Annotated in this window: 116 protein-coding genes and 1 pseudogene (1 of these 117 running past the window's edge); 65 read left to right on the forward strand and 52 right to left on the reverse strand. The window is 70.8% G+C overall.

From position 1 onward, the window contains the following. The 4 genes from AC1DPN_RS10020 to AC1DPN_RS10035 all read left to right on the forward strand — a co-directional run. Positions 1–701, forward strand: a 701-nt coding sequence (locus AC1DPN_RS10020) for a hypothetical protein (RefSeq protein ID WP_477084604.1), incomplete at its 5' end; no start/stop codon positions are given. Between the two features lie 201 nt (positions 702–902). Beyond that, a complete protein-coding gene (locus AC1DPN_RS10025) occupies positions 903–1466 on the forward strand; it encodes a hypothetical protein (RefSeq protein ID WP_477084605.1) in 564 nt (187 codons plus the stop codon). Between the two features lie 56 nt (positions 1467–1522). Next, a complete protein-coding gene (locus AC1DPN_RS10030; protein WP_477084606.1) occupies positions 1523–2659 on the forward strand; it encodes a serine hydrolase domain-containing protein in 1137 nt (378 codons plus the stop codon). 79 nt (positions 2660–2738) lie between these two features. Then, positions 2739–3755: an alpha/beta hydrolase gene (locus tag AC1DPN_RS10035; protein WP_477084607.1), complete on the forward strand. Its 1017-nt coding sequence runs from the start codon at positions 2739–2741 to the stop codon at positions 3753–3755. A 483-nt stretch (positions 3756–4238) separates the two neighbouring features. On the opposite strand, the gene AC1DPN_RS10040 is transcribed toward AC1DPN_RS10035, so the two are convergent. Then, positions 4239–4727, reverse strand: coding sequence for a hypothetical protein (locus tag AC1DPN_RS10040; RefSeq protein WP_477084608.1), 489 nt, complete (start codon positions 4725–4727; stop codon positions 4239–4241). A gap of 386 nt (positions 4728–5113) precedes the next feature. Between AC1DPN_RS10040 and chvE the strand changes: the two genes are divergently transcribed. From chvE to AC1DPN_RS10070, 6 genes are all read left to right on the forward strand, one after another. After that, positions 5114–6262: a multiple monosaccharide ABC transporter substrate-binding protein gene (chvE, locus tag AC1DPN_RS10045; protein ID WP_477084609.1), complete on the forward strand. Its 1149-nt coding sequence runs from the start codon at positions 5114–5116 to the stop codon at positions 6260–6262. Positions 6263–6358: 96 nt separating this feature from the next. After that, positions 6359–7897: a multiple monosaccharide ABC transporter ATP-binding protein gene (mmsA, locus tag AC1DPN_RS10050; RefSeq protein ID WP_477084610.1), complete on the forward strand. Its 1539-nt coding sequence runs from the start codon at positions 6359–6361 to the stop codon at positions 7895–7897. Further along, positions 7894–9075: a multiple monosaccharide ABC transporter permease gene (mmsB, locus tag AC1DPN_RS10055; protein ID WP_477084611.1), complete on the forward strand. Its 1182-nt coding sequence runs from the start codon at positions 7894–7896 to the stop codon at positions 9073–9075. Before mmsA ends, mmsB begins: the two co-directional genes overlap by 4 nt. A gap of 82 nt (positions 9076–9157) precedes the next feature. Further along, positions 9158–10354, forward strand: a complete 1197-nt coding sequence (locus AC1DPN_RS10060; RefSeq protein ID WP_477085187.1) for an ROK family transcriptional regulator — start codon at positions 9158–9160, stop codon at positions 10352–10354. Positions 10355–10418: 64 nt separating this feature from the next. After that, positions 10419–11198: an ATP-binding cassette domain-containing protein gene (locus tag AC1DPN_RS10065; protein WP_477084612.1), complete on the forward strand. Its 780-nt coding sequence runs from the start codon at positions 10419–10421 to the stop codon at positions 11196–11198. A gap of 55 nt (positions 11199–11253) precedes the next feature. Next, the gene (locus tag AC1DPN_RS10070; RefSeq protein ID WP_477084613.1) at positions 11254–12582 is read left to right on the forward strand and encodes a glycoside hydrolase family 32 protein; all 1329 of its coding nucleotides are present in this window, start codon (positions 11254–11256) and stop codon (positions 12580–12582) included. Positions 12583–12656: 74 nt separating this feature from the next. Here AC1DPN_RS10070 and AC1DPN_RS10075 read toward each other — a convergent pair whose 3' ends face one another. Further along, the gene (locus tag AC1DPN_RS10075; RefSeq protein WP_477084614.1) at positions 12657–13796 is read right to left on the reverse strand and encodes a LacI family DNA-binding transcriptional regulator; all 1140 of its coding nucleotides are present in this window, start codon (positions 13794–13796) and stop codon (positions 12657–12659) included. A gap of 166 nt (positions 13797–13962) precedes the next feature. Between AC1DPN_RS10075 and AC1DPN_RS10080 the strand changes: the two genes are divergently transcribed. From AC1DPN_RS10080 to AC1DPN_RS10130, 11 genes are all read left to right on the forward strand, one after another. After that, positions 13963–15333 carry an ABC transporter substrate-binding protein gene (locus tag AC1DPN_RS10080; protein WP_477084615.1) on the forward strand — a complete coding sequence of 457 codons (1371 nt, stop codon included), beginning with the start codon at positions 13963–13965 and terminating at the stop codon, positions 15331–15333. Between the two features lies 1 nt (position 15334). Beyond that, positions 15335–16300, forward strand: coding sequence for a carbohydrate ABC transporter permease (locus AC1DPN_RS10085; RefSeq protein ID WP_477084616.1), 966 nt, complete (start codon positions 15335–15337; stop codon positions 16298–16300). 3 nt (positions 16301–16303) lie between these two features. Further along, positions 16304–17128, forward strand: a complete 825-nt coding sequence (locus AC1DPN_RS10090) for a carbohydrate ABC transporter permease (RefSeq protein ID WP_477084617.1) — start codon at positions 16304–16306, stop codon at positions 17126–17128. Beyond that, positions 17125–18090: an alpha/beta hydrolase fold domain-containing protein gene (locus AC1DPN_RS10095; protein WP_477084618.1), complete on the forward strand. Its 966-nt coding sequence runs from the start codon at positions 17125–17127 to the stop codon at positions 18088–18090. Before AC1DPN_RS10090 ends, AC1DPN_RS10095 begins: the two co-directional genes overlap by 4 nt. Before the next feature lie 66 nt (positions 18091–18156). After that, the gene (gene gtfA, locus AC1DPN_RS10100; protein WP_477084619.1) at positions 18157–19647 is read left to right on the forward strand and encodes a sucrose phosphorylase; all 1491 of its coding nucleotides are present in this window, start codon (positions 18157–18159) and stop codon (positions 19645–19647) included. A gap of 46 nt (positions 19648–19693) precedes the next feature. Continuing rightward, complete coding sequence (locus AC1DPN_RS10105; RefSeq protein WP_477084620.1) at positions 19694–20677, forward strand: acetylxylan esterase; 984 nt, start codon at positions 19694–19696, stop codon at positions 20675–20677. A 58-nt stretch (positions 20678–20735) separates the two neighbouring features. Further along, positions 20736–22451 carry a SulP family inorganic anion transporter gene (locus AC1DPN_RS10110; protein WP_477084621.1) on the forward strand — a complete coding sequence of 572 codons (1716 nt, stop codon included), beginning with the start codon at positions 20736–20738 and terminating at the stop codon, positions 22449–22451. Between the two features lie 67 nt (positions 22452–22518). Beyond that, positions 22519–22917, forward strand: coding sequence for a hypothetical protein (locus AC1DPN_RS10115; protein ID WP_477084622.1), 399 nt, complete (start codon positions 22519–22521; stop codon positions 22915–22917). A gap of 138 nt (positions 22918–23055) precedes the next feature. Next, positions 23056–23931 (forward strand): universal stress protein, encoded by an 876-nt coding sequence (locus AC1DPN_RS10120; protein WP_477084623.1) that lies wholly within the window; start codon positions 23056–23058, stop codon positions 23929–23931. 89 nt (positions 23932–24020) lie between these two features. After that, the gene (locus AC1DPN_RS10125; protein WP_477084624.1) at positions 24021–24614 is read left to right on the forward strand and encodes a flavodoxin family protein; all 594 of its coding nucleotides are present in this window, start codon (positions 24021–24023) and stop codon (positions 24612–24614) included. Positions 24615–24766: 152 nt separating this feature from the next. Further along, complete coding sequence (locus AC1DPN_RS10130) at positions 24767–25726, forward strand: universal stress protein (protein WP_477084625.1); 960 nt, start codon at positions 24767–24769, stop codon at positions 25724–25726. Positions 25727–25728: 2 nt separating this feature from the next. Here AC1DPN_RS10130 and AC1DPN_RS10135 read toward each other — a convergent pair whose 3' ends face one another. From AC1DPN_RS10135 to AC1DPN_RS10145, 3 genes and pseudogenes are all read right to left on the reverse strand, one after another. Beyond that, entirely contained in the window at positions 25729–26457 is a 729-nt protein-coding gene (locus AC1DPN_RS10135; RefSeq protein WP_477085188.1) for a universal stress protein, read from the reverse strand. A 51-nt stretch (positions 26458–26508) separates the two neighbouring features. After that, positions 26509–26610 (reverse strand): annotated as a pseudogene (locus tag AC1DPN_RS10140) (universal stress protein); the annotation flags it as partial. Positions 26611–26770: 160 nt separating this feature from the next. Continuing rightward, complete coding sequence (locus AC1DPN_RS10145) at positions 26771–28399, reverse strand: SulP family inorganic anion transporter (protein ID WP_477084626.1); 1629 nt, start codon at positions 28397–28399, stop codon at positions 26771–26773. Between the two features lie 316 nt (positions 28400–28715). On the opposite strand from AC1DPN_RS10145, the gene AC1DPN_RS10150 reads away from it, so the two are divergent. Both AC1DPN_RS10150 and AC1DPN_RS10155 read left to right on the forward strand, forming a co-directional pair. Further along, entirely contained in the window at positions 28716–29627 is a 912-nt protein-coding gene (locus tag AC1DPN_RS10150; RefSeq protein ID WP_477084627.1) for an ABC transporter ATP-binding protein, read from the forward strand. Continuing rightward, complete coding sequence (locus tag AC1DPN_RS10155; RefSeq protein WP_477084628.1) at positions 29624–31225, forward strand: ABC transporter permease; 1602 nt, start codon at positions 29624–29626, stop codon at positions 31223–31225. The genes AC1DPN_RS10150 and AC1DPN_RS10155 overlap by 4 nt, the downstream gene beginning before the upstream one ends. Positions 31226–31301: 76 nt before the next feature. On the opposite strand, the gene AC1DPN_RS10160 is transcribed toward AC1DPN_RS10155, so the two are convergent. Genes AC1DPN_RS10160 through AC1DPN_RS10170 form a run of 3 tightly spaced genes read right to left on the reverse strand, consistent with a single transcriptional unit; the run spans position 31302 to position 33036 of the window. Next, a complete protein-coding gene (locus AC1DPN_RS10160) occupies positions 31302–31940 on the reverse strand; it encodes a DUF3618 domain-containing protein (protein ID WP_477084629.1) in 639 nt (212 codons plus the stop codon). Continuing rightward, the gene (locus AC1DPN_RS10165) at positions 31937–32347 is read right to left on the reverse strand and encodes a phage holin family protein (RefSeq protein ID WP_477084630.1); all 411 of its coding nucleotides are present in this window, start codon (positions 32345–32347) and stop codon (positions 31937–31939) included. Before AC1DPN_RS10165 ends, AC1DPN_RS10160 begins: the two co-directional genes overlap by 4 nt. Further along, entirely contained in the window at positions 32344–33036 is a 693-nt protein-coding gene (locus AC1DPN_RS10170; RefSeq protein WP_477084631.1) for a hypothetical protein, read from the reverse strand. The genes AC1DPN_RS10165 and AC1DPN_RS10170 overlap by 4 nt, the downstream gene beginning before the upstream one ends. 961 nt (positions 33037–33997) lie before the next feature. Between AC1DPN_RS10170 and AC1DPN_RS10175 the strand changes: the two genes are divergently transcribed. Continuing rightward, positions 33998–34438 (forward strand): Hsp20/alpha crystallin family protein, encoded by a 441-nt coding sequence (locus AC1DPN_RS10175; protein ID WP_477084632.1) that lies wholly within the window; start codon positions 33998–34000, stop codon positions 34436–34438. Positions 34439–34579: 141 nt separating this feature from the next. Here the strand turns inward: AC1DPN_RS10175 and AC1DPN_RS10180 are convergent, their stop codons facing one another. Further along, complete coding sequence (locus tag AC1DPN_RS10180; protein WP_477084633.1) at positions 34580–35665, reverse strand: YihY/virulence factor BrkB family protein; 1086 nt, start codon at positions 35663–35665, stop codon at positions 34580–34582. A 318-nt stretch (positions 35666–35983) separates the two neighbouring features. On the opposite strand from AC1DPN_RS10180, the gene AC1DPN_RS10185 reads away from it, so the two are divergent. After that, entirely contained in the window at positions 35984–36490 is a 507-nt protein-coding gene (locus tag AC1DPN_RS10185) for a metallophosphoesterase family protein (protein ID WP_477084634.1), read from the forward strand. A 121-nt stretch (positions 36491–36611) separates the two neighbouring features. Here the strand turns inward: AC1DPN_RS10185 and AC1DPN_RS10190 are convergent, their stop codons facing one another. Beyond that, positions 36612–36776, reverse strand: a complete 165-nt coding sequence (locus tag AC1DPN_RS10190) for a hypothetical protein (protein WP_477084635.1) — start codon at positions 36774–36776, stop codon at positions 36612–36614. Beyond that, on the reverse strand, positions 36773–36958 hold the full coding sequence (locus AC1DPN_RS10195) for a hypothetical protein (protein ID WP_477084636.1): 186 nt from the start codon (positions 36956–36958) through the stop codon (positions 36773–36775). Before AC1DPN_RS10195 ends, AC1DPN_RS10190 begins: the two co-directional genes overlap by 4 nt. Positions 36959–37537: 579 nt before the next feature. Here AC1DPN_RS10195 and AC1DPN_RS10200 point away from each other — a divergent pair. The 4 genes from AC1DPN_RS10200 (at position 37538) to AC1DPN_RS10215 (ending at position 42721) form a co-directional block, all read left to right on the forward strand. Then, entirely contained in the window at positions 37538–40723 is a 3186-nt protein-coding gene (locus tag AC1DPN_RS10200; protein WP_477084637.1) for a hypothetical protein, read from the forward strand. A 118-nt stretch (positions 40724–40841) separates the two neighbouring features. Then, positions 40842–41207, forward strand: coding sequence for a nuclear transport factor 2 family protein (locus tag AC1DPN_RS10205; protein WP_477084638.1), 366 nt, complete (start codon positions 40842–40844; stop codon positions 41205–41207). Between the two features lie 327 nt (positions 41208–41534). After that, a complete protein-coding gene (locus AC1DPN_RS10210) occupies positions 41535–42509 on the forward strand; it encodes an iron-containing redox enzyme family protein (RefSeq protein WP_477084639.1) in 975 nt (324 codons plus the stop codon). Beyond that, positions 42506–42721, forward strand: a complete 216-nt coding sequence (locus AC1DPN_RS10215) for a CDGSH iron-sulfur domain-containing protein (protein ID WP_477084640.1) — start codon at positions 42506–42508, stop codon at positions 42719–42721. Before AC1DPN_RS10210 ends, AC1DPN_RS10215 begins: the two co-directional genes overlap by 4 nt. 96 nt (positions 42722–42817) lie before the next feature. On the opposite strand, the gene pdxH is transcribed toward AC1DPN_RS10215, so the two are convergent. Continuing rightward, complete coding sequence (gene pdxH / locus AC1DPN_RS10220) at positions 42818–43498, reverse strand: pyridoxamine 5'-phosphate oxidase (RefSeq protein WP_477084641.1); 681 nt, start codon at positions 43496–43498, stop codon at positions 42818–42820. Between the two features lie 5 nt (positions 43499–43503). Continuing rightward, positions 43504–44046, reverse strand: a complete 543-nt coding sequence (locus AC1DPN_RS10225) for an NUDIX domain-containing protein (RefSeq protein ID WP_477084642.1) — start codon at positions 44044–44046, stop codon at positions 43504–43506. Between the two features lie 118 nt (positions 44047–44164). Between AC1DPN_RS10225 and AC1DPN_RS10230 the strand changes: the two genes are divergently transcribed. The 3 genes from AC1DPN_RS10230 (at position 44165) to AC1DPN_RS10240 (ending at position 48319) form a co-directional block, all read left to right on the forward strand. Further along, on the forward strand, positions 44165–44542 hold the full coding sequence (locus AC1DPN_RS10230) for a nitroreductase family deazaflavin-dependent oxidoreductase (protein WP_477084643.1): 378 nt from the start codon (positions 44165–44167) through the stop codon (positions 44540–44542). Between the two features lie 287 nt (positions 44543–44829). Next, positions 44830–47151, forward strand: coding sequence for a hybrid sensor histidine kinase/response regulator (locus AC1DPN_RS10235; protein WP_477084644.1), 2322 nt, complete (start codon positions 44830–44832; stop codon positions 47149–47151). Further along, positions 47141–48319, forward strand: coding sequence for an EAL domain-containing response regulator (locus tag AC1DPN_RS10240; RefSeq protein WP_477084645.1), 1179 nt, complete (start codon positions 47141–47143; stop codon positions 48317–48319). The genes AC1DPN_RS10235 and AC1DPN_RS10240 overlap by 11 nt, the downstream gene beginning before the upstream one ends. 13 nt (positions 48320–48332) lie before the next feature. Here the strand turns inward: AC1DPN_RS10240 and AC1DPN_RS10245 are convergent, their stop codons facing one another. Then, positions 48333–48731 carry a nuclear transport factor 2 family protein gene (locus AC1DPN_RS10245; protein ID WP_477084646.1) on the reverse strand — a complete coding sequence of 133 codons (399 nt, stop codon included), beginning with the start codon at positions 48729–48731 and terminating at the stop codon, positions 48333–48335. Between the two features lie 79 nt (positions 48732–48810). Further along, positions 48811–49626, reverse strand: coding sequence for a class I SAM-dependent methyltransferase (locus AC1DPN_RS10250; protein WP_477084647.1), 816 nt, complete (start codon positions 49624–49626; stop codon positions 48811–48813). Between the two features lie 120 nt (positions 49627–49746). Between AC1DPN_RS10250 and AC1DPN_RS10255 the strand changes: the two genes are divergently transcribed. Genes AC1DPN_RS10255 through AC1DPN_RS10265 form a run of 3 tightly spaced genes read left to right on the forward strand, consistent with a single transcriptional unit; the run spans position 49747 to position 52451 of the window. Then, positions 49747–51114: a ferredoxin reductase family protein gene (locus AC1DPN_RS10255; RefSeq protein ID WP_477084648.1), complete on the forward strand. Its 1368-nt coding sequence runs from the start codon at positions 49747–49749 to the stop codon at positions 51112–51114. Between the two features lies 1 nt (position 51115). After that, positions 51116–51694 carry an FMN-binding protein gene (locus AC1DPN_RS10260; RefSeq protein WP_477084649.1) on the forward strand — a complete coding sequence of 193 codons (579 nt, stop codon included), beginning with the start codon at positions 51116–51118 and terminating at the stop codon, positions 51692–51694. Between the two features lie 4 nt (positions 51695–51698). Next, on the forward strand, positions 51699–52451 hold the full coding sequence (locus tag AC1DPN_RS10265; protein WP_477084650.1) for an FAD:protein FMN transferase: 753 nt from the start codon (positions 51699–51701) through the stop codon (positions 52449–52451). Positions 52452–52485: 34 nt separating this feature from the next. On the opposite strand, the gene AC1DPN_RS10270 is transcribed toward AC1DPN_RS10265, so the two are convergent. Further along, a complete protein-coding gene (locus AC1DPN_RS10270) occupies positions 52486–52914 on the reverse strand; it encodes a MarR family winged helix-turn-helix transcriptional regulator (protein WP_477084651.1) in 429 nt (142 codons plus the stop codon). Between the two features lie 95 nt (positions 52915–53009). Between AC1DPN_RS10270 and AC1DPN_RS10275 the strand changes: the two genes are divergently transcribed. Beyond that, entirely contained in the window at positions 53010–53432 is a 423-nt protein-coding gene (locus tag AC1DPN_RS10275) for a hypothetical protein (protein ID WP_477084652.1), read from the forward strand. 74 nt (positions 53433–53506) lie between these two features. On the opposite strand, the gene AC1DPN_RS10280 is transcribed toward AC1DPN_RS10275, so the two are convergent. The 10 genes from AC1DPN_RS10280 to AC1DPN_RS10325 are packed head-to-tail and all read right to left on the reverse strand — an operon-like array spanning position 53507 to position 65330. Further along, positions 53507–54199: an FHA domain-containing protein gene (locus AC1DPN_RS10280; RefSeq protein WP_477084653.1), complete on the reverse strand. Its 693-nt coding sequence runs from the start codon at positions 54197–54199 to the stop codon at positions 53507–53509. Continuing rightward, the gene (locus AC1DPN_RS10285; RefSeq protein ID WP_477084654.1) at positions 54196–55479 is read right to left on the reverse strand and encodes a VWA domain-containing protein; all 1284 of its coding nucleotides are present in this window, start codon (positions 55477–55479) and stop codon (positions 54196–54198) included. Before AC1DPN_RS10285 ends, AC1DPN_RS10280 begins: the two co-directional genes overlap by 4 nt. A 45-nt stretch (positions 55480–55524) precedes the next feature. After that, a complete protein-coding gene (locus tag AC1DPN_RS10290) occupies positions 55525–56574 on the reverse strand; it encodes a PP2C family protein-serine/threonine phosphatase (protein ID WP_477084655.1) in 1050 nt (349 codons plus the stop codon). Continuing rightward, entirely contained in the window at positions 56559–58838 is a 2280-nt protein-coding gene (locus AC1DPN_RS10295) for a serine/threonine-protein kinase (RefSeq protein ID WP_477084656.1), read from the reverse strand. The genes AC1DPN_RS10290 and AC1DPN_RS10295 overlap by 16 nt, the downstream gene beginning before the upstream one ends. After that, positions 58835–59944 (reverse strand): hypothetical protein, encoded by a 1110-nt coding sequence (locus tag AC1DPN_RS10300; protein WP_477084657.1) that lies wholly within the window; start codon positions 59942–59944, stop codon positions 58835–58837. The genes AC1DPN_RS10295 and AC1DPN_RS10300 overlap by 4 nt, the downstream gene beginning before the upstream one ends. After that, positions 59941–60894: a glutamate ABC transporter substrate-binding protein gene (locus AC1DPN_RS10305; protein ID WP_477084658.1), complete on the reverse strand. Its 954-nt coding sequence runs from the start codon at positions 60892–60894 to the stop codon at positions 59941–59943. Before AC1DPN_RS10305 ends, AC1DPN_RS10300 begins: the two co-directional genes overlap by 4 nt. Then, positions 60891–62159 (reverse strand): hypothetical protein, encoded by a 1269-nt coding sequence (locus AC1DPN_RS10310; RefSeq protein WP_477084659.1) that lies wholly within the window; start codon positions 62157–62159, stop codon positions 60891–60893. Before AC1DPN_RS10310 ends, AC1DPN_RS10305 begins: the two co-directional genes overlap by 4 nt. Beyond that, a complete protein-coding gene (locus AC1DPN_RS10315; RefSeq protein ID WP_477084660.1) occupies positions 62156–63532 on the reverse strand; it encodes an AAA family ATPase in 1377 nt (458 codons plus the stop codon). Before AC1DPN_RS10315 ends, AC1DPN_RS10310 begins: the two co-directional genes overlap by 4 nt. Continuing rightward, positions 63529–64080 (reverse strand): hypothetical protein, encoded by a 552-nt coding sequence (locus AC1DPN_RS10320; RefSeq protein WP_477084661.1) that lies wholly within the window; start codon positions 64078–64080, stop codon positions 63529–63531. The genes AC1DPN_RS10315 and AC1DPN_RS10320 overlap by 4 nt, the downstream gene beginning before the upstream one ends. Positions 64081–64112: 32 nt before the next feature. Further along, positions 64113–65330: a toxic anion resistance protein gene (locus AC1DPN_RS10325; RefSeq protein ID WP_477084662.1), complete on the reverse strand. Its 1218-nt coding sequence runs from the start codon at positions 65328–65330 to the stop codon at positions 64113–64115. A 265-nt stretch (positions 65331–65595) separates the two neighbouring features. Between AC1DPN_RS10325 and AC1DPN_RS10330 the strand changes: the two genes are divergently transcribed. After that, positions 65596–65850: a PspC domain-containing protein gene (locus tag AC1DPN_RS10330; protein ID WP_477084663.1), complete on the forward strand. Its 255-nt coding sequence runs from the start codon at positions 65596–65598 to the stop codon at positions 65848–65850. Positions 65851–65857: 7 nt separating this feature from the next. Here AC1DPN_RS10330 and AC1DPN_RS10335 read toward each other — a convergent pair whose 3' ends face one another. Next, positions 65858–66724 carry a sigma-70 family RNA polymerase sigma factor gene (locus tag AC1DPN_RS10335; protein WP_477084664.1) on the reverse strand — a complete coding sequence of 289 codons (867 nt, stop codon included), beginning with the start codon at positions 66722–66724 and terminating at the stop codon, positions 65858–65860. 107 nt (positions 66725–66831) lie between these two features. On the opposite strand from AC1DPN_RS10335, the gene AC1DPN_RS10340 reads away from it, so the two are divergent. Then, the gene (locus AC1DPN_RS10340) at positions 66832–67242 is read left to right on the forward strand and encodes a VOC family protein (protein WP_477084665.1); all 411 of its coding nucleotides are present in this window, start codon (positions 66832–66834) and stop codon (positions 67240–67242) included. Between the two features lie 2 nt (positions 67243–67244). On the opposite strand, the gene AC1DPN_RS10345 is transcribed toward AC1DPN_RS10340, so the two are convergent. Continuing rightward, positions 67245–67754: a COG4315 family predicted lipoprotein gene (locus tag AC1DPN_RS10345; protein ID WP_477084666.1), complete on the reverse strand. Its 510-nt coding sequence runs from the start codon at positions 67752–67754 to the stop codon at positions 67245–67247. A 139-nt stretch (positions 67755–67893) separates the two neighbouring features. Between AC1DPN_RS10345 and AC1DPN_RS10350 the strand changes: the two genes are divergently transcribed. Together AC1DPN_RS10350 and AC1DPN_RS10355 are read left to right on the forward strand one after the other, a co-directional pair. Next, complete coding sequence (locus AC1DPN_RS10350) at positions 67894–68400, forward strand: sigma-70 family RNA polymerase sigma factor (protein ID WP_477084667.1); 507 nt, start codon at positions 67894–67896, stop codon at positions 68398–68400. Further along, positions 68397–69104 carry an anti-sigma factor gene (locus tag AC1DPN_RS10355; RefSeq protein ID WP_477084668.1) on the forward strand — a complete coding sequence of 236 codons (708 nt, stop codon included), beginning with the start codon at positions 68397–68399 and terminating at the stop codon, positions 69102–69104. Before AC1DPN_RS10350 ends, AC1DPN_RS10355 begins: the two co-directional genes overlap by 4 nt. Here AC1DPN_RS10355 and AC1DPN_RS10360 read toward each other — a convergent pair. From AC1DPN_RS10360 to AC1DPN_RS10385, 6 genes are all read right to left on the reverse strand, one after another. After that, positions 69101–70675 carry an esterase/lipase family protein gene (locus AC1DPN_RS10360; RefSeq protein ID WP_477084669.1) on the reverse strand — a complete coding sequence of 525 codons (1575 nt, stop codon included), beginning with the start codon at positions 70673–70675 and terminating at the stop codon, positions 69101–69103. The two genes, AC1DPN_RS10355 and AC1DPN_RS10360, sit on opposite strands and share 4 nt — an antisense overlap. Positions 70676–70720: 45 nt before the next feature. Beyond that, positions 70721–71071, reverse strand: a complete 351-nt coding sequence (locus AC1DPN_RS10365) for a UBP-type zinc finger domain-containing protein (RefSeq protein ID WP_477084670.1) — start codon at positions 71069–71071, stop codon at positions 70721–70723. Further along, entirely contained in the window at positions 71068–72540 is a 1473-nt protein-coding gene (locus AC1DPN_RS10370) for an ATP-binding protein (RefSeq protein ID WP_477084671.1), read from the reverse strand. The genes AC1DPN_RS10365 and AC1DPN_RS10370 overlap by 4 nt, the downstream gene beginning before the upstream one ends. Beyond that, positions 72537–74171, reverse strand: coding sequence for an NAD(P)/FAD-dependent oxidoreductase (locus tag AC1DPN_RS10375; protein WP_477084672.1), 1635 nt, complete (start codon positions 74169–74171; stop codon positions 72537–72539). The genes AC1DPN_RS10370 and AC1DPN_RS10375 overlap by 4 nt, the downstream gene beginning before the upstream one ends. Positions 74172–74297: 126 nt before the next feature. Beyond that, positions 74298–74774 carry a YbaK/EbsC family protein gene (locus AC1DPN_RS10380; protein ID WP_477085189.1) on the reverse strand — a complete coding sequence of 159 codons (477 nt, stop codon included), beginning with the start codon at positions 74772–74774 and terminating at the stop codon, positions 74298–74300. 2 nt (positions 74775–74776) lie between these two features. Next, on the reverse strand, positions 74777–75748 hold the full coding sequence (locus AC1DPN_RS10385) for a pirin family protein (RefSeq protein ID WP_477084673.1): 972 nt from the start codon (positions 75746–75748) through the stop codon (positions 74777–74779). Between the two features lie 63 nt (positions 75749–75811). Here AC1DPN_RS10385 and AC1DPN_RS10390 point away from each other — a divergent pair, with 63 nt between their 5' ends. From AC1DPN_RS10390 to AC1DPN_RS10400, 3 genes are read left to right on the forward strand one after another with little or no spacing between them, the layout of a single operon-like run. Continuing rightward, positions 75812–76291 carry an RNA polymerase sigma factor gene (locus tag AC1DPN_RS10390; protein ID WP_477084674.1) on the forward strand — a complete coding sequence of 160 codons (480 nt, stop codon included), beginning with the start codon at positions 75812–75814 and terminating at the stop codon, positions 76289–76291. Next, complete coding sequence (locus tag AC1DPN_RS10395) at positions 76288–76896, forward strand: methylated-DNA--[protein]-cysteine S-methyltransferase (RefSeq protein ID WP_477084675.1); 609 nt, start codon at positions 76288–76290, stop codon at positions 76894–76896. The genes AC1DPN_RS10390 and AC1DPN_RS10395 overlap by 4 nt, the downstream gene beginning before the upstream one ends. 10 nt (positions 76897–76906) lie before the next feature. Then, positions 76907–77251, forward strand: coding sequence for a DUF2277 domain-containing protein (locus AC1DPN_RS10400; RefSeq protein WP_477084676.1), 345 nt, complete (start codon positions 76907–76909; stop codon positions 77249–77251). Here the strand turns inward: AC1DPN_RS10400 and AC1DPN_RS10405 are convergent, their stop codons facing one another. Together AC1DPN_RS10405 and mqo are read right to left on the reverse strand one after the other, a co-directional pair. Beyond that, positions 77252–77533 (reverse strand): hypothetical protein, encoded by a 282-nt coding sequence (locus tag AC1DPN_RS10405; RefSeq protein ID WP_477084677.1) that lies wholly within the window; start codon positions 77531–77533, stop codon positions 77252–77254. A gap of 25 nt (positions 77534–77558) precedes the next feature. Next, the gene (gene mqo / locus AC1DPN_RS10410) at positions 77559–79073 is read right to left on the reverse strand and encodes a malate dehydrogenase (quinone) (protein ID WP_477084678.1); all 1515 of its coding nucleotides are present in this window, start codon (positions 79071–79073) and stop codon (positions 77559–77561) included. 109 nt (positions 79074–79182) lie between these two features. Between mqo and AC1DPN_RS10415 the strand changes: the two genes are divergently transcribed. Beyond that, positions 79183–79389 (forward strand): hypothetical protein, encoded by a 207-nt coding sequence (locus tag AC1DPN_RS10415; protein ID WP_477084679.1) that lies wholly within the window; start codon positions 79183–79185, stop codon positions 79387–79389. 3 nt (positions 79390–79392) lie between these two features. Here the strand turns inward: AC1DPN_RS10415 and AC1DPN_RS10420 are convergent, their stop codons facing one another. The 4 genes from AC1DPN_RS10420 to ligD (AC1DPN_RS10435) all read right to left on the reverse strand — a co-directional run bounded on the left by AC1DPN_RS10420 (position 79393) and on the right by ligD (AC1DPN_RS10435) (position 82914). Continuing rightward, on the reverse strand, positions 79393–80481 hold the full coding sequence (locus tag AC1DPN_RS10420; protein ID WP_477084680.1) for an App1 family protein: 1089 nt from the start codon (positions 80479–80481) through the stop codon (positions 79393–79395). Beyond that, positions 80478–81038, reverse strand: coding sequence for a Dps family protein (locus tag AC1DPN_RS10425; protein WP_477084681.1), 561 nt, complete (start codon positions 81036–81038; stop codon positions 80478–80480). Before AC1DPN_RS10425 ends, AC1DPN_RS10420 begins: the two co-directional genes overlap by 4 nt. A 74-nt stretch (positions 81039–81112) precedes the next feature. After that, entirely contained in the window at positions 81113–81991 is an 879-nt protein-coding gene (gene ligD, locus AC1DPN_RS10430) for a non-homologous end-joining DNA ligase (protein WP_477084682.1), read from the reverse strand. Next, positions 81988–82914 (reverse strand): non-homologous end-joining DNA ligase, encoded by a 927-nt coding sequence (ligD, locus tag AC1DPN_RS10435; RefSeq protein ID WP_477085190.1) that lies wholly within the window; start codon positions 82912–82914, stop codon positions 81988–81990. The genes ligD (AC1DPN_RS10430) and ligD (AC1DPN_RS10435) overlap by 4 nt, the downstream gene beginning before the upstream one ends. 113 nt (positions 82915–83027) lie before the next feature. Here ligD (AC1DPN_RS10435) and ku point away from each other — a divergent pair, with 113 nt between their 5' ends. The 4 genes from ku to AC1DPN_RS10455 all read left to right on the forward strand — a co-directional run bounded on the left by ku (position 83028) and on the right by AC1DPN_RS10455 (position 85885). Beyond that, positions 83028–83891 (forward strand): non-homologous end joining protein Ku, encoded by an 864-nt coding sequence (gene ku / locus AC1DPN_RS10440; protein ID WP_477084683.1) that lies wholly within the window; start codon positions 83028–83030, stop codon positions 83889–83891. Beyond that, entirely contained in the window at positions 83888–84934 is a 1047-nt protein-coding gene (locus AC1DPN_RS10445) for a PHP domain-containing protein (protein ID WP_477084684.1), read from the forward strand. The genes ku and AC1DPN_RS10445 overlap by 4 nt, the downstream gene beginning before the upstream one ends. Positions 84935–85080: 146 nt before the next feature. Then, complete coding sequence (locus AC1DPN_RS10450; RefSeq protein ID WP_426595776.1) at positions 85081–85362, forward strand: HU family DNA-binding protein; 282 nt, start codon at positions 85081–85083, stop codon at positions 85360–85362. 118 nt (positions 85363–85480) lie between these two features. Then, positions 85481–85885: a Fur family transcriptional regulator gene (locus AC1DPN_RS10455; protein WP_477085191.1), complete on the forward strand. Its 405-nt coding sequence runs from the start codon at positions 85481–85483 to the stop codon at positions 85883–85885. Positions 85886–85888: 3 nt separating this feature from the next. Here the strand turns inward: AC1DPN_RS10455 and AC1DPN_RS10460 are convergent, their stop codons facing one another. Continuing rightward, a complete protein-coding gene (locus tag AC1DPN_RS10460; RefSeq protein WP_477084685.1) occupies positions 85889–86407 on the reverse strand; it encodes a DUF6328 family protein in 519 nt (172 codons plus the stop codon). On the opposite strand from AC1DPN_RS10460, the gene AC1DPN_RS10465 reads away from it, so the two are divergent. Further along, a complete protein-coding gene (locus AC1DPN_RS10465) occupies positions 86406–87488 on the forward strand; it encodes a threonine aldolase family protein (RefSeq protein WP_477084686.1) in 1083 nt (360 codons plus the stop codon). The genes AC1DPN_RS10460 and AC1DPN_RS10465 overlap by 2 nt on opposite strands. 52 nt (positions 87489–87540) lie before the next feature. Here the strand turns inward: AC1DPN_RS10465 and AC1DPN_RS10470 are convergent, their stop codons facing one another. Both AC1DPN_RS10470 and AC1DPN_RS10475 read right to left on the reverse strand, forming a co-directional pair. Further along, positions 87541–89292, reverse strand: a complete 1752-nt coding sequence (locus AC1DPN_RS10470) for a DEAD/DEAH box helicase (RefSeq protein ID WP_477084687.1) — start codon at positions 89290–89292, stop codon at positions 87541–87543. A 282-nt stretch (positions 89293–89574) separates the two neighbouring features. Beyond that, positions 89575–89991: a CoA-binding protein gene (locus AC1DPN_RS10475; RefSeq protein WP_477084688.1), complete on the reverse strand. Its 417-nt coding sequence runs from the start codon at positions 89989–89991 to the stop codon at positions 89575–89577. Between the two features lie 123 nt (positions 89992–90114). Between AC1DPN_RS10475 and clsA the strand changes: the two genes are divergently transcribed. The 8 genes from clsA to AC1DPN_RS10515 all read left to right on the forward strand — a co-directional run bounded on the left by clsA (position 90115) and on the right by AC1DPN_RS10515 (position 95892). Further along, positions 90115–90699: a cardiolipin synthase ClsA gene (gene clsA / locus AC1DPN_RS10480; protein ID WP_477084689.1), complete on the forward strand. Its 585-nt coding sequence runs from the start codon at positions 90115–90117 to the stop codon at positions 90697–90699. After that, positions 90696–91688, forward strand: a complete 993-nt coding sequence (locus AC1DPN_RS10485) for a DUF881 domain-containing protein (protein ID WP_477084690.1) — start codon at positions 90696–90698, stop codon at positions 91686–91688. Before clsA ends, AC1DPN_RS10485 begins: the two co-directional genes overlap by 4 nt. After that, positions 91685–92017, forward strand: coding sequence for a small basic family protein (locus tag AC1DPN_RS10490; RefSeq protein WP_477084691.1), 333 nt, complete (start codon positions 91685–91687; stop codon positions 92015–92017). Before AC1DPN_RS10485 ends, AC1DPN_RS10490 begins: the two co-directional genes overlap by 4 nt. Beyond that, complete coding sequence (locus AC1DPN_RS10495) at positions 92014–93153, forward strand: DUF881 domain-containing protein (RefSeq protein ID WP_477084692.1); 1140 nt, start codon at positions 92014–92016, stop codon at positions 93151–93153. Before AC1DPN_RS10490 ends, AC1DPN_RS10495 begins: the two co-directional genes overlap by 4 nt. A 131-nt stretch (positions 93154–93284) precedes the next feature. Next, positions 93285–93749 carry an FHA domain-containing protein gene (locus tag AC1DPN_RS10500; RefSeq protein ID WP_477084693.1) on the forward strand — a complete coding sequence of 155 codons (465 nt, stop codon included), beginning with the start codon at positions 93285–93287 and terminating at the stop codon, positions 93747–93749. A 34-nt stretch (positions 93750–93783) separates the two neighbouring features. Beyond that, positions 93784–94566, forward strand: a complete 783-nt coding sequence (gene ftsR / locus AC1DPN_RS10505; protein WP_477084694.1) for a transcriptional regulator FtsR — start codon at positions 93784–93786, stop codon at positions 94564–94566. Between the two features lie 68 nt (positions 94567–94634). Further along, on the forward strand, positions 94635–95147 hold the full coding sequence (locus tag AC1DPN_RS10510; RefSeq protein ID WP_477084695.1) for a bifunctional nuclease family protein: 513 nt from the start codon (positions 94635–94637) through the stop codon (positions 95145–95147). A gap of 208 nt (positions 95148–95355) precedes the next feature. Then, complete coding sequence (locus tag AC1DPN_RS10515) at positions 95356–95892, forward strand: MerR family transcriptional regulator (RefSeq protein ID WP_477085192.1); 537 nt, start codon at positions 95356–95358, stop codon at positions 95890–95892. A gap of 33 nt (positions 95893–95925) precedes the next feature. On the opposite strand, the gene AC1DPN_RS10520 is transcribed toward AC1DPN_RS10515, so the two are convergent. Then, entirely contained in the window at positions 95926–96690 is a 765-nt protein-coding gene (locus tag AC1DPN_RS10520; RefSeq protein ID WP_477084696.1) for a ParA family protein, read from the reverse strand. A 114-nt stretch (positions 96691–96804) separates the two neighbouring features. On the opposite strand from AC1DPN_RS10520, the gene AC1DPN_RS10525 reads away from it, so the two are divergent. The 3 genes from AC1DPN_RS10525 to AC1DPN_RS10535 all read left to right on the forward strand — a co-directional run bounded on the left by AC1DPN_RS10525 (position 96805) and on the right by AC1DPN_RS10535 (position 98201). Beyond that, the gene (locus AC1DPN_RS10525; RefSeq protein ID WP_477084697.1) at positions 96805–97440 is read left to right on the forward strand and encodes an MBL fold metallo-hydrolase; all 636 of its coding nucleotides are present in this window, start codon (positions 96805–96807) and stop codon (positions 97438–97440) included. A gap of 56 nt (positions 97441–97496) precedes the next feature. Further along, entirely contained in the window at positions 97497–97637 is a 141-nt protein-coding gene (locus AC1DPN_RS10530) for a hypothetical protein (protein ID WP_477084698.1), read from the forward strand. A 69-nt stretch (positions 97638–97706) separates the two neighbouring features. Then, positions 97707–98201 (forward strand): GNAT family N-acetyltransferase, encoded by a 495-nt coding sequence (locus tag AC1DPN_RS10535; RefSeq protein ID WP_477084699.1) that lies wholly within the window; start codon positions 97707–97709, stop codon positions 98199–98201. A gap of 8 nt (positions 98202–98209) precedes the next feature. Here the strand turns inward: AC1DPN_RS10535 and AC1DPN_RS10540 are convergent, their stop codons facing one another. The 3 genes from AC1DPN_RS10540 to AC1DPN_RS10550 all read right to left on the reverse strand — a co-directional run bounded on the left by AC1DPN_RS10540 (position 98210) and on the right by AC1DPN_RS10550 (position 101565). Then, positions 98210–99415, reverse strand: coding sequence for an RNA polymerase sigma factor (locus AC1DPN_RS10540; protein ID WP_477084700.1), 1206 nt, complete (start codon positions 99413–99415; stop codon positions 98210–98212). A gap of 8 nt (positions 99416–99423) precedes the next feature. Continuing rightward, positions 99424–99831, reverse strand: coding sequence for a YciI family protein (locus tag AC1DPN_RS10545; protein WP_477084701.1), 408 nt, complete (start codon positions 99829–99831; stop codon positions 99424–99426). Positions 99832–99966: 135 nt separating this feature from the next. Beyond that, positions 99967–101565 (reverse strand): MFS transporter, encoded by a 1599-nt coding sequence (locus AC1DPN_RS10550; protein ID WP_477084702.1) that lies wholly within the window; start codon positions 101563–101565, stop codon positions 99967–99969. Positions 101566–101829: 264 nt separating this feature from the next. Between AC1DPN_RS10550 and AC1DPN_RS10555 the strand changes: the two genes are divergently transcribed. Beyond that, on the forward strand, positions 101830–102108 hold the full coding sequence (locus AC1DPN_RS10555) for an SHOCT domain-containing protein (protein ID WP_477084703.1): 279 nt from the start codon (positions 101830–101832) through the stop codon (positions 102106–102108). Positions 102109–102173: 65 nt separating this feature from the next. Continuing rightward, positions 102174–102683 (forward strand): hypothetical protein, encoded by a 510-nt coding sequence (locus AC1DPN_RS10560; protein WP_477084704.1) that lies wholly within the window; start codon positions 102174–102176, stop codon positions 102681–102683. A 133-nt stretch (positions 102684–102816) separates the two neighbouring features. Here AC1DPN_RS10560 and AC1DPN_RS10565 read toward each other — a convergent pair whose 3' ends face one another. The 4 genes from AC1DPN_RS10565 to AC1DPN_RS10580 form a co-directional block, all read right to left on the reverse strand. Then, complete coding sequence (locus AC1DPN_RS10565; protein ID WP_477084705.1) at positions 102817–104184, reverse strand: transaminase; 1368 nt, start codon at positions 104182–104184, stop codon at positions 102817–102819. A 56-nt stretch (positions 104185–104240) separates the two neighbouring features. Next, positions 104241–104669: an iron chaperone gene (locus tag AC1DPN_RS10570; RefSeq protein WP_477084706.1), complete on the reverse strand. Its 429-nt coding sequence runs from the start codon at positions 104667–104669 to the stop codon at positions 104241–104243. A gap of 116 nt (positions 104670–104785) precedes the next feature. Next, a complete protein-coding gene (locus AC1DPN_RS10575; RefSeq protein WP_477084707.1) occupies positions 104786–105223 on the reverse strand; it encodes an iron chaperone in 438 nt (145 codons plus the stop codon). A 70-nt stretch (positions 105224–105293) separates the two neighbouring features. After that, on the reverse strand, positions 105294–107672 hold the full coding sequence (locus AC1DPN_RS10580; RefSeq protein ID WP_477084708.1) for an ATP-binding cassette domain-containing protein: 2379 nt from the start codon (positions 107670–107672) through the stop codon (positions 105294–105296). A 130-nt stretch (positions 107673–107802) separates the two neighbouring features. Between AC1DPN_RS10580 and AC1DPN_RS10585 the strand changes: the two genes are divergently transcribed. From AC1DPN_RS10585 to AC1DPN_RS10595, 3 genes are all read left to right on the forward strand, one after another. Further along, complete coding sequence (locus AC1DPN_RS10585) at positions 107803–110097, forward strand: LLM class flavin-dependent oxidoreductase (protein WP_477084709.1); 2295 nt, start codon at positions 107803–107805, stop codon at positions 110095–110097. Beyond that, entirely contained in the window at positions 110094–110576 is a 483-nt protein-coding gene (locus tag AC1DPN_RS10590) for a heme-degrading domain-containing protein (RefSeq protein ID WP_477084710.1), read from the forward strand. Before AC1DPN_RS10585 ends, AC1DPN_RS10590 begins: the two co-directional genes overlap by 4 nt. A gap of 78 nt (positions 110577–110654) precedes the next feature. Beyond that, positions 110655–111176 carry a hypothetical protein gene (locus AC1DPN_RS10595; RefSeq protein WP_477084711.1) on the forward strand — a complete coding sequence of 174 codons (522 nt, stop codon included), beginning with the start codon at positions 110655–110657 and terminating at the stop codon, positions 111174–111176. A 12-nt stretch (positions 111177–111188) separates the two neighbouring features. On the opposite strand, the gene AC1DPN_RS10600 is transcribed toward AC1DPN_RS10595, so the two are convergent. Next, positions 111189–111203: the end of an aldo/keto reductase gene (locus tag AC1DPN_RS10600; protein WP_477085193.1), read on the reverse strand. Its footprint extends 921 nt past the window's final position; only the last 15 of its 936 coding nucleotides appear in the window; its start codon lies off the right edge, out of view — the gene reads right to left on this strand; the stop codon is at positions 111189–111191.

Consider the following 111203-nt stretch of genomic DNA (forward strand, 5'->3'; position numbering starts at 1 on the left):
GCTCGCGGCGGGTGGGTGTTGCCGCCGCTCTACTGGCGTGCGTCGGCCTCGCCGCGTGCACCGCGACCGAACCGCCGGCCCCCGCACCGACCGCGGAGGCTGACACGATCGCACCGTTCCCGCAGAGCGGCTCCATCGACGCTGGCACCTACCTCGTGACCGGCTACCCGGTGCCCTTCGAGATCACCATCTCAGACGGCTGGGAGACCTTCGACGGCGCGAGCCTGGGCAAGGACGACCCGGATCTCCAACCGAATACATGGGATGTCTACCTGTGGTTCTACCCCGTCGACTATGTCCCGACGGACGCATGCGCCTGGAAGGGCGCGCTCGTCCAGATCGATCCGACGGCTGAAGTGTTCGTCGAGGCGATGGCGGCGCAGGCGTCAACGGTGAGCACCCCTGCCGTCGAGGTCATGGTCGGCGACTACGCCGGCTTCGAGTTCGACAACGCCGCCGAAAGTGACGTCGACTTCACCGCCTGCGACGAGGGCACGTTGTGCAGCTACTCGGATTTCGCGCAGAGCTGCAACGGAAGACGGTACGCAACTGTGGGCGTGCACGATACCTACCGAGCGGTCGACCTGAACGGCGAGCGCGCCGTGATCATGGTGGGATCCGACCCTTCGACCAATCCGGCGCTGACCGAAGAGGCACGCGCCATCTTCGACTCGATCGAGTTCGTCAGACCCGACGAGTGACGGTCGGCCCAGTCCTCGCCCTCAGCGGTGAGAAATCTTGAGCCTGCCGTCGACGTGATGCTGACCCCGTGCGAGCGAGGGTCGAACAGGTGTTCGATGCACCGCGCTGTGAGGGGTCACACGGAGTGCTGAGTGCGGTACGGCCGCGGAGGAAGTCCGATGGTGGCGAAGCGATCCGCAAGGCGGAACCGGGTGGTCAGGATGACCGACGTCGAGCTCGTCGAACCCCCCGACGCGTCGGCCGCGCCTCTCGAGCAGCGTCGCCGGCGTCGCGGGACGGCGTGGCGCTGGTCGGCAGCACTCGTCGGTGCGGCGGCCGTCGTGATCGTCACCTCGGGCCGGCTGGGCCTCACCACGCCGCCCGACGTGCCCGACGGCGCGACCGACACGGCGAGCATCCTGCCGGTCGTGCTCGCACTGGAGTCGGTCGGTGCGGACGCCGATGAGCCGAAGGACATGCACGGCACTCTCGACGCGCTGGGTCTCAGTGCCGATGGGATGCGGCGCTATGAGGACGTGGGGGGCCTCAGTGTCTGGAGCGGAGAGTCTCGAAACGGCACGACCTGCGTGCTCGTGGCCCACCCCGGCCAGGGGCTCAGGGAGGGGATTGGTGCCGAGGCGTGTTCGCCGAAGGGCTCCGACCCGATCGCTGACCTGGGGCCGTTGTACGGCTCCGTCCCCCAGGGAGTCTTCGCCGACCTGAAGGGCAGTGTCATCCGGTTCGCGCTCGAGGGCGACCACGTCAACGTCTACGTGCGCCATTGATCCGGTCCAGGGCTCGAGCAGTCAGCCCGGCCGATCCGAACCGAAAGGACACGCAGATGGACGAGTCGACAAGCCCGATGAACGGCGGTGAGTGGCTTCATGTGAAGCGATCCGCCATCTGCATCGTGGCCTTGATCGTCGTCGCGGGCTGTGCGAGCGGCCCGTCACCGAGTGTGCCCACGTCAGCACTGCCAAACCCGACGGTCGCCTCCGCGGTCGCGGTGCCGACCCTCGAGGCGAGGCTTGATCAGTTGCTGGGCGCCGACCTGAACGGCGCTGCCCTGGTGGCCAAGGACGGCGAGATCCTGTATGCCAAGGGATTCGGCATGGCCGATGCCGCCTCGAACCGCGCCAACACCCCGGGGACTCGGTTCCGGCTTGGTTCGATCACCAAGCAGTTCACCGCGATGGCGATTCTCATCCTTGAGTCTCGTGGGCTCCTCGAGCGCAGCGACTCGATCTGCGACTACATCGACGACTGCCCCGAGGCCTGGAAGGTCGTGACCATCGAGCACCTGCTCGGCCATACGTCGGGGATCGCTGACTTCACTGACCAACCGGACTTCGACATCCTTAAGGCACTCACGCCCGCCCAGACCGTGGCGCGCGTTTCCGACATCCCGCTCACGGGGGAGCCCGGCGAGTCGTTCAGCTACACGAACACGGGCTACGTGCTGCTCGGAATGGCGATCGAGAAGGTGTCCGGGAATCCCTACGCGACGTACCTGCAGGACGAGATCTTTGGCCCGCTGAGGATGCAGGACTCCGGATACGAGGACGCCGATACCCCGGGGCTGGCCACCGGCTACTCGTCCGACTTCAATGTCGCAGATCCGCTTGACATGTCGGTGCCCTATGCGGCCGGCGGTCTGTACTCGACGGTCCTGGATCTCAACCGCTGGCAGGAGGCGTTGTACACGGAGCGGCTGGCGCCCGCGATGGACATTGCCCGCTACTTCACGCCGCTCGTCGAGGTCGCCGACGGAGTCGGCTATGCCTACGGCCAGGTCGTCGGCGATGACGATGGCTCGACGGTCGTCCAGCACGCCGGCGGGATCAACGGCTTCTCGACCTACCTCGCGCGGTACCCCGACGACCACATCACGGTGGCGCTGCTCACCAACCGTCAGGCGTCGCCAGACCTCGAGCCGCTCGCCATGACCGCGGCGCAGCTTGCACGTGAGAACCCCTGAGGAGCGGCCAGGCCCCTGAGGCCAGGCCTGGCGCGGCGGCGCGACGGGCCGGCAGGACGACCTGAGCGAGGAGATCGACATGACCACCAGATCCATCCACACCGTGACACCGACCCGGCGTGGTCGCCGAGGGCTCCTGGCAGTACCCATCTGCACAGCCGCGCTGCTCGCCGGCTGTACCACCGGGAGCCCACCCGACCCATCGCCGTCGTCGTCCGGATCGAACGGCGCGGAGATCCCGGTCGACGCTGTCACCGCCCTGCTGCCCGACGACCCCGAGGCTGAGTTCCCCGACATGGACCAGGCTGTCTGGCAGCAGCTGCGGCGGGACGTCGCCTCGGTGCCCTGGACGATGGTGTCGGTCGCCGGGGTGGAGCAGGCGGCGGCGTGCATCGGGCAGGGCGCGCCCACGGTGGTGTACCTGGACGGTTGGGGTGGCCCGGCAGCCGTGAGCTGGTCGCAGGCCGCCGTCGCGCAGTCCGAGTCCAACCGGGTCTGCCTGTTCGACCGTCCCGGGAATGGCCTGTCGCCCGGCCTAGCAGCCTCGGCCCCCGAGCAGCACGCCCAGGAGATGCTGGCCATGCTGCAAGTCCTCGGCGAGCCCGGCCCCTACCTGCTCACTGGCTGGTCGTACGGCGGGCTGGTTGCCCGGACCGCCGCGGCACAGCATCCCGAGCACGTCGCCGGCCTGGTCCTCGTCGACGCCAGCTCACCGCTCCAAACCGCGGGGGACGTCGCCGGCGCCCCGATCTGGTTGCCCTCCGTCGGCGAAGGTCCCGACATGGGCAACCGGCCCGTCATCGTCCTTGAGGCCGAGCGCCTCGGGTGGTGGCCGGGCATCGGCCAGCCATTCGTGGATGCTCCTGAGGAGGGCCACAAGGTGTGGCACGACCTGCAGCTCCAGGCGGCCACCATCTCGGACAACTCGCTGCACGCGATCGTCGACGACTCCTTCCACGACATCCCGATCCGCCACCCGGCTGCCGTGGTCGCCGCCACGACAGCGGTCTCGGAATCCATCCGCGCCGCAAACGCCACCCTTCCACCCTGCCCCGACGACCTCATCGCCGCCGGAGCCACGTGCACCGGAGGCTGACCATGAATCGACAGGCCAACGTCGCCGAGTCGGTGGCCCGGCGGCGCCGGCCGGCGCGCTGCCACCTCGGCCGCTCATCTACCCCTGACGAGGGCCCCGTTTGCGGTCGGTGGGTCAAAGAACGCGCGAAGGTTGAGCGGGCTGCGCGGTTCGATATCGGGCTGTGATGCGCCGCCCCGCACCCGGACTGATCACCCGCGTCTCAGTCGAGTTCTCCCCGATCTGCGTGGCAAGACGGGTGTTCGAGTGATGCCTAGGTGAGTAGATGCGCAGATCACACACGGTTGCACCGGATGGTGCGAGCTGTCGGGGGAGAGGCTGTCGGCCCCGGGTTGTTCATGGAGTCGCAGGTTCAAATCCAGTCAGCCCGACAGTGAAAGCGCAGTTCAGGGGCTTCTAGGGACACCTAGCAAGCCCCTGACCTTCTGTTTTGCCCGACCGGCAACGACTCGCCGGGTACCTGAGCGGACGGACTGCCCAGCGTCACGCTCCGCCGTCGGGGTCGGCGAGCGGCTTGTCCGTCGGCCAGACCGGGACTGCTGTGCCGCGTCGGCGAAGCGGGATTCCGAGGAGGGTGAGTTCCGGACCGGGCAGGGTGTCGTGGTGGGTGGTCAACTCCTGGAGCTCCTCGTCGGGCGGGCTCCCGACCCACACGCGCCAGAGCTCGCCGTCGTGGCGCACGACGCCCCGGACGGTGACCACGGCTCGGGGGTCGGCCGCCAGCACCTCCTGGAACTGCATCGCGCAGTCGGGAGGGACGAACCCGACGATCAGGTTGCGCCAGATCACGACGAGGGCTTCGCCTGAGCCGCGTCCGATCTCGAGCAGGGTCGGCAGGTCGTGGCGGGCGGTGCGCTCGTGTGCCAGGAGCGCGGCCGTCAGCGACCGCTGCAGTGCGCGGCCTTCAGCGGCTTCGAACCCGTCGACGATGTCGAGCGGAACGACCGGTCGGCGGCGACGGAACAGGCTCACGCTCCCAGCCTGCCACGTCTGGTCGCTGTGACTACCTCGACAGGTTGGTGTCTACGGCTCGAGTCCCTGGGGTGGAGACGTTCTCCAGCGCAGCCGCGCTCACCCGTCCGGGTGTGTTCGTGTGTCGAACTCACGGGGCAACATCCTAGCGAAACCGGCACCAAACCTCCCCGTTATCAAACAGATACAAACCAAAACCGCCGTTTTCCATTGACTTCGCGAACCGAACGTATCAATCTAGGCCCGCTGCATCGCCGCAGCCACGCACTGCGGCGGCGTAGTCGGACACCGGATCGCAGCGAATCGTCAGGTCGCTCGCGATCACCCGGGGTCCGGCCGGCAGGTCCCACCTCGGACCTCCCTCAACGACGAGTAGGAGCACAGCAATGCGACGGATCACCTTTGCCGCGGTGGGTGCGATCTTCGCGCTCTCCCTGGCCGCATGCTCGGGCAGCGGCGCAGGCAGCACCGACGACGAGAGCACCGGGGCTCCGGCCGACACGGGCGAGCTCACCATCGGTGTCGCCATGCCGACCCAGGAGTCCGAGCGATGGATCGCGGACGGCGACGCCGTCAAGAAGGGCCTCGAGGACGCCGGCTACAAGGTCGACCTCCAGTACGCGAACAACGACATCCCCACGCAGCAGCAGCAGATCGACCAGATGATCACTAAGGGCGCCGACCTGCTGATCCTCGCCTCGATCGACGGCACCGCACTGGCCACCCAGCTGCAGGCCGCCGCGGACAAGGACATCCCGGTGATCGCGTACGACCGCCTCATCCGGGACAGCGAGAACGTTGACTTCTACGTCACGTTCGACAACTACAAGGTCGGCATCCAGCAGGCGACCTCGCTGCTCGTCGGTCTGGGCATCCTCAACGCCGACGGCTCGGAGGGCGACGCGACGGGTCCGTTCAACATCGAGCTGTTCGCCGGCTCCCTGGACGACAACAACGCGCACTTCTTCTACCAGGGCGCGATGGACACGCTGCAGCCGTACATCGACGACAAGACGCTCGTCGTGAAGTCCGGTCAGACGAAGATCGAGCAGGTCGCCACCCTGCGCTGGCTGCAGGAGACGGCGCAGAAGCGTATGGAAGACCTCCTCACGTCGACCTACTCGGACGGCTCCAAGGTCCAGGGTGTCCTCTCTCCGTACGACGGCCTGTCCCGCGGCATCATCACCGCCCTGCAGAACGCCGGGTACGGTCCGGGCCTCGACGCGGGTCTCCCGATCGTGACGGGCCAGGACGCCGAGATCGCGTCCGTCAAGCTCATCAACGACGGCGTGCAGTACGCCTCGATCTTCAAGGACACCCGCAAGCTCGCCGACCAGGCCGTCACCTCGGCTGAGGACTTCCTTGCCGGCAAGGAGCCCGAGGCGAACGACACCGAGACGTACGACAACGGCGTGAAGGTCGTCCCGTCCTTCCTGCTCGACTCCGACATCGTCTACAAGGACAACATCCAGAGCCTGCTGATCGACTCGGGCTACTGGACCGAGGACGAGGTCGCCAGCGGCCAGGCTTCCTGACCCACCCTGCAGGGATCGTGCTCCCCACGCCGGCCGGCAGCGTCCGGTCGGCGTGGGGGCGCGCCCACGACCACACGAAGGATGGTGGAGGCCGCCATGGCGACATCCATTCTGGAGATGCAGTCCATCACCAAGACGTTCCCCGGCGTCAAGGCCCTGCAGGACGTGTCGATCAGCGTCCAGAGGGGCGAGATCCACGCGATCTGCGGGGAGAACGGCGCCGGCAAGTCGACGCTGATGAAGGTCCTGTCCGGCGTGTACGGACACGGCACCTACGAGGGTTCGATCATCTTCGACGGCGAAGAGGTGCAGTTCGGGTCGATCAACGACTCCGAGGCACGCGGGATCGTGATCATCCACCAGGAGCTCGCGCTCGTCCCGTACCTGTCCGTCGCCGAGAACATCTTCCTCGGCAACGAGCGCGTCCGCCGCGGTCTGATCGACTGGAACCTGGCGAACTCCCAGGCCGCCGACCTGCTCGCCCGGGTGGGGCTCGACGAGCTTCCCGTCACCCCGGTCGGCCAGCTCGGCGTCGGCAAGCAGCAGCTCGTCGAGATCGCCAAGGCGCTGTCCAAGGAGGTCAAGCTCCTCATCCTGGACGAGCCGACGGCCGCGTTGAACGACAACGACTCCGAGCACCTGCTGGACCTCCTGCGCCAGCTGAAGGCGCAGGGGATCACCTCGATCATGATCTCCCACAAGCTCAACGAGATCGCCGAGATCGCGGACACGACGACGATCATCCGCGACGGTCGGACGGTCGAGACCCTCGACATGGTGGCCGACGAGGTCACGCAGGAGCGGATCATCCGCGGGATGGTCGGCCGGGACCTGGGTCACCGGTTCCCCCCGCACGAGCCCGCCATCGGCGACGAGGTGCTCCGGATCGAGAACTGGACCGTCCGTCACCCGACGCAGGCGGAACGCATCGTCGTGGACGGCGCCTCGCTGTCGGTGCGTGCCGGAGAGATCGTCGGCATCGCCGGACTCATGGGCGCCGGGCGCACCGAGCTGGCCATGTCTCTGTTCGGGCGCTCCTACGGCCGCGACATCACGGGCCAGGTCTTCCTGCACGGCAAGGAGATCCAGACGCGCACCGTCGACGAGGCCATCCGGCACGGCATCGCCTACGCCACCGAGGACCGCAAGAAGTTCGGCCTCAACCTCATCGAGGACATCCGCACCAACATCTCGTCGGCCAACCTGGACCAGATCTCGCGCGCAGGCTTCGTGAACGCCAACGAGGAGATCAAGGTCGCCGAGCAGTACCGCCAGAGCATGAACATCAAGGCCCCCACCGTGATGTCGGTGACGGGCAAGCTCTCAGGCGGCAACCAGCAGAAGGTCGTGCTCAGCAAGTGGCTGTTCACCGATCCCCAGGTGCTCATCCTCGATGAGCCCACACGCGGGATCGACGTCGGCGCCAAGTACGAGATCTACACCCTCATCAACAAGCTGGCCGAGTCCGGCCGGGCCGTGGTCCTCATCTCGTCCGAGCTGCCTGAGCTCCTCGGCATGTGCGACCGGATCTACACGCTCTCGGCCGGCCGGGTCACCGGCGTGATGGACAAGGAACACGCGACACAGGAAAACCTGATGGAGCTCATGACGAAGGAAAGGGGCCCGGTCCGATGACCGCAGTAGTAGGCCTGAAGGACCTCTTCACGAGGAATCTGCGGCAGAGCGGCATCTTCGTCGCGTTCATCCTGATCGTGGGCCTGTTCACGATCCTCACGGGGGGGACGCTGCTGAGCCCCGGCAACGTCACCAACATCGTGCTGCAGTACTCCTACATCCTGATCCTGGCGATCGGCATGATGATCGTCATCATCGCCGGCCACATCGACCTCTCGGTCGGCTCGCTGGTCGCTCTGACGGGATCGGTGTCAGCCGTCATCGTCATCCGGCACGGCCAGCCCTGGTGGGTCGGCGTCCTTGCCGGGCTCGCGGTCGGGCTCCTGTGCGGCATGTGGCAGGGGCTCTGGGTGGCGTACGTCGGGATCCCGGCGTTCATCGTCACGCTCGCGGGGATGCTCATCTTCCGCGGCCTGACCCTCAAGGTCCTCGACAACGTCTCCCTGTCTCCGTTCCCGGCCGAGTACCAGCGCATCGCCGGTGGGTTCCTGAACGGCTTCCTCGGCGGCAACGGCTTCGACGTGTTCACCATCCTCATCGGTGCAGTCGCCGTGGTGGGGTACGCCGTCAGCCAGGTCCGCAGCCGCCAGGGCCGGATTCGTTACCAGCAGGCGGTCGAGACGATGCCGATCTTCGTCGCCAAGATCGCCGTCGTCGGGATCGTCATCATGGCGTTCGCCTACCAGCTCTCCCGGAGCCGCGGTCTCCCGATCGTCCTGATCATCCTGGGCGCGCTGGTCATCATCTACTCGATCCTCACGACGAAGACGAAGTTCGGGCGACACGTGTACGCCATCGGAGGCAACCTGTCGGCGGCTCAGCTCTCCGGCGTGAAGGTGCCGCGGGTCAACTTCCTCATCTTCGTGAACATGGGCCTGCTCGCCGCCGTCGCCGGCGTCGTCTACTCGTCCCGATCGAACGGTGCTCAGCCGGGAGCCGGGAACATGTTCGAGCTCGACGCGATCGCCGCCTGCTTCATCGGTGGAGCATCGACGACCGGCGGCGTCGGGCGGATCTCCGGCGCGATCGTGGGTGGCCTGCTCGTCGGCGTCATGAGCAACGGCATGCAGCTGATGGGGATCGACCAGGCGGTGCAGCAGGTGGTCAAGGGCCTCGTCCTGCTGCTGGCCGTGGCGTTCGACATCTTCAACAAGCGGCGGGCGAACGCAGCCCGCTGACCTGGGGATCAACACCGCCCGGATAGCCCGGAAACGGTAAGGCCGTGAGTCTATGCTCGCGAGCGTGGAAGGGCGGGTAGCGATGGCGGGCTCGCAGTCCGCGCTGCGCGAGGCCAACCGCGCACTCATCGTCGAGACGGTCCAACGCCACGGCGGGCTCACCCAGGTCGAGCTCGCCGGGGCGACCGGTCTCTCGACCGCGACGATCTCCACGATCGTCAAGGAGCTGCTCTCGGCAGGGGTCGTCGACACCCGCAACACGACCCGTAGCGGTCGTCGGGCACAGATGGTCACCATCGCGCACCGGGTCGGCCTCGCGATCGGCATCCACATCGGGGTTCGGCAGCTCCGGGTCGCGCTCGGCGACGTCACGCACGAGGTCGTCGCCGAGCAGACCCTGCCGCTTCCCCACGAGCACCGGATGGACACCAGTCTCGACCGGGCCGCACTGCTCATCTCGGACCTGCTGGAGCGGGTGGGGTCGTCGCTCGACGAGGTGGTGGGCATCGGCGTCGCACTGCCGGCGCCGGTGGACGGCGCGACCGGGATGGTGTCGGTGCGCGGGGTCCTGCGCGGCTGGGACGAGGTGCACATCGGTCATGTCCTGGCCAAGCGGCTGGGGTGCTCGGTGTTCGTGGACAACGACGCCAACCTCGGCGCACTTGCGGAGAGCGTGCAAGGCGCCTCCCGGCTCTACCGCGACTCCGTCTACGTGCGTGCGTCGTACACGATCGGCGCGGGCATCGTCCTCGGCGGGCAGGTGCATCAGGGCTTTGCCGGCACGGCAGGCGAGATCGGTCATGTACAGGTGGACCCGGCGGGAAGCATCTGCCGGTGCGGCAGCCGGGGCTGCCTCGACACCGTCGTGGGAGCGGCCGCACTCATCGAACCCCTGCGCGTGAGTCACGGCCCGATGACGCTGCGGGACGTCGTCCAGGGTGCGATCGAGGGCGACCTCGGGTGCGCACGAGTCATCGCCGACGCGGGGTCGACGATCGGAGTCGTCGTCGCCGGGCTCGCCATCGCCCTGAACCCCCAGGCCGTCGTCGTCGGCGGAGAGCTCGCGGAGACGGGTGAGCTCCTGCTCGGCCCGTTGCGGGAAGCGATCCGGCAACGGGTCCTTCTCAACCAGATCGCCCCGCTCGAGGTGGTGCCTGCCCAGCTGGGAGAACGCGCCGAGGTGATCGGTGCGCTGGAGATGGTGTTCCGGTCCACGGACTTCGTGGCGCGGTCGGCCGAGCCTTCACCCACGACGAGCGAGTCGGGTGCAGACGATTGACGCGAACACGTTGCGCGACTTCACTACCCGTACCACGTGCCCAACGGAGAGCAGGTGACCGAGCATGATCGCAAGTCGCGTGCCGCTGCTCTCGCTCCGGCAGATCACCAAGCGGTTCGGTGCCGTCGAGGCGCTCATCGGCGTCGACCTCGACGTCTATGCCCACCAGGTCGTCGCGCTGGTCGGTGACAACGGAGCCGGCAAGTCGACTCTCGCCAAGGTGATCTCGGGTGTCATCCAGCCCGACTCGGGCCTGGTGGAGATCGACGGCGAGGAACAGACGATCCCGTCGCCGTCGGCGGCGCACGCCCTGGGCATCGCGACCGTGTTCCAGGACCTGGCCCTGTGCGGCAACCTCGACGTGACGTCGAACATCTTCCTCGGCCGCGAGCTGACCGACGGCATGCTGCTCGACGACGGCCAGATGGAGCAGGTCGCCCGACGGCTCCTTCGCGACCTCACCAGCCGCATCCCTTCGGTGCGCACCCCGCTGTCCGAGCTGTCGGCCGGGCAGCGGCAGGCCGTCGCGATCGCCCGCACCCTCATCGGTTCGCCGCGCCTCGTGGTGCTCGACGAACCCACGGCCGCCCTCTCGGTCGCCCAGACCGCGGAGGTGCTGACCTACATCGAGCGGCTCCGCGAGCTGGGCCACGGCGTCATCCTCATCAGCCACAACATGAACGACGTCCGCGCGGTCTCCGACCGCATCGTGGTGCTCCGTCACGGGCGCAACAACGGGTCCTTCGACGCCGCTGATGCCAGCTACGAGTCGATTCTCGCGGCGATCACGGGAGCCACGTCCGCCGACGACGAGGTCATCAAGCGGATCGCCGCGTACCGCTGACGCGGGGATCCGACGCAGGACCGGTCGAGAGGTCGTGGCCTGGCACACTGCTCGCATGCCGGACGACGCGACGAGGCCGACACCGCTGTGGCGTCCCCGGGCGCACTTCACCGCCGCAGACACATGGCTCAACGACCCGAACGGCCTCGTCTTCCACGACGGCATCTACCACCTGTACTTCCAGAACAACCCGTACGGCGACCAGTGGGGTGACATCGCCTGGGGGCACGCGACGTCGCCCGACCTGGTGACCTGGACGGAACAGCCGGTGGCGATCCCCGCCACGGACGACGAGATGGTCTACTCCGGCAGCGCGGTCGTCGACGTGCGCAACACCGCCGGTTTCGGCCCGGGCGCGATCGTCGCCGTCTACACGAGCGCCTACAGGCCCGGGTCGGCGCGCGAGGGAGTCCAGGCGCAGTCGCTCGCCGTCAGCCTCGACGGGGGCTACACGTTCGAGCGGAGCGCTCACAACCCGGTGCTCGACGAGGGTCTCGCGAACTTCCGGGACCCCAAGGTGTTCTGGTTCGGCGGCGACGACGGGCACTGGGTGATGGCGATCGCCGAGCCGCACGACCACCGGGTCCACATCTACACGTCGCCGGACCTCACGACGTGGAGCCGGGCGTCGACCTTCGGGCCGGCCGGAAACGTCGGAGGCATCTGGGAGTGCCCCGACCTGGTTCACGTGCCGGTACGCGACGAAGCCGTGCACGCGTGGGCGCTGATCGTCAGCCTGAGCCCGGGCGGCGCGACCGGTGGGTCCGGTACCCAGTTCTTCGTCGGTGACTTCGACGGCTACCGCTTCATCCCGACCCGACCCGAGCCGGACTGGCTCGATCACGGACACGACTACTACGCGGCCGTGTCCTTCAACGACGCGCCGGACGGTGCTGCGATCACGATCGGCTGGGCGAGCTCCTGGGCGTACGCCGAACGCGTGCCGACGCACCCGTGGCGGTCGGCCATGAGCCTTGCCCGCACTCTGACGTTCGTCCGCCGCGACGACGGTCAGCTCGTTCTGCATCAGGCGCCCGTCGTTCCCACCCGGTCCGGTGTCGTCACCGTGCACGACGTGACGCTCGGCGCCAGCGGGCGCGTCCGTCTGCACACCGCTGGCGATGCAGGCTCGTCCGAGGTAGCGGTCATGGTCGACCGCGAGGTGGGCACCGTCACGGTCGATCGATCGCGGTGTGCGCCGGTCGATCTCCGGGTCGACTTCATGTCCGTAGCCGTCGCGGCGCTGCTCCCGCACGACGAGAACCGGCTGCGGATCGTGGTGGACGCCAGCATCTTCGAGGTCTACGTCGACGGAGTCACCACGTTCACGGAACAGGTCTTCCCTGATGCGCCGCTCACCGAGCTCACGGTGGAGCGGGCGTAGCGAGTCGTGGTGTCAGGCGAGGCAGTGCCTAGGAGTGCCGGAGACGCCTACGGCCGAGGCCGACACGGCGTGAGCTACTCGGCGAGCCGGGACACCACGTCCGGTCGTCTCGACGTGTGCGATGCCGACGCCACCGACTCCCGCGCATGCAAGGGCAACGGATACCGGTGGACCCGCCCGGGCTCGGAGCCGATCCCGTCCTGGACCGCCTCGATCAGCAGCTCGACGGCACGGCGTCCGAGCTGCTCGTGCGGGATCGCGAACGACGAGAGACCCGGCCGGAGCCACTCGGCCATCGGGTAGTCGTCGAACGAGACGACGGAGACGTCGTCGGGGATCCGCAGGCCGGCCTCCTGAAGGGCTTGGTAGGTGCCGAAGGCGAGCCGGTCGTTGAAGCAGATGATCGCGCCCGGTGTCGGATGCCTCACGAGAAGATCGCGCGTCGCCCTCCAGCCGATGGGCGGCAACCAGTCGTCGCACAGGTGCCCGGAGGCCGGCCTCAGCCCGGAGGCAGCGAGAACCTCACGGATCCCGGCGAGTCGCTCGACCCCGGCGACGCCGCCGGGCGGCACGTCCTCCGGCTCCGGGCCGGCACCGATCAGGTGGATCTCACGGTGTCCGGCTGCGAGCAGGAGTCGCGCGGCGGCCCGACCCGCCTCGATCTCGTCCGGCACGACTGCGGGTGCGACCGTCGGCTTGGTCGAGAGCGTGTTGAGCAGGACCGTCGGCACACGGTCGAGAAGGGCAGGTACCGATCGCGTACGCGTGTACATCGAGGTCAGGATGATCCCGTCGACCTGCCGGTCGTGCATCGCTTCGAGCAGAGAGGCCTCGATCTCGGCGTCGCCCTCGGTCTCACCGATGAACAGCATGAAGCCGTGGTCCCGCGCAGCTTCGATCGCTCCCTTGATCATGTCTCCGGCGAGCTGCGAGGTGGCGACGGTGTCGGAGACAAGACCCAACGTGCGCGTCTTTCCCTTGCGCAGCCCGATGGACACGATGTTGGGCCGGTAGGAGAGCTCCGCGGCGGCGTCGCGAACCTTGTCCTGGACCGTTCGGGAGATGCGCAGCTCGTCGCCCCGCCCCGACAGCACCAGAGAAGCGGTCGTCGAAGACACGCCGGCCGCGCGCGCAACGTCCGCCAGTGTCACTCGACCTCGAGCCACGTCACTCCTTCTGTCAGCTCGGATCCTAGACGGGTCGCGAGCGTGCACCGCGCGAGCCGAGCGCCGGTCGGCAATCCGGGCGCGTGACCGATCTGTGACCGTGCCTTGCTTGACATCGAGCGCTCCACCTAGCGAGTATCGGAGGTGCTAAGCCGATTTAGCAACCGATCCGGCCAGCCCCGCCGGGACGCGCTTCAATGAGAGGGAGACACCGTTGTCTCGAACCAAGAAGAGGACCCGTCGCGCCACGACCGCGGCGGCTCTGTGTCTCGCGAGCGTCATGGTCGCCGCCGCATGCAGTGCGCCCGGCGCCGACGACGCAGACTCGAACCCCACCTCCGGCAGCACCAGCACCAGTGGCGCTGAGCCGACCTGCGGCACCGACCCCGTCGAGCTCAAGGCGTACATCGAGACCGGGTTCCCCCTGCCGAAGGCGCTGTTCGACGAGTTCACCAAGCAGTACCCGAACGTCACCTTCGACATCCGCGAGGACCAGTTCGCGGTGATCACCCAGAACGCACCCAGGGTCCTGGTGGACGACCCGCCCGACCTGATGCGGCTCCCGCAGATGTCCGAGCTGGCGAAGGACGGGCTGCTGCTGAACCTGGATCCGTACGCCTCGGCGTTCGGCTGGGACCAGTGGCCCGCGACCCAGCTGGTGCAGATGCGCGTCGACGACGAAGGCCGCCGAGGCGAGGGGCCGCTCTACGCGATGGGTCTCAACTCGTCGGTCACCGGCATCTTCTACAACAAGGCTCTGGCGGCGCAGATCGGTATGACGGCTGCCCCGACGAGCCTGGAGGAGCTCGACTCCTCCCTGGAGAAGGCCAAGGCTGCGGGCATCGTGCCGATCGCCCAGTTCAACGGCGGCGCGACCGGGGGTCTGGCGTTCCCCCTCCAGAACCTCATGGCCGCCTACGGTGAGCCGACTCCGATCAACGACTGGATCTTCCAGAAGGCCGACGCCACCATCGACACCGACACGAACACCGAAGCGGCGGTGCACCTCGACGAGTGGATCAAGGCCGGCTACTTCGCCGAGGACGCCAACTCGCTCGACTACGCGACGATGATGAGCCGCTTCATCGGTGGCCAGAGCCTGTTCATCTTCGACGGCGACTGGGAGTCGGGGAACCTCGACAAGCAGATGGCGGGCAACGTCGGGTTCTTCCTGATGCCGTCCGCGACCGAGGGTGGAGCGCAGGCTGCGATGTCGGCGCCGCTCACCTACGGAGTCTCCGCGAAGGCAGAGAACCCCGACTGTGCGGCGTTCTTCCTGAACTGGACGGCGACCGACGAGCAGGCGCGCACGATCGGCGTCGAGGTCGGAGGGTCGCGCCCGATGGGTGCACCCGACGCGTTCATGCCCGACGTCGACCCGAACACCGTGACCGCGCAGACGCTCGAGGCCGGCGCGAAGGTGAGCGAGGACAACGGCGCGATGGACTTCATCGCGAACGCGACCGGTTCGATCTATGCCAAGAGCTGGACTCCCAACCTGCAGAAGCTGGTGGCCGGCGAGATCACACCGCAGGAGCTCCTCCCGGCAGTCCAGAAGGACTACGAGAGCGAGATCGGTAGCTGACATGACCGACCAGCGGCTCGTCCGGCCCAAGCCGGGCGGCCGCGGGATCTCGCACGAGGACCCCTCATCCTCCGAGAGCAGGCGCCGCGCTCTGCGAGCGCGGCGCCTGCGTCGCGGATGGCTTGCTCTCCTCCTCGTCGTGCCCGCGGCCGCGTTCTACGCGACGTTCGTCCTTCGGTCGATCGTCCTGACGTTCCAGTACTCGTTCTACGACTGGAACGGCGTCACGGCTGCCACGTGGGTGGGGCTCGACAACTACTCGAAGGTCTTTCGAGACCCTGAGCTCTTCGGCTCGATCGTCAACGCGTTCGAGCTGATCGTGTTCTTCAGCTTCATCCCCGTCGCGCTCGGGCTGGCGACCGCGGCGACGATCCGCAAGTTCGCCACCAGCCGCTTGGCGGTGGCATCGCGCACCGTGCTGTTCCTGCCGCAGATCATCCCGCTCGTCGCCGCCGGCATCATGTGGAGCTGGCTGCTGTCGACCGACGGTCTGGTCAACCAGTTCCTGCGGGCGATCGGGCTCGGGTCACTCACCCGGGCCTGGTTGGGCGACTTCGACACCGCCCTTCCCGCGGTCGGTGTCATCGGTGCATGGGTCCTCTTCGGGCTCTGCATGCTCCTCCTGCTCGCAGGTATGACGAAGATCGACCCGTCGCTCTACGAGGCTGCCCGGATCGACGGGGCGGGTCCCTTCAGGGAGTTCTTCTCGATCACGCTGCCGAGCCTGCGGCAGGAGGTCGGCGTCTGCCTCACCGTGACGATCATCGCGGCGCTCGCCAGCTTCGACATCATCTACATCTCGACGCAGGGAGGCCCCGGCAACAGCACGCTCGTGCCGGGCCTGGAGATCTACTACCTGGCGTTCTTCCAGCGAGAGATCGGGACTGCCTCCGCGCTCGCCGTGGTGCTCATGGTCCTGGTCCTCATCGTCGTGCTGCCGCTGCAGCGCATCACCAGGGAGCGGTGACCCATGATCGTGTCAGCACGCGAGCAGTGGATCGGCCGGATCCTTCTCGTCCTCTTGATGATCGTCACGATCATGCCCTTCGTGAGCCTGTTCTTCACCGCCCTGCACGAGGCAGGCACCTATCCGCTCGGGCTCTCGTGGCCGGAGACGCCGCACTGGTCGAACTTCGCCACCGCGTTCCAGTCGGCGCAGATGGGCAAGCTCCTGGTCTCGAGCTTCCTCATCGAGCTCGGGGTCGTTCCCGTCGCGTTGCTCATCGGCACCCTCGCGGGCTTCGCGCTGGGTCACCTGCGCCCGCCCGGCGGCCGCTGGATCTTCCTCGCGTTCATCCTCGGCCTGACTCTGCCGTTCGAGGGCATCATCGTGCCGCTCTACGAGGAAGTCCGCGCCATGGGACTCCTCAACACGCGGTGGGCGATCATCCTGCCGCTCATCGCCCTGTACATGCCGTTCGCCGTCTTCTGGATGCGCGCACACTTCATCAACATGCCCGAAGAGCTGTCCGAGGCGGCCGCCATCGACGGCGCCTCCACCTGGAAGCTCTTCTGGAAGATCCACGTACCGCTGTCGATGCCTGCCCTGTCCTCTCTCGGCATCCTCATGTTCCTATGGACCTGGAACCAGTTCCTGCTGGCGGTCGTCCTCGTCGACGACCCGTTGAAACGCACGATGGCCGGTGCACTCGGTGCATTCCAGGGCCAGTACGGGACGGACATCCCGCTGCTGTGCGCTGGTTCGCTCCTGATCCTCACGCCGACGCTGATCATCTTTCTCGTCTTCCAGCGGCAGTTCGTCGCCGCGCTCCTGCAAGGTTCGGTGAAGGGTTGACGGGCTTCGCACACCATCGGCCACCGCTCGATCCCGAGATCGCGGCAGCGCTGGTCGACCAGGCGGACCTTGTCGTCGTCTCGCTCGCGCCCGACGAGGTCGGCGCGCTGCGTGCACGCGCTGCGCCGCCCGACATCCGAGCGGTCGCAGCGGACGCGGGGTGCACGGTGAGCGAGCACCGTGCACCCGGTCCGGCGGGAGGCGTTCGTGTCGTGCTCGTGCGACCGGTCGGCGTCACCGGGTCGGTTCCGGTGCTTCTTCACCTGCACGGCGGCGGTCTGGTCGTCGGTGACGTCGCTGACAACATCGACGCGGCGTTGTCCGTCGCTCCCGGCTGGGCCGTCGCCTCGGTCGCGTATCGACTTGCTCCCGAGCACCCGTACCCCGCGGCCGTCGAGGACGCCTACGCCGCGCTGGTCTGGCTCGCGACCGAAGCGGCGAGCCTCGGTCTCGACCCGGCTCGTGTCGTCGTCGCCGGAGTCAGCGCCGGCGGTGGCCTCGCTGCAGCCGTCGCACTTCTGGCGAGAGACCGCAGCGGCCCGCACCTCCTCGGCCAGCTGCTCGTCTGCCCGATGCTCGACGACCGCAACGACAGCGCCTCCGGGCACCAGATGGTGGGTGCCGGGTCCTGGGACCGCGCCGCGAACGCCACAGCATGGGGGGCGTACCTGGGGTCTGCTGCAGGAGGCCCGGACACTCCCGCGTACGCATCGGCGGCACGAGCCATGAGCCTGCGCGGCCTTCCACCCGCCTTCATCGACGTCGGCTCGGCGGAGACCTTCCGGGACGAGTGCGTCGACTACGCCGCGCGCATCTGGGCCCATGGCGGAGACGCCGAGCTGCACGTCTGGCCGGGTGCGGTCCACGGTTTCGACGGCCTCGCGCCGCGTGCGCGGCTGTCTCGCGCGGCTCGAGCCGCGCGAGCAAACTGGCTCGAACGGCTCCTCCTCCTCCCAGCCTGAGGCTGGGCACGCTGTGCAGCACTGCTGGACCGACCGATGCCGTCCTTCCCTCTACGGAGTCTTCCCGTGAACAGCCACAGTCCTCAGCTCATCACCTATGCCGACCGTCTCGGCGGCACTCTCAGCGGCCTGTCCGACCTGCTGGACGGGCCCCTCGCCGGAGCCTTCGGGGGAGTGCACGTGCTGCCGTTCTTCACGCCGTACGACGGCGTCGACGCGGGCTTCGACCCGCGCGACCACACCGTCGTCGACCCGCGCTTGGGCACGTGGGACGACGTCCGCCGCCTCGCCGACGGTCGGACGGTCATGGCTGACGTCATCGTCAACCACGTGTCGGCGCAGTCCCGTGAGTTCCTCGACGTGCGTGAACGCGGGCGGTCGTCGCCGTGGGCACCCATGTTCCTGACGCTCTCGTCGGTGTTCCCGGACGGTGCCACCGAGGCCGACCTTGCGCGCATCTATCGTCCTCGCCCGGGCTTGCCGTTCACGGCGATGCAGCTCGGGGACGAGCGGCGCCTGGTGTGGACCACGTTCACGGCGGATCAGGTCGACATCGATCTTCGCACCGCGGAGGCCTGGGACTACCTGGAGTCGGTCGTCGACACACTCACTGCGGGTGGCGTCAGCCAGCTTCGGCTCGACGCGGTCGGGTACACGGGAAAGGAAGCCGGCACCGACTGCTTCATGACGCCCAGCACGGACGAGTACACCGCGCGGATCGTGCAGCAAGCTCACGCTCGAGGGGCCTCGGTCCTGGTGGAGGTCCACGGTCACCACACGCAGCAGATCGAGATCGCACGCAAGGTCGACCTCGTCTACGACTTCGCCCTGCCGCCACTCGTGCTCCACGCGCTGACCGCCCGGGACCTGGCGCCTCTGGACCGCTGGCTGCACATCCGGCCGGTCAACGCGGTGACGGTGCTCGACACGCACGACGGCATCGGCATCGTCGACGTCGGCCCCTCCGACCTGCGGTCCGGTGAACCGGGCCTGCTCACGCCGGACCAGATCGACTCACTCGTCGAGGCGATCCACACCAACAGCGGCGGGACCTCGAGGCACGCCACGGGCGCGGCGGCATCGAACCTCGATCTGTACCAGGTCAACTGCACGTTCTACGACGCGTTGGGCAGAGACGACAGGCGCTACGTCCTGGCTCGCCTCATCCAGCTGTTCGTCCCCGGCATCCCGCAGGTGTACTACGTCGGCCTGCTCGCCGGGGCGAACGACATGGAGCTTCTCGAACGGACCGGCGTGGGCCGAGACGTGAACCGGCACCACTACACGGCCGGCGAGGTGCAGCTCGACCTGACGCGACCGGCGGTGCGCGCCCAGCTCGACGCCCTGCGGGTGCGCACCGCGCATGGCGCCTTCGGGGGCTCGTTCGGCTGGGAGATCCAGGAGACCCGTGGGCGAATGACGTGGACGGCTGGCGATCACCGCGCCGAGCTGACGTTCGATGTGGCCGGCGCGTCGTTCTCGATGACGGTCAGCAGCGAGGACGGTCCGCTCGAGGTCCTCGCGGGTCGCGGTCTCGCAACGAGCACCGCCGGATAGCGTCCTAGCCCTCAGCCCGAACCCTGGAACCCATCGAAAGGACATCGTGTACACGGACCTGCCCATCGAGGAGCTGCACTCCTACGCCGCCGACATCGAGGAGCCAGCCGACTGGGACCAGTTCTGGTCGCTCACTCTCGACGAGGCTCGGGGGCACGACATCGACGTGGTTCGGACGCGCGTCGACACGCCGTACGTCGGGGTCGAGACGTACGACGTGACGTTCCGTGGCTTCGGTGGCGACCCGATCCGCGCCTGGCTGCGGTTGCCCACCGCCAGGTCGGGCCCTCTGCCGGCCGTCATCCAGTACCACGGCTACCAGGGCGGACGCGGTCACGTGCTGGACCCGATCCCGTGGACGCTCGCCGGCTTCGCCCACCTGTCCGTCGACAACCGAGGTCAGGGCGCCACGTGGCAGGTCGGCGCCACCCCCGATCCCCAACCGGGCACCGGGCCCGAGCACGCCGGGTTCATGACCCGCGGGATCCTTGACCCTTCGACGTACTACTTCCGCCGGCTGTTCACCGACGCCGTCCGCGCGGTCGACGCTGCGGGTGCGATCCCGGAGATCGACTCGACGCGGATCCTCGCGACCGGCGGTAGTCAGGGTGGAGCCATCACGATGGCCGTCGCTGCGCACGTGCCGCACCTGCGGGGCGTGATGATCGACGTGCCGTTCCTGTGCGACATCGCCCGAGCGATGACCATCACGGATGCCGACCCGTACGCGGAGCTCGTCCGCTACCTCCGGGTGCGACGCGGCGACTCGGACGCGGTGCTGCGGACCCTGGCCTACATCGACGGCGTGGCGATGGCTCGTCGGGCACAGGCGCCGGCACTGTTCTCGGTCGCTCTCATGGACCCGGTGTGCCCGCCGTCGACCGTCTACGGGGCGTTCAATGCGTACGCGCACGTGGACAAGGAGATGGTCGTCTACCCGTGGAACGAGCACGAGGGTGGCCAGCTCGACCACGACATGCGCAAGTTCGCGTGGGCGCTGGAGCGTTCCGGACCCGTCGAGCCCTCCTGACGGCACGCTGGGACGTCCGCCCGGGTGTCCGTGAGGGGGCCGGTCCTACGCTCGAGAGATGGACCGCGGGCGGGTCGGAGGGGTGTTCCCCGGTGTCGGTGTGGCCCGGGGCTACGAGCGCGCGTGGCTGAGGCCCGACCTGATCGCCGGCGCGACGCTCGTCGCGGTCGCGATCCCCGCGGGCATGGCCTATGCCGCGGCCGCGGGACTGCCGCCGGTCACGGGCCTCTACGCGACGATCGTCCCGCTGCTGGTCTACGCGTTCGTGGGCCCGTCGCGGGTGCTCGTGCTCGGCCCCGACTCGTCGCTCGCGCCGATGATCGGCGCCGCGGTGCTGCCGCTCGCGCTGGGCGACACCGACCGTGCCGTCGCACTGGCGGGCATGCTCGCCGTGCTCATGGGCGTCATGCTGATCGTCGGTCGGGTGCTGCGGCTCGGGTTCCTCACCGGACTCCTCTCGATGCCGATCCGTGTCGGGTACATGAACGGGATTGCCCTGGTCGTCATCGCCGGGCAGCTGCCCAAGCTGCTCGGCATCTCGGTGCCGCCCGGCTCGGTCTGGGAGCACCTCGGACAGACGGTCACCGCCGTCGCCGACGGCCAGGTCAACGGCGCGGCGGCGGCGATCGGCGTCGCCTCGCTGGCGGTGATCGTCACAGCGCGGGTGCTGGGTGCCACGGGGCGGGGCATCGTGCTCGCGGTCGTCGGGGCGACCGTCCTGACGGCCGTCCTCGGTCTCGCCGACCAGATCCCCGTGGTGGGCGCCCTGCCCACCGGCCTGCCCGCACCAGCCCTCGCGGGCATCGAACCCGCAGACGTGCTCGCGCTGGTGGGTCCGGCGGCCGGCATCGCGCTCATCACGTTCGCGGACACCACCGTGCTCTCCCGCGCGCTCAACAGCAGCAGGGGAGCGACCGTCGACGGCAGCCAGGAGATGGGTGCGCTGGGCGCGTCGAACCTCGCGACCGGGTTGCTCGGTGGCTTCCCGGTGTCCGGCAGCGCGTCGCGCACCCCGGTCGCGGTCCAGGCCGGTGCTCGCACGCAGCTGACCGGGGTGGTCGCCGCTCTGCTGCTCGTGGTCTTCATGCTGGTCGCGCCCGGCCTGCCTGCGTACCTGCCGTCGGCCACGCTCGCTGCCGTCGTCATCGCCGCTGCGTCGTCGTTCGTCGACGTGCGCACGCTCGTCCGCCTGGTGCGGGTGAGCCGGAGCGACGCCGCCCTCCTCGTCGCGGCATTCCTCGGGGTCGCGTTCGTCGGCGTGCTGCAGGGCATCCTCGTCGCCGTCGCCCTGTCCCTCGCGGTGTTCGTGCGCCGGGCGTGGGAGCCGTACCGGGCGGAGCTGGTGAGCGTCGAAGGCGTTCCGGGGTTCCACGACCTGAGCCGGCATCCGGAGGGCGAGCGGATCCCGGGCCTCGTGATCGCACGCTTCGACGCCCCGCTGTTCTTCGCCAACGGCGACGTGTTCGACACCTGGGTGCGGGGCCTGGTCGCGCAGGCCCCGGCGCCCGTGCGTCGCGTGATCATCGCGGCCGAGCCGATCACCGGCCTCGACACCACGGCTCTCGACGAGCTCGTCGAGCTGGACGACCACCTCGCCGGGCTCGGTGTCGACCTGGTGTTCGCGGAGATGAAGGGACCGGTCAAGGACCGCCTGGTGCGCTTCGGAGTCGGCAGCAGGTTCGGGCCCGATCACTTCTACCCGACCGTGCACAGCGCGGTGCGGGCCTACCGCGAGACTCGGGCCGGGTCGGCGGAGAGGCCTGAGCTCGGCTGACGGCTCGGGCGGATCCTCGGGACCTTCTGCCCTGGAGCGACACCGCGGTCGGGCGGAGTCTCGAGACATGCGCGTGCTCCGGACCGCTGCCGCCCGGCGCTGGACCCTGGCCCTGGAGGGGCTGACCACCGTCGGTGCGATCGCGGGCGTGCAGGGGTTCCTGGCGGGGCAGTTCGGGCCGCTCGTCGACCAGCTGCCGCTCGTCGAGGGGCCAGTGCTGCCGGCGACAGCACTCGCGTCGTGCGTCGCCGTACCGCAGGGTGCCGCTCTCGTGCTCGGCATGCGGCGGGCGACGCGCGCTCCGCACGCCGCGCTCGGGGCCGGGGTCCTCCTGACCGGCTGGGTCCTCGTGCAGCTGCCCCTGATCGGCTGGACGTCCCCGGTGCAGGTGGTCTTCTTCGCTGTCGGTGTCGCGGAGGTGGCCGCGGCGACCGGCTGGCTGCGCTCGGCGACGGCACGCACCTAGCGAGCACGTGAAGGCCCCTGAATTGAGGACCGAGGTCCCGGGACGCTGGACCGTCTGCCGGACCAGGCTGGAAGCACGGGGCCTCTGCCGGCGTCTACCGGCGCAGGCGGGTGTGTCTCTGGAGCCAGGAGGTGTCCTATGCAGACCGACGGACCGGTGGTCGTCGCGCTAGACGGCTCACCGAACAGCGCACACACGGTCGAGTGGGCCGTGGCGGAGGCTGTGCGCCGCCGGGCGAACCTGGTGCTGGTCCGCGTGGTCGACGACGCCTGGCAGGAGACCGCCTGGAGCTGGTACCCGATCCTCGACGTCAGCGACCTCGCGGGCGGGGCCGAGCAGTACCTCGAGGACCAGCGCAGCCGGCTCGAGGACCGTCACCCCGGTGTGGCGGTCGAGGTCCGGATGGTGCGTGGCAAGGTCGTCCCGAGCCTGCGCCGCTTGAGCGAGGGCGCCCAGCTCCTGGTCGTGGGTGCGACTCCCCGCAGGGGTCGGGCCCGGACCGGATCGACCGGCACGCACGTGGCTGCCCATGCCCGCTGCCCGGTCGCGGTGGTGCGTGCGTACCCGGCCGGCCCACTGCAGCCGAACGCGGCGGTCGTGGTGGGTGTCGACGGTTCCTCGTCGTCCCTCGCTGCGGCGCACGTCGCTGCCCACGAGGCGTGGATGCGGGGGAGGTCGCTCACGGTCGTCCACGCGCGGCCCACCATCCCCGACCCGTTCGGGCGGGGGAGCGTTCCACCGCTCGCGACCGACGACGAGGACGATCCGACGCACAAGGTCGCCCGCACGGTCGCAGACTCGCTGCGTGCGCAGAACGAGGGCCTGACGGTCGACCTGGCGCTGGTCGACGACGATCCTGCCGACGCCCTCGTCGGCATGGCGCGCGGCGCGGCGATGCTGGTGGTCGGTTCGCGGGGACTGGGCAGCTTCCGCGGCATGCTGCTCGGCTCGGTCAGCGCGGCAGTGGTGCGCGAGGCTTCCTGCCCGGTGCTCGTCGTCCATGACGCCGGGTGACGGTCCGCTGTCCGGGTCTTTCGGCCCTGTGCTGTCGTCCACGACGGGCGAATGGTGGAGCCAGGTCCACGCGGCGGGAGGTGCCTGAGATGCGGGCCCTGGTGGTGTACGAGTCGTCCTTCGGGAACACGGCTGCGGTCGCCCGCGCGGTGTGGGAGGGCATGTTCAGCCGCATGCAGGACGTCGCGCTGTTCGACGTCAGCGGGGCGCCCCGCCAGCTGCCTGCCCAGCTCGACCTCCTTGTGGTCGGGGGACCCACGCAGGCGTTCGGCATGAGCCGGCCGTCGACCCGCGCGGACGCGCAGGCGCAGGCGGGGGTGGCCCGCGCGGTGCCGACGACCGGGGTCCGCGAGTGGGTCGAGTCGCTCGAGCTGCCCGAACGTCCGGTGTACGTAGCGACGTTCGACACCCGCATCCTCTCGCCGCACGTCCCGGGCTCCGCGGCCGCCGGCGCCATGCGGGCTCTGCGCAAGGCCGGGTTCCAGCTGACGGCCGAGTCGGAGAGCTTCTGGGTGACGGGGACCAAGGGCCCGCTGCGAGAGGGCGAGCTCGACCGCGCCCATGCCTGGGGCGTCGGGCTCACCGGCCTTCTCTCGGGCCTCCGGCCGACGGACCCTGGGTCCCGTCCCGATCCCACGCACCGACCTCGGCCTGTTCCGGGTGCAGATGGTGCTGCTCGTTGATGAACAGGCAAGCCATCCGACGGCCGAGACAACGGCGAGGTCGCACCGTCCCGCACGTTCCCTGACGTCACTCGGAAGGGCCCTCGTCAGCCGCGACGTCTGGTTGGCGGGTCACCCTTCACGGCGGGCGCCCGATCTGGATCGGGGTAGTCATGCGCGAGATCGACAGTGCGGCTGCGGTGGTGGTCGTGGGCGTGGACGGCTCGGATGCGGCACTCCGGGCGGTCGAGACCGCCGCCAGCTATGCACGACTGCTGGGGTGCCGGCTCGACGTCGTCCACGCATTCATCTGGCCCGAGCTTCGCGCTCCCGACGTCCCGGTACCCACGACCATCTCGGGAGCCGGGCTCCGGAACGCGGCTGAGCGGATCGTGGAGGAAGGCGTCGCCCTGGGCCGCCGGGAGGCACCGGACGTCCTGGTCACCGGGCACGTCGTGACCGGCGCGCCGGAACCGGTGCTCCTGCGTGCGAGCAAGGACGCGGCTCTCCTCGTCGTCGGTCACCGGGGCCTCGGAGGATTCACGGGCCTTCTGCTGGGTTCCGTCGCCGTCGAGCTGGTCACCTACGGTCAGTGTCCCGTCCTTGTCGTGCGCGGTCGGCCGGAGCCGGACGGACGGGTCGTGGTGGGGGTGGACGGCAGCGACGCAGCCGTGGCGGCCGTCGAGCTGGCGCTCGAGCTCGCCTCGGCCCAGAGGGTCGCGCTGCGTGCGGTCTACGCGACTGCCGACAGCCACGTCACGCGTGATGGTCTCGTCGAGCAGTCACCCCACGGCGACCTGGCGGACGACACCGAGCGGCACGCTGTCTTCCAGCACCTCGACGCTCGACGAGGCGCGTTCCCCGAGGTGCTCGTCGAGTACGTCGTGACGCAGGTGGACGCACGGGAGGCCCTGATCGGCGAGAGCTCACGAGCGTGTCTCGTCGTCGTCGGCTCCCGCGGGCGCGGTGGCTTCGTCGGTCTCCTGCTCGGATCGGTCAGCCATGCGACGCTCCACCATGCGGCCTGCCCGGTGGCGGTGGTCCCACACCGGGCACAACGACCGCGGCTGGAGTCCCCACCGCCGGCGGAAGCCGTGGCGGCCCGTCCGCCCGACTCAGACGTCGGGCGGTGAGCTCATCGGCCGTCCGCCGGCGCCGGATGGACGACCACGACCGGGCATCGCGCACGGTGCAAGACCGACTGACTCACCGATCCGAGCAGCAGGCCACGGAAGCCGCCCCGCCCTCGCGACCCGACGACGAGGAGCTGGGCATCCCGAGCGGCGGCCAGCACGACCTCTGCGGGAGCGCCGAGCCGGACGGACGCGCGAACCTCGACGTCCGGATATCGGTCTGCGTGCCCCGCCAGGCTCTCTGCCAGCAGCGCCTTCTCGACGGTTCGCTGCTCCTCGACCTGCTCGGGCATCGCCTCGGGCACCAGCCCTACCGCGCCCGGTAGCTCCCAGGCATGGACGGTCGGGATCGACCCGACCACTGCAGGTGCCTTCCACGCGTGGATCGCCACCAGGGGAACCTCCAGGCGTGAGGCCTGGTCGAAAGCGAGGTCGACCGCTCGGAGGCTGACGGCCGAGCCGTCGACCCCCACCACCACGGGCCGGGCAGCTTCTGACGAGACGGCGACCGGGCCCTGAGGAACGACGACGACCGGGCAGTGCCCGTGGGCCGCGACAGCCGTGCTCACGGATCCCAGCAGCAGACCCGCGAATCCGCCCGAACCGCGGGACCCGACGACCATCATGTGCGCGGTCCGGCTCTCCTCGACGAGCGTGCCCGGAACGCTCTCTCGAAGCTCGAGCGAGTACGTGACGTCGATGTCGGGCGCTATGGCCCGCGCCCGTCCCACACCGTCCGTGAGCGAACGTCCGCCTCCTTGGCCGAGCCCGACATGCACGATCCGAAGCGGTCTGCGCTCTCGCCGAGCCGTGTGCACCGCCCAGCTGAGCGCCGCTTCCGCCCAGCGCGAACCGTCGTACCCCACAACGATCGGGCCATTCATGGTGTGCCTCCGCTGCTCTCCTTCGAGCCGTCCTGCCCACTTCTCACTCTGCGACGGGGTCGATGACGCACCCAGGGCCGGAGGTCCCCATCAGGCGATCACCGACGCGACTGGCCGCCCGAACATGGCCGCGGCCGCGCCGGCCGTCGGTGTCCTGGTGCTAGGCGTCGGACGTCCCGCTGCGGGACCGCTCGGCGATCTCGTACGCGGTCGTGAGGGACTCCATGAGGTGCGGGGTCTCGAGCACCACGGAGTCCGTGCCCAGCGTGTCCAGAGCCCCGGTGCGCCGGAGCACCTCGTGCAGGTCGGCGGGTACTCCGCACAGGATGAGTCGAACGCCGTGCTCGCGCAGCTGTTGCGCGGCCCGCTCGAAGGCTTTGAGGAAGGTTGCGGACGGGATGCCCGCGGAACCGCGCATGGACAGCACGACCGCGGCGTCCCGCGCACCACGGACGTCGGGCCACTCGTCCTCGAGCCGGTTGACCTCGGCGAAGAAGCCCCCGCCGACGTAATGGAGCACGGTGGTCCGCCCCGAGGGGATCTGCTTCGGCGCGTCGTCGATGAGCCAGCCACCTTCGCCGTCCGGCGACAGCTGCACGATGCGTCCCCGCCGGGACTCCGAGACGCCGTACAGCAGGATCGAGAGTCCTGCGCCGATGAAGATCGCGTCCTGCAGGGGGAGCTGGGTCGTCGCGAGGAAGGTGATGATCATCGCCGCCGACGACAGCACCGAGGTGCGGAGCACGAGGACGATGTCGCGGGCGCGGCCCGCGATCAGCTCGCCGCCGATGACGAGCAGCAGGCCGCCGATGACCGCCATCGGGATCTGGCCGGCGAGTGGACCCACGAGGAGCACGAGCACGGCGAGCCAGACGCCCGCGAAGATGCCGGACCACCGGGTGCGGGCGCCGGCGCTCGTCCCGACGCCTGTGCGGGACAGCGACCCGCCCGTCGGCAGCGCCGAGAAGACGCCACCAGCGATGTTGGCGAGCCCCTGGGCGGTGAAGTCCTTCGACGTGTCGGTCCGGGACCCGTCCGGGTTGGCGACCGCCGCGCCGATCCCCGCCGCCTGTGCCAGCCCGACGAGCGCGATGGCGATGGCGCCGGCGGCCAGCTCGGGTATGGCCCCCAGGTCAGGAACCGAGAACGGTGGGAACGAGCGGGGGATGGCCGCGATGTCCTGAACGAGCTCGACATCGGGTTGGACGACCGCGCACACGACGCTCACCACGAGCAGCGCGAGCAGCGTCGCGTAGGACTCGAGCCGTTTCACGGTCTTGACGGCAGCCCACACCGCCACGGTCGCGACGGCGACGACGACTGTCGGGCCCTGCCAGTCGCCGACGTGGATGAGTGCGTCCCACACCTTCGCGAGGGTGTTGTGCGGCTGGGGCGTGTAGCCGGTGGCGTCCTTGAGGACGCCGGTGACGATCTGCAGGGCGATGCCGGTGGTGAAGCCGGTCATGACGGCGGTGGACACGAAAGACATGACCGAGCCCAGCTTGAGCAGACCCATCACGAGCATGACGACGCCGACCAGCACGGTCAGAGTCGCCAACGCACCGACGTCGCCCGGATCGAGCCCCGCCGCGGCGAGCACGCTCTGCGACGACAGGGCGATGGCACTCGTGAGCGTGGTGACCATCAGGACCGTGCGGGCGAAGAACGAGCCGACGATCGTCGGGACCACGCCGGACCACAGACCGAGGGGCGCCGCGAACCCGCCGATGCTCGCGTAGGCCATGCCCTCGGGGATGGAGAACAGCCCGGTGACGAAGCCAGAGCTCACGTCACGCGTCGTAGGTCGCCCGAACTTCGGCTTCTCGTCGACCGGTGCTGGAGCCGGGATGGGCTCGCTCCTCACTTCTACGTGTCGGAGTACCGGCCCTGCACCACAGGTGGTCGAGCAGAAGCGCCTCGGCCAGAGACGTAACGCCAGGTAACTCCACAATCGTCGGCCGCCGCAACCGGACGAGCGATCTCGACCGACCCGTCGCACGTGGTCGGCGACGGTCGCACCGGACCTGCGCAGCCAGGAGTTCCTCAGGTGTAGAACTACTTGCACGGCCCCCCGGGCGCGGTGCCTCGTCACGAAGGAAGAGCTCATGAGCGGGTCCGACGCGGTCATCGAGGTCCAGGGGCTGACCAAGTCCTTCGGCACGTTCCAGGCGCTGCGGGGCCTGGACCTGCGGGTCGAGCGCGGTGAGGTGCACGGGTTCCTCGGGCCGAACGGCTCCGGCAAGTCGACCACGATCCGCGTGCTGCTCGGTCTGCTCAGGGCCGACGGCGGCACCGTGACGCTGCTCGGTGGGAACCCGTGGACGGACGTCGTCCAGCTCCACAAGCGACTCGCCTACGTGCCGGGTGACGTGTCGCTGTGGCCCGGGATGACCGGGGGAGAGGCGATCGACCTGCTCGGCGCGCTGCGCGGCGGGATCGACGAGCCGCGTCGGGCCGAGCTGTTGGAGCGGTTCGAGCTGGACCCGACCAAGCGCGGGCGGCAGTACTCGAAGGGGAACCGGCAGAAGGTGGCGATCGTGGCCGCGTTGGCCTCGAACGTGGAGCTGCTGATCCTGGACGAGCCGACCAGCGGTCTGGATCCGCTCATGGAGAAGGTGTTCCAGGAGGTCATCGGCGAGGCCAAGCAGCGTGGTGCGACCGTGCTGCTCTCCAGCCACATCCTGGCCGAGCTCGAGTCGCTGGCCGACCAGCTGAGCATCATCCGCGACGGCAGGATCGTGCAGAACGGCACCCTGACCGAGCTGCGCGGCCAGACCCACACCACGATCCACGCGATCCTCGAGCGCATCCCTGACCAGGGCGACCTGGCCGTGTTCCACGATGTGCACGTGGACGGGCAGCGCTTCTCCGCCACCGTCGAGTCCAACCGGATCGGCGAGGCGATGGACCTGCTGACGCCGTCCGGGTTCACGTCCCTGACGGTGGAGCCGCCGTCGCTCGAGAGCCTCTTCCTGCGCCTCTACGACGACGACGCGGCTTCCGGGACGACCCGATGAGCACGGCCACCGTCTCCCTGACCGGCACGCGACCGCTGCTCCGGGCGTCGCTGCACCACGACGGACGCCTGCTCGCCCCGTGGATCGTGCTGGCCACGGCGTTGTCCGCCAGCTCCGTTCTCTTCTACCCGCTGATCTTCCCCACCGAGCAGGACCGCGCCGCGCTCGCCCTCGCGATCGGCGCGAACCCGGCACTCGGGCTGATCTTCGGCCCTGCCTACAACCTGAGCACCGCGGACGGGTTCAACTCCTGGCGCACCCTGGCCCTGGGCGGGTTCCTGTCGGCGCTCGGCGCGATCTTCGCCGTCACGCGTGCCACCCGGGCTCAGGAGGACTCCGGGCAGGCCGAGCTGCTGGCCTCCGGTGTGATGGGACGCAACAGCCGTCTCCTGACCGGCCTGGGCATGGCCTTCATCGGATCGTTCATGCTCGGCCTGGTCGCGGGTCTGGTGACCGTGCTGTGCGGCGGCGGCTGGGGCGACACGATGCTGCTCGCCGCCACCTACACGGCGACGGGGTGGATGTTCGCCGCCGTCGCGGCGGTCACCGCGCAGATCGGGTCGGACGCGCGCGCCTCCAACTCCATGGCTGTCGGTGCGCTGGGGACGCTGTTCCTCCTCGTGGGGTTCTGCTACTCGGTCGAAGCGCCCATGTGGACGATCTGGGTCAACCCGCTGGGCTGGATGCACGAGACCCGCCCAGCCGCCGGCAACAACTGGGCGCCGCTGCTGCTGGCCGTGGCCTTCACGATCGTGGCCGCCGCGGTCGCGTTCGTCATGCAGGGCAGGCGCGACTACGGACAGGGCACCCTCGCCCCGAGGCCCGGACCGGACCGCGGTGCGACGCGCAGCACGTGGCGGCTCGCACTGCGCCTGAACAAGGGACCGTTCCTCACGTGGACGATCGCGTTCGTCGCGCTCGGGTTCGTGTTCGGGTACTTCGCGACCTCCGTCACCGACATCGTCGGCTCCGACTCGGGCGTCCAGCAGATCCTGGCCTCGGGTGCCGTCACGCCCGACCAGATCGCTGCGGCGTTCGTGACCACCATCTTGAGCCTGGTCGGGATCCTGTCGGCCATCCCCGGGGTCCAGGTCATGCTCAAGGTCCGCTCCGAGGAGCTGGAGGACCGCGTCGAGCCCGTGATGGCCGGTTCCGTCTCGCGGCCCCGCTACTACGCCAGCAACGTGCTCACCGCGCTGGGCCGCTCGATGATCTTCGTCCTGATCGCGGGGAGCCTGATCGCGCTGCTCGCCTCCCGGGCCGACATCGGTGTCGAGCTCGGCGACGCCTTCTTCCAGGCGGTCGTCACGATCCCCGCCGTCTGGACGGTCATCGCTGTCTCGGTCGCGGTCGTCGGAGCCCGCCCGCTCGTCAGCCTCGCGGCGTGGCTCGGAGTCCTGGTCTCGTTCGTCCTGACCATCCTCGGTCCGACGTTCGGGCTGGACGACTGGGTCCTGGGCATCAGCCCGTTCTGGCACGTGCCGAACGTCTCGGTCGCGAGCCCCGACTACAGCGGTCTGCTGTGGATCTCGCTGTTCACCGTGGGGTTCGTGCTCGTCGGCTTCGCCGGCTTCCGACGCCGGGACCTCGCACGCTGACCTCGAAGATGTGCCGGACGGCCGCCTCCCGCGGGCTCGGTAGGGCGGGAGGCGGCCGTCGGCTGGACACGGAGGCCTAGTAGGCCTGCCCGCCGTCGTCGGCGGAGTGCGCACCCTTGACGTTGTCGGCCGCGTCGCCCGCTTCCGCACGCAGCGCCGACGCGGCGTCGCGCCCCTCGTCACGCAGCGTCGACCCTGCCTCGGCGGCCCGGTCCTTGACCGCGGCCGCAGCGTCCTGGGCGGGTTCCCGGAGGTTCTCGGCGACGCTCTGGGCAGCGTCCTTCGCCTCTTCGACGAGGGGCGCTGCCTGGTCCTTGGCCGACCGGGCGAGCTGCTGTTCCGTCCGCGTGCTCGGCACGACGGACGAGGCGAGCCAGCCCACGCCGAAGGCGATCAGACCGGCTGCCAGGGGGTTTCCCCGGGTCTTGGACGCGGTGGCTCGCGGCAGGTCGGTCGCTTTGTCTCCGATCGACGACGCGGTCGACCCGATCGCGTCGGCGCCGCTCGTCGCGGTGCCGCGGGCGGCGTCGGCGCCGTCGGCGACGGCGCCCATGAAGCGGTCCTTGAGCCCCGTCGCCGCCGAGCGCACCCGCTCGGCCTGCCGCTGAGCGGCCTGCGTCGGGCTGACCTTGTCAGTCAGGGCGTCGACGTCCGAGCTGAGCTCGGCGCGCGTTCGTTCGATGTCTTCGCGGATCTGGTCCGGATCGGTGCTCATGAGTTCTTCTCCTCGTGTCCTTGCAGGGCGTTGGGGATCTTCTTGACGGTGTCGGTCGTCCGCGGAAGCCCCGCGACGCGCCTGGACTCGGCGCGGCCGCGAGCCGCGAGGACGGCGGCGACGATGCCCCAGAGGACGGCGACGACGACTGCGGACCACACCAAGGAGTCCATGGCGTCGCCGAGCGCCCACCACAGGGCGACCGACAGGAACAGCAGGACGAAGTGAGCCGCCACGGCAGCGCCGGCGAACATCGACCCACCCTTGGCGGCCTGTTTCGCCGACTGCGTCACCTCGGCCTTGGCCAGCTCGACCTCCTGGCGAAGAAGCGTCGAGATGTCGCGGGTGACGTCCGCGAGCAGGTCCCCGACCGATTGCCGCGGTGGGGCCTCCCACGGCTCGGTCATCGCTCGTCCCACCCGACGCTGCTGGGCACCGGCGAGGCAAGGTCGTCGGTGAACCGGGGTCGCTCTTCAGCCGGATCCATGAAGGTGGCGACCGGGGTGCGGACAGGTGACTGCGCAGGCTGCGGGGTAGTGCGAGACACCTCGGCCGGTGCGTCCTTGAGCCCGCGGGTCAAGCGGCCGAGCACGACGCCCGCGCCCGCGGCCAGCGCCAGGAAGGTGACAGGACGACGGCGGGCGAAGCCGCGGACCTCCTCGACCAGATCGTCCGGGCCATGGCTCTCGAACCAGCGGCCGAGACTGTCGACGCGCTGGCCGACCTCGTGCACGAGGTCCGTGGCGATGCTCTGCTCCGACTGGCTCGAGGCCATCTGCGCGAGCTGGCCACCGATCGAGGTCAGCCCGCCCGCGAGCCGGTTCTGCTGGGTGCTGGCCTCGCTGGACACCTGGGTGCGAGCCTGGCTCCACAGCTCGCCGAGCTGGAGGCGAGCCTCCTGCGTGACCGCCGAGGCCTCGCTCTTGGCGTCCTCGAGCAGCTGGCCGCCGGTCTTCGACGCCGCTTCCCGGAGGCGGTCCGCCTCATCCTTCGCGGTGCCGGTCGTGCCGGTCGTGCCGGTCGTGCCCGTGCCCATGCCCGTCGTGCCGGACGTGGTGCCCGTCGGTTCCGCGTAGCTGCTGGTGTAGTCAGTCATGGTCTTCCTCGTCTCGAATCGCCCGTACGGAGACCCGGGCGCTCGTGCCGCGAGAGGCATGCACGAGCTCGCCCGAGGGTGACGCGGTCCAGCAGCCTTCTGCTGCGGGACCGTCCGCTCGGGGGTGGGGCGCCGGGGCGCCCTCGAATCACTTCGTCCTCGGTGTGCGGGCCGTAGCACCACGCACCTGCCCATGCCCGGCGACGTGTCCTGTCCCGGTCGGCGGTGACCGGCCCTGGTTCCGGACCGGTATCCCGGGACGCTAAGCCTGAGAGGCCGAGGCCGCCACCGGAGCGCCCCTCTGCCAGGAGGGCCCGGCGCGGCCGGGTGGTCGGCGAGACAGGTCGGTGTGGGAAGCCGGACGCCTGACTGCCGGTCGAGATGGCCGAGGCGGTTCTCTTTGCCCGTGAGATGCCGACGTGCGTCGATCGCTCGGCGGGCTCACGATGGAGGCTGACGTCGGGCAGGGTGCGTCGGTGGTTCACCGGAACTCCGGAGGCACCTGTGTGGGCTCTGATCTCTCGGCGGCTACGTCTGCTGGTCGTCGCCCTGGTCCTTCTTCCCCTCGTCGCGACGATCGCCCGTCGGCTCGCGACCCGTGTCGAGCGGCGTCAGGCGGGTCCGACGCTGGGGTCGCGCGGCCTGCGTGTGGTCGAGACGTCAGCGACGAGGGCTCGGTCCCTGCTGCGGTGAGCCCAACGGTCGGGACGGTCGCGCCCGAGCGCCGTACCGGTCGGCGGTGAGTCTTCGTCTGGGCCTCTCCCTGGGTGCCCCAGGCGGGGAGACGCCACGTCGGACAGCGAGATCGGTGACCTGAAGCAGCCGAGAAGACGTCGATCGGTGGACTGGCACTCATGGGGTGAGAGTGCTAACTATGTGTCCTGTAGCCAGTCCGAGAAGGGTTCGGACAGCACCCGGGGCCCGGATGGTCCGGCGCCCTGAATGCGAGGAGGTGAGGGTCATGGCTACCCGATTCGACCCGTTCCAGGAGATCGACCGTCTGTTCGGTCAGCTGCTGACGGCCGAGCGGTCGTCGGCGACGATGCCGATGGACCTGTATCGCGCCGGCGACCACTACGTCCTGCACATGGACCTGCCGGGAGTGGACCCCGGATCGATCGACGTGAACGTCGAGGACCGCACCCTGACGATCCGGGCCGAGCGGACGTCGCACGCGGAAGGTGACGTCCAGTGGCTAGCCAAGGAGCGCCCGTCCGGGACGTATGCCCGACAGCTGAGCGTGAGCCGCGGCCTGGCGCTGGACGCGATCTCCGCCACGTACGCCGACGGTGTCCTGACGTTGAGCATCCCGGTCGCTGACGAGGCCAAGCCCCGACGTGTCCAGGTGCAGCACGCGGGTGACTCGACGCAGATCGCGTCGGGGTCCGAGGCAAGCACCTGATCTGCCACTGATCGACACAGGCAGGGGCGCGTGCGGTGAGCGAGAGCGCTGCGGAGAGCTGGGGGACGGCCTGTGCGGGCGAGCCGAGGCTCCGCGCCCCTGCCACGTCCCTCGGACGAGCCGCATCGGCGTCGTGTGCTCTCAGTCGTCGTCGTCGCTGTCGGTGGCCGTGCCGCGCGACTGCCGCAAGGCACGGCCCCGGCGCTCGTCCTCCTTCTGCTGGGCCCGCCGCTTGTCGCTCGCCCTCGTGTCCCGGGGCGGAAGCTGGATCGTTCTCTCAGCCGCGATGCCGCCCTGCAGCTCGCGGCCTCGCTCGAGCTCGGCGTCCAGCTCGGCGCCGAACAGCAGGGCCAGGTTCGTGATCCAGAGCCAGAGCAGCAGCACGATCACGCCCGCCAGCGAACCGTAGGTCTTGTTGTAGCTGCCGAAGTTCGACGCGTAGTACCCGAAGCCGACCGACGCGACGACCCAGACCACGATCGCGACCAGGGCGCCGACGCTGATCCAGCGGAACTTCGGCTGCCGGACGTTGGGGGTCGAGTGATAGAGGATCGCGATGGCGACGACGACCAGCGCCACGATCACGGGCCACTTCACGATGTTCCAGACGGTTACTGTCTGGTCGCTCAGGCCGACCGTTGCGCCGATGGAGCGGGCCACGTCGCCCGAGAGCACCACGGCCGCGACGATGACGACCGCGATGACGAGGAGCGCGATCGTGACCAGCAGCAGGACCGGCCGGAGCTTCCAGATCGGGCGTCCCTCGTCGATCTCGTAGACACGGTTCATGCCGCGGCTGAACGCCGCGACGTACCCGGACGCCGACCACAGCGCGAGGAGCAGTCCGAAGACCATCGCGAACCCGGCAGCGGGCGCCTTGGTGAGCTGGTCGAGGATCGGTTCGAGACTGTCCACGGCGGACGACGAGCCGAGGTCGCCGACGATGTCCAGAACCTTGTCCAGCGTCGTCGCCGGATCGCCGACAAGTCCCAGGAGCGACACGAGGGCGAGCAGGGCGGGGGCGATCGCCAGGACGGCGTAGTAGGTCAGCGCCGCCGCCAGGTCGGTGCACTGGTCCTGGTTGAACTCACGCAGCGTCTTGTGCAGGACGTACCTCCAGGACCGCTTCGTGAGGTCGTCCGGGGAGTCCGGCTTGCGGGGGTCCTCCGGTGCGGGCGCCGAGTCCTTCGCGGTGCTGCGGCTGTTCTCCGTGTCATGCGTCGTCACAGGGCTCTCGACCTCGTACTGGTTGCTGGGAGCGGACCCCGGTCCCGGACCGGAGAACGGCCGGGCGCTCGCGAGCGCGACCGTCCGCACGGGGGACGAGCGCTTCGGCGCTCGACTGGTGTGTCTGCGGCGTGCGCGCGAAGCGGCACACCTGCCCATGTCCGGCGACGCGTCCTGTCCCGGGCGACGGTCTACCGACGGTGACCTCCCGTCGAGTTCTCGGACGCTAGGCCGGATGCGGACCGTCCGCCACTCGGGAGCGACCGACGCAGGTGACGAGCGCTCGTGGGGCTCGCCGATCGGCGCCATGATCTCCACGTGCACCTCGTCCTGCTCGCCGACACCCACGTGCCACGCCGTGCGCGCGACCTCCCCGCAGCCGTCTGGGATGCCGTGGAGGCGGCGGACGTCGTCGTGCACGCGGGGGACTGGGTCTCCGACGAGTTCTTCGAGACCCTGCTGGCGCGGTCCCGGCGACTGGTCGGGTGCCACGGCAACAACGACGGACCCGGGCTCCACCAGATGCTCCCGCGAGTCGCGCAGGTCGACCTGGCCGGGATCCGGCTGGCCGTCGTGCACGAGACAGGACCTGCGACCGGCCGGGAGAGCCGCTGCGACGCCGAGCACCCGGACGTTGACGTGCTGGTCTTCGGGCACAGCCACATCCCGTGGGACACGGTGACTCCGGCCGGCATGCGGTTGCTGAATCCCGGCTCACCCACGGACCGGCGCCGGCAGCCGTTCGCGACGTTCATGACGGCGTCCGTCCACGACGGCGCGATCGGCGACGTCGGGCTGCACCGGGTCGAGCGCGTCAACCGATGACACGCTGGAGATCGGGCAGAGCTTCCCGCTCCGCCTGAGCAGCCGCGACCTGGCCGACGCACTCGCCGTGGCGGACGGGCATCTGCTCCCGAACGTGACCGTGATGCCCCGGGGGACACCGTCAGGCGGAGTTCACAGGTCCGTCGTCCGCAGGCGGGTCGGTCGGGTCGTCCGGCGCGTCCGGGATCCGCGGCTCCTCAGGAATCTGTGGTGGCTCGTTGCCGGGGATCGGGGTGATGTCGGGGTTGCCGGGTCCCGGCAGCGGGTCGGGCATCGTCTGGCTCACGGGGTTCTCCTCCGTTCGTCGGGGGTGGTCGGTGCGACCGGCACGGTGCGCTCCTGGTCGCGGAGGACTGTCCTCGCCACGTCGTCAGCAGCCTGGGCGATCGTGGGCGACTCACCGCCGCCCCGGTCCTCGACCACGGGTTCGCGCGGGGCGGCATCGTCGTCCTTCGGTCCTGCACTCATGAGTGCTCCTTCCCTGAGGACGTCGAGGGGCGGCGGCAGGCCCCCGTCGCCCCGGTTCGCTCACTCTGCCGATGGGACGTCCTGCAGCCCGCCGCCGCGCTGGGCCCCTTCACGCGGTGACCTGGCGGAGGTCCCGTACGTGGCGAGGTCCGACAGGAACTCGTGGCAACGCTGCGGGTGCTGCGAGTCCTGGCCTGCCGCCATGAGTGGTCTCCTCGACGTGTGAACGCCGATCGCACGTGCGGCGCCCTCGTTCGTGCCAGCCGCTGCTTGACCGGATTTCACGGTATCCGGCGGCAGCGCAACCGCAACCTGTCACTGGACGGCTCGGCGTGCTCGCACGCAGCTGCCTCGGCGACGCCACCGGGCGGCCGGTCTCCGTGCGGTCGCTGCCCTGTGGGGAGGTCGAGGTCTCGCATCGACCCGGTCGAGCTGGTTCCGCCGATCTGGGTTCATCGACGAGCGGGATCGGCTCGCTGCCCGCACGGGCAACGACGCCTGCACGGCCGACTGCGCGCACGGCCTGGAGGCACCGGGCACGACGCGCGGTGATGGAGGCACGGGAACTCAGGAGGGGGAGTGCCGATCCACGAGCGAGGCGACCGGGGCGGGAAGCGCGCGGGCCGTGCGACGGCCGGAAAGGGCAACGCGCGACGTGCGCGTGCGCCCTCCCGGCCCCTGTCCTTGCTGCGGCCCGACGACGTCATCGAACTGCAGCGCGACGCCGGCAACCGGGCCGTCGCGTCGCTCGTCCAGCGGGAGCTCGCCCCGGACTCGCTCGCGGGCGTCCACGCGCGTGAGCCGATCCCGAAGGGCGGCCCGGACATCCGGCCCGCGTTGCAGGCGCGCTATCCGGCGCTGCTCGGCGCCCTGACCGCGGAGCAGCTCCAGCACTGGCAGCGGGTCGTCAACCACTTCACGATCGCGTGGGACGTCGACGCACGGGTGCGGCGCCTCTGGGACGACTTCAGCTACTACGGCACGGTCCGCGAGCAGCACCCCGACTACCTGAAGGAGCGGCGTCGGCTGCTGCGTGCCGTGCCGCCGAGGCCCGACGAGAACCTTGCCGTAGACGTACGGCTGCTCCTTGCCGACGACGTGCGACAGCCGCCCGAGTGGGACGTCAAGGCCGAGACCGAGTTCCGGCAGTGGGCCGTCGAGCAGATCACGAAGCGGCCGCTGGACCTCAGCCTGCGGCCGACGCCCGGCGAAGCGCTGGGGCAGCACCCGATGCCCGGGATCGTCCACAAGACCAAGGGCTTCGTGACCGCCGACGACCTGCGCAACGACTACCCCGAGGAGTACGCGCGGCGCGTCTCGAACCGCGAGGAGCTCGCGAAGCTGCGCCAGGCGCTCAAGGAGACGACCGAGGTGTGGCACGAGCTGCAGCAGATGCACGTCGAGCGCAGCGCCATCAACGCGAGACGCATCGGGTTCGGGGCGGTCCGGCACGTCTCCGAGGCGCTCGGCGAGGGCAGCACGGCGTACCCGTCGATCCACATCTGGGACTCGCCGCGAGAGCTCATCGTCCGTGCATGGCCGCTGCTGCGCGATCGCCAGTACGAGCTGGCCGTCCCGATCATCGCCATGGCCGAGCAGTCGACCGCCGAGGCAGCCAAACGCTTCTCGGCGTACGAGAACCGCGTCATGACGGGCGCGGGCACCGCGGTCAAGTGGCTCGAGAGACTGAAGACCACGGGCACGATCGCGGCGGGCATCGCGTCGGGCGGGCTCGGCCTGACGGGTTCGGCGCTGGTCGCCGGTGGCTACACCCTCACGCAGGAGGGGCTCGGCCGGGCCGCGGAGATGCACTACAACCAGCGCACGAGCCTGGGCCTCGCGAGCCTCGTGCAGGCTGCCGGGGTGAGCGCCCTCATGACATACCTCGGCGGCGCACTGCAGGCGCGGTTCCAGGTCGCGATCAAGGCGCGGATCGACAGGATCCCCAACCTTGCGGGCACGAAGCTCGCCGAGCTCACCGCGAGCGCGATGGCCGCGGGAACCTCCTCCGTCTACATGACGGCGACCGAGACCGCCCTGAAGTTCGTCGTCGAGGGCAAGGCACTGCCGAAGAACGCGAACGAGCTCGCCGACCTCATCGTCGACGGCGTCGTCCAGAACGTCGCGATGGACCTCGGCCTCGCGCGCATCAACAGCCGTGTCGCGAAGGAGTACGAGGCATGGCGTGGTGGCTCGCGGAGTCCCGCGGTCACCGTGCCGGAAGCCTCAGGCAAGGCAGAGCGCGGAGCCGGGCGGGCTGTCCCCACCAGCGACGGACCCGGCACGGTCCCGGCCGGGAGGCTCTCCGAGGTCGCGGTTCGATCCTTGCTCACCGAGGCCGGCGGATGGCAGCGGCTCCACGCCGAGCTGCACGGTGGGACGGGCCTCGGTGCGAACCTGCCGGTCCCCGAGCGGCAGGCGCTCATCGCGCGGTTCGAGGCGCACCGTGAGGGGCTGGCGCGCAACGCTGGCACGGTGTTCGACGGAACGGTCGTGATCATCGACTCGGGCCACGGGCGTCAGGTGGAGGTGCACTTCACGGGCGACGGGGCGACGGAGCATGTGCAGCAGGCGACCGAGTACCTCGACGCGAAGTCGCCCGGGTGGGAGCGGCAGACCGACGTGCGGCTCGTGGCAGAACCTGCGTCGACGAAGTCGCCGCGAGCGACGACCGGCGGCCCGGGTGGCAGGGATGCCGCACTCGTCGTCGAGCATCTCGGTCCGGAGGCGCGGGCGCTCGCCGCCGAGCTGGTCCCGCTCTACGACCGCTACCGCACCATGACCCCCGAGGCCCGGTTCGACGCCATCCTCGAGATCACGAACCGGCGGCTCGTCGCGTCGGGTGCGCCACCACTCATCCCCAACCACCTGCACAACCCGAGGCCCGACCAGTTCGGCCGTCAGCCCGCCTCGGTGTGGGAGCTGCACATCAACCGCGATCTCGTCGCGCACAGGGATCCGACACCCGAGCAGTTCGCGGACGCCTGCGACACCATTGCGCACGAGGCGCAGCACGCGCTCCAGTGGTTCCGCATGGCAAGGCTGCATCTCGAGCGCACCATGCCCGGAGCGACACATGCGCAGGTACAAGACGCCCGCGCTGCCGGTGACAGGGTGCTCCGGAACTTCGACCCGCAGACGGTGAAGGCGGCATGGGAGGCGCAGACAGGGGCCCGTGCCGCGGAGCCGTTCGTCGCGGGGGACCTTCACCACGACGCGGCGGCGGCGTTCTACGACAGCGTGTTCACGAACGGAGCTCGCCGGGAACGTGTCTACGAGATGGCCGACGTACGCGTGAACGAGCTGGGCGTCGCGATGCGGCGCCTACGTGCCTTCGAAGCAGCGGGCCTACCCGAGAACAACCGGCACCTGGTCCTGGCGCGAGAACGCTACGCCGAGGCCCTCGCTGCACACGATCGAGCCCACACCGACTACGAGCTGCTCATCGAGGAGATCGACGCCCGCGTGCACGGACAGGATGTCGCCGCCGCCGTGCGCCACGAGCTCCGACCGCTGATGCAAGCGCGCGAGGGGTCCCGAGAGGCCTACCGCGCCTTCACGGAAGCCGACCGTGGCACCCGCAATCCGTCCCGAGTGGGCCGGGAGACCCGTGCGACCGCGCGAGCCGACGCCTTCCGGCGTTACGAAGAGGCTATGGAGGCCCTGCACCGGGTCGAGCAGCGCATCGACGCGGCGGCTGCTGCGGCGAGAGCCACGGGTGCTCCTGTCGGCGGTGCTGGAGGGACACCCGGCGGGGGTGCGTGACCACCTGAGCGGCGAGCGCGGGGCGGACCCGTGCGTGACGTGGCCAGTCCGTAGGTCAGCCTCGGTGAGGAAGCGCATCGCCGTGCCGACACGGCGCCAGTTCGGCACACTTGGGGGTGTGGACATCGCAGGGTGGGTCGATGCGTACGAGCGCGCCTGGCGCGACCAGGACGTCGGTGCCGTGGAGCGGCTCTTCACCCCGGACGCGCAGTACCTGCGATCGGCCTACGACGAAGGCTTACGAGGGCTCGACGAGATCCGCGAGTTCTGGCCCGACGACACCCCCTTCCGCATGACGTGGGACGTCGTGGCAGTCGACGGCGCGACCGCCGTCGTGCGTGCCGAGGTGCAGTACCTCGGCGCCGAGCCGCACGAGTACCGCGACCTGTGGATCCTGCGATTCGCGCCGGACGGACGCGCCGAGCACTTCGAGGAGTGGGCGCACTGGCCCGGGATGCCGGGCTGGGACCCGTCGGAGTCCTGACGCCCTTCCGTGCACGCGGTCACGACGTCTTCGGCGGGCAGCCGCCCGGTCCTTGGACGGAGGCAGGACGCGACCCGCCCACCACCGGACCGCTCGAGTCACAGCGGGCAGTAGAGCGCGTGTACAGAGTCCCCGCGATCCGCTGGCAGGCGGCCCACGCAGTGCTGCACGAGGCGCAGGCTCGGTAGCCGGTCCAGTTGCGGTGGCGTCGGCACGTGTGACCCTGTTCGGAAGCACTCCGTCCTCCAGAGCAGGGGAGCGAACGCCGGCGCCGTAGGAGGACCGCCCGTGAAGCTTCCCGCCCCCAGGGGCCCACTCAGTCTCGCGGTGACCGATCTGCTGCATTCGCCGGTCACGAGCAGCGGGACTGTCGAGCTGACCTCGCTCGCGCGAAGAGTTGTCGAACGCTCGACCGACCTCCTCGAGGATGACGACCTCCAGCTCGCGCTGTACGTGATGTACCAGCTGTCCTACCGGGGTTTCGAGGGTGTCGACGACGAGTGGGAGTGGGAGCCGTCGCTGCTGGAGGCCCGCCGTGTCCTCGAGCGGGCGTACGAGGCGGACCTTGCGCACCGGGTGGACGTGCCCGACGGCGTCGAGCCGGCCCGCCGTGCTGTCGCCGACGCGCTGTTCGCGCTGACCGCACCCTCGCCCGGGCCGAGTGTCGCGCGGTACGTCGCGCGGCAGGCGAGCGTGCGGGAGGTGTCCGAGCTTCTCCAGCATCGCTCGGTGTACCAGCTCATGGAGGCCGACCCTCACACCTGGGCGATCCCTCGCCTCACCGGACGCCCGAAGGCGGCGCTGGTGGAGATCCAGGCCGACGAGTATGGCGGTGGCGATCCCGATCGGATGCACTGCCAGCTGTTCGCCCGCACGATGCAGGGCGCGGGCCTGGACGCCCAGTACGGCGCGTACGTCGAACAGCTCCCGGCCGTCACGCTCGCGTCCGTCAACGTCATGTCGCTGTTCGGGCTGCACCGACGGTGGCGCGGTGCGATCGCCGGTCATCTCGCCGCGTTCGAGATGACGTCGTCGCTGCCGAGCCGTCTCTACGGCGACGGGTTCCGTCGACTGGGCTTCGACGCCGAGACCACGTGGTACTTCGACGAGCACGTCGAGGCCGACGCGGTGCACGAGCAGATCGCCGGCCGTGACCTCGCCGGGGCGCTCGCCGAGGACGAGCCGGAGCTCGTCCACGACATCCTGTTCGGGGCGGCCACCTGTCTGTACCTGGACGACCTCGTCGGTGAGCACCTGCTGTCCAGCTGGCGCTCAGGCACCACGTCGCTGCGGGTCCCGTGAACCCGGCAGAGCGTTCGACCCCCCGCAGGGCAACGATCGTCGCCTGCCCCGACGGCCCCATCCTCGTGCGCGGCGACGTCGAGATCACCGACGAACGTGGCACGCCCGTCCCTCGGCGTCGGGCGACGGTGGCGCTGTGCCGCTGTGGGGCGTCCGCGATCAAGCCGTACTGCGACGGGTCCCACAAGGTGACCGGCTTCACGGCGCCCTGAGCACAGCTGCCCTGCCCGCGAACGGGCGCGAGGGTACGACGGCGGCTTTCGCTCAGGCGAGCACCGCGGCGGTCGAGGGTCGGACGAGCGCGCCCGTCAGGGCTGGCGTCGCTCGACGCTCCACGCGGTCGTCGAGGCGAGATCGCCCGGTCCCGTGCGCATGAACACGAGTCGGTCGTGGAGCCGGTCCCGGCGACCGGCCCAGAGCTCGATCTCGTCGCAGTCGATCCGCCAGCCTCCCCAGTCGTCCGGCACGGGCACGTCGAGCGGCGAACCGGTGTCGGGGAACCGCTGCGCCCAGGTGTCGTAGGCGGCCACGAGCGTCGCACGGTCGGCGAGCGGGCGTGACTGCTCCGAGGCCCAGCCGCTGATCCGCGACCCCCAGGGCCGCGCTCGGAAGTACGCCGTGACCTCGTCGCGCGAGAGAGGGACCGCGCGGCCGCGGAACCGCACGGCCCGGTACATCGCCGGCCAGGTCAGGGCCGCAGCGATGCCGCCGGTCGCGGCGATCTCCGCTCCCTTGGTGGACCCGAGGTTCGTGACGAAGCCCGGGCCCGCGCCGTCGAGAAACCGCATGAGGACCGTCCGCACGTTGGGCATGCCGTGGGCATCCACGGTGGCCACGGACAGTGCCGTCGGTTCCGGGACGTCGCCCCTCTCCGCCTGCCGCGCCACGGCCTGGGCCAGCCACTCGCGCACCTGCTGCAACGGTGTGGGCGCAAGGTCGCCCTCGTCCAGGCCGTCGCCCGGGTAGTCCCTTCGCGTGTCGGTGTTCATCGCCGTCAGGAGACGCGGCCGAGGGCGAGCGCCGCGTACATCAGTGCCGCGACGGTCTCCCCGTCGGTGATCGAGCCGTCGGAGACGAGGTCCAGCACCTCGGGCCACGGGACCGTCCGGACGGCGGTGATCCCCTCCTCGGCGTGCTCCGCGGGTAGGTCCGCTGGGTGCAGACCGCGGGCGAGGAACACGTGCTCCGGGGCCTCGCTGATGCCGTTCAGGGCGAACATCGAGCCGATCTGCTCCCAGCGGTCGGCGACCAGACCGGTCTCCTCGCGCAGCTCCCGCTGTGCGGCGTGCAGCGGGTCCTCGCCGTCGGAACCGCCGGCCGGCACCTCGAGCGACGCGCCGGTCGTGTAGCGCTCGATCTCGACGAGGACCACCTCGTCGTCGTCGGTCATCGGTACGACGAAGATCGCAGGGTTACGGACGGTCACCACGCCGTAGATGCCGGCGACGCCGTCGGGCCGGTCGACCGCATCCTCGCGGACGCGGATCCAGGTGTTCTCGTAGACGGTCGTGGACGATCTCGTGAGCCAGGGCGCCATGGACCCAGCCTCACATGTGCCCGCCACGACCGAGGCCGCGGCACACCTCACGCCTCGTCGGGAAGGGCGACCCTCGGAGCCGTTGCCGTGAGCACCGGGGTGGCGCAGGGTGACGGGCATGGACGAATCCGTGCGCACCGCGTTGCACCGCAGCCAGATCATCGACCTGACGACGACGGGCCGGCACACCGGCGAGCCGAGGCGCATCGAGATCTTCCTGCACGAGCTCGACGGGACGCTCTTCATCTCGGGGACGCCGTCGCCTCGCACGCGCGCCTGGATCCACAACGTCGAGGCCGACCCGCACGTCACGATCCACCTCAAGGCGGGTGCCACCGCGGACGTCCCCGCGCTCGCTCGCGTCGTCTCGGACGCAGCCGAACGTCGGCCGCTCATCGAGGCGGCAGCGCGCAGATGGCGGCGTGACGACGTCGACCTGATGATGCGACAGAGCCCGCTCATCGTGCTGACCCCTGTGGACGACCTGCCGGCGTAGTGCCGCGCGGATCGGCTCGGTGCGCGACGTTGATCGCTTTCTGGATTTGTGCTGCGTCCGAAAATGCAGGAACTTCACCCATTCCTCGTCGTCGAGCGGCTCGATTCGTGGCGCCGTCGGCTGGGCGTTCGTCCAGGTCACGCGGTTGGCGGAGAACCAGCCGACGGTCTCCTGCAGATTCCGCCCAGGCATTCCGATGAGGAGGCAATGGGGCAGTGCGGGAATATGCTGACGCTGCCGACGGCTCGACGACGCGCCGCACGACCGGAGTCTGTACGGGGGTGGGGATGAGCGAGATCACTGCCGGCCGCGCGACCCCGCAGCAGTCGATCGAGGTGGCGCTCGCTCTCGCGGCGATCGTCGACTCCTCGCAGGAGGCCGTCATCGCGAAGGACCTCGACGGCGTCATCACCGCCTGGAACCCGGGAGCGACGCTCGTCTACGGCCAGAGCGCCGGGGAGATGATCGGGCGCAGGTTCGAGACCGTGGTCCCCGCGCACGCGCTCGACGAGGAGCGGACCCGCCACGCCCGGGCAGCCGATGGTGAGGCCTCGAGCGGGTTCCGGACCTCTCGGCTGCGTGCTGACGGGAACCTGGTCGAGGTCGTGATGTCGCTCTCGCCCGTCCGTGACGACCAGGGCGTGATCACCGGGGTGGCGTCGATCTCCCGGCCGGTGAGCAACGAGGAGCGGGAGGCCGCACGCTCCGCCTCACTCCTGGAGGCCGTGCCCGAGGGCATCTTCTTCGTGACCGTCCACGGCGTCATCCTCACCGCCAACACGCGGGGCGCACAGATGTTCGGCTACGAGCCCGCCGAGCTCGTCGGCACGCAGATCGAGATGTTGCTGCCGCTGGACGCTCGTCCCCGCCACCTCGAACGACGCGAGCGGTTCCTCACGACCATGCGGCTCGAGGCGGAGGAGCTCCCGCCGACGTCGGGACTGCGCCGCGACGGGACGACCTTCCCGATCGAGGTCATTCTCGCGCTGGACCACTCGGGCCCCGAGCCGATCGTGATCACGGCGCTCCGTGACGTGACGGCTCAGCGGGCCGCCGAGGAAGCGGCACGCGAGAACGAGAGCAGGCTCCGACAGCTCGCTGAGAGCGTCGAGACCGTCTTCATCCTGCGCCAGATCGACCCGCCCGAGAACCTCTACGTCAGCCCTGGCTCGGCGAAGATCCTCGGGGTCGGTCCAGAAGCCCTGATGTCCGACCCGGGGGCGATCGTGATGCACCCCGACGACCACGAGCGCGTCCACCGCACCTTCGTCGACCCGTCCCGGCTCGGTCTGCCGGCGCACTCGGAGCACCGGATCATCCTGGCGGACGGCAGCGAGCGCTGGATCCGGTCGGTGGCCACCCCCGTGCCCAACCCGGTCGGGCCGCCCGAGCGCTACGTGATCACGGCCGAGGACATCACCCCCCGCATGGCGGCGGCCGAGCACCTGCGCGAGGCCGAGCACACCGCCCGGGCGGCCAACGCCGCGAAGAACATCTTCCTGTCCCGGATGAGCCACGAGCTGCGCACCCCGCTCAACGCCGTGCTCGGGTTCGGGCAGCTGCTGGAGTTCGAGCTGGCCGGCACGCCGCACGAGGAGGAGGTGGCGCAGATCCTCAAGGGAGGGCGGCACCTGCTGAACCTCATCAACGACGTCCTCGACGTCGCGCGCATCGAGTCCGGCGAGATGTCGGTCAGCCTCGAGCCGGTGCCGACCGACGATCTCGTCGCCGAGAGCATGCAGCTGATGGCGTCGATGGCTCAGCAGGCGGGCATCACGTTGCTGCACACGCCGGGGCTCGAGGGGTGGCACGTGCTGGCCGACCGGCAGCGGCTGCGCCAGATCCTGCTCAACCTGCTGTCGAACGCGATCAAGTACAACCATCCGGGTGGTTCGGTGTGGGTGGAGCAGAGCCTGGTCGGCGACGAGATCGCGATCACCGTGCGTGACGACGGTCCGGGCGTGCCGCACGCCCTCCAGGACCGCTTGTTCACCCCGTTCGACAGGCTGGGCGCGGAGTCGACCGGCATCGACGGGACCGGTATCGGCCTCACGCTCACGAGGTCGTTGAGCGCGCTCATGAGCGGGTCGGTGACCGTGGACTCGGAGCTCGGACGGGGTTCGGCGTTCACCGTCTCCTTGCCGAGGGCGATCCCCGCGCACCTGGGCACCGGTGCACGCGCCGAGGACGGGACCGCACAGCTCGTCGAGCAGGGTCCGGGCGCGCGCAGCCTGACGCTGCTGTATGTCGAGGACAACGTGCCGAACGTCCAGATCATCGAGCACCTCCTCCGGTTGCGGCCACGCTGGCGCCTGATCCACGCAGGTTCCGGCGGGCTCGGCCTCGAGCTCGCCCGTGCGCACCGCCCGGACCTGGTGCTCCTCGACCTGCACCTGCCCGACCGTTCCGGGGCCGACGTGCTGCGTGCGCTCAAGGACGACCCCGACACCCACGAGGCACCGGTGCTGATCCTCACGGCCGACGCCACGGCCGGGCAGTCGCGCCGGCTTCTCGAGCTCGGCGCGGAGCAGTACCTCACCAAGCCGCTCGACCTGCGCGAGATCCTGGCCGCGCTCGACCGGGTCGGGGCAGGCGTCGATGCAGGCTAGGACCCTGGAGCGCTTCTCCGCGATGGTCGTGCTGGTCGTCGACGACAACCTGGGCAACGTCCTCCTCCTGCGCTCGCTCCTGGTGCAGCAGGGCATCGAGCGGGTCGTCACGGAGACGGACGCGCGCAAGGTCGACGGACTTCTCGCCGACGTCCGCCCCGACCTGGTCCTGCTGGACCTGCACATGCCGAACGTCGACGGCTTCGAGGTCCTCGCGCAGATCCAGGCCCACGCGGCGGGTACGTACCTGCCCGTCCTGGTCCTTACGGCGGACACGACGACGGGCGCCCGCAACCGCGCGCTCGGGCTGGGGGCGCAGGACTTCCTCACCAAGCCGCTGGACACCACCGAGACGTGCCTGCGGATCGCGAACCTGCTGCAGACCCGTGAGCTCTACGCGACGCTGCGCCACACGAGCCACGCCGCCGCCGGCCCCCGCGACGAGGACGCCGCCCGGACGCGGAGACGTATCGAGCACGTCCTGCACAACGGTTCCCGGGCGATGGTCTTCCAACCCGTGGTCGACACGTCCTCGATGCACGTGGTGGGCCACGAGGCGCTCGCACGCTTCGCGGAGCCGCACCACGGGGGACCCGAGCGCTGGTTCGCCGACGCGTTCTCGGTCGGTCTGGGCGTCGAGATGGAGTGGGCGGCCGCCCGGGCGGCACTCGCGTATCTGGAGCAGATGGCCGCACCTCTGTTCCTCGCGATCAACATGTCGCCCGCCACCGCTCTGTACATGCTGGACCACGAGCTGTTCCCGCCGGACCTGGCGTCGCGCATGGTCATCGAGCTGACCGAGCACGTCCCGATCGAGGACTACACGGCCGTGCGCGGGGCGTTCGCCGGGCTGCGTATGCAGGGAGCGCGGCTGTCCGCCGACGACCTGGGTGCGGGCTACGCGGGCTTCCGGCACCTCGTCCGCCTCCAGCCCGACATCATCAAGCTCGACATCTCCTTGATCTCCGGGATCCACCGGAGCACCGAGAAGCGCGCGCTGACCCGTGCGATGGTGTCCTTCGCGCAGGAGGTAGGCGCGCAGCTCATCGCCGAGGGCGTCGAGGAACCCGCGGAGCTCGCCGTCGTCCAGGACCTCGGCGTGCCGTGGGCGCAGGGCTATCTGCTCGGCCGGCCGGGCCCCTTGGAAGCGACGGCTGCGACCGGCTGACCGGCCCGGCGACCTAGCCGCTCGTCTCGTCCTCGCCGGGCCAGCTGGTGGGCACGGTGCTCGGGTACGTGCCGTGGCCCTCGATCACCAGGCCGTCCTCGTCGAAGATCAGGACCTCGTCGACCAGGACGTCCCGCTGGTTGCGGTAGTGCAGGATCAGCGAGCTGATCCCGGCATGGACCCCTTCGACGGTGAACCTGAGGTCGGGGACGAGACGGAGGCCCTCCGTCCAGTACCGGTAGAGCTCGTCCTTGCCGCGCAGCACGCCGCCCGTCTCGGGCAGCACGTGTGCCGCGAAGGGGGAGTAGAAGACCACCTTGTCCGCAAAGCGCGCGAGGACCGCGTCGAGGTCGCGCGCGTTCCACTCGGCCGCCCACGCGGCGCTGAACTCGACCGGATCAGGAGCCCCCATCTCGCCAGTGTGCCAGCAACGACGCTCCGCCATACGGCACGAGCCGGGGTCGATCGAGGGGAGCGAGTGGCAACGCCTGTCAGAGGGCCCGCGCGAGCGTGTAGCGCACGTCCTGATGCAGGCGTGCCGTCCCGTCGGGCTCCCTGAACCCGTCGAACATGGTCGTGATGGTGCCTTGCAGACCCTCGCGCTCGGACTCCGGCACCCGCTCCCACATCGCCCGCTGACCGTGGGACCAGGAGAACGTCAGGTAGTGCTCCGCGTCCCGGAACACGGCGGTGACGGTGCGGCGGGACGTCCGGATCTCGGTGAGGCCCGCACCCGCTGCGAGCCGCTCCATGCCGTCGTCGGAGCCGAACGGGCCGGTGCGGCCACTCGTGCGCGCATCGAGGATCTCGGGGGGCAGGTACGGCAGGAACACGTCGTCCAGCTGGCGCCAGCGGTCGTCCTGCGCGCTGAACGTGGACACCCCGAGCCGGCCGCCCCCGACGAGCAGCTGCGCCCACGCCTGCAGGGCGGCCGCGGGGTCCGGCATGAAGAAGAGCACGAGGGACGACGAGACGACGTCGAACGACGCCGGCGGCAGACCCGGAGCCATCGCGTCGGCGACCTGCACGTCGACCTGTGGAAGATCGCGCAGATCCAATCGCGTGCGCTCGACCATCCGCGGCGCGAGGTCGATGCCGAGCGCCCGACCGCTCGGACCGGTCGCGAGCGCGAGGGGTCGCAGCGCTGCACCGCGGCCGCAGCCGACGTCCAGCACGCGCTCGCCGGGCTGGACGTCCAGCTCGTCGACCAACCCTCCGGCGATGGGCCCGAACCACGGGACGCCGACGTCGTCATAGGTGTCGGCGACCCGGTCGAAGACGCCGGCGATGTCGCTCGTCGCTCTCATGCGTCCACCCTCCTGCATGCGAGCCGTGGCGACCAGCCGTCCAGCGTGGCTTCGGGGCGCATCGCTGGCTCACAGGTTGCTCCGAGGCGGCTCGGAGAATTGGGCCTCACACTCGGTGACATGACGACGACGGTCCGAGTCGAGAGCCCGGTCGGGACGCTGGCTGCCCGCCGGCCCGCGCCCCTCAGGCGGGTTCCGGGCGCGCTCGTCGGCATGTGGCTGGGCACGCTGGCCGTCCTGGCGTTCTGGTGGTTCGGCACCGCCGGTGTCGCCGGCGCGACGCCCGGCGGCGCGCTGATGAGCGTCGGCGAGCTGGCGGGTCTGCTCGCGTCGTTCCTCGTGTGCGCGCAGCTCCTGCTCGTCGCCCGGGTGCCGTGGTTCGAGCGGGCGGTCGGGTTCGACCGCCTCGTCTCCTGGCACAGGTCGCTCGGCACCACCGTCGTGCTCCTGGTGATGACGCACGTGCTGCTGATGATCGTCGGCGGTGCGCTCCTCGACGCCACCTCGGTGTGGGCGGAGGTCCCGAGCATCCTGGCCACGCAGCCATACCTCTGGCCGGCGCTCATCGGCACGGTGCTCTTCCTCGTGGTCGGCCTGTCGAGCGTGCGGCTCGCTCGCCTGAAGCTGTCGTACGAGCTCTGGTTCGCCCTGCACCTGACGATCTACGTCGGGATCTTCCTCACCTTCTTCCACCAGATCGCGGGTGGCACGCACTTCGTCACCGACGCACCAGCGCGCGTCGCGTGGATCGTCCTCTACTCCGGCACGGCCGCTGCGATCCTCACCTGGCGCGTCGTCCTGCCTCTCGTCGCCCACCGGCGGCACAGCCTGCGCGTAGCAGGGGTCGTTCCGGAGGCGAACGGACTCGCGAGCGTCTGGTTGACGGGGACCGGGCTCGACCAGCTGAACGCGCGTGGCGGCCAGTACTTCCTCGTCCGCTTCCTGACCCGAGGACACCTGGGAACCGCGCACCCGTACTCGCTGTCGATGGTGCCGACGGGCGACCGGATGCGATTCACGGTGGGCGCGCTGGGCGACCACTCGGCAGCGGTCACGGCCCTGCGGCCCGGCGTCCGCGTGCAGGTCGAAGGGCCGTTCGGTCGGTTCACTGCCGACCGCGCCGCGACGCGCAAGGTGCTGCTGGTCGCCGGGGGCGCGGGCATCGGCCCCGTCCGGGCCCTCGCGGAGGAGCTGCTGGCGCGAGGCCACGAGATCGTCGTGGTCCATCGTGCGCACGCCGCCGACGGGCTCGCGCTGGCCGCGGAGTTCACGCCATCGCCGTGGATGCGGTACGTGCCGGTGGCCGGCCGACGTCAACAGCTCCGGTACGACCCGCTGGCACCTGCGCACCTGCGCGCACTGGTACCCGACATCGCCGAGCGCGACGTGTTCGTCTGCGGCCCTGACGCCATGGTGACGACGGTCGAGCGGTCTGCGCGCGACCTGGGCGTGCCGGCGACCGCCATCCATCGAGAGGAGCTGGTCTGAGATGAGTACCCGACCGTGGCGCGGGACGTGGCTGTTCGTCGGCGCGACCGTGGCGATGTCAGCGGCGGGCGTGGCGAAGTTCGCGCCTGTGCAGGACGTGGCCAACTCGATCGCACCGGACACCGGGACGACGAGCGACGACTCCGCAAGTACCGGGTCGACGAGCGACGACTCCGCGAGCACCGGGTCGACGAGCGACGACTCCGCGAGCACCGGGTCGACGAGCGACGACTCCGCGAGCAGCGGGACGACGGACGCCGGGTCGGCCGGGACGAGCACCGACATCGGATCCAGCGCGACGTCGGACACGGTGACGATCGTCGGCTCCGTCGAGCAGAACCGGTACGGGTCGGTCCAGGTCTCGGTGACGTTCACCGGGAACCAGATCACGGACGTGCAGACGCTGCAGGTGCCCGACCGGGAGCGCGAGAGCGTCCAGATCAACGAGCGTGCGGCCCCGCTGCTCGCCCAGGAGGTCATCGCAGCGCAGTCGGCGCAGATCGACACCGTCTCCGGCGCGACCTACACGTCGCAGGGCTACGCGGACTCGGTCCAGTCCGCGATCGACCAGCACGGCTGAGCCCGTGCGCTACCGCGAGACGGTCATGGGGATCCCGATGTCGGTGGACGTGCGGGACGCCGACGAGCAGACGCCCGCGGTCGTCGAGCGCGCCTTCGGATCGCTGCGCGCGGCGGACCGTCGGTTCAGCCGGTTCGACCCGGACAGCGAGGTGAGCAGGTACGCCCGGGGCGAGGTGAGCCCCGCGGAGATGTCGGAGGACCTGCGCGAGGTCCTCGCGATCGCCGGCCGGGCGTGGGCGGACTCCGCGGGGGCGTTCTCCGTGCGACGGCCCGACGGTGGGTTCGACACCGACGGCGTGGTGAAGGGCTGGGCCGCGCAACGAGCAGCGGACGTCCTCGTCGCCGCAGGGCTGCGTCGGTTCTGCCTGAACGCCGGTGGTGACGTGGTGACGCGCGGGGAACCGGAGGACGGGCGTGGTTGGCACGTCGGCATCCGCGACCCGGCTGCCCCGGACACGTTCCTGGCGGTGCTCGAGGTGCGCGACGCTGCGGTCGCGACCTCGGGGACGTACGAGCGCGGCGCGCACGTGTGGGACGGACGCACGGGGGAGCCCGTGACGGGGCTGCTCTCGGCCACGGTGGTCGCCTCCGACCTCACGACGGCGGACGTCCTGGCGACCTCGGTGCTCGCGCTCGGGCCCGACGGAGTGCCGTGGGCGAGCGACCATGGTGCGGCAGCGGTCATCGCGGTCGCTGCGGACGGGCGGATCCTCACGGACCGCGTCGGCGGGGCGATCCTGGGGACGCACGAGTGATCGACGGCCTCGCCGCGCGCGCTGGGATGGCCCGCTAGGGGACGTGATGCGCGAGGACGAGTCCGAGCAGCCTCGTCAGCTCGTCGCGCTCCTTCGCGGACAGCGGTGCCAGGAGCTCGTCCTGCACCCGCTCCACCTCGACGGACAGCTGCGCGAGGCGGGTCGCACCCGCCGTCGTGATCGTCACGACGTTGCGCCGTCGGTCGGCGGGGTCCGGCACCCGGGCGACGTGCCTGGCGGCCTCGAGGTCGTTGAGGGTGCCGACCATGTCGCTCAGGTGGATCGCGGTGCCGCGGCCGATGTCTGCCTGGCTCGCCGGGCCCTCCTCGTCGAGGTACGCGAGGACGCGGTAGTCGTAACCGCGGGCGCCGACGGCCGAGAGTCGCTCGACGAGGAGACGGTGCGCGTGCGTCGAGGTCTGGCTGAGCAGCCAGCTCGGTAGCGCGCCGACACGGGTGGGCATGTGCGAGAGACTAGCAGAACCGTTGGTCGTCCTAACGTCTTGCCGGATCGACGTCGACGTGTCTAACGTTAGTCATACCAACGAATGGAGACGTCATGACGCTCAACGGGCAAGTACTCGGACGCGCAGCGGTCGCCACCCGGGCGGTGCTCCAGACCCGGCTGACCCGGCTCGGTCTGACCTTCGAGGAGTCGGTGGCGCTGAATCTGCTGAGGGGCGGGCCTCGGGGGAGCTCCGACGTGCTCGCCGCGATCCGCTCCGGCCTGAAGGTCGAGGACGACGTCGCCCGGTCGACCGTGCGGGCCACGGTCACCCGCGGACTCGTCGTCGACGACGGGGAACGGCTGGAGCTCGCACCCGCGGGGCGCGCGCTGACCGACGAGCTGCAGCGGCAGACCGCCGGGATCACCGAACGGCTCTACGGCGACGTCCCGGCGGAGGACCTCGAGGTGGCGGGCCGCGTGCTCCTGCTCGTGACCGAGCGCGCGAACGCCGAGCTCGCGTCGGCGGGTGCCTGACCGGGCCACGGTGCGGCTCATTGCCGCCGACCGTCGGCGGCCACGATCGACGTCGACTCCGAGTACCAGCGGTCCTAGACCTCGCCCGGCAGAGCCTTGCGGATGACGATCCGGGTCCACGCACCGAGGAACAGCCGGTCGCCGTCCTCGAGCTCGCGGCGCTGACCCGTAGGGATCGGGGCCGTCGGCACCGGGTCGCCCGGCCGGCTGACATAGGTGCCGTTGGCCGACTGCAGGTCCTCGACCCACCACCGCTGACCGTCGGTGTTCAGCTGGCAGTGCCGGCGTGAGACGCCGGAGTCGGCGCCGCAGTCGACCTGCGGGTGGATGCCGCGGGACACCGAAGGGCGACCGACGAGGACGCTGCGCTCCCGGAGCGGGACCAGTCCGGGCAGACCGGCGGACGGCATCGGGTCCTCGGGCCTCTGCGCCGCGTACCAGTCGGGGTCCACCCAGATCTCGGCTACCCAGGCGTCGGGGCCCGCAGGCGGGGGAGTCGTCGGCGTCGGCGGCGCGACCACGGGGGTCGGGGTCGAGGCGGCGACCGGGAGCGAGCCGGTCGTGAAGTCGTAGCCGCACGTCTCGCAGAACAGCGCGCCCGCGGCCGCAGGGGCGCCGCAGTTGCTGCAGGTGGTCGGGGCGGCGGTCGCGGCCGGCGCCGGGGGATCAGCCGCGACGGGCGCGGCTGCCGCGATAGGGCTGCCGCAGACGTCGCAGTAGTCGGTCGACTCGGAGGCGTGGCCGTTCGGGCACTGGACCGTGCTCACCGGCGAACCCGCGTGGTCTTGGTCGAGGCGGTGTCGAGCGCCATCTCGTCGAGCTTGGCCGCGTCGCGCTTGAGCCGGACGGTGCCCTTCTCCTCGTCGTCGATCTCCACGACACGGCGGAGCTTGCTGGTCGCCTCCTCGTTGCCGGTCTCCTGGGCGAGCTGCACGGCGCGGCCGAGCTTGACCGTCGCCGTCGCCTCGTCGCCCGCAGCCTTGGCCGCCAGACCCTCCTGGATGGCCGACGCGAGCTCAGCCTGTCCCGTGTAGTGCGCGACCTCGGGGTTGATCGTGGCGGTCAGCGCGGTGTCGTCCGACCAGCGAGCCTTGACCAGTGCTGACGTGAGGACCTCGCCGCCGACGGCGATCTGCACGCGTGCGGCGAGCTGCTCGGCGCCGACCGGCTTCGAGGGAACCCGGACAGCCACGTGGTAGTCGCGGGACTCGTCGCCCCACGCGCCGGTCGGGTACGCACCCGTCAGGGCGTTCACCTCGGTGCGCCGGGCCGTCAGGTCCTCGACCGTGGGCGCCACGCGCCGCACGAAGAGCACCTGCGCGCCCTGCGGTGCCCAGACCCGCAGCTCCGCGTCGGCCACGCCCTTGGACATCGACTCGGCGACCAGGTTCCGGAAGTCCTCGGCGATGTCGGCGGGATTGCGGATCAGGTCCACGGTGCCGAGCAGGGCCGACGCGATCTCCCGCAGCTCGGCGACCTCCCAGTTGGCACCGACACCGCGCGCGTCGCACTGGAACCGGCCCGTCACGTCGCTGATCGCACGGGAGAGGTCCGCGCGCGGCTCCGACTCGTTGCGGCCGTCCGTGAGCAGGATCGCGTGCCGCTGCGTCGCCTGCGGGACGTGCGAGAACACCTGGTCGGCCAGCCGGAGCCACGTGCTCATCGCGGTGCCGCCCGACGGGCCCATGAGGCTGATCGCGCGCTTGGCCTCCTTGCGCGCACCGGGTTCCATCTGGACGATCGCGACCGGGGCGTTCGGGTAGGGGAACGCGCGCTGAGCCACGTGGCTGCCGCCGATGATCGCGAACCACGTGCCGTCGGCGATCTGGTCCACCGCCACCTGCGCCGCGTACTTGGCGGCATCCATGTTGGGGCCCTGCATCGAGCCCGAGGTGTCCACCATGACGATCTCGGCGACGGTGCCCGTGGCCGAGGCCGCACCCGCGGTGCCCGCACCGGAGCTGGTCACGGTCACGATCGCGTGCACGTCCGTGGCGCCCTCGGAGAGGAACTCGTTCTGGAACACCTCGGTGTGGAACTCGGCCACTGTGGCTCCTTCTCGGAAAGCGGTCGGTGGACGGACCAGGGCAGATCAGCTGTGGACAGTATCGACCGTGGTCGCGCCCGGCACGACCTCGATCCGGGTGAGTGCGGCCGTGATGTTGTCTGCGCCGCCCTGCTCGTTGGCCCAGCGCACGAGCTCGCCGCAGATCGCCTCCGGGGCGTCGCCCGCCACGGCCTGCGAGCGGGCCACCAGCTCGGACATCGCGGTCGCCTCGGAGCAGTAGTTCCAGAGGCCGTCGGAGCAGACGAGCACCCAGCCTGGTCCCTGCGCGCGGGTCGGCGCCGTGCGGGGCACGACGTCGTGCGCGTCGGCGCCGAGCCACCGCGTGATGGCGTGCGCCTGCGGCGACGACTCGGCCTTGGCACGCGGGACGCCGAGCGCCATGAGCTCGTTGGCGCCCGAGTCGTCCGAGCTGAGCTGGATCGGGTCGCCGTCGTCGGGCAGCCAGTAGACCCGCGAGTCACCCAACCAGCCCGCGACGACGTGCGGGCCGTCGACGACCGCGGCGACGAACGTGCACGACGGGGGGTCGTGGCGGCCGCCCATGTCGCCGACGGCGGCGGCGATCGCCTTGCTCGCGGCGTCAGCCGCCTGGACGAGCAGCGCGCTCCACGCGGAGACCCGGCCGGTGTCGCTCTCCCCGTCCACGACACCGGCGACGAGAACGTCACGGGCGGCACGCGCTGCGGCGAGGCTCGCGATGTCGGAGTCCGGGACGCTGGAGACGCCGTCGCACACGACGAGCACCCGCGTGCTTCCCGCGAGCCCGAGCGCCATCGCGTCCTCGTTCTTGGAGTGCCGGACGCCGCGGTCGCACACCCCACCCAGGGTCGCGGACGGTGCCTCTGCCCAGTGGTCCCGCTCGCTCGCCGCGGGCGTGCCGCAGTCCTGGCAGTAGCCGTCGTCGGCGATCGACCCGCCGCAGGCGCGACAGCTGCGGGCGGCGGTGGGCGTGACAGGGGCCTCGGCGACGACGACCGGTGCCGTCAGGGGGCTCCCGCACTGCTCGCAGAACTTCGAGCCGTCCTGAGCCACGGTCCCGCAGGACGGGCAGGCGAGGCTCACCACGTGGTCCACCGGCGGACCTCGTGCGCGCGGTCGACGAGGGCGATGCGTTCGTCGTGGTCCTCGGTCAGTGACGCGAGCTGTCGGAGCGCACCCTCCAGGGCGTCGCGGAGCTCGGGCTCGTGCGCCGGGATGCCGCCCACGGTGACGTTCCGGACGGGCCCCTTGGTCACGACGACGTTCAGCGCGGAGGTCAGGACGTCGACCTTGAGCTCGGCATGCTGCATCGCCGGCAGCACGACCGTCTGCACGCTCATGAGCGCCTCCGAGAGCGCCTTCACGTCACCCGTCGACTGCGCGAGCAGCCGGGCGCGCATCATCCGGGCGTCCACGTAGGAGCTGCGCGTCGAGGTGACCAGGTCGAGCGCGTGCAGGGCGCCCTGCAGGTCGCCGCGCGCGCTGCGGATGCGGGCGAGCCCGAAGGCCGCCGGAGCCGTGTAGTTGGAGTCGGAGCGAGCGCAGATGACGTACAGCGACTCGGCGATCTCCGGCTCGTCGCTGCGCTCGCACGCGGTCGCCAGTGCGAGCTTCGGTGCGAGCTCGCCCGGTACCTGGCCGTACACGGCGTTGAACGACGCGCGAGCGGCGACCGGGTCGCCGTTGGCCAGCTGGGACAGCCCGCCGATCCAGGCGGCCCGCCACTCCCACGGGTCCTCGGCGAGCACCTGGGCCAGCGTGTCCGCCAGGACGTCCGGACGACCTGCCTCGATCGCGGTGCTCGCCCGGCGCAGCCGGACCTCGACGGAGTCCTCGGGCGCCTCGTCCAGCGCGCTCAGCCGCTGTGCCGGGTCGCTCACGTTCACGCCCGACAGCCAGCTCGCGGAGACGTCACCGGCGTCGACCTTGAGCGCGGGCAGCTGGTCCCACGCGAGCGGGTGGCCCGCCTCGTCGGACGCGGGTGCCTCGAAGTGCACCGACGCCGCCGAGTAGAGGGCGGGGCTGCCGGCGCCGCGGTCGGTCGCGACCACCTCGCGCAGCACCCCGAGCACCTGGGCACGGAGCTCGTCGACGCTCGCGAACCGGTCCGACGGGTCGAGCGCGCACGCCTTGGCCAGCAGCCGGTAGAACGAGTCGTACGTCTGGAACACCGGGGTGTCGGCCACCGACGGCAGCGACGCGACGAAGGTGCTGGTGTTGCCACGGAAGTCGAGGACGAGCGTCGCGAGCGTCCGGCCGATCGTGTAGATGTCGGACGCCACCGACGGGCCGACCTCGGGCACCTCGGGCGCCTGGTAGCCGACCGTCCCGAAGATCGCCGAGCTCAGGTCGTCGATGCGCCGCACCCCACCGAGGTCGATCAGCTTGACCGAGTCGCCCTGCTGGATGACGTTGTCGGGCTTGAAGTCGCAGAACAGCAGCCCGATGTCGTGCAGGTAGGCGAACGCGGGGAGGATCTCGAGGACGAACGCGAGCGCCTGGTCCACGGGCAGCGGCTTGTTCACGCCGGAGTTCGCGTCACGGCGGTCCTGCAGGATCTGCTTGAGGGACCGGCCGCCGACGAACTCCATGACGGTGTAGCCCGCGCCCTCGTGCATCGCGAAGTTGTAGATCTCGACGATCAGCGGGTGCTCGACCTCGGCCAGGAACTGCCTCTCGGAGATGGCCGCCGCGTACGCGTCGGGGTCGCCCGAGTTGAGCAGGCCCTTGAGCACGACCCACCGCCCGGAGACGTTGCGGTCACGCGCCAGGTAGATCCACCCGAGCCCGCCGTGCGCGAGGCAGCCGACGACCTCGTACTGGCCGCCGACGACGTCTCCGGGCGCGAGCGCCGGCGCGAAGTCGAAGTGGTTGCCACACTGCGGGCAGAACCCGGCGCTCCGGCCCGGCACGTCGCCTCGGGTGCGTCCTACCTCGGCGCCGCACGAGGGGCAGAAACGCTTGCGCTCCGGCACCTCGGCGACCGCCATGACGGCCTGCAGCGGGTCCTGGACCGGGGCGGCAGGGACGGTCGTGAGGCCCGCACCCAGGCGCGCACCGCGCAGCCGGGTCGAGGAGGTCCCCACGCGTCGCGTCGGACGCGACCCTGTCGCGACGGTCCGCGCGGACCCGAGTGCGGCGGTCGCGAGTCGGCTCGAGCTGGTGCGTCCGGTGCGGGTCGAGCGCTCGGCCTGCTCGTCGCCCGTCGCCGCGGGGGTCGCCTGCGGCACCCCCGTGCCCAGACGGGTCGTGGCGGAGACCGGCGCAGCTCCGGCCGGCTGCGGCGATCCGCAGACGTTGCACCAGCCGTCCTCGTAGAAGCCGTCGCACCCGATCTCGGTGCAGTGGATGGCGGTCATCGCGATCCCTCCTGGGCTGCCGTGGGCAGGTCGCGGGTCAGGTACAGGTACTGCTCGACGAGGTAGCGGGCCATCGTGACGTCGCACGGCGACGCGGTGACCGCGGTGTGCGCCTCCTCGTAGCCCGAACGCACGGTGGGCGACGCGCTGCGGCCGTTCGCGTCCGCGGCGGCGTGCGCTCCGGTGAGCTTGTAGCGGAGCTCGGCGCGCTCGCGCAGGGGAGCGCTGTACGCGTCGGCCACGGCGTCGAACGCGCGCCCGACAGCAGCGAGCCGGTCGACGAAGGCGTCGAGCTCCTGGCGGGTGTCGGGAACCGCACCCAGCCGGGAGACGTCGGGGACCGCCTGCTTGGGTGGGTTCGCGATCTCGCGACGGCAGCGGTCGGCCAGCTCGTGCAGGGTCGGCTCGCGGGTCTCGAGCGCGGCGAGCGTCGCCTGCGCGTCACCTCGACCCTTCTCGAAGGTGCGGCGCTGCGAGACCTGCACGATCAGGTCGCGCTCGGTCCGCGCCGCCTCGGTCTCGAGCTCGCCGAGCGGACCGGTGACGTCCGCACCGCGCGCGGCCTGCGTGACGAGCTTCTGCTCCCGCTTGCGCAGAGCGGCAACGCGTTCGCCCGAGGCCACGTCGGTCCCCGCGAGGTCCTCGCAGCGCACGAGCCCGGCGCGCAGGCCACGGAAGCGCTCCGCCTGGTCCGCGCTGTCGGGGTCGAACGACAGCCGGGCGCGGACCTTGGCGATCATCGCGTCGCAGAGCGTGACGGCCTCCACGAGCGAGACCAGGGCGGAACCCAGCCCGGAGTCGAGCCGGCCCCAGACCAGTCGCGACATCTTCTCGCGGTCGACCACGTCGGCCCGCCCCGAGTCCCACACGACGAGGAGCTCGTCGGCGCGCGTGCGGATGGCCTGCCACATGGTCATCGCGAGCAGGACGTCGGCGGTGTACTGCTCGGTCGACGGTGAGGCCTGCGCCGCGGCGTCGAGCCGGTCCAGCTCGGTGCGACGGTGGGTCAGCCAGGCGTCCAGACCACCGAGGTACGTGAGCAGCTCGGGGGCCGGGATCGGCTCGCCGAGCCGCCCCGGGGCCTCGGGTGCGTCGGGCGCGGTCACGGGGTGCGGCCGTAGAGCGACGCCGGCGGCACGGGTGCCGGACCGAGCGCGTTCAGCCACCGGTCGTACATCGCCGCCCACGTCCCGTCCGACTTCGCCTGGTCGAGGACCGCGTTGACGAACCGCACCAGGTCGACCTGGTCGGCCGGGACGCCGACTCCGTAGGGCTCCGAGCTGAAGGCGTCGCCGACGACCTTGGCGTACGGGTCCTGCGCGGCGAACCCGGCCAGGATCGTGTCGTCGCCCGTGATGCCGTCGACCTTGCCCTCCTGGAACAGGACCAGGCAGCCGGTGTGCGTCGGTGCGCTCACCGGCGTGATGTCGGGGTAGTTGTTCGTCAGCCGGTCGAGGGTCGTGGTGCCCTCGGGTGCGCAGACGCGCTGGCCGGCGAGGTCGTCGATGCTCGTCGCGGTCGAGTCGCGCGTGACGAGCACCTTCTGCCCGGCATCGAGGTACTCGGCCGAGAACGCGATCTCCTGCCAGCGAGCGCAGTTCATGGTGAACGTGCGCGCCACGAGGTCGACCTCGTGGTTCTTGAGCACGTCGAGCCGCTGCCCGGACGTGATGACCCGGAACTGCAGCCGGTTCCGGTCGCCGTCGAACAGCGCGGCCGAGACCAGGTGCAGCACGTCGATGTCGAAGCCCTCGATCTGTCCGGACAAAGGGTTGCGCGAGCCCATGAGCAACGTGTCCGCCGAGACACCGACGATGAGCGAGCCGCGGTCCCGGATCGCCTGCATCGTGCTGCCCGCCGGGACGGTCAGGCCCGCGTCCGGGGCGTACGACGTGGTGGCGTCGTCGCACTCCACCGCGGGGGCCGCGGGCGCCGCCGTGGGTTCAGGCGTGGCGGTGACCTGCGGTTCCGGGGCGGTCGACGACGGGTCGCACCCGGACAGGACCAGGACGGCGGCAGCGAGCGCGCCCGTCAGGCCGAGCAGCGTGCGCCTCACCGGTACTCCTCCACTCGCTTCGAGATGCCGCGCCAGCTCAGCACCGCGGACACCAGGCCCGCGAGCAGGATGAGCCAGCCGACCAGGACGACCGAGCTTCCTGCACCCGTGAGCGCGTCGTGCGTCTCGGCGGCGCTGGCCTCGAGGCTCGAGGACGCGGCCGTCGAGAACTCGTCGAAGGCGGCGTTCGCCGAGCCGGGCTCGTCGCTGATCGCGAGGCTCACGGCCTCGTCCCAGTCGCCGCCGTCGTCGGCCGCGCGGATCTCGGCGTGCGCGGCGGTCCACGTGTCCAGCGACTGGACGAGCGCGTCGTCGACGCCCGAGAGCAGGTTGCGCGCCTCGGCCGTCTCGGTCTGGAAGGTCTCCTCGTACGACGCACCCGAGCCGCGCTTGATCAGCGTGAACGACTCCATCGACTTGGCGTCGTTCGCCAGGGAGTAGGCCTGCGAGACGGCGACCGTGTCGGCGTAGGGCCCGGACTGGACGTCCGACGCCTTGCGCGCGGTCGTGCCGAGCACGAAGGCGCCCGCGATGCTCGCGACGAGCGCGAGGATCGTCGCCCAGAACAGCCCCGAGTTGAGGCGTCGGTGCGTGCGCCGGGCGAGCCAGGCCTGGACGACGACGAAGACGACCAGCGCGATGAGCCCGAGCGCGAGCAGCCAGGGCGTCGTCGTCACGGCGGTGAACGACGAGTCGACGCGGTCGGCGTTGGTCTGCACCAGGGTGTCGAGCTCCGGCAGGACGTCCGAGCGCAGCACCGCCGACGCCTGGTCGAGGTACGCGGCACCGACCGGGAATCCCTGGCGGTTGTTGGCGCGGGCCTGCTCGACCAGCCCGGTGTAGGTGGTCAGCCCCGCGGTCGCCTTGCCGAGCAGCTCGGCGTCGGCCTCGTTGGACCCTGCGAGCAGGGCGAGCCCGTTGGCGGCGGACGCGATCGCCGCGTCGTACTTCGCGCGCTCCGCCGGGGGCTCCAGGCCGCCGACGAGGAACGCGTTGGTCGCGGTGGCGTCGGCGACCACGAGGTCGTTGCGGACGTCCTGGATCCCGACGAGCTGGCGGGTGTCGGCGTCGGCGCTCGCCAGGGCGCTCGACTGCGCGAGGCCGGCCCGCACACCGAGCACACCGACCGCGAGGGACGCCAGGACGGCGACGACTCCCGCGACCCGCATGCGGCCCGGCGTCCGGCTCAGGGACGACCGGTGCTTCGCAGGCGCGACGGTCCCAGCGGCCGGTGCTGGTTGAGGTGGAGCGATCGTCTGCGTCACGCGGGCTCCTCGATGTGCGTCGGCTCGTCGGCGGCTGTGACCAGGTCGGCCGGGTCCGGGGACTCCTCGTCGGGCTCCGTCACCAGGTCGACCGGGAGCAGCAGCCGAAGCTGTTCCACGGTTGGTTGCTCAACGTCCCGGAGGCGCCAGGCGTGCCGGGTGATCGCCTGGTCGAGGACGTTGCGCACGTAGCGCCCGTTGCCGAAGCCCTCGTCGCGGATCTGCAGCGAGGCGATCTCCTCGAACCGGGCGAGCGTCTCGGGCGTCGGCTCGAAGTCGGCCCTGACGGCTGACCGCTCGAAGATCTCGCGCAGCTCGGCGTCGGTGTAGTCGCTGAACTCGACCGTCGTCGAGAACCTGCTCTCGAGCCCGGGGTTGGTCGCCAGGAACTTCGCCATCGGACCGGGGTAACCCGCCACGATCACCACGAGGTCGTCGCGGTGGTCCTCCATGTCCTTGACGAGCGTGTTGACCGCTTCCGCGCCGTACTCGTCCTCGGCCAACCCGTAGGCCTCGTCCACGAAGAGGACGCCGCCGAGCGCGGTCGCGACCACCTCGGACGTCTTCACGGCGGTCTGCCCGAGGTAGCCGGCGACCAGCTCCGAGCGGTCGACCTCGACCAGGTGCCCCTTGGTCAGCAGACCGAGCGCCCGGTAGATGCCGGCGACCAGCCGCGCGACCGTTGTCTTGCCGGTGCCGGGGTTGCCCAGGAAGACCAGGTGGCGGGTGATCGTCGGCGCCGTGAGCCCCGCCTCGGTGCGCAGCCGCTCCACGCGCAGCAGCTGCGTCTGCCGACGGATCTGCGACTTGACGGCTGCCAGGCCGACGAGGGCGTCCAGCTCGGCGAGAAGCTCCTCGAGCGTGCGCTGCTCCGGGGTCCACGCGGTCGCGGCCGGGGCGGGCGTCGTAGGAACCGGCCCGGGGGTGGACTGGCGCGGCCCGGGCGTGCCCCCGCCCGGCCCGGGGGTCGGGAGGGTCGGCACCGCGCCCGGCGCCGCCGCCGACCGCTGCACGGCTGCCGTCGCCGAGGCCCTGGCGATCACGCTGATGTCGGAAGGGCCGAGCTCGCACGCGGCCGAGACGACGTCGGCGAGCGCGGCCGAGTACCCCGACGCGGCGGCGGTCCCCGCGATGCTCGCCAGCAGGTCCGTCGGCGAGGTCCGCCAGCGTCGCGCACTGGCGGCGGCCTCGAAGAACGCACCGAACGCGGCGTCGGGGGAGCCGACCGCGGCCAGCCAGGCGGCGGGCGCTCCGGTGACGGACTCGGCGACCGCGGCGGACAGTCGGGCGCCCTCGTCGCGAGCGGCCACGCCGTCGAGCCCCGCTGCGGTGCCGGCTCGCTCGAGGGCGTCGAGCGCCTCGGTCAGGTTCATGGCTGCTCCAGTCTGGGCGCGTCCGGCTGCGCGTTCGGCTGCGGGGTGTCGACGCCGGCTCCTGGCCCGAGCTCGAGCGACGATCCACCGCCGAACTTCTCGGCGAGGAACAGCCCGTGGGCCACGAGGGCGTCGGCGTCGGCGTGCGACACGGCGTCGGAGATCTTGTCGAGCGTCACGTCGAGCAGGTCGAGCTGGTCGCAGAGCACCATGAGCGAGGTCTTCCCCTTCGACACCACGCGCCGGTCCGCAAAGTCGCGGGGGAGGCGCAGGTAGCCGCCGACGGCTTCGGGCAGGTAGCTCGTCGCCGTCGCCACGACGGTGTACGCCTGCTGGCTGCCGCCACCCAGCCGGTCGAGCCGGGGCGCCATCTCCTCGACGGTGCGCACGATCGCGTGGACGCGCGCGGTCACGGCGGCGGGCACACGGCCGACGATCTGCTGCTCCACGGCGTGCGCGGACGCGACGATCTCGGCCGACGTCGGTGGTGGGGGCAGCGCGGGCAGGTCAGGCTGACGACGCCGCCCCCGGCGTCCGAACCAGCTCATGCAGCGCTCGCTCCTCGCGGGTCTGGTGACACTCAGCTCAGGCCGAGATCGAGCGAACCGCCGGCGACCTCGGTGGTGTCGGCCTTGCGGACGCGGTCGAGGTAGGTCTGGGCCTTGGTGGTCTCGGTCTGCAGCACGCCGACGGTCTGGGCCATCGAGTCGAGCGCCTTGACCTTGAAGTCGTCGATCGAGTCCATCGTCAGGTAGATGTCCGCGAACGCCTGCTGCAGCTGGGGGAGGCCGACCGTCGCGCTGGCAGCCTGCTGCTGGATGTCTGCCGACTGCTCGCGCAGCATCTTCGCGGTCGACGCGATGAGGCCGGACGTCGTCGTGTTCAGGGCCGTGATCTGGTCGAGGACCAGCTTCTGGTTGTTCAGTGCCTGGGCCACGATCACCGCGGTGCGCAGGGCCGACACGGTGGTGGTCGTCGCGCGATCGACGCCCTTGATGAGCTCGAGGTTGTTCTTGATGATGATGTCGATCGCCAGGTAGCCCTGGATGCTCACCGCGAGCTGCGTGAGCAGGTCCTGGTGCTTCTGGCGCACGTAGAACAGCACGTCCTGCCGCAGTGTCCGGGCGCGCTCCGGGTCGGTCGTGTCGAGCTCGGCGAGCGTCGTCGAGAGCCGGCGGTCCAGCGACTCCGCGACGTAGATGTACTGGTGCAGGCGCGCCATCGTGTCCCAGAGGTGCTGCTTCTCCAGGTTGAGCGCGGCGTTGTCCTTCCGGAGCTCGTCCTGGCCGTTGTAGAGCGCGCGCACGATCGCGTCGATCTGCTTCTGCGAGCTCTCGTAGCGGCGGAAGTAGTCCGTCAGGGAGTCGCCGAACGGGATCAGCCCGAGCAGCTTCTTGCCCAGGCTGGCCTCGCTCGGGTCCAGGTCCTCGACCGTCCGACGCAGGTCGAGCAGCGACTTGCTGATCTGCGACGTGCTGGAGACGCCGCCGTCGCGCATCGCCTTGACGGGCGTCTGCAGCAGGCGGTTCGAGCTGTCTGCTGCGGCGCGGATGTCCGCGTCTCCCATGAGCCGGATGTCGTCGGCCTTGGCGGTCATCTCGGGCGACCCGGTCTGCGCGGCCATGAGGCTCGTGACGTACGCGTCGACCTTGGCGTCGAGGCCCGGCAGCGCGGCCGCGTCGATCTTCGGTGCCATCGCGGGAGCCGCGGTCGTGGACACGGGGGCAGACGGGGCGGGCGCCTCGAGCGCGAACACCGACTGCGGTGCCGGGGGCTGGAGGGGAGCTGCGTCGGTCATCGTCGTCCTTCACGTCCAGCACGGAACGAGACGAAGCGCACCAGCGTCATCGCCACGCCGCTCAATGGTCACGGGATGGTCAAGTAATACTCGTCGCCGAAAACTAGCACGGCCACCCCGAGAGCCTAGGCGTCTGACACCAGGGGGACGAGCCTCTCCGCTCAGGGTGGAACTCGGGGGTCTACCCGATGTGCGGGAGCGAACGAGGAGGGCACGCTGGAGCAACAGCGCACGACGACGCGACAACGACGAAAGAGGCGGGACGATGGGCACGATCCACGACGGCATGACCGAGCACGGGTTGGTACGGCCGCTCGACGGCAGGGTCCTCGGAGGCGTGTGCGCGGGCCTCGGGCAGCGGTTCGGCATCGACCCGTGGCCGGCGCGCCTGCTCTTCGTGCTGGTCCTGCTCGTGGTCCCCGGCAGCCAGCTCCTCATCTACCCGATCCTGTGGATCCTCATGCCGTCGCAGCGCGTGAGCTACGTCCCGCCGACGGGTCCTGCACAGGCCTCCGCGTGAGGGCGCGTCAGAAGTCGAGGGCGACCGGGTCCAGCCGCTTGAGCACGTCGCGGTCCATGGTCAGGTGGATGCCCACGATCACCCCGCCCTCGATGGTGAACATGAAGGCCGTGCGTGGGACGCCGCCCGGTGCCCACATCGCGCCGACCGCGCCGCCCAGCAGGGCGAGCTCGGCCGTCTGGGCCGCACCGTTGAAGGACGTGGCGACCTCGTGCGCACCGACGGTGTCCGTCAGGAACCCGAACTTGGCGACGGTCGGGTCGACGCGCAGCGAGACGTTCGGGTCGAGCGTGGCCAGGAGCGCCTCGAAGTCCCCGCCGCGCGCAGCCGTGAGGAACGCGTCCACCACCTCGCGCTGTCGGACCAGGTCCGTCTCGGCCGCGGCCGGCGCGCCCTGCACCCGTCGCCGGGCCCGGCTCGCGAGCTGACGCGTGGCCTCGGGCGTCCGGCCGACCATCGGGGCGATCTCGTCGAACGGGACGGCGAACATGTCGTGCAGGACGAAGGCCAGGCGCTCCGCGGGGCTGAGGTGCTCGAGCACGACGAGCATCGCGAGCCCGACGGAGTCCGCGAGGACGGCTTCCTGCTCCGGGTCGGCGGCCTGCTCGTCGACGCGCGCCACTGTGGCGTCCCACGGGTCCTCGCGCCGCGACGTGCGCGTGCGGAGCCGGTCCAGGCAGATCCGCGCGACCACGGTCGTGAGCCAGCCGGGCAGGTTGTCCACGCCGTCGGCGTCGGCCCGTTCCAGCCGGAGCCAGGCGTCCTGAACGGCGTCGTCGGCCTCGGCGTTCGACCCCAGCATCCGGTAGGCCACGGCGGTGAGCCGTCCACGGTTCTCCTCGAACCGGCGGGCCAGGTACTCGTCGTCGCTCATCGCTCGCATCCTCTCGCTATTTCACCCTCCTGACGTAGCGGCGACGCACGATGTGACCGTTGACCGCCTGATGGCGCGGTCCTACGGTCGAAGGAGCCGGCCAGCCGATGGTCGTCTGGCCCGCGCTGGAGGCCGTCATGCTCTCCGCCCACCCCGCGATCCCCGTCCTGGCAGTGACGGACGTCGAGCGGGCACGCGCGTTCTACGAAGGGACGCTGGGCTTCACCGCACGGGACGAAGAGGTCCCCGAAGGTGTCCTGTACAGCACCTCGAACGGCGGGTTCCTCGTCTATCCGTCGAGCTACGCAGGCACGAACAAGGCGACGGGGATCTCCTTCCAGATCCCCGGCGACGCGTTCGACGCCGAGATCTCCGCCCTACGTTCGGCCGGCGTCGAGCTGCAGACGTTCGACGTGCCCGACGGCGAGTGGGTCGACGGGGTGCTCACGTCCGACTCGATGCGGGCCGCATGGTTCGCCGACCCGGACGGGAACGTCCTCAACGTGGAGACCAGCTGACCTCAGTCCTCGATCATCGTCCCGTCGGGAGCGATGACGTACCAGACACCGTTGGCATCCTGACCGTTCACGTCGCCGGGCGCCGTGTCCTTGGCGAACGTGTAGATCGGCATGCCGTTGATCGTGATCTGCTTGCCGCCGTCGGCCGCCGGGATGGTGCCGACGGTCCCGGTCACGCCGTCGACGGTCGGGGTGTCCGACGCGGACGTGATCGCGGGCCACGCCGTCGCGCAGTCACCCGAGCACGCGCTCGCGCCCGAGTCCTTGGTGTCCTTGGTGAAGTAGTAGGCGGTCATGCCCTTGCCGTCCACGACGATCGTGCCGAGGGACGTCTCGGCTGTGGACAGGTCGGCGGCCTCCGACATGTCGTCGGCGGCAGGGCTGGACTCCTCCGCGCTCGACGCCTCCGACGTGGCGCCGCTCGACCCCGTGTCGTCGTCGGAGCTCCCGCACGCGCCGAGCGCGCCGACAGCCAGCAGAAGTGTGATCGGGAGCAGGATGGGCTTGCGCACGATGGTTCTCCTCGTTCGGGCGACCGGTGCGAGGACCGGCTACCCAGGACCACGAGGCGGAGGCGGGTGAGGTTCACCGTCGGTTGAACCTCGTGCGTCCCGGTCTCGTTCACCGGGTAGGACGCCGGAAGGAGGACCAGTGGGCGACGAGCCGGACGCGCTGATGCGCGCTCTGCACCAGGCGTACGCGCGCCCGCTGCAGTCGTACGTCGTGCGGCTCACCGGTGACCACGCGCTCGCTCAGGACGTCGTCCAGGAGGCCATGGTCCGCGCCTGGAAGCACCCGGAGGTGCTGGCGCGCGAGCAGGACGCGACCCGCGCGTGGCTGTACACGGTGGTGCGCAACCTGGTCATCGACGACAGGCGGAGCGCCCGCCACACGCGTGAGCGCACGGTCGACGAGACACCGGACCGCGAGCAGCCCGACGAGTCGCAGGCGGTCCTGGACGCGTGGCTCGTCTCGGACGCCCTCGCGCAGCTGTCCGCCGAGCACCGGGCCGTCGTCGTCGGCTCCTACTACGGCGGCAGGACCGTGGCCGAGCTCGCGCACGAGCACCAGATCCCCGAGGGCACGGTGAAGTCCCGCCTGCACTACGGGCTGCGCGCCCTGCGGCTCGCACTGCAGGAGAGAGGAGTGTCGTCATGATCGGCCGCGACACCGACGACGACCCGTTCCGCGACTGGGACGCCGCCTACGTGCTCGGTGCCCTGAGCCCCGTGGACCGCCGCGAGTACGAGGAGCACCTGCGCACGTGCGACGCGTGCAGGGCCGCGGTCGCCGAGCTGGCCGGCATGCCCGGGCTGCTGCGCATGGTCCCGGCGCAGGAGGCGCTGAGCGGTGTCGACGACTTCGCGGGTGGCGAGGTCGTCCAGCTCGCGGCCCTGGCTCACTCCGCGCGCCGCGTCCGACGTCGCCGGATCGTCGCCCTCGTGGGTGCGGCCGCCGTGCTGCTCACGGTCGGAGGCCTGGCGGGTGCGTACCTCGCGCAGCCGACGACCGTGACGCCGACGGCGGTCCAGACACCGAACCAGACCACCGACCTCGTCCTCGAGCCGGTCGGCGACGTCGCCGTGTCCGCGGACCTGACGCTCGAGAAGAAGGGCTGGGGCACGCGCATCGACTGGGAGTGCACCTACCCGGTGGACGCCTGGCCGGACGGCGACGGCCCGACGTACGAGCTCGTGCTCGTCGACGACGCGGGGGAGCGGACGGTCGTCGCGACCTGGCTGGCGCGCAACGCCGGCGCACGCGGGCTCGGGGCGTCGTCGAGCATGCTCACCGAGGACATCCGCAGCGTCGAGATCCGCGTGGTCGGGGCCGACACTCCTCTCGCGAGCGCCCGCACCTAGGCGAGGTCGACGGTCGCGCGCCCCGAGACCTGGATCGTGACCGCGGCGCGGTCGCCGAGCAGCTCGCGGGCGGCCGGCGGCACGGGCACCCGGACGACCCAGTGACCCGGCGTCGCGTCCTCGTCCTGCAGGGGCGGGTTGACGGCCGGGTCGGGGGCCCAGTCGCGGATCGCCGTACCGATCGCGGAGTTCCACACCGCCCAGGCCTGCGGCGTCGTGCCGTGCTCGAACGCGATGTCCACGACGAGCACGTCGGCCCAGTCGGCGGTGGCCTCGAGGTGGTCCAGGAAGCTGAGCAGGCCGCCCTTCTTGCGCAGCGAGACGAGCCGCAGCTGGAGCACGTGCCGCATCGTCGGCGAACGTTGCCCGGTCGCCTGGTCCGTGGGCCTAGCCACCGTGGTCGACAGGTAGGTGCGCAGCAGGGGGATCGGGGTGCTCGCGTCGTCCTCACGGACCGGACGCTCGATCTGGATCGGGCACAGGTGCGCAGCGCTCTGCTCGTGGAGGACCACCGGGAGCCCGCGGATCGAGAGCGACGCCTCGAGCTGCCAGTCGGTGTCGTCGTCCGCCGTCCCCGGGAGCCGGAAGTCCGTGAGCTCGGCCCGCACCTCGACGTCCCCGAAGAGGAACCGGCGCAGGTTCTGGTAGCCCTCCTCGGAGTTCACGATGCCGAACCGTCCCGAGTGGCTCCGGTGCACGAGCGCACGAGGTGTGCCCTTCACGTACGCGTTGTCGATCTGCACGAGACCGTCGCTGCGTGCCCCGACGGCGCGCGACGACAGGCCCAACGCGACGGGGTAGTCGGCCGCGTTGGTGCCGACGAGGCAGAAGAAGCGCTCCTTGGGGAAGCCGTCGTCAGGCATCTCGGTCGCCTCGAACGGGTCACGCCGGCGGGTCCCCGACCACGTCAGGTACTCCCGCATCCGCTCCGGCCCGAAGATGTCCGCCCCCGCCAGCCCGGTGAGGTCGCGCAGCTTCTCGAGGGCACCGAAGCCGACCGCGAACTCGATCCCGCCGTGCGGTGTCGCGTACGTGAACACGCGGTCGACGAACGCCCGGGCGGCGTCCGGGCGCCCGCCGGCGTCCGGGTCGTCCGGGATGGTGCGCTGGATCATCGACCGGACGATGAGCCCGCCCATCGAGTGTGCGACGAGGAACACGCGTGGCGCGCCCGTCTTCGCGCGCACGAGCTTGACCAGCGCGAACAGGCTCTCTGCGGCACGCTCCAGGCTGAACGCGTTGGGATCCTTGGTGAGGTTCGGCGAGAACTCGTCGTAGAACCGGTGCACCCAGATCGACGCCGACGGGATCGTGCCGACCTCACGCTCCGTCAGGTACGACAGCTGGTTGCCCTGCACGAGCAGCTGGTACTCCTGGTCGATCATCAGGCGCAGCAGCGGGCTCTCGAACTGGTGGAACACAGGTCGGTCGCCACCGTCGACGCGAACCTGCACGGAACCCACGTTGAACCCGTAGAACGGGTCGTCGGTCGCCTCGCTGATCCCCGACGGCCCGCCGGCGAACCCTCGGACGTAGATGACTGGCAGCTTGCCGTCGTTCGCGTACGCCATCGTCGCTCCTCCTCGTGCGGCAGCAGAGGTCCTGCGGCCCGCAGGTCACCTGTGCAGGTGGGACCGCCAGTCGTCGGGCACGCGCCCGCTCGGACCCGGCACGGTCTGCTCGACCGGCCGGTGCTCCGGCGCGGCCAGAGCCGGACCATCGGTGTAGTCGTCGGCCGCGAAGTCCCAGAACCAGTCCTCGCCCGGCTCGAACGTCCGCATGACCGGGTGGCCGGTCTGGCGGAAGTGGGCCGTGGCGTGCTGCGACGGAGAAGTGTCGCAGCAGCCGACGTGCCCGCACGTCGCGCAGCGACGCAGGTGGAACCACCACCCGTCGGTCGCGTCGCACTCGAGGCAGCCGGTGCCGCTCGGGGGTGCGCTCGGATCGATGGTCGAGTTGACGCTCATACGGTGGGCCCCTCGGTCGCCGTGTAGGGAAGTCGGACGCGGAACCGGGTGTCCCCGGGCTCCGACGTGACGCTGAGGTCGCCGTGGTGCTTACCGACGACGATCCGCCACGAGATGTCGAGCCCGAGCCCCGTGCCGGAGCCGACGGGCTTCGTGGTGAAGAACGGCTCGAAGATCCGGCCGACGACCTCGTCGGGGATGCCCGGCCCGGTGTCCGCCACCTCGACCTCGAGCCAGTCGTCCACCTGCCGGGTGGTGATCGTCAGCGTGCCGTCGCCACCCATGGCTTGTGCCGCGTTGTCGATGATGTTGGTCCACACCTGGTTGAGCTCGGCGCCGTACACGTGGATCGGCGGCAGCTCGCGGTCGTACGCGCGCACGACCGTGATCCCGTCGAGCTTGCGGTCGAGCATCGTCAACGTGCTGTCGAGCAGCTCGTGGACGTCGACGACCTGGTCGGGGGCACGACCGATCTGCGAGTACTGCTTGGCGGCGCCGACCAGCGCGGAGATGCGTGTCGTGGCGTCCTCGACCTCCGACATGAGCGACTCGGTCTCGAGCGTGTACGCCAGCCAGCGCACCGCGCCCTCCAGCACCTCGTCGCCCACGTACGTCGCGACGTGGTCCAGCCACGCGGTGCCGAGCCCCGCGGTCACGAAGCTCTCCGCGAGCTCCCAGCCGCCGCTGATGCCGTGGTCGTCCATCCAGTCGCCGACGGCGTCCTCGAGGTCGGAGACCTCCATCGCGGTGGGCGTCCTGCCGGACGCGCGGGTCGTGGCGTACGCGGCAACCGCCTTCTCCTGGAGGTGGATGATCTGGGCCAGCTGCGAGCGGTCGTACGGACCCTCCGCGATGAGCGTGAGCTTGTGGCGCATGCCCGCGACGCGCTCGCGCAGCGTGGCGGTCGCCCGCGTCGCTGCCGCCGCCGGGTTGTTGAGCTCGTGCGTGAGACCGGCGGACAGCGACCCCAGCGCCTGGAGCCGCTCGCGCTGGCCGATGACCTGCTGCGAGCTCTGCTGCCCGAAGAACAGGCCCTCGAGCAGGTGCACGGCCATCGGGAACCAGTCGTTCATGAAGCTCGCGAAGTCCGCGGCGGCGAGCACGTAGTACCGCGACGGCTCGAGGACCCGCAGCGACTGCGAGTACGTCTGCGGCACGCGGTCCCCGAGGTAGGAGCCCCAGGCCCCCGCGTATACGCCGACCTGGCTCGTGCGGGAGATCTCGATGTCGTCCGCGCCGACGCGGCGGTACATCGCGAGCGACCCCTCCAGGAGCACGTAGAAGTCGGTCGCCGGGTCGCCCTCGCGGTACAGGACGCCCGGGTCGATGTGCTCGACGTGGCCGCGACCGCACAGCCAGAGGAGCTGCTCGGTGCTGAGCCGCTCGAACAGGAAGAGCGTCCGCAGCTCGTCGATGTCGCACGCGAGGTGCTTGCGGGTCGTCGTCGCCGGTTCGTCGATGGTGGTCACAGCTGCTCCAGATAACGGTGGACGAGCATCACGGCCATGGCACCCTCGCCGACGGCGCTGGCGACACGCTTGGCGGACTCGGCGCGCACGTCGCCCGCCGCGAAGACCCCCGGGACGCTCGTCTCGAGGTGGTACGGGGGACGGTCGAGCGGCCACGACTCGGGCGTCTGCCCGTCGACGAGGAGGTCGTGGCCGGCGCAGACGAAGCCGTGCTGGTCCCGGTCGACCACCCCGTCCAACCAGCTGGTGAGCGGGGCGGCGCCGATGAACACGAAGAGCCAGCCCGTCGAGACGGTCTCCTTCTCGCCCGTGGCGACGTCGCGCAGCACGAGCTGCTCGAGGTGGTCGTCGCCGACCGCCTCGACGACCTCGGTCTGGGTGCGCACCCGGATCCGCGGGTTCCGCTCCACCTGCTCGATCAGGTAGTGCGACATGGACTGCACCAGCGACGCCGCCCGCACGACCAGCGTGACGGACCGGGCGTGCGCGGACAGGAACATGGCCGCCTGGCCGGCGGAGTTGGCGCCGCCGACGACGTAGATGTCCTGGTCGGTGCACGCGGTCGCCTCGGTCAGCGCCGACCCGTAGTAGACGCCTCGGCCCGTGAGCGCCCCGATGCCCGGGCCGTCGAGCTCCCGGTACGCGACGCCGCTGGCCAGGATGACGGTGTGGGCGTCGAGCGTGGACCCGTCGGCGAACATCACCGACCGTGCGGCGCCCTTCACCTCGAGACCGACGGCGTCCTGGGTGAGGACGATCTCGGCTCCGAACTTGAGCGCCTGCCGCCGGGCGCGGTCCGTGAGCTGGGCCCCGGAAACCCCGTCGGGGAACCCCAGGTAGTTCTCGATCCGCGAGCTCTGGCCCGCCTGCCCACCGGTCGCGGCACGCTCGACGAGCGCGGTGCGCAGGCCCTCGGACGCCCCGTACAGAGCGGCGCTCAGCCCGGCGGGCCCACCCCCGATGACCACGAGGTCGTAGAACTGCTCCGCGGGCGTGACGGTCAGCCCGACCTCCGCGGCGAGCTCGGCGTCCGTCGGCGCGACGAGCGCCTTCGCCTCCGTCGTGATCACGAGCGGCAGGTCGAGACCGTCGGCGCCCGCAGCCTCGAGCAGACGCCGACCCTCCGGCTCGTCGGACGCGTACCAGCGGTAGGCCACCTGGTTGCGGGCGAGGAACTCACGAACCTCCGACGAGCGTGCGGACCAGCGGTGGCCGACCACCTTCGTCTCCGCGACGCCCTTGCGGGGTGACGACTTCCACGCCTTCAGCTGGGCGTCGATGACCGGGTAGAACTTCTCCTCGGGCGGGTCCCACGGCTTGAGCAGGTAGTGGTCGAGGTCGATCACGTTGACGGCGTCGATCGCGACGTCCGTGTCCGCGTACGCCGTGAGCAGGATGCGGCGGGCGGCCGGGAACAGGTCCATCGCCTGCTCGAGGAACTCGAGCCCGTTCATGTCGGGCATCCGGTGGTCCGCGAGCAGGACCGCCACCTGGTCGCCGCGCAGCTTGAGCTCACGCAGCGCGTCGAGGGCAGCGGCGCCCGACTCGGCGCGGACGACCCGGAAGTGCTCGCCGTAGTGCCGCCGCAGGTCGCGCGCCACGGACCGTGACACCACGGGGTCGTCGTCCACCGTCAGGAGGACAGGTTGGCGTTGTGGCTGGCCAGGCACGTGCTCCACGAAGCTCCCTCTCACCGGGTCGGGCATTTCGCCCACGCCTACAGTCTGTGCTCCCGATGCCCGGGAGCGCACCTGTGATCAGTCGCCGACGACGAGCGGCAGTCCCGCGGTGACGCGCACGAGCTCGTCGAAGGTCGTCGGGAACACCGTGTGCGGCGTCCCGCCGGCGGCCCAGACCTGCGGGTAGTCGGCCAGCGCGACGTCCACGACCGTCTCGACGGGCTCCGGGTGGCCGACGGGCGCCACGCCACCGATCGCCTGTCCCGTGGCCGCGCGCACCTGGTCCGGCGTGGCGCGCGCGACGACCGCCTTGCCGAGGGCCGACGCCAGGGCGACGGTGTCCACGCGGTGCCGCCCGCTGGTGAGCACGAGCAACGGCTCACCGTCGGCCCAGAAGATCAGGCTGTTGGCGATCGCACCGACCTCGACGCCGAGCGCTGCGGCGGCCTCCACGGCGGTGCGCGCGGAGTCGGGCAGCTCGCGCACGACCCCGGTGACGCCGGCGTCGGCCAGCGCGGTGGCGACCGCCCGGGAACGGACGGGCAGCTCGGTCATCATCAGATCTCCTTCGGGGGCTGTCGGCGACGCGGCTGGAGGCGGATGTTCGGCAGCTCGGGCGCGGGGATGCGCAGGTCGCCGTGCCTCTGCACCAGACCGAACCGATCGGCACGGTCCGGTGATTCCCAGTCGGCCCGCGCCTGGGCGATGTCGGCGTGGTTGCGGCCGACGAAGTTCCACCACATCACCAGGTCGTGCGCGAAGGGCGCGCCGCCGAGGAGCAGGATCCGGGCACCCGTCTGCGAGCGCAGGTGGACCGACGCACGGCCGTCGCCGAGGTAGAGCAGGCCGCTCGGTGCGTGCGGCGTGCCGGCGACCTCGAGCGATCCGTCCAGGACCAGGACGGCGTGCTCGAAACCCGGAACCAGGGGCACCTCGACCGAGGATCCGGCGTCGAGCGTGACCTCGGTGCCGAGCAGCGGCGTGTGCACGTGCGCGGGAGAGGTGACGCCGTCCATCGACCCGATGAACACCGTCGCGCGCACGCCCGGCGCGTCCCAGACCGGCAGGTCGCTGACCTGCTCGAAGGCGGGCGCACCGGAGGCCATGTCGTCCGGCAGGGCAACCCAGAGCTGCGCGGCGTGCAGCAGAGGCTCGGAGCCGAGGGAGAACTCGCTGTGCGAGATGCCGTGCCCTGCGGTCATGAGGTTCAGCTGGCCGGGCCGGACGACCGCCTCCGAGCCGACGCTGTCGCGGTGCAGGATCTCGCCGGCCACCGGCCAGGTGACCGTCTGCAGGCCGGTGTGCGGGTGCGGGAGCACCCTCATGTCGACGTGCTGCGGTCCGAACTCGTCGAGGAAGCACCAGGCGCCCACCAGAGGCAGACCGCGTTGCGGCAGCGTCCGTCGGACCTGCATCGCGCGCAGCCCGCCGAGCGGCACCTCGCGCGACGGGTGCAGCTCGACCACCGGCCCGTTCGTGGGCACCAGGTCGCACAGCTCGGGCACTGGCCGGACCTCGAGGTTCGTCACGGACTCCACCCTAGAAGTCGGACCTCACACGCGGGGGCCGTCGTGCGTCTGCACACTGTGAGCGTGAAGCAACCCTTCGAGCGGGTCGTGGCCGCGCACGGGGCGACCGTGCTGCGTGTCTGCCGCGCCGTCGTGGGACCCGTCGACGCCGACGACGCCTGGTCGGAGACGTTCCTGTCCGCGCTGCGTGCCTACCCCGAGCTGCCGGCGGACGCGAACGTCGAGGCCTGGCTGGTGACGATCGCGCACCGCAAGGCGATCGACGTGGTCCGTCGCTCCGCCAGGCAGGCCGTCCCGGTCGCGGAGCTGCCCGACCGGCCCGTCGCGCACGGCGGCCGTGACCTCGACCTGTGGTCCGCGGTGGCTGCCCTGCCGGACAAGCAGAGGCGGGTCGTCGCCTACCACCACCTGGGTGGTCTGCCCTACGACGACGTCGCCGCGTTGCTCGGCGGCACGGCCGCAGCCGCCCGACGCGCGGGGGCCGACGGCATCGCGACCCTGCGCAGGACCTACCCGGCTCTCGATGACGGAGGACGACGATGAACGCCGACGAGACCCCGTCCGGACTGCTGACGGCCATCGACCCGGCGGACCTCGCCCGGCTCCGTCGGTCTCTCGCGCAGCGCGCCGGCGACCTGGTCGACGTCGCCTACCGGACGGTCGACAGCCCGGTGGGTCCGCTCCTGCTCGCCCGCACGGATGAGGGGCTGGTCCGGGTCGCGTTCGCGGTCCAGGACCACGACGCCGTGCTGCAGGCCCTCTCGGACGGGATCAGTCCGCGCGTCCTGGAGGCCCCGGAACGCCTCGACGACGTGGCCCGTGAGCTCGACGAGTACTTCGCCGGCCGGCGCACCACGTTCGACGTGCCGCTCGACCTGCGCCTCCTGCACGGCTTCCGACGTGCCGTGGTCGAGCACCTGCCCGACATCGCCTACGGCCGGACCGCGAGCTACGCCGACATGGCCACCCTGGCCGGAAGCCCGCGCGCCGTGCGGGCGGTCGGGACGGCGTGCGCGCTCAACCCGCTGCCGCTCGTGCTGCCGTGCCACCGCGTCGTTCGCTCGGACGGCTCACCGGGCCAGTACGCCGGGGGAGCGGAGGCCAAGCGGGCGCTGCTCGCCCTGGAGACCGTCGGCGCCGCCGCGTAGCGTCGGTGCCATGTGCCGGAACATCACCACGCTCCGAGGCCTCGAGCCACCCGCCACCTCGGAGGAGATCAGCGCCGCCGCGCGCCAGTACGTGCGCAAGGTGACCGGGGTCCAGACGCTCACGGACAACACACGTGACCCGTTCGAGGCAGCCGTCGCCGAGATCACCGCGATCACCGCGCGCCTGCTGGACGAGCTGCCCGAGCGCCGCCAACCACCGACGACGGTCCCGCCGCTGCGCCGCCCGGAGGTCCAGGCGCGCATCGCCGCGAGGGTCGCCGCCCGTGAGGCGCACGAGCTCGCGCACGAGCTGGGGCTGCCGCACGAGCACGACGACGACCTGGCGCACGCGTAGCTAGCGCAGCGGCCATTCGACGAGCCGCGGGATTCCCACAGGTGCGACCGCGGCCAGGGCCAGGAAGCGCGCCTCGGCGCGGTGCAGCCGGATGTGCTCGTCGAGCGACCACGTCGGACCGTTGCTCAGGACCATCCCGCACGCGCAGTCGATCGTCACCCGACCGTCGTCGGTCGTGACCACCTGGCCCACGGTCGTGTGCTCGGTCGCGGCGCGCACCTTGGCGCGCCGCATCTCGGCGCTGACTGCGGTGGGTACGGGTACGGCTGGCTGCTCAGGCACGTGCCCATCGTGCTCCATCTGACACCTACCGCTCGCTGTGGACCTCGTCGATCAGCTGGTCGAGCTCGAAGGACTCGTCCCACTCGCCGCCACCGAGGCTCGGCATCATCGCGCGCAGGCGCGGCTGCCACTGCTCGGACCGCTCCGGGAAGCAGCGCTCGAGCAGCTCGAGCATCGTCGCGACCGCCGTGGACGCGCCCGGCGAGGCGCCCAGCAGACCGGCGATCGAGCCGTCCGCGGACGTCACGAGCTCGGTGCCGAACTCGAGGATGCCGCCGAGCTTCTTGTCCTTCTTGATGACCTGCACCCGCTGGCCTGCGGTGATGAGCTCCCAGTCGCGCGGGTGCGCGCTCGGCATGAACGCGCGCAGCGTGCGCAGGCGGTCGGTGTCGTTCGCGGTGACCTCGCGGACGAGGTACTTCACCAGGTCGAGGTTGCGCAGTCCGACCGCGAGCATCGGGACCAGGTTGCCCGGCCGGATCGAACGCAGGAGGTCGGTCCACGAGCCGTGCTTGAGGAACTTCATGCTCCAGCCGGCGTATGGCCCGAACATGAGGGCGGATCCGCCGTCGACGACCCGGGCGTCCAGGTGCGGCACCGACATCGGGGGAGCGCCGACGTCCGCCTTGCCGTAGACCTTCGCCTGGTGCGCGGCCACGAGCTCGGGGTTGGTGGTGCGCAGGAACTGCCCGCTGATCGGGAACCCGCCGAAGCCCTTGGCCTCCGGGATCCCCGACTTCTGCAGCAGGCCCAGCGCACCGCCGCCGGCGCCGATGAACACGAACCGGGCGCTGACCTTGCGGGCGCGGACGTGGCCGTTCCAACGACGGTCCTTGATGCGCAGCTTCCAGGACCCGTCGCGGGTCTGCTTGAGGTGCGTGACCTCGCTCTCGAGCCGCAGCCGTGCACCTCGGGCGACCGCGTCGGTCACCATCGCGTGGGCGAGGCGCCCGAAGTCGACGTCGGTCCCGGCGGCCGAGCGTGTGGCGGCGACGGGCTGCGACGGGTCGCGGTCGGCCATGAGCAGCGGGGCCCACGCGGCGATGCGCTCGGGGTCCGTGCTGAACTCGATGTCGTCGAAGAGCGGGTGCTTGCGCAGCGTCTCGAAGCGGCGACGCAGGTAGTCGACGTTCGCCTCGCCACGCACGAACGTCATGTGCGGCGTGCTGGACAGGAAGCCCTCGCCGCCCGGGAGACGGTCCTTCGTGGCCAGGTGGTTCCACAGCTCGCGGGAGAGCTCGAACTGCTCGTTGATCGTGACGGCCTTGGAGATGTCGATCGAGCCGTCGGGCCGTTCGGGCGTGTAGTTGAGCTCGCACAGCGCGGCGTGGCCGGTGCCCGCGTTGTTCCACGCGTTCGTGCTCTCCTGCGCCAGGCCGGGCCGGAGCTCGTGGATCTCGACGGTCCAGCTGGGCTCGAGGGTGGTGATCAGAGCCGCCAGGGTGGCGCTCATGATCCCGCCGCCGACCAGTACGACGTCCACTGTCTCTTCGCGTTGCGCCACGTCTTCGATCGTATGTTGACGTCGAGATACCTCCATCCCCGGCGCCTGTGATCTTGGTCGCGGGCCTACGTCACACCTGACCGACCTTGTGCCCGAGCGGTGGTTCGTGCGTGCGCCAGGGCGCGGCGCGGGGTACAACGAAGGCATGAGCCGCGACCGGGACCTGATCTCTGACCCGTCGGCCGAGCACCTGGCCGACCGCCAGCAGTCTCAGGCCGAGCTGGACGCCGCTGACGCCCGCTCGGGCGGCGACCCGGCGCGTGCGCCGCGGTCGCTGCACGCCGTGGAGCTCGTCGCGGACGACGAGGCGATCGCGAGCAGCGACGACTGGGACGACCCCGAGCGTCTCTGACGCTCAGCGCAGGCGGAGCCCGCGCGCCCGGACCTGTCGCGCGAGCGACGGACCATCGGGACCCTGGATGACCGGGATGCCCTCGCTGCGCGCGCGGAGCTCGGCCCGCAACGACTCGTCCGTCACCGCAGGGACGCCGTGCGAGAGCAGGTGCTCCGAGAAGGTCAGCTGCCGGATCAGGATCGCGAGCACGTGCGACGGGTGGCGCTGCGCCGCACCGGCGTAGATCTGCGGGTCACGCTGGCCGTCGTCGCCGACGAGGACCCACTGCACCTGCGGCAGCTCGCGCATGAGCCTGCGCAGCTGCGTGATCTTGTGCTGCGGGCCGCTCCGGAACCAGCCGCTGTTCGTCGGGCCCCAGTCCGTCAGCAGCATCGGGCCGGCCGGGTAGCGGTACCGGCGCAGGAACCGGCCGAGCGTCGGAGCGGCGTTCCACGCGCCCGTGGAGAGGTAGACCACCGGCAGGCGCTCGTCCCCGTCGAGCAGCTCCGAGTAGAGCGAGGACATGCCCGGAACGGCCTCACGGGCGTTCTCGTGCCGCATGAGGACGTTCCACGCGGCGACGAGGGGTCGGGGAAGGCGGGTCACCATGACGGTGTCGTCGATGTCGCTCACTATGCCGAACCGGGCGTCCGGACCGATCACGTGCACGGGCGCGGTCGCGGTCTCGCCGTCCTTCGTCGTGAACCCGATCTCGTGCCAGCCGGGATCCAGGTCGGCCGTGAGTATCACGTCGACGTAGCCGCCGCGGTCCGTCGTGACCCGGTGCACCCGGTCGCCGACCCGCACCTCGATCGTCGCGTCCGACACCTGGGCGGTCGTGAAGCTGCGCCAGCCACGCAGCGCGGTCGCCGGCTGCTCGGCGACCTGCGCCGTCCCGCCGGCGCCCGGCAGGTCCTCGTCCCGGACGAGCGGTGCAGCCAGCAGGGCGCGGGCCATGACCCGCACCCAGCCGGGCGCACCGTAGCTCGCGTACGGCTCGACGCGGACGGTCCAGCCGCGGCGACGCAGCCGACTCGCGACCCGGCGGTCGATCGCGCTCTCGAGACGGGCCGCGACGTGCGGCCGGGCACTGTGGACGTCAGAGGTCACGCGCTGTCCTTGCTCGCGGCCTTCTTCGCGGAACCCTGCTCGGTGTGCGAGGAGCCGGTGCTGAGCGCGCCGCCGACGGACTCCAGGTGCGCACGCACGAACCAGTGGAAGAGCTCGAGCTCGTGCAGGTGCCCGATCAGCAGGTCGTTCGTGACGGCGTCGACCTCCTCGGTGTCCGCGGCCGCCTTGCGGTGGTCCGTGATGACGCCGACGTAGACGACGTCGAGCGCACCGAGGTGCGCGATCGCGCTGTCCCGGCCGATCGAGTAGTCGTCCCAGGTGCGGCTCTTGACCAGTGCGCCGGGCGTACCGACGGGCGCGACGCCGAGGGTCGCGATGCGCTCGGCGATCGCGTCGACCATGAGCCGGACGGCGTCGACCTGCGGGTCGAGCATCTCGTGCACCGCGATGAAGTGCGGGCCGACGACGTTCCAGTGGATGTGCTTGAGCGTGAGGGCGAGATCGTTCAGGGCGTCGAGCCTCTGCTGCAGGACGGCGGCGACGTCGGCTCCCTGCTGGGGGGTGAGCGACGGGACGGTGTACTTGGGCAGTGCCATGACGACTCCTCGGATGTTCGTGGTGTGTCCCGCAACGGTGCCAAAGGTGCCCCCGGCCCGCCATCCGAGCGAGATCAGGCGAACGGGTCACCCCGCTCGGCGTAGCGCGCGACGACCTCGTCCGGGGTCAGCTGCTTCAGGCCCGGTCCGATCTCGTCCCACCACCGTGGTGCGGCCACGTGCGGCACCTCGCGTCCGCGCAGCGAGTACGGCGTGATGGTCGTCTTGGCCGGGTGGTTCTGCGACCAGTCGATGAGCACCTTCCCGCCTCGCAGGTCCTTCTTCATGATCGCGACGACGAGGGAGGAGTTGGCCGCGGCGATCTCGTACGCCATGTCGTGCGCGTACTGACGCACCTCCATCACGGTCTGCTTGCCCGGCAGGGGAGCGTAGAGCTGCATGCCCTTGCTGCCGGACGTCACGGGGACGATGACGTCGAGGCCGTCCTCGCGGAGCCGGTCGGCGACGAGGTGCGCGACCTTCACGCACGCGTCCAGGCCCGCCGGCGGTCCGGGGTCGAGGTCGACGACCAGCCGGTCCGGACGGTGGATCGCGCCCCGTGGGCCGACGCGCCACTGCGGGGTGTGCAGCTCCAGCGAGCCCTGGTTCGCCGCCCAGACGAGCCCGGCGAGGTCGTCGAGGAACGGCAGCTCGAGCACAGCGCCCTCGTCCTGCGCACCCGGCGCGGCGTTGATCTTCTGGCGACGGATCCACTCGGGCGCCCCGCGCGGCGTGTTCTTCTCGAAGAACTTCTCTCCGTCCACGCCGTCGGGCCAGCGGATCCGGGTCACGGGCCGGTCCTTGAGCTGCGCGAGCAACGCGGGAGCGACGCCCACGAAGTAGCTCATGACCTCGGCCTTGGTCATGCCCGTCGAGGGGTACATGACCTTCTCGAGGTGGCTCACGCGGACCGAACGTCCGTCGACGTCCACCATCTGCCGTTCGGGCGTCACGGCTGCTCCCAGGGGTCGGCGTCGGTGTCGGTGCGCACGCCGCGCACCACCGGCTGGCGGAGGCGGCCGGTGGGGTTGCGGGCCAGGTACAGGGTGTCGACGACGACCACGGGGTCGACCCAGTGCGTCCCGCGAGCATCCTCCGGCGGGATCGCCTCGTCGAACGGCGAGTCCGCGCGCGCGTGCTCCTCGAGGAGGGCGCGCATCCGCGAGGCTTTCGCGCCGCTGAGACCGCTGCCCGCGCGACCGAGGAACCGCAGCGCACCGTCGGCGTCGCGCGCGCCGAACAGCACCGCTCCGAGCCGTCCGGACCCGGTGGTCTCGACGCGCCAGCCGCACACCAGAGCGGCCCGTGTCCGCCGGTGCGGCGCCTTGACCCAGTCGCTCGAACGTCGGCCCGGCTGGTACGTGGAGGACCGCCGCTTGGCGACCACGCCCTCGAGACCGAGCTGCAAGGTCGCGCCCCACAGCTCCTGCCCGTCCGGGTACACGGGGGAGAGCTGCACGTTCTCGGGCCAGGAGAGCGTCTCGAGGAGCGCGCGCCGCTCGTCGTAGCTCTTCCAGGTCACGTCGGCACCCTCGAGCCGCAGCACGTCGAACACCATGAACGTCACAGGCTGTCGTGCAGCGAGAGCCGCGGCCCGGTGGACGTCGCGGACGTGCATCCGCTCCGCGAGCGCGGTGAACGACGGGATGCCGCCGGAGAGCAGGACGATCTCACCGTCGAGGATCGCGTCGTCTGCCCCGACCATCCCGGCGAGCTCGGGGTACGCGAGGGTGATCTCCCGCTCCTTGCGGCTCCACAGCCGAAGGGCGCCCGACGTCGTGTCGGCGAGCGCCCGGACGCCGTCCCACTTGACCTCGTACGACCACTCGGACCCGCGTGGAAGCTCGGTCGGACCGGTCGCGGGGGTGGCGAGCATGGGCTCCACGGGTCCATCCTGCCGGTAGAAGGTCGCGCGGGTCGCGGCCTGCTGCCGACATGCGTGCGACCGACCCCGCCGGGCGCACCCTCCACCGACGGAAGGCATCGACCATGCGAGCGATCTGGAAGGGCTCGGTCGCCTTCGGGCTGGTCAACGTCCCGGTACGGCTCTACTCGGCCACGGGCGAGCACGAGGTGACGCTGCACCAGGTGCACCGCGAGGACGGCGGACGCATCCGCTACCGGAAGTTCTGCAGCATCGACGGCGAGCCGGTCGAGATGTCGGACATCGCGAAGGGCTACGAGACCGAAGACGGCGAGCTCGTGGTCCTCACCGACGAGGACTTCCGCTCGCTGCCGCTGTCGACCGAGCGCGAGATCGAGGTGCTCGAGTTCGTCCCGGTGGACCAGGTCGACCCGATCCTGCTGCAGAAGACGTACTACCTCGAGCCCGAGAAGGCCGCGGCCAAGCCGTACGCCCTGCTCCGCGGGGCGCTCGAGCAGGCCGACCGTGTCGCGGTCGTGAAGGTGGCGCTCCGGCAGCGCGAGTCGATGGCCATCCTGCGCGTGCGCGACAAGGTCATCGTCATGCAGACCCTGCTGTGGCCCGACGAGATCCGCGCGGTCGACTTCCCGGTGCTCGACGACGAGGTCACGGTCCGCCCGCAGGAGCTCGCGATGGCGTCGTCCCTCGTCGACTCGCTCGCGGCCGACTTCGACCCGTCGCAGTACGAGGACCGGTACGCCGGAGCGCTCGAGGCGATGATCCAGGCCAAGGTGTCGTCCGGTGACACGACGGCCGTTCCCGTGCCGCCTGGCGAGGAGACGTCCGGCGACGGCGGGGGCGACGTGGTCGACCTGCTCGCGGCCCTGCAGCGTAGCGTCGAGAAGGCGCGCAGCGCGCGTGGCGACGAGCCGGCCAAGGACGCCGAGACCAAGGGTGAGTCCAAGAAGCGCAAGTCCAAGGCGTCGTGACCCGGGCGGACCCCTCGTCCGAGCGTCAGGCGGACGCGGTCGCGGCGTTGCGTCGGATCGCGTTCCTGCTCGAGCGCGCGCAGGCGAGCGCGTACCGCAGCGAGGCGTTCCGCAAGGCGGCCGTCAGCATCGAGCGCCAGGACGCGGCGCGGCTCGCGGTCCTCGAGACGACCGGTGCGCTCGCGACGCTGCCGTCGGTCGGCGCGCGTACGGCCGACGTCGTCGCCCACGTCCTGCGTGGCAAGCCCGTGGAGTACCTCGACTCGCTCGAGCAGGAGTACGCCGACGAGGCGTCGCCCGATCCGCGAGCGGCCGCTCTGCGGGCGGCGCTCCGGGGTGACCTGCACGCGCACACCGAGGCGAGCGACGGGTCGACACCGATCCAGGAGATGGTGCTCGCCGCGATGGAGCTGGGGCACGACTACCTGGCGATCACGGACCACTCGCCGCGTCTCACGGTCGCGAACGGGCTCTCGGCGGCACGGCTGCGCGCGCAGCTCGACCAGGTCGCGGCGCTCAACGGCGTCGTGGGGCCGTTCCGGGTGCTGACCGGCATCGAGGTCGACATCCTCGACGACGGCGGCCTCGACCAGGACCCCGAGCTGCTCGACGCGCTCGACGTCGTCGTCGCGTCGGTGCACTCCAAGCTCCGGATGGATCGAGGACCGATGACCGACCGCATGCTCGCGGCCGTGCGCAACCCCCGCACGGACGTCCTCGGCCACTGCACAGGTCGTCAGATCAAGGGCAAGAGCCGCCCGCAGAGCGAGTTCGACGCACGGCGCGTGTTCGACGCGTGCGCCGAGCACGGGGTCGCGGTCGAGATCAACTGCCGGCCCGACCGGCTCGACCCCCCGCACGAGCTGCTCGACGTGGCGATCGAGGCGGGATGCCTGTTCTCGATCGACACGGACGCGCACGCGCCGGGCCAGCTGGACTGGCTGTCGGCAGGGTGCGCACGCGCCGCACAGCACGACCTCGACGCTGCTCGAGTGATCACCACCTGGCCCCTCGACGACCTTCTGGCGCGCGCGCACAGGTGACACGACACGCCCCATCTCGGTCATCTGGCCCCGCACGGGTTAGTGTCAGCCGGTCGTCCCCGGGTTCGCGGCTGTCTCCGCGTGCCCGGGCACACCTCGGCCCGCACCTGGGCCCGCATGTCCCGAGTGAACAAGGAGCACATCTAGTGAGCGTGAACCGCACCGAGCTCGTCCAGGCCCTCGCCGCCAAGGCGGGCCTCACCAACACGGACGCCGACAAGGCCCTCAAGGCCTTCCAGGAGGTCGTGGTCGAGAACCTTGCCAAGGGCGAGGCCGTCACGATCCCCGGTTTCCTGGCAGTCGCCCGCGCCGAGCGTGGTGCCCGTACCGGTATCAACCCCCAGACCGGCGAGAAGCTCGAGATCCCCGCGGGCTTCCGCGTCAAGCTCACCGCAGGCAGCGCCCTCAAGCGCGCCGTGCAGGGCTGACACAGCACCGCTGCTCGACAGCCAGGGCCTCCGATCCCACGGGATCGGAGGCCCTGGCTCGTTCCCGGTCACAGTCTCGTATGATGATGGGAACGACTCTCAGGAAGGTGTCGTCGTGATGGTGGTCGTCCCACGGCAGACCCGGCAGCGCGCCGAGATCCTCGACCTGCTCGAGGACATCGACGAGTTCCGCAGCGCGCAGCAGCTCCACGAGATGCTCCGCTCCCGGGGCTCCAGCGTGGGGCTCGCGACCGTCTACCGCGCGGTGCAGAGCCTCTCCGAGCACGGCGACGTCGACGTGCTGCGGACGGAGGAGGGGGAGTCCGTCTACCGCCTGTGCGAGCAGCGCAGCCACCACCACCACCTGGTGTGCCGTTCGTGCGGGCGCACCGTCGAGATCGAGGCCGGCCAGGCCGAGGCCTGGGCTGCTCAGGTCGGTGCGGCGAACGGGTTCGACGACGTCGAGCACACCATCGAGCTCGTCGGCACGTGCGCCGACTGCAGGGCGGTCACGTCGTCGTGACGGCTATCGGTCGGCTCGGCGTGCGATGACCTGGGGCAGCAGCCACCAGAACACGAAGAGCACGACGAGCGACAGCGCACCGATGAGCTGACCGGCGGACCGGTCCAGGACGACGTCGAACAGCAGCATGGCGACCCCGGCCGTGACGAGCGCGAGGACGAGCAGGCCCGCGCGGGCGAACCAGCTGCCTGCGCCGACCAGCTCCGGCTTCAGGCGCCGACGAAACAGCATCCGGTGCAGCGAGACGGGAGCGACGACGAGCGCCGTCGCCAGGACCGCGAGCGCGACCAGGACCAGATAGAGGTTGCGCTGGTACTCGTCGAGCGAGTCGAACCTCTGCTGGAACGGGATCGTCAGCAGGAAGCCCGTCAGGATCTGGGTGCCGGTCTGCGTGACCCGGAGCTCCTGCAACAGCTCGTCCCAGTTGCGGTCGGCCCGCTCGTTGACGGACTCGTCCCGACCGTCCGACGGGTCCGTGTCACCGTTCTGCATCGACACCACCTCCTGAGTTGCCAGGATCATGCCGCAGGCTCGACCCCAGGGCACACTGGAGCCCGTGACCCGACTGCACGACGCCGACCGCCGCGACTTCGCCTCCGACAACTACGCAGGAACCCACCCCGAGATCCTTGCCGCGATCACCGAGGCGAACGGGGGACACCAGACCGCTTATGGCGAGGACGTGTACACGGTCCACCTCCAGGAGGTCGTGCAGAGGCACTTCGGACCGACTGCGAGTGCCGTACCCGTGTTCAACGGAACCGGCGCGAACGTCCTGTCGCTCCAGTCGATGCTTCCGCGCTGGGGAGCTGTGATCTGTGCGGACACGGCGCACATCCACACCGACGAGAACGGCGCTCCGGAGCGGATGGGTGCGCTCAAGCTCCTGACCGTCCCGACGCCCGACGGCAAGCTCACGCCCGAGCTCGTCGCCACGCAGGCCTGGGGGTTCGGTGACGAGCACCGCGCCCAGCCCGGCGTGGTGTCGATCACGCAGAGCACCGAGCTCGGCACGCTCTACACGCCCGACGAGATCCGCGCGCTGGCCGACCAGGCGCACGAGCTGGGCCTGCGGCTGCACCTGGACGGCGCCCGGATCTCCAACGCGGCCGCCGCGCTGGGCCTTCCGCTTCGAGCTTTCACCACTGACGTGGGCGTCGACGTCGTGTCGTTCGGCGGGACCAAGAACGGCCTCCTGTTCGGTGAGGCGGTCGTGGTGCTCGACCCCGAGGCGGACGGCGGGCTCGTCTACCTGCGCAAGATGGACATGCAGCTGGCCTCGAAGATGCGGTTCGTGTCGGCACAGCTCATCGCGTTGTACGAGGGTGACCTCTGGCTCCGTTCCGCGGCGCACGCGAACGCCATGGCAGCGCGGCTCCGCGCCGGCATCGAGCACCTGCCGGGCGTGCACGTGACCCGCCCGACCCAGGCGAACGGCGTCTTCGTCGTCTTCCCGGCCGGCGTCGCGGACGTCCTGCGCCGTCGCTGGCGCTTCTACGACTGGGACGTGGCCACGGGCGAGGTGCGGCTCATGTGCTCGTTCGACACCACCGAGGCTGACGTGGACGAGCTGGTCGCCGCCGTGGTGGACGCCGTCGCCTGAGCACGGGAAAGCCCCGCCTCTCCGTGGAGAGACGGGGCTTTCGACTGCTCGGTCAGGCGCGGCCGCGGGCCGGGCCGTGCGCCGGGCGCGAGGCACCCTGGCCCGGGCGGGGGCCCGTGTCCTGACGGATCCGCAGCGGACGGCCGGCGACGCGCGTACGCGCCAGGCGGTCGATGACCTCGGGGGTCAGGCCGGCCGGGATGTCGACCAGCGCGAAGCTGCCGAAGATGTCGATCTTGCCGACGTCCTTGCCCGTCAGGCCGCCCTCACCGGTGAGCGCGCCCACCAGGGCACCCGGCTGCAGGCCGTCACGGTGACCGACCGCCACGCGCCAGCGCGGGGACCCGCCGGCGATGTGCGTGCTGGTGTTGCGGCGCTCGCGCTCCGGGTGGTCGTAGCTACGGCCGCTCGCACGCTCGTTGTCGCGGTCGCGACCGTTGCCACCGGTCAGGTGCGCGCGCGACAGGGCGTCGTCCAAGTCGTCGCCGGACGCGGCCACGGGGCCCTCGTCGCCGACCGCGAGGGCGGTCAGTACGGCGAGCAGGTCGACCGGGTCGACGTCCGGGTTCTGCGCCAGGTGGACCGCGATGGCCTCGCGGTACAGGTCCAGGCGGCCGATCTCCTTGCGCTCGGCCGTGCGCGCCAGCAGGCCACCGACCTTGTGCGCCGACACCTCGAGAGGCGTGGGGATCTCGACCTGGATCAGCGACTGGCGCGTGGTCCGCTCGATCTGGCGCAGGCGCGACTGCTCGGCCGGCGTGACGAACGACAGCGCCTCGCCCTCACGGCCGGCGCGGCCGGTGCGGCCGATGCGGTGCACGTACGTCTCGGGCTCGCGCGGCACGTCGAAGTTCACGACGAGGCCGATGCGGTCGACGTCGAGGCCGCGGGCCGCGACGTCCGTGGCGACGAGCACGTCGAGCGCGCCCGTGCGCAGGCGGTCGACGATCTTCTCGCGCTCGGTCTGGGCGACGTCGCCGGAGATGTACGCGGCGGAGATGCCGCGCTCGACCAGCGCGCTGCCGACCTCCTCGGCCGCACCACGGGTGCGGACGAACACGATCGCGGCCTCGGCCTCGGACACGGCGAGCACGCGGGCGAGCGCGCCGGTCTTGTGCCGGTGGGGGACGACGGCGTAGGTCTGGCGGACGCTGGTCACCGTGGACGCCTGGCGCGAGACCGTGATCTCGACCGGACGGTTGAGGTGCTGCTCGGCGACCCGGCGGATGGGCGGCGGCATCGTCGCGGAGAACAGCGCGACCTGGCGCTCACGCGGTGCGGCGGACAGGACGCGGTCGACGTCCTCGGCGAAGCCCATGCGGAGCATCTCGTCGGCCTCGTCGAGCACGAGGAAGCGGACGTCGTCCATCTTCAGGGTGCGACGGTCGAGGTGGTCGAGCACACGGCCGGGGGTACCGACGACCACCTGAGCACCGCGGGCCAGCGCGCGCTGCTGCGGCAGGAACGGCGAGCCGCCGTAGACCGCGAGCACGTTCAGGCCGGGCAGGTGCGTGGCGAACGACTGGATCGCGTCGGCGACCTGCATGGCGAGCTCACGCGTCGGGGTCAGGACGACCGCCTGCACGGCGTGGACGTCGAGGTCGATCGAGGCGAGAAGGGGCAGGCCGAAAGCGGCCGTCTTGCCGGTACCGGTCTGGGCGACGCCGACGATGTCGCGTCCGCTCAGCAGCGCGGGGACGGCCTGCGCCTGGATGGCGGACGGAGTGGTGAAGCCGAGGTCGGCGATCGCAGCCTCGAGCGCCGGGGGAAGGCCCAGCTCGTCGAAGGTGCCGTTCTCGGGCATGGAAGAGGGCGCAACAGAACTCATGGAAATGGGGAACCGATCATCGCGGGGCGGAGCCCTGAACCGTGCACCAGGTCGGCGAACAGCGGGTCGCAGCCCCGGACCACCCAGTGGCGACCGCATCTCGCGGTGCCTAGACCTCACAACAAGAGGCGGGCCCCGACCGCCTGCGCGGTGGTGGCGACGCCTCGAAGGGGGACGCGACGAACTCCAGATTCGACGTCAGTCTACCCGGGCGCAGAGTCCCCTGTCCGAAACCCGACGCGTGACGTCAGGCACAGGTCACCGCAGACCGAGACGAGGCCCCTCGATCGCCGGGCACGCGTTCATCACGACGTCGAGACCGGCCTCCTGAGCGCGGGCCGCCGCCTCCTCGTCGATCACGTCCAGCTGGAGCCAGACCGCCCCGGCGCCGATCTCGATCGCCTGGTCGACGACCTCGCCGACGAGGCTGCTGTTCACGAAGATGTCGACGACGTCGACCGGACCCTCGACCTCGGCGAGAGAGCTCACCCCGGCGGCTCCGTGGACCGTCTCGGCGTTCGGGTGCACAGGGACGATCTCCTTGCCGATCCCACCGAGGTACGCGGAGACGCCGTAGGCCGCCCGTGCGCGGTTCGACGACAGCCCGACGACGGCCCACCGGCCGGGAGTGGTCAGGAGCCGACGAATGACCTCAGGATCGTTGCTGTGCGCCATGTCGCCAGCGTCGCACCTCGGGGGCGCGTCCGCCGCGCGCCACGGTCGGGAGCGCGCGCGTCGCCCGCATAGGATCGACGCCGCGCACAGTCCGCGCGGGATCAGGGGAGGCAGCTGCAGGCGATGGCCGACGACAACACGGTCTCCTCACGCGTGCTGACGATCCCCAACGCGATCAGCTTCGTGCGCCTCCTGCTCGTGCCCGTGTTCGCCGTGCTCCTCGCAACGGGCTCCGACGGCTGGGCGATCTTCGTCCTCGCGGTCTCCGGCGCCTCCGACTGGCTCGACGGCGTGCTCGCGCGCCGCCTGGGGCAGGTCTCGAAGCTCGGGCAGCTGCTCGACCCGGCGGCTGACCGCCTCTTCATCATCGTCACGCTCGTGGCCCTGGCATGGCGTGACGTCGTGCCGTGGTGGCTGCTCGTCGTCCTCGTGCTGCGCGACGTGGTGCTCGGCGTCATGCTCCTGGTGCTCGGCCGGGCGGGCTATGCGCCGCTGCCGGTGCACCTGGCCGGCAAGGCGGGCACCTTCGCCCTGCTCTACGCGTTCCCGCTCCTGCTGCTCGCCGAGTGGGACTCGTGGGTCGGTGTGGTCGCCGGCGTCGTGGGTTGGGCGTTCGCGCTCTGGGGAGTCGCCCTCTACTGGTTCGCAGGCGCGCTGTACCTGGCGCAGGCAGCGAGGCTGCTCCGCGCTCCGGCGGAGCCCGCGTGACGTCGCGCCACGGCACGGACGGACAGCCCGCAGCCTCGACGCGACGGTCGCCGGACGCGTCGATGACGCTCCTGACGGAGTTCTACCGACGTCCCCTCGACCCGGGCTACGCCGAGGCGGCGGCACGCAAGGCGGCGGACGGGACCGCTCACGGTCGGTCGGTCCGCTCGGTCACGACGCTCGTCGTCGTCGCGGTCCTGCTCGGCCTCGGCACCACGGCGGCGACCATGGCCCTGCGGCAGCCGGCCGGCTCGGTGCAGCAGGCCCGGGAGCTCCTCGAAGGGCAGATCGAGGAGCGCACCGAGAATGCGGACGCGCTCCAGGCGCAGATCGACGACCTCGCCGCCCAGGTGAGCGATCTGCAGGCGGAGGTTCTCGGGGACGACGACCTCACGCTGCGCGAGGGGGCCCAGGCCATGGCCGTCCAGTCGGGCGTCGTTCCCGTCGCGGGACGTGGCCTGCGCATCGAGCTGTCCGACGCCCCGACGGACGACCAGGAGACCCAGGACCCCAAGGAGCGCGTGCTCGACATCGACATCCAGCTCGTGGTCAACGGCCTGTGGGCGTCGGGCGCCGAGGCGATCGCGGTCAACGGTCAGCGGCTCAACGCGATGACGGCCATCCGCTCGGCCGGTGACGCCGTGATGGTGGACCTGGTGTCGCTGAGCAGCCCGTACACGATCGACGCCGTCGGGGACCCCGTCGCGATGCAGCCCGCGCTCGCGAGGACCAGCGCCGGACAGCGCATGTCGATGCTGCGGACGACCTTCGGGATCGGCGTGGAGATGTCGTCGCAGTCCCGGCTCGAGCTGCCGGGCACGGGCCCGGTGACCTTGCACGACGCGACCGTCCTCGGTGCCTCCGAGCCCACGGACGCCGCACCGTCGCCGAAGGCGGAGAGCTCCGCCGACGTGACCGGCGCGGAACGTGCGTCGGACATGTCGGGTGTGGCATGGTCGGCACGTCTTTCGGGGAGGGAGGGCGAATGATCGCCGTCATCGGCCTGCTCATCGGGATCATCGGTGGGCTCCTGCTCCAGCCGACCGTGCCCACGGAGCTGCAGCCGTACCTGCCGATCGCCGTGGTCGCCGCGCTCGACGCCCTGTTCGGTGGCCTGCGCGCGATGCTGGACGGCATCTTCGACGACCGCGTGTTCCTGATCTCGTTCCTGTCGAACGTCGTGGTCGCTGCCCTGATCGTGTTCCTGGGCGACCAGCTCGGTGTGGGCGCGCAGCTGTCGACCGCTGTCGTCGTCGTGCTGGGCATCCGCATCTTCTCCAACGCGGCGTCGATCCGCCGGCACCTGTTCAAGGCATGACGATGGACTCCCCGCGCGACGAGCCGGACGTCCCGGAGTCCGACGCGTCCGTGCCCGCCGAGCCGAGCCGGCCCAGTCCGCTCGAGGTGTGGGACGCGCTGAACGAGCCGCGTCCGGACCTGGCCGGCCCGGTCGTGAACGACGACGAGTCGCCGCTCGCGGCCGCCGCAGCCGCCGAGCTCGCACGCGACGAGGCCATCGAGCAGGCCCGGGCCGATGCGATCGACGAGCGCGTCGACGACGAGCCCCCGTGGTCTTCCGACGAGCCCGTCGAGACGGGCGAGCAGGAGGTCGCTGCACAGCAGGCGGAGGTCCCGCAGACGCGGGACGTCCTCGGGGACGAGGGACTGTCGGCGGGCGACTCGGTCTCGTCGGAGCCGGGGCAAACGCCGCCGCCGACCGAACCGGAGGCCGACGGCGCCTGGTCGGTCCTCGGGCGTGCGCTCAAGCCGAGGATGACACGCGCCCAGGTGCTCGCCGGTGTGCTGTGCGCCCTGCTCGGTTTCGCGCTCGTCGTCCAGGTGCGCCAGGCCAGCGGCGCCGACCTCAACTCGATGCGGCAGCAGGACCTGGTCCGGATCCTGGACGAGGTCACCAACCGCAGCGACGCCCTCGCGAGCGAGTCCGCCGACCTCACGCGGGAACGCGACGAGCTGCTGTCCGGTTCCGACCGTCGGCAGGCAGCCCTCGACGCCCTGCGCCGCAGCGCCGAGACCCAGGGGATCCTCACCGGTCGGCTGCCCGCCGAGGGGCCCGGAGTCGTGGTCACGCTCACGGAGCCGGACGGCGAGATCAAGTCCGTCACGATGCTGAACATGCTCGAGGAGCTGCGCAACGCGGGCGCCGAGGCGATCGAGCTCAACGGCCAGCGGATCACCGCCAGCAGCGCCTTCACGGGCACGGGCGGCGCGATCGTGCTGGACGGTGTGGACCTGTCGTCTCCGTACGTGTGGACCGTGATCGGAGACCCCGACACGATCGACCCGGCCCTGCGCATCCCCGGCGGTGCGATGGCCCAGGTGCGCACGGACGGCGGCGAGGGCGACGTCGACCAGCGTGACGACGTCCAGATCACGGCGCTGCGGGTGATTCCGGATCCGGTCTACGCGACGCCGATCCCTCCGACGGGCGATTGATCCCGTTCTTTCGGGCGCGTGTCCAGCTTTGGACGGTGCGAGCGTGCTGCGCGGTGCGCCCTGGTCCGCATAGGGTGTGAACGCGATGCGACGCGCCCCTGGCCGTCGACAGTTTCTGACCGGGAGGTGGCATGAGCAGCGAGGACCCGCAGGTCGGGGGACCGCCCTCCGGACCGGACACCACGATGAGCTTCGGCGCGATCGAGCCCGTCGAGATCGAGTCGGGTGCGCCCGTCGGCCTGACCCCCGACGAGGTCGGCGCCGTGCACGCTCTGCCGCCGACGTCGGCTCTGCTGGTCATGCAGCGTGGCCCGAGCGCGGGGGCACGGTTCCTGCTCGACGCGCCGCGCACCGTGGCAGGGCGGTCGACCGGCGCGGACATCTTCCTCGACGACGTGACCGTCTCGCGCAAGCACGCCGAGTTCGTGCGTGAGGGCAGCCACTTCCTGGTCCGCGACATCGGCTCGCTCAACGGCACCTATGTCAATCGCACGCGCATCGACCAGTCGGTGCTGCGCGCGGGCGACGAGGTGCAGATCGGCAAGTACCGCATGACGTTCCACCCCAGCCCGCACCGGGACGCAGCGGGCGCGTGAACGGAACGAACGGATCGACCGGGGGCTTCGCGTGGTGAGTGCACGACCGCAGCGGTTGGACGCCGTGCAGGCGCCCGCGACCCCACCGGCCGACGCACCTCACGACGCGACCCACGAGCTCTGGCCCCGCGGCATCTCGCGGCGCGCCACCATGCGGATCTCGGACGTGCTGGCCGCGCTGCAGATCGAGTTCCCCGCGGTGACCACGTCGAAGTTGCGGTTCCTCGAGGAGCAGGGGCTGATCGAGCCCGTCCGCACCGCCTCGGGCTACCGCCAGTACTCGCCGGCCGACGTCGAGCGCCTGCGCTTCGTCCTGCGCCAGCAGCGTGACCGTTACATGCCCCTGAAGGTGATCGGTGAGCGGCTCGCCGCTCTCGACGCGGGGGAGGAGGACGAGCCTGCGCCGCGTGCACGGCTCGCCACCCGGGACGGTGTGCGCGAGTCGGCCGGACCGCGGCTCACCCTGGACGTGCTGGCTCGCGAGGCCGACGTCGACCCTGCCTTCATCGACGACCTGGCGGCGGCCGGCATCCTGCGTGCGAACCCGTCGGGCGCCTTCGACTCCTGGGCGTTGCAGATCGTCGTGTCGGCTGCAGCGCTCGCCGAGCACGGGATCGACCCCCGGCACCTGCGGCAGTTCCGTGCGGCCGCCGACCGGCAGGCGGACCTGGTCGAGCAGGTCGTGGCGCCGTGGCGTGGCCAGCGCAGTGCGTCGAGCCGGGCTCGGGCGGGGACGCTGGCGGCCGAGGTGGGCGAGCTGTGCACCCAGATGCACACGGCCCTCGTGCGCGCAGCGGTCGCGGATCTCGCACCGTAACGGGACCGATACACGCCGATCGGCCCAAGGGGGCGCCGGATCGTCGGTAGCGTCGTAGGTTGGGCCGTATGGGGGAAGACGCTGAGCTGATTCCCGTCGAGATCGTGGGAGTGCGACAGCACCTCGCGGACGACGAGATCGTCGTGCTGCTCCTCGACCCGGACTCCGAGCTGCTCGTCCCCATCCTCATCGGACCGACCGAGGCGAGCGCGATCGCCTCGGCGCAGGCTGGCATCGTGCCGCCCCGACCCATGACGCACGACCTGCTCCGCGACGTCCTCGTGGCCACCGGCTCGGGTCTGACCCGAGTGGAGATCACGCGGCTCGAGGAGGGCGTCTTTCACGCCGAGCTCGTCCTTCGCACCGGTCCGCGCGTCGACTCGCGCGCATCCGACGCGATCGCGATGGCGCTGCGGTTCTCCTGCCCGGTGCTGTGCTCGGCCGAGGTCGTCGCGGTGGCCGGCGTCGAGGTCCGGACGACCACGTCCGAGCAGGATCTGGAACGGTTCCGTCGCTTCCTCGACCTGGTCACCCCCGAGGACTTCGGGACGGGCTCGGAACCTGACGACGAGGGTGTGTGAGGACAAACCTTCGGGTTCAGGTCGAAGGTAAGACTCGCGGACGGCGACACGCCCGGAGGCGTCGTGGCATCCGCACCCGCACAGGCCTACTGTGGCTCGTAGCCGGGGGAGACGTTGGCCCGACCGGCGTTCGACGAGTGGAGGATTCGTGACCAGCACCGAGAATGCCGAGAGCGTCGGCGGGGTTGTGCCCCAGCGCGCCCAGGGCATGCTGTTCGACGACGACCTCCCTGATCTCGACACTTCCACCGGCTACCGCGGCCCCACGGCCTGTCGGGCCGCCGGCATCACGTACCGCCAGCTCGACTACTGGGCACGCACGGGCCTGGTCGAGCCCTCGGTCCGCCCGGCGACCGGCTCCGGGACGCAGCGGCTGTACAGCTTCCGCGACATCCTCGTGCTCAAGGTGGTCAAGCGCCTGCTCGACACAGGTGTGTCGCTGCAACAGATCCGTACCGCGGTCAGCCACCTACGCGAGCGCGGCGTCGACGACCTGGCACAGATCACCCTGATGTCCGACGGTGCCAGCGTCTACGAGTGCACGTCCGCAGACGAGGTCATCGACCTCGTGCAGGGCGGGCAGGGCGTCTTCGGCATCGCCGTCGGTCGCGTCTGGCGAGAGGTCGAGGGCACCCTCGCCGCGCTGCCGACGGAGCGCGCGGAGGACGAGGACGACCACGCGATCGCCGAGCCGTCGCCGCACGACGAGCTGGCGATGCGCCGCCAGGCCCGCACCGCCGGCTGACGGAGGACCTGCTCACCGCAAGCGCGCACCGCGCTAGCGGCGCGGCGCCCGCAGTGCCTTGTCGAGCAACGCGTCGAACGTCCTGGCCAGCTCCGCGGAAGCGGCACCGGGCCACGCGTGCACGGGCTGAGCCGCCCCCTGCGCCTGCTGCAGCGCTGCGCGCTCCGGGACAGCCGGCGTGAGGACCAGCGGGCCGTACAGGGTCTGGAGCTCCTCCAGACGGAACGCCTGCTCGATCGAGCGCGCGCGGACACGGTTCACGATGATGCCGAGCGGCTGCAGCGCGGGCGCGGGACCACGACGGAGCTCGTCGATCGTCCTCATCGCCCGCCCCACCGCCATCACCGCGAACAGGCCTGGCTCGGTCACGACGATCGCGCGGTCCGCCGCGACGAGACCCGTACGCGTGAGCCCACCGAGCGACGGCGGGCAGTCGATGAGCACGAGGTCGTACCCGTTGACCCAGGACAGGGCGTAGCGCAGACGTTCGACGTCGGTGTCGCGCAGCCTGTCGTGCTCGGCCGAGCGCTCGGACCCGGCCAGCACGTCGAGACCGTCGTCGGCCCACGAGGACTGCACGGTCGCGGCTTGCATCGTCGCGGCACCGGGCAGCTCGAGGACCGAGGCGACGTCGGCCGTGTCGGGCCGCGCGCCGAGCGCCATCGTGCAGTCACCCTGGGGATCCATGTCGATCACGAGGGTGCGCAGGCCGCGTTCGAGCGCAGCCGACGCCAGACCGAGGGTCACCGACGTCTTGCCCACGCCACCCTTGAGACTGCACACCCCGAGCACCAGCACGGCGACACCGTATATGTGCCATGTGTCCGAGACGAATCCCACGCCGGAGCGAGAGCTCCGGGTTCGAGCCGGATTCGACCAGCACCGCTGTGCCGTCCGGGGCAGACTGCCGACATGAGCACTCGCCTGTCCCGCTGGGGACACTCCTGCGTACGTCTCGACCGCGGTGACGACCACCTGGTGATCGACCCGGGTGCCTTCTCCGACGTCGCCGCAGCGCTGGACGGGGTCCGGGCCGTCCTGGTCACGCACGAGCACGCCGACCACGTCTCGCCGGATCCCGTCGTCGCGTCCGGGGTGGACGTGTGGGGACCGCAGGCCGTCCTCGACGTCCTCGCGGGCGCCGGCGCCCAGGAGGACCGGCTGCACGCGGTGAGCGCCGGTCAGACCTTCGAGGCGGGCGGCTTCGAGGTCGCCGTGCTCGGCGAGTGGCACGCCCTGATCCACGCCGACGTCCCGCGTGTGCCCAACGTCGGCTACCTCGTCGCCGGTGTCCTGCACCCCGGGGACGCCTACGTCGACCCGGCAGGAGCTCCCGTGGACGTGCTCCTGACCCCGATCGGCGCGCCGTGGCTCAAGGTCGGCGAGGTCGTCGACTACGTCCGGTCGGTCGGTGCGCCGCGGCTGGTCGCGATCCACGACGCGCAGCTCTCGGCGCCCGGTGTCGCGCTCGCGTCCACGCTCGTCGGCAGGCTGGGTGGTGCCGGTGACCCCGTCCTGCTCGCGTCGGGCGAAGGTCTCGAGCTCTAGGGGCAGCGCCCGCGGCTCGGCATGCGTACCGTGGACGTCGTCGGAGGGAGACGACCGTGACGGAAGCTCCGGACCACGACGGCCACACGCACGAGGTGCCCGTCCTCGAGTACGACGAGACCGTGCCCCCACGGCCGGAGGAGGAGATCGCCGACGCGGCCCGGTCGGTGCCCGATCGGGACGGCCACGGCGGCTGACTCGATTCGTTCGACGGCGCGCGACTGCGGTGGTGCCCACCGGTGCCTGACGTGGGGCATTCTGTCCTGGTGCTGATCACTCGCGTTGCGGAGGACGACTGGGAGATCGTGCGCGACGTCAGGTTGCGGGCGGTGCGCGAGAATCCCGAGGTCTTCCGGGCGTCGCTGGCACGCGAGAACAGGTTCGTCGAGTCGCACTGGCGCATGCGTCTGCGGACGAGCCCCACCTGGATCGCGGTCGACGACACCGGCACGGGTCGTGGGATCGTGCAGATGCTCCAGGAGCCCGGTTCGCCTCTCGACGACCGGCACGTCATCTCTTTGTGGGTCGCCCCGGAGTCGCGTCGCCAAGGCATCGGGTGGGCCCTCCTCGACGCCGTCCGCCAGGCGGCCGCCGCCGATGGCGCGAGAACGGTGTCGTTGTGGCTCGTCGACAACAACCACGCCGCAGGTGACCTGTACGTCCGCGCCGGCTACACGCGTACAGGGGAGCGGCAGGCGCGCGACGGCACGCTGACCGAGGAGCGGTATCTGCTGACGCTCGAGCCGCCGACGGCCGACTGACCTCGAGCTCAGGCGCCCGGCACGTCGGGGCAGAGGAACGTCCTCATGCGTGCAGCCTGCCGGACGAGGTGGTGACGCTCGGCGACGTTCGTCGCGCGCCGCGCGGCCTCCGCGTAGGACGCCGCAGCGGCCGGCAGGTCGGCGTCGAGCTCGTGGAGGTACCCGCGCACGGCGTGCCAGCGGTGCCGGTCCCCGAGGACGGTGCGCAGCGGCTCGGTCTCGAGGAGACCCGCCTGGGCCCCGTGGACGTGCCCCACCGCGACGGCCCGCGCGAGCACCGCGGCAGGGTCCTGACGCACCGGGTCGTCGCTCAGCGCGAGGAGGTCGTCGTACCAGGCGAGGATCTGCGCCCAATCGGTCTCCTCGGCGCTGGCGGCGTCGTCGTGCAAGGCCGCGATCGCCGCCTCGATCTGGTACCGGCCGACGCGCTGGACGGCCAGCGCCGACTGCAGGACGCGCACGCCCTCGGCGATCTGGCGCGAGTCCCAGAGCCCGCGGTCCTGTCGGTCCAGCGTGACGATCCGGCCTTCGTCGTCGAACCGTGCCGCGAACCGCGCGTGGTTGAGCAGCATCAGCGCGAGCAGCCCGCGGGCCTCGGGCTCCTGCGTGGCGAGCGTGAGCTGGCGGGCGAGCCGGATCGCCTCCGCAGCCAGGTCGACCCGTCCCGCGTGTCCCGTCGTGTAGACGAGGTAGAGGACGCGCAGGACGACCGCGAGGTCACCGGGACGGTCCAGACGTCGCCCTCGGAGCACGGACTTCGCGCGACTGATCCGCTGCGCCATCGTGGCCTCGGGCACGTAGAAGGCGTCGGCGATCTCGCGCGTGGTCAGTCCGCCGACGGCGCGCAGCGTCAGAGCCACCTGGGAGGCGGGGGAGAGGTCCGGGTGGCAGCAGCAGAAGAGGAGGAAGAGGGTGTCGTCGCCCTCCTCGGTGGCGGTCGGTTGCGGCGCGGCGTGCGTCGTCCCCTCGCGACGCTCCCGGGCCGACTCGCTGCGGCGCGCGTCGACGAGCCGACGGGTGGCCACCGTCGTGAGCCACGCCCGTGCGTCTCGGGGTGGGTGGTCGGGCCACACCCGGAGCGCCTCCAGCAGTGCCTCCTGCAGCGCGTCCTCGGCCGCGTCGAAGTCCTCGCCCCGTCGGACCAGGCCCGCCAGCACGTGCGGGACGAGGGTGCGCAGGGCACCCTCGTCCAGCGGTCGCGTCGATCCGTCCATCGGGCAGGTCAGCTGTCCGGCAGCGAGGACATGACCTCCCGGACGTCGATCCACTCGTACTGCGGCGTTCCGCCGGGGCCGGGCTCCGAGGACACGTAGGCGGCGAGCTCGAGCGCACGCTCGTAGGACTCGACGTCGATCATGTACCAGCCCGCCACGAGGTCGCTGGTCTCCGGCAGCGGGCCGTCCGTGGTGACCGGCGCGGCGTCGGGGCCGCCGTAGCGGACCCACGTGCGTGACGGCGTGAGCGCTTGCGCGTCGACGTACTCACCGTTCTCCTTGAGCACGTCGTTGACGTGCTCGAGGAAGGCCAGGTGCGCCTCGATGTCCTGCGGGTCCCACTGGTCCATCGGGGGGACCGGGCGGTGGTGCTCGGGGCCGCCGCGGTAGTGCTTGAGGAGCAGGTACTTCGGCATGGCAGTCTCCTGTGTCGTGGGCCGCGCGTCTCGTGGCCCTTCACCTGGAGAGCGGAGCCGGTCAGAGGTTCTCGACATGGAATCACGCACCGGCTTCCTGGGCGCGTGATGGTCGCCCGGGGGAGTGGGCGTGCGTCAGCCGAAGTCCGTGCCCTCGAGCGACGACGACGGCTTCACGTCCGGGAGCCGGAGCATCCGGAACGAGTTGCCGAGCCCGATCAGACCGGCGAGCAGGGGGATCAGCAGCGCGACCTGCAGCGAGAGGTTCCGGGCATCGTTGTTGATCGCGATGATCTCGGCCTCGACCGCGGGCGGCTGGCCCGTGATCTGCTCGGCGAGTTGGGTGTTGCTCATGATCTCGGCGTCCTCCTCGAGCGCCGCGGCGATCTGCTGCTGCTCGTCCGCCGGGATGATCTCGCTGTTCTGGGTCATCTGCGTGAAGCTCAGCGAGAGAGCCGCGAGCATGATGCCGCCGGCCATCGCGAGCCCGAACGACAGTCCGAAGGACCCGGCGGCGGAGTTCACGCCGGCAGCCTCGCTGACCCGCTCCTCCTCGATGGGTGCGAGCGTGTAGTTGTTGAGCTGCGACACGAGCAGGCCCAGCCCGCAGCCCGTGATGGCGAGGGGGACCACGAGGTACCAGCCGCTGTCGACTCGAGGCACGAACGGGATGATGATCGCGATGCCGATGCTCGAGAGCAGGAAGCCCGTGCGGATGATCGCGGCGGGCCGCCGGTCTCCGGCCCTCTTGCCGGCGACCAGTGCCGCCGCGAACATCGTCAGCGAGAGCGGCGCCAACGACAGACCCGCCTCGAGCGCGTTGTACTCGAGCGTCATCTGCAGGAACAGCGGGAGAGCGATCATCGCGCCTCCGAGGGTGATCTGCTGCAGCCCCTGCCCGGAGATCCCGGCCGTGAAGTTCGGGTGCCGGAAGAGGTCCGGGTCCAGCAGCGTCAGCTTCCCTTCCCGCTTGCGCCTGACGAGCCAGCGGGCGAGGAGCACCAGCGCGACGACTCCGACGAGCATGAGCAGACCGACGGCCTCGCCGCCCTCCTGCCAGACGAGGATCCCGAGGACGACACCGCCCATGCCGATCACGGAGAGGACGGCACCCACGGCGTCGATGCGGCGGACGCCCGTGTAGGCGACGTCGCGGACCAGCCGGATCTGGCTCAGGACGACGAGGATGATGACGACCTCGAGCCCGAAACCGACCCGCCACGACAGGTAGGTCGTGACGAACCCGCCGAGCAGCGGCCCGATCGCGGCCGCGATGGCGGCGGCGGCACCGACGAGGGCGTACGCCTGCTTCTGAGCGGCGCCGGCGAAGTTGCCGTGGATCAGGGACTGCATCGCAGGCAGGAGCAGCGACGCTCCGAGACCGCCGATGATGGCCCAGAAGATGATGATCGCGGTGAGGCTCTGCGCGAGGGTCATGGCGAGCGCGCCGACCGCGTACGCCATCAGTCCGAGGACGTACGCGCGCTTGCGACCGATCAGGTCGCCGACCTTGCTGTTGATCAGGATGAAGGCCGCCGAGACGAGGGCCTCGAGCGCGATGGCGGACTGGACGCCGCTCGCGGTCGTGTCCAGGTCGTCGATGACCGCAGAGATCGAGACGTTCATCAACGACGTGTCGACGACCAGCACGAACATCGCCATGGCCAGGAGGACCATCAGTCGGCGGTTGCCGGAGCCGACGGACGTGTCGTCTTTCTCCTGGTCAGTGCTCATGTCGCGGGAGCCTATCGCGGTGCACCGCCGTGGGAGCAGGGGATCGCTCCTCTGGGCAAGTTGTCATAATGTTCATTATCGGCGTAACGCCTGAACGGGAAGTCTGGCTCATCACCCGTCTCGGATGAGTCGGGATGATCCGGCATGCGGTTACGCTCCGATTGGGCGGTTCGACCGGTCGGGCCGGCCCCGCCAGCGGACGCGGCCTGCCCGTGAACCAGGCGTCAGCACGAAGCGCCGACGCCGGAGCCGAAGGAGAACACGATGCCGCGGATGCTACGTCGCGCAGCAGTACTCGGGGCCACGGCCCACGTCGCCTCGAACCGCGGAGCTGCTCAGGCGAACGCCCAGAACGCCGCGGCGCAGCAGGCGGCCGCGCCCGCGCCGGAGGCCGCCCCGGTCGCTGCGGCGCCGGCACCCGCGCCCGCGGCGGCGCCCGCGGACGTCTACGCCGAGCTGACCCAGCTCAAGGAGCTCTTCGATGCCGGCGTGCTGACCCAGGAGGAGTTCGACGCCCAGAAGGCGAAGCTGCTCAACGCCTGATCCGAAGGCAAGACCCGGCGCCCTGGTCCGGGGCGCTGGAACGTCAGCGTCAACAGGAGCCCAGCATGCCCATCGGTCCAGTCCAGCTGCTCGTCGTCAGCTTCGAGAAGCCCAACTTTTCAGGAGAGATCCTGGACGAGCTCACCCGCCTGCGGGAGAACGAGCTCATCCGCCTCATCGACGTCCTCGTGGTCGAGAAGACGCTCGACGGCGACATCGTCACCCTGGCATGGAGCGATCTGTCGATCGACGAGGCAGAAGACGTCGGTGCCACCATCGGTGCGCTCCTCGGACTCGGCCTGGCCGGTGAGGAAGGTCTCGAGGTGGGCGCCGCGCTCGGGTACGAGGCGGGCTCGGACGGCCACATCCTCGACGAGCAGCAGGCGTGGGATGTCGCCGGCCAGATCCCGAACGGCAGCGCCGCGGCGATCGCCCTGATCGAGCACGTGTGGGCTGCACCGCTGCGTGCGGCGATCGCGCGCGCCGGCGGTGTCCCGGTCAGCGACGGCTGGGTGCACCCGCTCGACCTCGTCGAGGTCGGGCTCCTCGCCGCCGAAGAGCTCGACAACGCCTGATCTCGGACCGGTGCAGGGCACCCGCTACTCAGCGGGTGCCCTGCACCGTCGCTCGGCGGGCGTCCGCGATCTCTCGTTCTTCACCCGCGCGGCGATGGCAGCACTCGTCGCACCGCGCTCGTCGGACGATTGGTCAGCCGACGAGGTCCCGGACTGCGTCGTCGAACACGGCCAGGTGCCGGTCGACGTCGTCCGCAGTCGTGGCCGGCGACATGAGCGCCATGTTGTGGAACGGCGTCAGCAGGATCCCGCGGTTGGCAAGGAAAAGATGGAGGTAGGCGTCGAGCTCCGGATCCGCGGCCGCCGCCGACTCGCCGCCGTTGCGTGGTGCCGGCCGGGCGAAGCGGTACTCCGACCGGGCACCCAGCTGAACCACGGACCACGGCAGGTCGAACGCGTCGATCGTCCTCTGGACGCCCGCGGTGTAGCGGGCAGCCAGCTCGATCATGTGTTCGAACGCCTGTTCGGTCAGCACCTCGTGGAGCGTGGACCGCATGGCTGCGAGTGACAGCGCGTTGCCCGCGAGCGTGCCCCCGACTCCCCCGACGTCCACGAGGTCCGCGGTGCCGCGAGCCACGCACTCGTCGACCGCCTCCGCGACAACGGCGCTCAGACCGTAGGCGCCGCTCGGGATGCCACCGCCGATCGACTTCCCGATCACGACGATGTCGGGCGCGAGGCCGTCACGCTGGGTCATGCCGCCCGGGCCGGCCGAGAACGTGTGGGTCTCGTCGATGATGAGCAGCGAGCCGTGTCGGGTGGCGAGCGCGCGCAGCGCATCGTGGAATCCCGGCTCGGGCAGGACGATCCCGATGTTGGTCAGGGCCGGTTCGGTGAGGATCGCCGCGACGTCGCCGTGGGCGAGCTCGCGGTCGAGGGCCTCGAGGTCGTTCCACTCGACGACCCGTGTCGTCGTCGTGGGATCGACCGCCGGGCCCACGTTGCCGTCCCGGACCTGTGCGTGACCGTCCGGTCCGACCACGACCAGCGACTCGTCGACCGACCCGTGGTAGCAGTACGAGAACACGAGGATGCGCGGCCGTCCCGTCACCATGCGAGCCAGCCGGATCGCCCAGCGGTTCGCGTCGGTCGCCGTGAGCGTGAAGGACCACAGCGGGACCCCGAAGCGGCCCGCGAGCTCGGCGGCCACGGTCTCGGCGTCCTCCGTCGGCATCATCGTGGTGATGCCACCCTGCTCCGCGATGCGCTGCTGGACCGCACGAACAGTCGGCTCGGGTGAGTGGCCCGCCATGGCGCCGGTGTCGCCCAGCGCGAAGTCGACGTAGTCCAGGCCGTCGACGTCGGTGATCCGCGCTCCTCGAGCCGTACTGAAGGCCAGGGGGAATCCTCCTGCGCCCATGTTCATCCAGGTCATGGGCACGCGGCCGAACAGGTGGTCCGCCCGGTCCCGCAGCTCCGCCGAGCGGGGATGCAACGCATGGAACTGCTCGACCTCTCGCTCGAGCAGGGAGGCGAGGCGGGTGCGGTCGACGGAGGTCACCTGCGAACGCTATCCGCGACCAGGAGCCGACGGCGGCCGAACTGCCGCCGTCGACCTCAGCTGACCGCCCGCTTCACCAGCGCCGCGATCTTCTGCTCGTCCGCGTCGGTCAGCCCCGTCAGCGCGTACGACGTCGGCCACATCGAACCGTCGTCGAGCGAGGCCACGTCGTTGAAGCCGAGCGTGCAGTACCTCGTGCTGAACTTCGCTGACGCCTGGAAGAAGACGACGACCTTGCCGTCCTTGGCGTAGGCGGGCTGGCCGTACCAGGTCTTCGGCGTGAGCTCAGGCGCGACCTTCGTGACGATGGCATGGATCCGTTCGGCGATCGCGCGGTCGGTCCCGCTCATCTCGTCGATCTTCGCCAGCAGGTCCGCCTCGCCGTCGCCCTTCTTGCCCGTGCCCCGGAGCTCCTTAGCGCGCTCCTTCATGGCTGCGCGCTCTTCAGCGGTCCAGCCCTCAGACGTCTCGGTGGTGTTCGTCATCGCACACTCTCCTTCGCCCGATCGTCGTCAGTGCTCGGCATCCTTCGTCGGACACACGGTGACGACGCATGGTCCTGACGAGCCTACGAAGGGCATGCTCCGTCCGCCAGGTCGCGCTAGACGACCGCACGCGTCACGAGGGAGACGATCCGCTGCTCATCGGCGGCCGTCAGCTTCGTCAGTGCGAACTCCGTCGGCCACATCGAGCCGTCGTCGAGCGAGGCCGAGTCGCTGAAGCCGAGCGTCGCGTAGCGGGCCTTGAACTTCGCCGCCGGCTTGAAGAAGAGCACGACCTTGCCGTCCTTGGCGTAGGCCGGCATGCCGTACCAGGTCTTCGGCGTCAGGTCGGGTGCGACCTCGCTGACCAGGATGTGGAGCCGCTCGGCCATCACGCGGTCGGCGTCCTCCATCTCGGCGATCTTGCCGAGCAGGTCCGCCTCGCCGTTGTCCTTCTTGCCGCGGACCTCCTTGGCGCGCTCCTTCATCGCGTCGCGCTCAGCGTCGGTGAAGCCGCCGGTGGTGCGGTTGGTCGTGGTGTTCGTCGTCGCGGTCATGTCGGTTCTTCCTCTCGGGGGTCGTCTCGATGGCTTGACGTTCCCCGGCGCGACGATGTGACAGCGGACCTCAGGAGCCGACGTAGGCGGCCAGGTGCTCTCCCGTCAGCGTGGAGCGATCGGAGACGAGCTCCGAAGGCGATCCCTCGAAGACGATCAGCCCGCCGTCGTGGCCCGCGCCCGGGCCGATGTCGATGATCCAGTCGGCGTGTGCCATCACGGCCTGGTGGTGCTCGATGACGATCACGGACTTGCCCGAGTCGACCAGCCGGTCGAGCAGTCCGAGCAGGTTCTCGACATCGGCGAGGTGGAGCCCGGTCGTCGGCTCGTCGAGGACGTACACGTCGCCCTTCTCCCCCATGTGCGTGGCCAGCTTGAGCCGCTGGCGCTCGCCGCCGGACAGTGTGGGCAACGGCTGGCCGAGCCGTAGGTAGCCGAGCCCGACGTCGACGAGCCGGGCGAGGATCGTGTGGGCGGCTGGTGTGCGCGACTCCCCCGTCTTGAAGAACTCCTCGGCCTCCGTGACCGACATCGCCAGGACCTCGCTGATGTCGCGGCCGCCCAGGTGGTAGTCGAGGACAGAGGCGTCGAACCGCTTGCCCTCGCAGACTTCGCAGGTCGTCGCGACGCTCGCCATCGGACCCAGGTCCGTGTAGATGACACCCGCACCGTTGCAGTTGGGGCACGCGCCCTCGGAGTTGGCGCTGAACAGGGCCGGCTTGACGCCGTTGGCCTTGGCGAAGGCCTTCCGGATCGGCTCCAGCAGGCCGGTGTAGGTGGCCGGGTTGCTGCGGCGCGACCCCTTGATCGCGCCCTGGTCGATCGATACGACGCCCGCGCTCTCCGGGATCGACCCGTGCACCAGCGAGCTCTTCCCGGACCCCGCGACACCGGTGATGACGACGAGGACGCCCAGAGGGATGTCGACGTCGACGTCCCGCAGGTTGTTGGCCTTCGCTCCGCGGATCTCCAGCGTGCCCGCAGGTGTCCGCACCTCGGGCTTGAGCGTCGCCCGGTCGTCGAGATGGCGACCGGTGAGCGTGCCGCTCGAGCGCAGGTCCTCGACCGAGCCCTCGAAACAGATGGTCCCGCCGTCGGTGCCCGCCCCCGGCCCGAGATCGACCACGTGGTCCCCGATGACGATCGACTCGGGCTTGTGCTCGACGACGAGCACGGTGTTGCCCTTGTCGCGCAGGGCCAGCAGCAGCTCGTTCATGCGTTGGATGTCGTGCGGGTGCAGGCCGATCGTCGGCTCGTCGAACACATAGGTCACGTCGGTCAGCGACGAGCCCAGGTGACGGATCATCTTGGTGCGCTGCGCCTCGCCGCCGGAGAGTGTCCCGGACGGCCGGTCGAGGGACAGGTACCCCAGCCCGATGCTGACGAACGAGTCGAGGATCTCGCGCAGCGTCTTGAGCAGCGGCGCCACGGACGGCTCGTCCAGCCCACGCACCCACTCGGCGAGGTCGCTGATCTGCATCGAGCAGGCGTCTGCGATGTTCACGCCAGCGATGCGTGACGACCGCGCCCCGGCGTTGAGCCGCGTGCCCCCGCAGTCGGGGCAGGTGGTGTACGTGACGGCCCGGTCGACGAAGGCCCGGATGTGCGGCTGCATCGCCTCCCGGTCCTTGGAGAGGAACGCCTTCTGCACCTTGGGGACCAGCCCCTCGTAGGTGAGGTTGATCGCGCCGACCTTGACCTTGAACGGCTCCTTGTAGAGGAAGTCGTGCATCTCCTGCTCGGAGAACTCCCGGATCGGCTTGTCCCCGTCGACCACACCGGAGTCGCTGAAGATCCGCACGCCCCAGCCGTCGGCCGTGTAGCCGGGGATGGTCAGCGCGCCGCCCTTGAGGGACTTGGAGTCGTCGTACAGCTGGCTGAGGTCGATGTCCGTCGCGCTGCCCATGCCTTCGCAGCGTGGGCACATACCGCCGGTGATCGAGAAGCTGCGTCGCTCCTTGGTGGTCGTGGTGCCGCGCTCGATCGTCACGGCGCCGGCCCCGGAGACCGATGCGACATTGAACGAGAACGCCTGAGGCGACCCGATGTGCGGCTGCCCGATCCGGCTGAACAGGATGCGCAGCATCGCGTTGGCGTCGGTCGCCGTCCCGACCGTCGACCGGGCGTTGGCGCCCATCCGCTCCTGGTCGACGATGATCGCGGTGGTCAGCCCGGTGAGCACGTCGACGTCCGGGCGTGCCAGGGTCGGCATGAAGCCCTGCACGAACGAGCTGTAGGTCTCGTTGATCATGCGCTGGGACTCGGCGGCGATCGTCCCGAACACCAGGGAGCTCTTGCCGGACCCCGAGACGCCCGTGAACACCGTCAACCGGCGCTTCGGGATCTGGACGCTGATGTCCTTGAGGTTGTTGACCCGGGCGCCCTCGACGCGGATCTGGTCGTGGCTGTCGGCAGAGTGCTGTGCAGGCAACTGCGTGTCCGTCCTCATGGCGATGATGGTGTGTCGCCCATCGTGCCAGGGACCACCGACGAGCACCCGCCCCTCCCCCGCGCAGTCATGTGACAGGCGCTTCGAGGCTTATAGTTGAACGTTGTATCAACCTACGAGAGGTCATGCGGTGCCCGACTACGGCCACGAGCTGGTGTTCGGCAGCTTCCTGACGCCACAGGCGAAGGATCCCCAGCAGGTCGTGGCGCTCGCTCGGGCGAGCGAGGACGCCGGCCTGGACCTGGTGACCTTCCAGGACCATCCCTACCAGCCGGCGTTCCTGGACACGTGGACCCTGCTGTCGTGGGTAGCCGCTTCGACGGAGCGGATCCAGCTCTCGGGCAACGTGCTCAACCTGCCGCTGCGACCGCCGGCGGTCCTCGCACGCGCGGCCGCGAGCCTCGACCTGCTCACGGGCGGGCGCGTCGCTCTCGGGCTCGGGTCCGGTGCGTTCTGGGACGCGATCGTCGCGATGGGCTCACCTCGACTGACGCCGGGTGAAGGTGTGACCGCACTCGACGAGGCGATCGACATCATCCGGGGCATCTGGGACGCGGACGAGCGCACGCCCCTACGGCTCCGCGGCACGTTCCACTCGGTCGACGGCGCCAAGCGCGGCCCCGCTCCCGCGCACGACATCCCGATCTGGCTGGGTGCCTACAAGCCGCGCATGCTGCGCCTGGTGGGTACCAAGGCCGACGGGTGGCTCCCCAGTCTCGGATACCTGCAGCCCGGCGACCTGGGCCGCGGCAACACCACGATCGACGAGGCGGCACAGGCGGCCGGGCGCGACCCGCGCGAGATCCGCCGCCTGCTCAACGTCGGCGGCGGGTCCTTCTCCGGCTCGTCCAACAGCACGAGCTTCCTGCAAGGCCCCCCCGAGCAGTGGGTCGACGACCTGCTGCCCCTGGTGCTCGACGACGGGATCGGCACGTTCATCCTGGCCAGCGACGACGAGCGCACGCTCGCGGTGTTCGGCCAGGAGGTCGCCCCCGCGTTGCGCGAGGCGGTCGCGGCGGAACGGTCCGGCGCCGGTACGACAACCGGGACCGTCCGGCCCGTCGCAGCACTGACCAAGCGGCGTCCGGGGATCGACTACGACGGGCTGCCGGCCTCCCTCGTCGGGAAGGTCGTGGAGCCCGGGGACCGGGAGTACGCGCGGGTGCGCTCGTCGTACGTGTACGCGGGCTCCCCCGGCCTCGTCGTCCGGACCACGTCGGCACAGGACGTCGCCGATGCGCTGGCCTTCGCGCGCCGGCAGGACGTGCCTTTCGCGGTGCGCAGCGGCGGGCACGGGATCAGCAGCCGGTCGACGAACGACGGCGGCATCGTCATCGACGTCGGCAAGCTCGACACCGTCGAGGTGCTGGATCGCGACCGGGGGCTCGTCCGGATCGGCGCCGGGGCGCGCTGGGGCGACGTCGCGGCCGCGCTGTCGCCGCACCGCCTCGCGATCAGCTCGGGCGACTACGGCGACGTGGGGGTCGGCGGTCTCGTGACGGCGGGCGGACAGGGGTTCCTCGCACGGTCGTACGGCCTCACACTCGACCACGTGGTCGCTGCGGAGGTCGTGCTCGCGGACGGTCGGATCGTCCGTACCGACGCCGAGCACGAGCCCGACCTTCTCTGGGCGGTGCGCGGTGCCGGCGCGAACTTCGGCATCGTGACGTCCGTCGAGATCGAGGCTGCCCAGGTGGGCAACGTGGTCTACGCGACGATCGTGTACGACGCCACCGACACGGCGCCGTTCATCGCGTCGTGGGCCGCGCTCGTCGAGGACTCACCCCGCGAGCTCACGAGCTTCCTGACGATGATCCCGGCGAGCGGCCAGAACCCGGCGATCGGGTACGCGATCGTCGTCTGGGCGAACGACGACACGGATGCGGCCATCCGGTCGCTCGAGCAGTTCCTCGACCTCGCGCCCGTCCTCCAGCAGCAGGCCCAGCTCGTCCCGTACAGCTCCGCCGTGGCCCCGCACCACGGGCAGCACACCGGCGGCGCCGATTCCGCCTCGCGCGGCGGGCTCGTCGAGCACGTCACGCCCGAGCTCGCGTCGCTGCTCGCCGAGCTCGTGCAGTCCGGGGTCTCGGACATGGTGCAGCTGCGGGCGGTCGGCGGTGCGGTCAACGACCTGGACCCGATGGCCACCGCCTACGCGCACCGGACGCAGAACTTCTCCCTGGCCGCCGCAGCCCGCGGAAGCCAGCGGACGCAGATCGACGCGTGGTGGGAACGGCTCGCGCCGCACCTCGACGGTGTCTACCTGAGCTTCGAGACGAACCAGTCCCCCGCTCGGATCGCCGAGGCGTTCCCGCCCGCGACGCTCGACAAGATCGCCAGGCTGAAGGCGCTGTACGACCCGGGACACGTGTTCGACGGCAACTTCGGCGTCGCTCCCGTGGCGTCTGCGACGATGTCGTCATGAGTTCCGACGACGTCGCCGAGATCCAGCGCACCATCGCGTCCATCGAGCAGCAGGAACGCGACCTGGTGTTCACCACGTTCACGCACGACGACGCCTGGCGGCTCGGCTGTCTCCTGGTAGAGCTCGGGTCCGAGCGGGACCTGCCGATCACGGTGGACGTGCAGCACGGGACGCAGCAGGTGTTCCACGCAGCGCGTCCCGGGACGACTGCCGACAACGACTCGTGGGTCCAGCGCAAGGTTCGCGTGGTCTGGCGCTTCGAGGCGCCGTCCTACCTCGTCGGGCTTCGCGCGAAGGTCAAGGGCACCACGTTCAACGCTCAGCACGACCTGCCGTTGCGCGAGTACGCCGCACACGGCGGCGCGTTCCCGATCCGCGTGCGGGACGTCGGTGTGGTCGGCGTGGTGACCGTGTCCGGTCTCCCGCAGGCCGACGACCACGCCCTCGTCGTCGAGGCGCTGACCGCCCACCTCGCCTGAGCCGACCACAACCCGGCTCCGGTTGCCTGCTCCACCGACCGCCGTTCGCCGGTGCCGTCGGCGCCCACGCTGGTGGGCATGACGGCGAACGAGGACGACGACTTCGGCTGGTTCGACCTGGACCGGGCCGCTCACCACCCGGGGCAGCGCGATGACTGGGACGCGCTCGACTGGGAGCACGAGGGTCCCGACGACGACCTCCCACCACCGCCTCGTCGGCCCGTGCGCAGCCCCGACGACGCTCTGGCCGTCCTGCTGGGCCTCGTCGGACCCGAACGCTCGGGTCGACCTGCGCTCTGGTTCGTCCTGCTCGACGACGACGGCAACACCCTCCCGATCGTGCTGCCGATCGCCGACGTGCCGCTCCGGGCGGACACCGAGGTCGTCCGGCGTCTGCTCGACGTGCTGCGTGCGGCCCTCGACGAGGACGGGCCGGATGGGTCGGTCCTGGTCGGTCTGGTGCGCGCGTCCGGCGGGGATCGTGGAGAGTTCGAGTCGTCGTGGACGCGGTCGCTGCGAGAGGCCGCCGACACGGTCGGCGTTCGCCTGTGGGGCTTCGCGGCGATCGGCGCGAACCGGGCGCGGATGCTCGAGTGGTGAGCCGCCGTGCTGTCAGCCGACCGGACC

Source organism: Cellulomonas sp. P4_H4 (genome assembly GCF_056400865.1).

Excerpts from the sequence above, each read along its gene's own strand:
- AC1DPN_RS10025 (WP_477084605.1), top strand. The coding sequence starts at position 903 with ATGACCGACGTCGAGCTCGTCGAACCCCCCGACGCGTCGGCCGCGCCT.
- AC1DPN_RS10030 (WP_477084606.1), top strand. The coding sequence starts at position 1,523 with ATGGACGAGTCGACAAGCCCGATGAACGGCGGTGAGTGGCTTCATGTG.
- AC1DPN_RS10035 (WP_477084607.1), top strand. The coding sequence starts at position 2,739 with ATGACCACCAGATCCATCCACACCGTGACACCGACCCGGCGTGGTCGC.
- chvE (WP_477084609.1), top strand. The coding sequence starts at position 5,114 with ATGCGACGGATCACCTTTGCCGCGGTGGGTGCGATCTTCGCGCTCTCC.
- mmsA (WP_477084610.1), top strand. The coding sequence starts at position 6,359 with ATGGCGACATCCATTCTGGAGATGCAGTCCATCACCAAGACGTTCCCC.
- mmsB (WP_477084611.1), top strand. The coding sequence starts at position 7,894 with ATGACCGCAGTAGTAGGCCTGAAGGACCTCTTCACGAGGAATCTGCGG.
- AC1DPN_RS10060 (WP_477085187.1), top strand. The coding sequence starts at position 9,158 with ATGGCGGGCTCGCAGTCCGCGCTGCGCGAGGCCAACCGCGCACTCATC.
- AC1DPN_RS10065 (WP_477084612.1), top strand. The coding sequence starts at position 10,419 with ATGATCGCAAGTCGCGTGCCGCTGCTCTCGCTCCGGCAGATCACCAAG.
- AC1DPN_RS10070 (WP_477084613.1), top strand. The coding sequence starts at position 11,254 with ATGCCGGACGACGCGACGAGGCCGACACCGCTGTGGCGTCCCCGGGCG.
- AC1DPN_RS10085 (WP_477084616.1), top strand. The coding sequence starts at position 15,335 with ATGACCGACCAGCGGCTCGTCCGGCCCAAGCCGGGCGGCCGCGGGATC.
- AC1DPN_RS10090 (WP_477084617.1), top strand. The coding sequence starts at position 16,304 with ATGATCGTGTCAGCACGCGAGCAGTGGATCGGCCGGATCCTTCTCGTC.
- AC1DPN_RS10110 (WP_477084621.1), top strand. The coding sequence starts at position 20,736 with ATGGACCGCGGGCGGGTCGGAGGGGTGTTCCCCGGTGTCGGTGTGGCC.
- AC1DPN_RS10115 (WP_477084622.1), top strand. The coding sequence starts at position 22,519 with ATGCGCGTGCTCCGGACCGCTGCCGCCCGGCGCTGGACCCTGGCCCTG.
- AC1DPN_RS10120 (WP_477084623.1), top strand. The coding sequence starts at position 23,056 with ATGCAGACCGACGGACCGGTGGTCGTCGCGCTAGACGGCTCACCGAAC.
- AC1DPN_RS10125 (WP_477084624.1), top strand. The coding sequence starts at position 24,021 with ATGCGGGCCCTGGTGGTGTACGAGTCGTCCTTCGGGAACACGGCTGCG.
- AC1DPN_RS10130 (WP_477084625.1), top strand. The coding sequence starts at position 24,767 with ATGCGCGAGATCGACAGTGCGGCTGCGGTGGTGGTCGTGGGCGTGGAC.
- AC1DPN_RS10150 (WP_477084627.1), top strand. The coding sequence starts at position 28,716 with ATGAGCGGGTCCGACGCGGTCATCGAGGTCCAGGGGCTGACCAAGTCC.
- AC1DPN_RS10155 (WP_477084628.1), top strand. The coding sequence starts at position 29,624 with ATGAGCACGGCCACCGTCTCCCTGACCGGCACGCGACCGCTGCTCCGG.
- AC1DPN_RS10160 (WP_477084629.1), bottom strand. The coding sequence starts at position 31,940 with ATGAGCACCGATCCGGACCAGATCCGCGAAGACATCGAACGAACGCGC.
- AC1DPN_RS10165 (WP_477084630.1), bottom strand. The coding sequence starts at position 32,347 with ATGACCGAGCCGTGGGAGGCCCCACCGCGGCAATCGGTCGGGGACCTG.
- AC1DPN_RS10170 (WP_477084631.1), bottom strand. The coding sequence starts at position 33,036 with ATGACTGACTACACCAGCAGCTACGCGGAACCGACGGGCACCACGTCC.
- AC1DPN_RS10175 (WP_477084632.1), top strand. The coding sequence starts at position 33,998 with ATGGCTACCCGATTCGACCCGTTCCAGGAGATCGACCGTCTGTTCGGT.
- AC1DPN_RS10195 (WP_477084636.1), bottom strand. The coding sequence starts at position 36,958 with ATGAGTGCAGGACCGAAGGACGACGATGCCGCCCCGCGCGAACCCGTG.
- pdxH (WP_477084641.1), bottom strand. The coding sequence starts at position 43,498 with ATGAACACCGACACGCGAAGGGACTACCCGGGCGACGGCCTGGACGAG.
- AC1DPN_RS10225 (WP_477084642.1), bottom strand. The coding sequence starts at position 44,046 with ATGGCGCCCTGGCTCACGAGATCGTCCACGACCGTCTACGAGAACACC.
- AC1DPN_RS10230 (WP_477084643.1), top strand. The coding sequence starts at position 44,165 with ATGGACGAATCCGTGCGCACCGCGTTGCACCGCAGCCAGATCATCGAC.
- AC1DPN_RS10235 (WP_477084644.1), top strand. The coding sequence starts at position 44,830 with ATGAGCGAGATCACTGCCGGCCGCGCGACCCCGCAGCAGTCGATCGAG.
- AC1DPN_RS10240 (WP_477084645.1), top strand. The coding sequence starts at position 47,141 with ATGCAGGCTAGGACCCTGGAGCGCTTCTCCGCGATGGTCGTGCTGGTC.
- AC1DPN_RS10245 (WP_477084646.1), bottom strand. The coding sequence starts at position 48,731 with ATGGGGGCTCCTGATCCGGTCGAGTTCAGCGCCGCGTGGGCGGCCGAG.
- AC1DPN_RS10250 (WP_477084647.1), bottom strand. The coding sequence starts at position 49,626 with ATGAGAGCGACGAGCGACATCGCCGGCGTCTTCGACCGGGTCGCCGAC.
- AC1DPN_RS10255 (WP_477084648.1), top strand. The coding sequence starts at position 49,747 with ATGACGACGACGGTCCGAGTCGAGAGCCCGGTCGGGACGCTGGCTGCC.
- AC1DPN_RS10260 (WP_477084649.1), top strand. The coding sequence starts at position 51,116 with ATGAGTACCCGACCGTGGCGCGGGACGTGGCTGTTCGTCGGCGCGACC.
- AC1DPN_RS10270 (WP_477084651.1), bottom strand. The coding sequence starts at position 52,914 with ATGCCCACCCGTGTCGGCGCGCTACCGAGCTGGCTGCTCAGCCAGACC.
- AC1DPN_RS10275 (WP_477084652.1), top strand. The coding sequence starts at position 53,010 with ATGACGCTCAACGGGCAAGTACTCGGACGCGCAGCGGTCGCCACCCGG.
- AC1DPN_RS10295 (WP_477084656.1), bottom strand. The coding sequence starts at position 58,838 with ATGACCGCCATCCACTGCACCGAGATCGGGTGCGACGGCTTCTACGAG.
- AC1DPN_RS10315 (WP_477084660.1), bottom strand. The coding sequence starts at position 63,532 with ATGAACCTGACCGAGGCGCTCGACGCCCTCGAGCGAGCCGGCACCGCA.
- AC1DPN_RS10320 (WP_477084661.1), bottom strand. The coding sequence starts at position 64,080 with ATGAGCTGGTTCGGACGCCGGGGGCGGCGTCGTCAGCCTGACCTGCCC.
- AC1DPN_RS10325 (WP_477084662.1), bottom strand. The coding sequence starts at position 65,330 with ATGACCGACGCAGCTCCCCTCCAGCCCCCGGCACCGCAGTCGGTGTTC.
- AC1DPN_RS10330 (WP_477084663.1), top strand. The coding sequence starts at position 65,596 with ATGGGCACGATCCACGACGGCATGACCGAGCACGGGTTGGTACGGCCG.
- AC1DPN_RS10335 (WP_477084664.1), bottom strand. The coding sequence starts at position 66,724 with ATGAGCGACGACGAGTACCTGGCCCGCCGGTTCGAGGAGAACCGTGGA.
- AC1DPN_RS10340 (WP_477084665.1), top strand. The coding sequence starts at position 66,832 with ATGGTCGTCTGGCCCGCGCTGGAGGCCGTCATGCTCTCCGCCCACCCC.
- AC1DPN_RS10355 (WP_477084668.1), top strand. The coding sequence starts at position 68,397 with ATGATCGGCCGCGACACCGACGACGACCCGTTCCGCGACTGGGACGCC.
- AC1DPN_RS10360 (WP_477084669.1), bottom strand. The coding sequence starts at position 70,675 with ATGGCGTACGCGAACGACGGCAAGCTGCCAGTCATCTACGTCCGAGGG.
- AC1DPN_RS10365 (WP_477084670.1), bottom strand. The coding sequence starts at position 71,071 with ATGAGCGTCAACTCGACCATCGATCCGAGCGCACCCCCGAGCGGCACC.
- AC1DPN_RS10380 (WP_477085189.1), bottom strand. The coding sequence starts at position 74,774 with ATGACCGAGCTGCCCGTCCGTTCCCGGGCGGTCGCCACCGCGCTGGCC.
- AC1DPN_RS10395 (WP_477084675.1), top strand. The coding sequence starts at position 76,288 with ATGAACGCCGACGAGACCCCGTCCGGACTGCTGACGGCCATCGACCCG.
- AC1DPN_RS10400 (WP_477084676.1), top strand. The coding sequence starts at position 76,907 with ATGTGCCGGAACATCACCACGCTCCGAGGCCTCGAGCCACCCGCCACC.
- mqo (WP_477084678.1), bottom strand. The coding sequence starts at position 79,073 with ATGGAGGTATCTCGACGTCAACATACGATCGAAGACGTGGCGCAACGC.
- AC1DPN_RS10415 (WP_477084679.1), top strand. The coding sequence starts at position 79,183 with ATGAGCCGCGACCGGGACCTGATCTCTGACCCGTCGGCCGAGCACCTG.
- AC1DPN_RS10425 (WP_477084681.1), bottom strand. The coding sequence starts at position 81,038 with ATGGCACTGCCCAAGTACACCGTCCCGTCGCTCACCCCCCAGCAGGGA.
- ligD (WP_477085190.1), bottom strand. The coding sequence starts at position 82,914 with ATGCTCGCCACCCCCGCGACCGGTCCGACCGAGCTTCCACGCGGGTCC.
- ku (WP_477084683.1), top strand. The coding sequence starts at position 83,028 with ATGCGAGCGATCTGGAAGGGCTCGGTCGCCTTCGGGCTGGTCAACGTC.
- AC1DPN_RS10455 (WP_477085191.1), top strand. The coding sequence starts at position 85,481 with ATGGTGGTCGTCCCACGGCAGACCCGGCAGCGCGCCGAGATCCTCGAC.
- AC1DPN_RS10465 (WP_477084686.1), top strand. The coding sequence starts at position 86,406 with ATGCCGCAGGCTCGACCCCAGGGCACACTGGAGCCCGTGACCCGACTG.
- AC1DPN_RS10460 (WP_477084685.1), bottom strand. The coding sequence starts at position 86,407 with ATGATCCTGGCAACTCAGGAGGTGGTGTCGATGCAGAACGGTGACACG.
- AC1DPN_RS10470 (WP_477084687.1), bottom strand. The coding sequence starts at position 89,292 with ATGCCCGAGAACGGCACCTTCGACGAGCTGGGCCTTCCCCCGGCGCTC.
- AC1DPN_RS10475 (WP_477084688.1), bottom strand. The coding sequence starts at position 89,991 with ATGGCGCACAGCAACGATCCTGAGGTCATTCGTCGGCTCCTGACCACT.
- clsA (WP_477084689.1), top strand. The coding sequence starts at position 90,115 with ATGGCCGACGACAACACGGTCTCCTCACGCGTGCTGACGATCCCCAAC.
- AC1DPN_RS10490 (WP_477084691.1), top strand. The coding sequence starts at position 91,685 with ATGATCGCCGTCATCGGCCTGCTCATCGGGATCATCGGTGGGCTCCTG.
- AC1DPN_RS10495 (WP_477084692.1), top strand. The coding sequence starts at position 92,014 with ATGACGATGGACTCCCCGCGCGACGAGCCGGACGTCCCGGAGTCCGAC.
- AC1DPN_RS10500 (WP_477084693.1), top strand. The coding sequence starts at position 93,285 with ATGAGCAGCGAGGACCCGCAGGTCGGGGGACCGCCCTCCGGACCGGAC.
- AC1DPN_RS10510 (WP_477084695.1), top strand. The coding sequence starts at position 94,635 with ATGGGGGAAGACGCTGAGCTGATTCCCGTCGAGATCGTGGGAGTGCGA.
- AC1DPN_RS10515 (WP_477085192.1), top strand. The coding sequence starts at position 95,356 with ATGCTGTTCGACGACGACCTCCCTGATCTCGACACTTCCACCGGCTAC.
- AC1DPN_RS10525 (WP_477084697.1), top strand. The coding sequence starts at position 96,805 with ATGAGCACTCGCCTGTCCCGCTGGGGACACTCCTGCGTACGTCTCGAC.
- AC1DPN_RS10540 (WP_477084700.1), bottom strand. The coding sequence starts at position 99,415 with ATGGACGGATCGACGCGACCGCTGGACGAGGGTGCCCTGCGCACCCTC.
- AC1DPN_RS10545 (WP_477084701.1), bottom strand. The coding sequence starts at position 99,831 with ATGCCGAAGTACCTGCTCCTCAAGCACTACCGCGGCGGCCCCGAGCAC.
- AC1DPN_RS10550 (WP_477084702.1), bottom strand. The coding sequence starts at position 101,565 with ATGAGCACTGACCAGGAGAAAGACGACACGTCCGTCGGCTCCGGCAAC.
- AC1DPN_RS10555 (WP_477084703.1), top strand. The coding sequence starts at position 101,830 with ATGCCGCGGATGCTACGTCGCGCAGCAGTACTCGGGGCCACGGCCCAC.
- AC1DPN_RS10560 (WP_477084704.1), top strand. The coding sequence starts at position 102,174 with ATGCCCATCGGTCCAGTCCAGCTGCTCGTCGTCAGCTTCGAGAAGCCC.
- AC1DPN_RS10570 (WP_477084706.1), bottom strand. The coding sequence starts at position 104,669 with ATGACGAACACCACCGAGACGTCTGAGGGCTGGACCGCTGAAGAGCGC.
- AC1DPN_RS10575 (WP_477084707.1), bottom strand. The coding sequence starts at position 105,223 with ATGACCGCGACGACGAACACCACGACCAACCGCACCACCGGCGGCTTC.
- AC1DPN_RS10580 (WP_477084708.1), bottom strand. The coding sequence starts at position 107,672 with ATGAGGACGGACACGCAGTTGCCTGCACAGCACTCTGCCGACAGCCAC.
- AC1DPN_RS10590 (WP_477084710.1), top strand. The coding sequence starts at position 110,094 with ATGAGTTCCGACGACGTCGCCGAGATCCAGCGCACCATCGCGTCCATC.
- AC1DPN_RS10595 (WP_477084711.1), top strand. The coding sequence starts at position 110,655 with ATGACGGCGAACGAGGACGACGACTTCGGCTGGTTCGACCTGGACCGG.